General features: G+C 56.4%; 122 protein-coding genes and 2 tRNA genes (2 of these 124 cut by a window edge). 68 read left to right on the forward strand and 56 right to left on the reverse strand.

Going from position 1 to position 111,108, the window contains the following annotated elements:
- The 18 genes from AC2FD9_RS03000 to AC2FD9_RS03085 form a co-directional block, all read left to right on the forward strand.
- On the forward strand, positions 1–325 hold the end of the coding sequence (locus tag AC2FD9_RS03000; protein ID WP_496835321.1) for a DUF2182 domain-containing protein. It extends 467 nt beyond the left edge of the window; only the last 325 of its 792 coding nucleotides appear in the window; the start codon falls outside the window, past its left edge; it ends in the stop codon at positions 323–325.
- A gap of 4 nt (positions 326–329) precedes the next feature.
- Entirely contained in the window at positions 330–1,034 is a 705-nt protein-coding gene (locus AC2FD9_RS03005; RefSeq protein ID WP_282118485.1) for a DUF1326 domain-containing protein, read from the forward strand.
- On the forward strand, positions 1,034–1,540 hold the full coding sequence (locus AC2FD9_RS03010; RefSeq protein WP_496835322.1) for a DinB family protein: 507 nt from the start codon (positions 1,034–1,036) through the stop codon (positions 1,538–1,540). The genes AC2FD9_RS03005 and AC2FD9_RS03010 overlap by 1 nt, the downstream gene beginning before the upstream one ends.
- Complete coding sequence (locus AC2FD9_RS03015) at positions 1,541–2,644, forward strand: dimethylsulfoniopropionate demethylase (protein ID WP_496835324.1); 1,104 nt, start codon at positions 1,541–1,543, stop codon at positions 2,642–2,644.
- 58 nt (positions 2,645–2,702) lie between these two features.
- Entirely contained in the window at positions 2,703–3,698 is a 996-nt protein-coding gene (gene acuI / locus AC2FD9_RS03020; protein WP_472723727.1) for an acryloyl-CoA reductase, read from the forward strand.
- Positions 3,699–3,883: 185 nt separating this feature from the next.
- Positions 3,884–4,447, forward strand: a complete 564-nt coding sequence (gene frr / locus AC2FD9_RS03025; RefSeq protein ID WP_058271567.1) for a ribosome recycling factor — start codon at positions 3,884–3,886, stop codon at positions 4,445–4,447.
- 9 nt (positions 4,448–4,456) lie between these two features.
- Positions 4,457–5,188: an undecaprenyl pyrophosphate synthase gene (gene uppS / locus AC2FD9_RS03030; RefSeq protein ID WP_282118480.1), complete on the forward strand. Its 732-nt coding sequence runs from the start codon at positions 4,457–4,459 to the stop codon at positions 5,186–5,188.
- Entirely contained in the window at positions 5,185–5,967 is a 783-nt protein-coding gene (locus tag AC2FD9_RS03035) for a phosphatidate cytidylyltransferase (RefSeq protein ID WP_496695407.1), read from the forward strand. The genes uppS and AC2FD9_RS03035 overlap by 4 nt, the downstream gene beginning before the upstream one ends.
- A complete protein-coding gene (gene dxr, locus AC2FD9_RS03040; protein WP_496835327.1) occupies positions 5,967–7,139 on the forward strand; it encodes a 1-deoxy-D-xylulose-5-phosphate reductoisomerase in 1,173 nt (390 codons plus the stop codon). Before AC2FD9_RS03035 ends, dxr begins: the two co-directional genes overlap by 1 nt.
- Positions 7,140–7,143: 4 nt before the next feature.
- Positions 7,144–8,496 (forward strand): RIP metalloprotease RseP, encoded by a 1,353-nt coding sequence (gene rseP, locus AC2FD9_RS03045; protein WP_282118477.1) that lies wholly within the window; start codon positions 7,144–7,146, stop codon positions 8,494–8,496.
- 89 nt (positions 8,497–8,585) lie between these two features.
- Entirely contained in the window at positions 8,586–8,714 is a 129-nt protein-coding gene (locus tag AC2FD9_RS03050) for a hypothetical protein (protein ID WP_282118476.1), read from the forward strand.
- A 126-nt stretch (positions 8,715–8,840) separates the two neighbouring features.
- Entirely contained in the window at positions 8,841–11,201 is a 2,361-nt protein-coding gene (gene bamA / locus AC2FD9_RS03055; RefSeq protein WP_472723732.1) for an outer membrane protein assembly factor BamA, read from the forward strand.
- Between the two features lie 31 nt (positions 11,202–11,232).
- Positions 11,233–11,793, forward strand: coding sequence for an OmpH/Skp family outer membrane protein (locus AC2FD9_RS03060; protein WP_496835329.1), 561 nt, complete (start codon positions 11,233–11,235; stop codon positions 11,791–11,793).
- A gap of 72 nt (positions 11,794–11,865) precedes the next feature.
- Positions 11,866–12,339: a 3-hydroxyacyl-ACP dehydratase FabZ gene (gene fabZ / locus AC2FD9_RS03065; RefSeq protein WP_282118473.1), complete on the forward strand. Its 474-nt coding sequence runs from the start codon at positions 11,866–11,868 to the stop codon at positions 12,337–12,339.
- On the forward strand, positions 12,336–13,121 hold the full coding sequence (gene lpxA / locus AC2FD9_RS03070) for an acyl-ACP--UDP-N-acetylglucosamine O-acyltransferase (protein WP_496835331.1): 786 nt from the start codon (positions 12,336–12,338) through the stop codon (positions 13,119–13,121). Before fabZ ends, lpxA begins: the two co-directional genes overlap by 4 nt.
- Before the next feature lie 3 nt (positions 13,122–13,124).
- On the forward strand, positions 13,125–13,919 hold the full coding sequence (locus AC2FD9_RS03075; protein WP_496835333.1) for an LpxI family protein: 795 nt from the start codon (positions 13,125–13,127) through the stop codon (positions 13,917–13,919).
- Positions 13,919–15,085 carry a lipid-A-disaccharide synthase gene (lpxB, locus tag AC2FD9_RS03080; protein ID WP_472723736.1) on the forward strand — a complete coding sequence of 389 codons (1,167 nt, stop codon included), beginning with the start codon at positions 13,919–13,921 and terminating at the stop codon, positions 15,083–15,085. The genes AC2FD9_RS03075 and lpxB overlap by 1 nt, the downstream gene beginning before the upstream one ends.
- Positions 15,078–15,653, forward strand: coding sequence for a hypothetical protein (locus AC2FD9_RS03085; RefSeq protein WP_496835334.1), 576 nt, complete (start codon positions 15,078–15,080; stop codon positions 15,651–15,653). The genes lpxB and AC2FD9_RS03085 overlap by 8 nt, the downstream gene beginning before the upstream one ends.
- A 10-nt stretch (positions 15,654–15,663) precedes the next feature.
- Here the strand turns inward: AC2FD9_RS03085 and mnmA are convergent, their stop codons facing one another.
- The gene (mnmA, locus tag AC2FD9_RS03090; protein ID WP_472723738.1) at positions 15,664–16,809 is read right to left on the reverse strand and encodes a tRNA 2-thiouridine(34) synthase MnmA; all 1,146 of its coding nucleotides are present in this window, start codon (positions 16,807–16,809) and stop codon (positions 15,664–15,666) included.
- A gap of 129 nt (positions 16,810–16,938) precedes the next feature.
- On the opposite strand from mnmA, the gene sciP reads away from it, so the two are divergent.
- The 5 genes from sciP to AC2FD9_RS03115 all read left to right on the forward strand — a co-directional run bounded on the left by sciP (position 16,939) and on the right by AC2FD9_RS03115 (position 22,603).
- Positions 16,939–17,232, forward strand: a complete 294-nt coding sequence (sciP, locus tag AC2FD9_RS03095; RefSeq protein WP_108858661.1) for a CtrA inhibitor SciP — start codon at positions 16,939–16,941, stop codon at positions 17,230–17,232.
- An 82-nt stretch (positions 17,233–17,314) separates the two neighbouring features.
- Entirely contained in the window at positions 17,315–18,031 is a 717-nt protein-coding gene (gene ctrA, locus AC2FD9_RS03100) for a response regulator transcription factor CtrA (RefSeq protein ID WP_113790658.1), read from the forward strand.
- Positions 18,032–18,155: 124 nt separating this feature from the next.
- Positions 18,156–20,282, forward strand: coding sequence for an NAD-dependent DNA ligase LigA (ligA, locus tag AC2FD9_RS03105; RefSeq protein ID WP_496835336.1), 2,127 nt, complete (start codon positions 18,156–18,158; stop codon positions 20,280–20,282).
- Entirely contained in the window at positions 20,279–22,369 is a 2,091-nt protein-coding gene (gene recG / locus AC2FD9_RS03110; RefSeq protein ID WP_496835502.1) for an ATP-dependent DNA helicase RecG, read from the forward strand. Before ligA ends, recG begins: the two co-directional genes overlap by 4 nt.
- 111 nt (positions 22,370–22,480) lie before the next feature.
- Complete coding sequence (locus tag AC2FD9_RS03115) at positions 22,481–22,603, forward strand: hypothetical protein (protein WP_255414864.1); 123 nt, start codon at positions 22,481–22,483, stop codon at positions 22,601–22,603.
- 185 nt (positions 22,604–22,788) lie between these two features.
- Here the strand turns inward: AC2FD9_RS03115 and AC2FD9_RS03120 are convergent, their stop codons facing one another.
- Positions 22,789–23,427 (reverse strand): MarC family protein, encoded by a 639-nt coding sequence (locus AC2FD9_RS03120; RefSeq protein ID WP_058277905.1) that lies wholly within the window; start codon positions 23,425–23,427, stop codon positions 22,789–22,791.
- Between the two features lie 59 nt (positions 23,428–23,486).
- Positions 23,487–23,939: an iron-sulfur cluster assembly scaffold protein gene (locus AC2FD9_RS03125; RefSeq protein ID WP_282168340.1), complete on the reverse strand. Its 453-nt coding sequence runs from the start codon at positions 23,937–23,939 to the stop codon at positions 23,487–23,489.
- Positions 23,940–23,987: 48 nt separating this feature from the next.
- On the opposite strand from AC2FD9_RS03125, the gene hisI reads away from it, so the two are divergent.
- Positions 23,988–24,377, forward strand: a complete 390-nt coding sequence (gene hisI / locus AC2FD9_RS03130; RefSeq protein WP_282168339.1) for a phosphoribosyl-AMP cyclohydrolase — start codon at positions 23,988–23,990, stop codon at positions 24,375–24,377.
- A gap of 5 nt (positions 24,378–24,382) precedes the next feature.
- Here the strand turns inward: hisI and gluQRS are convergent, their stop codons facing one another.
- The 4 genes from gluQRS to AC2FD9_RS03150 form a co-directional block, all read right to left on the reverse strand.
- Positions 24,383–25,276, reverse strand: coding sequence for a tRNA glutamyl-Q(34) synthetase GluQRS (gluQRS, locus tag AC2FD9_RS03135; protein ID WP_282168744.1), 894 nt, complete (start codon positions 25,274–25,276; stop codon positions 24,383–24,385).
- Positions 25,276–25,890: a class I SAM-dependent DNA methyltransferase gene (locus AC2FD9_RS03140; RefSeq protein WP_282168338.1), complete on the reverse strand. Its 615-nt coding sequence runs from the start codon at positions 25,888–25,890 to the stop codon at positions 25,276–25,278. Before AC2FD9_RS03140 ends, gluQRS begins: the two co-directional genes overlap by 1 nt.
- 37 nt (positions 25,891–25,927) lie before the next feature.
- Positions 25,928–27,268, reverse strand: a complete 1,341-nt coding sequence (gene trmFO / locus AC2FD9_RS03145) for a methylenetetrahydrofolate--tRNA-(uracil(54)-C(5))-methyltransferase (FADH(2)-oxidizing) TrmFO (RefSeq protein WP_058271586.1) — start codon at positions 27,266–27,268, stop codon at positions 25,928–25,930.
- 264 nt (positions 27,269–27,532) lie between these two features.
- Positions 27,533–28,318 carry an enoyl-CoA hydratase gene (locus tag AC2FD9_RS03150; RefSeq protein WP_472723744.1) on the reverse strand — a complete coding sequence of 262 codons (786 nt, stop codon included), beginning with the start codon at positions 28,316–28,318 and terminating at the stop codon, positions 27,533–27,535.
- Positions 28,319–28,376: 58 nt separating this feature from the next.
- Between AC2FD9_RS03150 and AC2FD9_RS03155 the strand changes: the two genes are divergently transcribed.
- Positions 28,377–28,820, forward strand: a complete 444-nt coding sequence (locus AC2FD9_RS03155; RefSeq protein ID WP_108858651.1) for a PaaI family thioesterase — start codon at positions 28,377–28,379, stop codon at positions 28,818–28,820.
- A 58-nt stretch (positions 28,821–28,878) separates the two neighbouring features.
- Here the strand turns inward: AC2FD9_RS03155 and AC2FD9_RS03160 are convergent, their stop codons facing one another.
- Positions 28,879–29,106, reverse strand: coding sequence for a DUF1127 domain-containing protein (locus tag AC2FD9_RS03160; RefSeq protein WP_058271589.1), 228 nt, complete (start codon positions 29,104–29,106; stop codon positions 28,879–28,881).
- A 99-nt stretch (positions 29,107–29,205) separates the two neighbouring features.
- On the opposite strand from AC2FD9_RS03160, the gene AC2FD9_RS03165 reads away from it, so the two are divergent.
- On the forward strand, positions 29,206–30,609 hold the full coding sequence (locus AC2FD9_RS03165; protein ID WP_109311536.1) for an aminotransferase-like domain-containing protein: 1,404 nt from the start codon (positions 29,206–29,208) through the stop codon (positions 30,607–30,609).
- A gap of 4 nt (positions 30,610–30,613) precedes the next feature.
- Here the strand turns inward: AC2FD9_RS03165 and AC2FD9_RS03170 are convergent, their stop codons facing one another.
- The gene (locus AC2FD9_RS03170) at positions 30,614–30,976 is read right to left on the reverse strand and encodes a nuclear transport factor 2 family protein (protein ID WP_496835340.1); all 363 of its coding nucleotides are present in this window, start codon (positions 30,974–30,976) and stop codon (positions 30,614–30,616) included.
- A 242-nt stretch (positions 30,977–31,218) separates the two neighbouring features.
- On the opposite strand from AC2FD9_RS03170, the gene rplM reads away from it, so the two are divergent.
- Both rplM and rpsI read left to right on the forward strand, forming a co-directional pair.
- Positions 31,219–31,677 (forward strand): 50S ribosomal protein L13, encoded by a 459-nt coding sequence (gene rplM, locus AC2FD9_RS03175; protein WP_058271592.1) that lies wholly within the window; start codon positions 31,219–31,221, stop codon positions 31,675–31,677.
- Positions 31,678–31,682: 5 nt separating this feature from the next.
- Entirely contained in the window at positions 31,683–32,168 is a 486-nt protein-coding gene (rpsI, locus tag AC2FD9_RS03180) for a 30S ribosomal protein S9 (protein ID WP_058271904.1), read from the forward strand.
- Positions 32,169–32,242: 74 nt separating this feature from the next.
- On the opposite strand, the gene AC2FD9_RS03185 is transcribed toward rpsI, so the two are convergent.
- The 9 genes from AC2FD9_RS03185 to AC2FD9_RS03225 all read right to left on the reverse strand — a co-directional run bounded on the left by AC2FD9_RS03185 (position 32,243) and on the right by AC2FD9_RS03225 (position 41,080).
- Complete coding sequence (locus AC2FD9_RS03185) at positions 32,243–33,403, reverse strand: ABC transporter substrate-binding protein (protein ID WP_472723747.1); 1,161 nt, start codon at positions 33,401–33,403, stop codon at positions 32,243–32,245.
- Positions 33,404–33,433: 30 nt separating this feature from the next.
- Positions 33,434–35,320: an AMP-dependent synthetase/ligase gene (locus tag AC2FD9_RS03190; protein ID WP_496835341.1), complete on the reverse strand. Its 1,887-nt coding sequence runs from the start codon at positions 35,318–35,320 to the stop codon at positions 33,434–33,436.
- 5 nt (positions 35,321–35,325) lie between these two features.
- Complete coding sequence (locus AC2FD9_RS03195) at positions 35,326–36,099, reverse strand: ABC transporter ATP-binding protein (RefSeq protein WP_496835343.1); 774 nt, start codon at positions 36,097–36,099, stop codon at positions 35,326–35,328.
- Positions 36,096–36,860 carry an ABC transporter ATP-binding protein gene (locus AC2FD9_RS03200; protein ID WP_282118455.1) on the reverse strand — a complete coding sequence of 255 codons (765 nt, stop codon included), beginning with the start codon at positions 36,858–36,860 and terminating at the stop codon, positions 36,096–36,098. Before AC2FD9_RS03200 ends, AC2FD9_RS03195 begins: the two co-directional genes overlap by 4 nt.
- Positions 36,857–37,954: a branched-chain amino acid ABC transporter permease gene (locus AC2FD9_RS03205; RefSeq protein WP_472723750.1), complete on the reverse strand. Its 1,098-nt coding sequence runs from the start codon at positions 37,952–37,954 to the stop codon at positions 36,857–36,859. Before AC2FD9_RS03205 ends, AC2FD9_RS03200 begins: the two co-directional genes overlap by 4 nt.
- A gap of 3 nt (positions 37,955–37,957) precedes the next feature.
- Positions 37,958–38,833 carry a branched-chain amino acid ABC transporter permease gene (locus tag AC2FD9_RS03210; RefSeq protein WP_496835346.1) on the reverse strand — a complete coding sequence of 292 codons (876 nt, stop codon included), beginning with the start codon at positions 38,831–38,833 and terminating at the stop codon, positions 37,958–37,960.
- 75 nt (positions 38,834–38,908) lie between these two features.
- A complete protein-coding gene (locus AC2FD9_RS03215) occupies positions 38,909–39,937 on the reverse strand; it encodes an alcohol dehydrogenase catalytic domain-containing protein (RefSeq protein ID WP_496835347.1) in 1,029 nt (342 codons plus the stop codon).
- Positions 39,938–40,120: 183 nt separating this feature from the next.
- The gene (locus tag AC2FD9_RS03220; RefSeq protein WP_496835349.1) at positions 40,121–40,591 is read right to left on the reverse strand and encodes a hypothetical protein; all 471 of its coding nucleotides are present in this window, start codon (positions 40,589–40,591) and stop codon (positions 40,121–40,123) included.
- Positions 40,592–40,990: 399 nt separating this feature from the next.
- Positions 40,991–41,080 (reverse strand) — tRNA-Ser (locus AC2FD9_RS03225).
- Between the two features lie 117 nt (positions 41,081–41,197).
- Here AC2FD9_RS03225 and AC2FD9_RS03230 point away from each other — a divergent pair.
- From AC2FD9_RS03230 to AC2FD9_RS03275, 10 genes are all read left to right on the forward strand, one after another.
- Positions 41,198–42,046, forward strand: coding sequence for a DUF2059 domain-containing protein (locus AC2FD9_RS03230; protein ID WP_496835350.1), 849 nt, complete (start codon positions 41,198–41,200; stop codon positions 42,044–42,046).
- A complete protein-coding gene (locus tag AC2FD9_RS03235) occupies positions 42,046–42,846 on the forward strand; it encodes a DUF2059 domain-containing protein (RefSeq protein WP_496835352.1) in 801 nt (266 codons plus the stop codon). The genes AC2FD9_RS03230 and AC2FD9_RS03235 overlap by 1 nt, the downstream gene beginning before the upstream one ends.
- Before the next feature lie 208 nt (positions 42,847–43,054).
- Positions 43,055–43,672, forward strand: coding sequence for a 50S ribosomal protein L21 (locus AC2FD9_RS03240; RefSeq protein WP_496771932.1), 618 nt, complete (start codon positions 43,055–43,057; stop codon positions 43,670–43,672).
- Positions 43,673–43,683: 11 nt separating this feature from the next.
- On the forward strand, positions 43,684–43,953 hold the full coding sequence (gene rpmA / locus AC2FD9_RS03245) for a 50S ribosomal protein L27 (RefSeq protein WP_058271644.1): 270 nt from the start codon (positions 43,684–43,686) through the stop codon (positions 43,951–43,953).
- 84 nt (positions 43,954–44,037) lie between these two features.
- Complete coding sequence (locus AC2FD9_RS03250; protein ID WP_496835354.1) at positions 44,038–44,562, forward strand: GNAT family N-acetyltransferase; 525 nt, start codon at positions 44,038–44,040, stop codon at positions 44,560–44,562.
- Positions 44,535–45,143 carry a LysE family translocator gene (locus AC2FD9_RS03255; RefSeq protein WP_496835356.1) on the forward strand — a complete coding sequence of 203 codons (609 nt, stop codon included), beginning with the start codon at positions 44,535–44,537 and terminating at the stop codon, positions 45,141–45,143. Before AC2FD9_RS03250 ends, AC2FD9_RS03255 begins: the two co-directional genes overlap by 28 nt.
- Entirely contained in the window at positions 45,140–45,676 is a 537-nt protein-coding gene (locus AC2FD9_RS03260) for a GNAT family N-acetyltransferase (RefSeq protein WP_058277925.1), read from the forward strand. The genes AC2FD9_RS03255 and AC2FD9_RS03260 overlap by 4 nt, the downstream gene beginning before the upstream one ends.
- A gap of 37 nt (positions 45,677–45,713) precedes the next feature.
- A complete protein-coding gene (obgE, locus tag AC2FD9_RS03265; RefSeq protein WP_108858609.1) occupies positions 45,714–46,748 on the forward strand; it encodes a GTPase ObgE in 1,035 nt (344 codons plus the stop codon).
- On the forward strand, positions 46,736–47,842 hold the full coding sequence (proB, locus tag AC2FD9_RS03270; protein WP_496835359.1) for a glutamate 5-kinase: 1,107 nt from the start codon (positions 46,736–46,738) through the stop codon (positions 47,840–47,842). Before obgE ends, proB begins: the two co-directional genes overlap by 13 nt.
- A 44-nt stretch (positions 47,843–47,886) precedes the next feature.
- Complete coding sequence (locus tag AC2FD9_RS03275; RefSeq protein WP_496835504.1) at positions 47,887–49,149, forward strand: glutamate-5-semialdehyde dehydrogenase; 1,263 nt, start codon at positions 47,887–47,889, stop codon at positions 49,147–49,149.
- Here the strand turns inward: AC2FD9_RS03275 and AC2FD9_RS03280 are convergent.
- Positions 49,146–49,742 (reverse strand): histidine phosphotransferase family protein, encoded by a 597-nt coding sequence (locus AC2FD9_RS03280; RefSeq protein ID WP_496835361.1) that lies wholly within the window; start codon positions 49,740–49,742, stop codon positions 49,146–49,148. The two genes, AC2FD9_RS03275 and AC2FD9_RS03280, sit on opposite strands and share 4 nt — an antisense overlap.
- Positions 49,743–49,786: 44 nt before the next feature.
- Here AC2FD9_RS03280 and AC2FD9_RS03285 point away from each other — a divergent pair, with 44 nt between their 5' ends.
- From AC2FD9_RS03285 to tsf, 5 genes are all read left to right on the forward strand, one after another.
- The gene (locus AC2FD9_RS03285; RefSeq protein WP_058271637.1) at positions 49,787–49,969 is read left to right on the forward strand and encodes a DUF3553 domain-containing protein; all 183 of its coding nucleotides are present in this window, start codon (positions 49,787–49,789) and stop codon (positions 49,967–49,969) included.
- 98 nt (positions 49,970–50,067) lie between these two features.
- Positions 50,068–50,823 (forward strand): L-ornithine N(alpha)-acyltransferase, encoded by a 756-nt coding sequence (gene olsB / locus AC2FD9_RS03290; protein ID WP_496764896.1) that lies wholly within the window; start codon positions 50,068–50,070, stop codon positions 50,821–50,823.
- A gap of 4 nt (positions 50,824–50,827) precedes the next feature.
- Entirely contained in the window at positions 50,828–51,664 is an 837-nt protein-coding gene (gene olsA / locus AC2FD9_RS03295; protein ID WP_282118441.1) for a lyso-ornithine lipid O-acyltransferase, read from the forward strand.
- A 166-nt stretch (positions 51,665–51,830) separates the two neighbouring features.
- Entirely contained in the window at positions 51,831–52,634 is an 804-nt protein-coding gene (gene rpsB, locus AC2FD9_RS03300) for a 30S ribosomal protein S2 (protein ID WP_058271914.1), read from the forward strand.
- 76 nt (positions 52,635–52,710) lie between these two features.
- A complete protein-coding gene (tsf, locus tag AC2FD9_RS03305; RefSeq protein WP_108858613.1) occupies positions 52,711–53,586 on the forward strand; it encodes a translation elongation factor Ts in 876 nt (291 codons plus the stop codon).
- 372 nt (positions 53,587–53,958) lie between these two features.
- On the opposite strand, the gene AC2FD9_RS03310 is transcribed toward tsf, so the two are convergent.
- The 3 genes from AC2FD9_RS03310 to AC2FD9_RS03320 all read right to left on the reverse strand — a co-directional run bounded on the left by AC2FD9_RS03310 (position 53,959) and on the right by AC2FD9_RS03320 (position 56,288).
- Positions 53,959–54,714 carry a LuxR family transcriptional regulator gene (locus AC2FD9_RS03310; RefSeq protein WP_108858614.1) on the reverse strand — a complete coding sequence of 252 codons (756 nt, stop codon included), beginning with the start codon at positions 54,712–54,714 and terminating at the stop codon, positions 53,959–53,961.
- Positions 54,711–55,160 carry a type II 3-dehydroquinate dehydratase gene (gene aroQ, locus AC2FD9_RS03315; protein ID WP_496771923.1) on the reverse strand — a complete coding sequence of 150 codons (450 nt, stop codon included), beginning with the start codon at positions 55,158–55,160 and terminating at the stop codon, positions 54,711–54,713. The genes AC2FD9_RS03310 and aroQ overlap by 4 nt, the downstream gene beginning before the upstream one ends.
- A gap of 126 nt (positions 55,161–55,286) precedes the next feature.
- Positions 55,287–56,288 (reverse strand): NADPH:quinone oxidoreductase family protein, encoded by a 1,002-nt coding sequence (locus AC2FD9_RS03320; RefSeq protein ID WP_496835365.1) that lies wholly within the window; start codon positions 56,286–56,288, stop codon positions 55,287–55,289.
- A gap of 134 nt (positions 56,289–56,422) precedes the next feature.
- Between AC2FD9_RS03320 and AC2FD9_RS03325 the strand changes: the two genes are divergently transcribed.
- Together AC2FD9_RS03325 and AC2FD9_RS03330 are read left to right on the forward strand one after the other, a co-directional pair.
- The gene (locus AC2FD9_RS03325) at positions 56,423–57,241 is read left to right on the forward strand and encodes an SDR family oxidoreductase (protein ID WP_496835367.1); all 819 of its coding nucleotides are present in this window, start codon (positions 56,423–56,425) and stop codon (positions 57,239–57,241) included.
- A gap of 23 nt (positions 57,242–57,264) precedes the next feature.
- Positions 57,265–58,290, forward strand: coding sequence for a phosphotransferase (locus AC2FD9_RS03330; RefSeq protein WP_496835369.1), 1,026 nt, complete (start codon positions 57,265–57,267; stop codon positions 58,288–58,290).
- Between the two features lie 8 nt (positions 58,291–58,298).
- Here AC2FD9_RS03330 and AC2FD9_RS03335 read toward each other — a convergent pair whose 3' ends face one another.
- Positions 58,299–58,907, reverse strand: a complete 609-nt coding sequence (locus tag AC2FD9_RS03335; RefSeq protein WP_058271630.1) for a 2-hydroxychromene-2-carboxylate isomerase — start codon at positions 58,905–58,907, stop codon at positions 58,299–58,301.
- Between the two features lie 196 nt (positions 58,908–59,103).
- Between AC2FD9_RS03335 and AC2FD9_RS03340 the strand changes: the two genes are divergently transcribed.
- Together AC2FD9_RS03340 and AC2FD9_RS03345 are read left to right on the forward strand one after the other, a co-directional pair.
- Positions 59,104–60,333, forward strand: a complete 1,230-nt coding sequence (locus AC2FD9_RS03340) for a serine hydrolase domain-containing protein (protein ID WP_496835371.1) — start codon at positions 59,104–59,106, stop codon at positions 60,331–60,333.
- A 49-nt stretch (positions 60,334–60,382) separates the two neighbouring features.
- On the forward strand, positions 60,383–61,252 hold the full coding sequence (locus AC2FD9_RS03345; RefSeq protein WP_058271627.1) for an acyl-CoA thioesterase: 870 nt from the start codon (positions 60,383–60,385) through the stop codon (positions 61,250–61,252).
- Here the strand turns inward: AC2FD9_RS03345 and AC2FD9_RS03350 are convergent.
- From AC2FD9_RS03350 to AC2FD9_RS03405, 12 genes are all read right to left on the reverse strand, one after another.
- On the reverse strand, positions 61,249–62,016 hold the full coding sequence (locus AC2FD9_RS03350) for an SDR family oxidoreductase (protein WP_496835373.1): 768 nt from the start codon (positions 62,014–62,016) through the stop codon (positions 61,249–61,251). The two genes, AC2FD9_RS03345 and AC2FD9_RS03350, sit on opposite strands and share 4 nt — an antisense overlap.
- Positions 62,017–62,136: 120 nt before the next feature.
- Positions 62,137–63,366, reverse strand: coding sequence for an acyl-CoA dehydrogenase (locus AC2FD9_RS03355; RefSeq protein ID WP_058271625.1), 1,230 nt, complete (start codon positions 63,364–63,366; stop codon positions 62,137–62,139).
- A 125-nt stretch (positions 63,367–63,491) separates the two neighbouring features.
- The gene (gene phoB / locus AC2FD9_RS03360; protein ID WP_109311502.1) at positions 63,492–64,181 is read right to left on the reverse strand and encodes a phosphate regulon transcriptional regulator PhoB; all 690 of its coding nucleotides are present in this window, start codon (positions 64,179–64,181) and stop codon (positions 63,492–63,494) included.
- A 12-nt stretch (positions 64,182–64,193) separates the two neighbouring features.
- The gene (phoU, locus tag AC2FD9_RS03365) at positions 64,194–64,895 is read right to left on the reverse strand and encodes a phosphate signaling complex protein PhoU (RefSeq protein WP_058271623.1); all 702 of its coding nucleotides are present in this window, start codon (positions 64,893–64,895) and stop codon (positions 64,194–64,196) included.
- Between the two features lie 16 nt (positions 64,896–64,911).
- Positions 64,912–65,709, reverse strand: a complete 798-nt coding sequence (gene pstB / locus AC2FD9_RS03370) for a phosphate ABC transporter ATP-binding protein PstB (protein ID WP_496835376.1) — start codon at positions 65,707–65,709, stop codon at positions 64,912–64,914.
- A 12-nt stretch (positions 65,710–65,721) separates the two neighbouring features.
- Positions 65,722–67,083, reverse strand: coding sequence for a phosphate ABC transporter permease PstA (pstA, locus tag AC2FD9_RS03375; RefSeq protein ID WP_496835378.1), 1,362 nt, complete (start codon positions 67,081–67,083; stop codon positions 65,722–65,724).
- Positions 67,080–68,552 carry a phosphate ABC transporter permease subunit PstC gene (gene pstC, locus AC2FD9_RS03380; protein WP_496835380.1) on the reverse strand — a complete coding sequence of 491 codons (1,473 nt, stop codon included), beginning with the start codon at positions 68,550–68,552 and terminating at the stop codon, positions 67,080–67,082. Before pstC ends, pstA begins: the two co-directional genes overlap by 4 nt.
- A gap of 82 nt (positions 68,553–68,634) precedes the next feature.
- On the reverse strand, positions 68,635–69,675 hold the full coding sequence (locus AC2FD9_RS03385) for a substrate-binding domain-containing protein (RefSeq protein ID WP_472723771.1): 1,041 nt from the start codon (positions 69,673–69,675) through the stop codon (positions 68,635–68,637).
- Positions 69,676–69,871: 196 nt separating this feature from the next.
- Positions 69,872–70,918 carry an ATP-binding protein gene (locus AC2FD9_RS03390; RefSeq protein WP_496835382.1) on the reverse strand — a complete coding sequence of 349 codons (1,047 nt, stop codon included), beginning with the start codon at positions 70,916–70,918 and terminating at the stop codon, positions 69,872–69,874.
- Positions 70,919–70,949: 31 nt separating this feature from the next.
- Positions 70,950–71,474 (reverse strand): gamma carbonic anhydrase family protein, encoded by a 525-nt coding sequence (locus AC2FD9_RS03395; protein WP_282118429.1) that lies wholly within the window; start codon positions 71,472–71,474, stop codon positions 70,950–70,952.
- A complete protein-coding gene (gmk, locus tag AC2FD9_RS03400; RefSeq protein WP_058277945.1) occupies positions 71,471–72,112 on the reverse strand; it encodes a guanylate kinase in 642 nt (213 codons plus the stop codon). The genes AC2FD9_RS03395 and gmk overlap by 4 nt, the downstream gene beginning before the upstream one ends.
- A 16-nt stretch (positions 72,113–72,128) precedes the next feature.
- A complete protein-coding gene (locus tag AC2FD9_RS03405; RefSeq protein WP_496835385.1) occupies positions 72,129–73,007 on the reverse strand; it encodes a YicC/YloC family endoribonuclease in 879 nt (292 codons plus the stop codon).
- Between the two features lie 311 nt (positions 73,008–73,318).
- Between AC2FD9_RS03405 and AC2FD9_RS03410 the strand changes: the two genes are divergently transcribed.
- On the forward strand, positions 73,319–73,939 hold the full coding sequence (locus AC2FD9_RS03410; protein WP_496835387.1) for a PAS domain-containing protein: 621 nt from the start codon (positions 73,319–73,321) through the stop codon (positions 73,937–73,939).
- 60 nt (positions 73,940–73,999) lie between these two features.
- Here the strand turns inward: AC2FD9_RS03410 and AC2FD9_RS03415 are convergent, their stop codons facing one another.
- Positions 74,000–75,370, reverse strand: coding sequence for a class II 3-deoxy-7-phosphoheptulonate synthase (locus AC2FD9_RS03415; RefSeq protein ID WP_496771910.1), 1,371 nt, complete (start codon positions 75,368–75,370; stop codon positions 74,000–74,002).
- A gap of 169 nt (positions 75,371–75,539) precedes the next feature.
- Here AC2FD9_RS03415 and AC2FD9_RS03420 point away from each other — a divergent pair, with 169 nt between their 5' ends.
- Positions 75,540–76,544: a GlxA family transcriptional regulator gene (locus AC2FD9_RS03420; RefSeq protein ID WP_496835389.1), complete on the forward strand. Its 1,005-nt coding sequence runs from the start codon at positions 75,540–75,542 to the stop codon at positions 76,542–76,544.
- Between the two features lie 7 nt (positions 76,545–76,551).
- Here the strand turns inward: AC2FD9_RS03420 and AC2FD9_RS03425 are convergent, their stop codons facing one another.
- A complete protein-coding gene (locus tag AC2FD9_RS03425; protein ID WP_496695509.1) occupies positions 76,552–77,646 on the reverse strand; it encodes a PQQ-dependent sugar dehydrogenase in 1,095 nt (364 codons plus the stop codon).
- Between the two features lie 153 nt (positions 77,647–77,799).
- Here AC2FD9_RS03425 and AC2FD9_RS03430 point away from each other — a divergent pair, with 153 nt between their 5' ends.
- From AC2FD9_RS03430 to AC2FD9_RS03470, 9 genes are all read left to right on the forward strand, one after another.
- Positions 77,800–78,981 (forward strand): ABC transporter substrate-binding protein, encoded by a 1,182-nt coding sequence (locus AC2FD9_RS03430; protein WP_282168299.1) that lies wholly within the window; start codon positions 77,800–77,802, stop codon positions 78,979–78,981.
- 130 nt (positions 78,982–79,111) lie between these two features.
- Positions 79,112–79,900 carry an ABC transporter ATP-binding protein gene (locus AC2FD9_RS03435; RefSeq protein ID WP_282118423.1) on the forward strand — a complete coding sequence of 263 codons (789 nt, stop codon included), beginning with the start codon at positions 79,112–79,114 and terminating at the stop codon, positions 79,898–79,900.
- Positions 79,897–80,739, forward strand: a complete 843-nt coding sequence (locus AC2FD9_RS03440) for an ABC transporter ATP-binding protein (RefSeq protein WP_282118422.1) — start codon at positions 79,897–79,899, stop codon at positions 80,737–80,739. The genes AC2FD9_RS03435 and AC2FD9_RS03440 overlap by 4 nt, the downstream gene beginning before the upstream one ends.
- A gap of 1 nt (position 80,740) precedes the next feature.
- A complete protein-coding gene (locus AC2FD9_RS03445) occupies positions 80,741–81,175 on the forward strand; it encodes a hypothetical protein (protein ID WP_496835392.1) in 435 nt (144 codons plus the stop codon).
- 248 nt (positions 81,176–81,423) lie between these two features.
- Entirely contained in the window at positions 81,424–81,747 is a 324-nt protein-coding gene (locus AC2FD9_RS03450) for a hypothetical protein (protein WP_170557293.1), read from the forward strand.
- Between the two features lie 222 nt (positions 81,748–81,969).
- On the forward strand, positions 81,970–82,323 hold the full coding sequence (locus tag AC2FD9_RS03455; protein WP_282118421.1) for a hypothetical protein: 354 nt from the start codon (positions 81,970–81,972) through the stop codon (positions 82,321–82,323).
- A 116-nt stretch (positions 82,324–82,439) separates the two neighbouring features.
- Positions 82,440–83,450: a branched-chain amino acid ABC transporter permease gene (locus AC2FD9_RS03460; RefSeq protein WP_058271609.1), complete on the forward strand. Its 1,011-nt coding sequence runs from the start codon at positions 82,440–82,442 to the stop codon at positions 83,448–83,450.
- Entirely contained in the window at positions 83,447–84,760 is a 1,314-nt protein-coding gene (locus AC2FD9_RS03465; RefSeq protein ID WP_282118419.1) for a branched-chain amino acid ABC transporter permease, read from the forward strand. Before AC2FD9_RS03460 ends, AC2FD9_RS03465 begins: the two co-directional genes overlap by 4 nt.
- A 187-nt stretch (positions 84,761–84,947) precedes the next feature.
- The gene (locus AC2FD9_RS03470; RefSeq protein WP_496835394.1) at positions 84,948–85,199 is read left to right on the forward strand and encodes a hypothetical protein; all 252 of its coding nucleotides are present in this window, start codon (positions 84,948–84,950) and stop codon (positions 85,197–85,199) included.
- 42 nt (positions 85,200–85,241) lie between these two features.
- Here AC2FD9_RS03470 and AC2FD9_RS03475 read toward each other — a convergent pair whose 3' ends face one another.
- Positions 85,242–86,783: a helicase HerA-like domain-containing protein gene (locus AC2FD9_RS03475; protein WP_496835396.1), complete on the reverse strand. Its 1,542-nt coding sequence runs from the start codon at positions 86,781–86,783 to the stop codon at positions 85,242–85,244.
- Positions 86,784–87,215: 432 nt separating this feature from the next.
- Here AC2FD9_RS03475 and AC2FD9_RS03480 point away from each other — a divergent pair, with 432 nt between their 5' ends.
- Complete coding sequence (locus AC2FD9_RS03480; RefSeq protein ID WP_109311523.1) at positions 87,216–87,824, forward strand: invasion associated locus B family protein; 609 nt, start codon at positions 87,216–87,218, stop codon at positions 87,822–87,824.
- 63 nt (positions 87,825–87,887) lie between these two features.
- On the opposite strand, the gene AC2FD9_RS03485 is transcribed toward AC2FD9_RS03480, so the two are convergent.
- Genes AC2FD9_RS03485 through AC2FD9_RS03500 form a run of 4 tightly spaced genes read right to left on the reverse strand, consistent with a single transcriptional unit; the run spans position 87,888 to position 92,127 of the window.
- Positions 87,888–89,096 (reverse strand): beta-ketoacyl-[acyl-carrier-protein] synthase family protein, encoded by a 1,209-nt coding sequence (locus tag AC2FD9_RS03485; protein ID WP_282168295.1) that lies wholly within the window; start codon positions 89,094–89,096, stop codon positions 87,888–87,890.
- A gap of 9 nt (positions 89,097–89,105) precedes the next feature.
- Positions 89,106–89,363 (reverse strand): acyl carrier protein, encoded by a 258-nt coding sequence (locus AC2FD9_RS03490; protein ID WP_058271604.1) that lies wholly within the window; start codon positions 89,361–89,363, stop codon positions 89,106–89,108.
- 32 nt (positions 89,364–89,395) lie between these two features.
- Entirely contained in the window at positions 89,396–90,487 is a 1,092-nt protein-coding gene (lpxD, locus tag AC2FD9_RS03495; RefSeq protein WP_496835398.1) for a UDP-3-O-(3-hydroxymyristoyl)glucosamine N-acyltransferase, read from the reverse strand.
- 35 nt (positions 90,488–90,522) lie between these two features.
- Positions 90,523–92,127 (reverse strand): L,D-transpeptidase family protein, encoded by a 1,605-nt coding sequence (locus AC2FD9_RS03500; protein ID WP_496835399.1) that lies wholly within the window; start codon positions 92,125–92,127, stop codon positions 90,523–90,525.
- Between the two features lie 354 nt (positions 92,128–92,481).
- Here AC2FD9_RS03500 and mepK point away from each other — a divergent pair, with 354 nt between their 5' ends.
- Both mepK and AC2FD9_RS03510 read left to right on the forward strand, forming a co-directional pair.
- Positions 92,482–93,051: a peptidoglycan L,D-endopeptidase MepK gene (mepK, locus tag AC2FD9_RS03505; RefSeq protein WP_496835400.1), complete on the forward strand. Its 570-nt coding sequence runs from the start codon at positions 92,482–92,484 to the stop codon at positions 93,049–93,051.
- Between the two features lie 285 nt (positions 93,052–93,336).
- Entirely contained in the window at positions 93,337–93,513 is a 177-nt protein-coding gene (locus tag AC2FD9_RS03510; RefSeq protein WP_282118413.1) for a hypothetical protein, read from the forward strand.
- A gap of 83 nt (positions 93,514–93,596) precedes the next feature.
- Here the strand turns inward: AC2FD9_RS03510 and AC2FD9_RS03515 are convergent, their stop codons facing one another.
- On the reverse strand, positions 93,597–93,932 hold the full coding sequence (locus AC2FD9_RS03515; RefSeq protein WP_282118412.1) for a winged helix-turn-helix transcriptional regulator: 336 nt from the start codon (positions 93,930–93,932) through the stop codon (positions 93,597–93,599).
- Between the two features lie 74 nt (positions 93,933–94,006).
- Between AC2FD9_RS03515 and AC2FD9_RS03520 the strand changes: the two genes are divergently transcribed.
- A complete protein-coding gene (locus tag AC2FD9_RS03520; protein ID WP_496835402.1) occupies positions 94,007–95,101 on the forward strand; it encodes an NAD(P)/FAD-dependent oxidoreductase in 1,095 nt (364 codons plus the stop codon).
- A gap of 111 nt (positions 95,102–95,212) precedes the next feature.
- Here the strand turns inward: AC2FD9_RS03520 and AC2FD9_RS03525 are convergent.
- From AC2FD9_RS03525 to iscR, 9 genes are all read right to left on the reverse strand, one after another.
- Positions 95,213–95,289 (reverse strand) — tRNA-Arg (locus tag AC2FD9_RS03525).
- A gap of 66 nt (positions 95,290–95,355) precedes the next feature.
- Positions 95,356–96,576: a cysteine desulfurase gene (locus AC2FD9_RS03530; RefSeq protein ID WP_282118410.1), complete on the reverse strand. Its 1,221-nt coding sequence runs from the start codon at positions 96,574–96,576 to the stop codon at positions 95,356–95,358.
- A 13-nt stretch (positions 96,577–96,589) separates the two neighbouring features.
- Positions 96,590–97,123 carry a Yip1 family protein gene (locus AC2FD9_RS03535; protein WP_496835405.1) on the reverse strand — a complete coding sequence of 178 codons (534 nt, stop codon included), beginning with the start codon at positions 97,121–97,123 and terminating at the stop codon, positions 96,590–96,592.
- A 29-nt stretch (positions 97,124–97,152) separates the two neighbouring features.
- Positions 97,153–97,638: a YIP1 family protein gene (locus AC2FD9_RS03540; RefSeq protein ID WP_496835406.1), complete on the reverse strand. Its 486-nt coding sequence runs from the start codon at positions 97,636–97,638 to the stop codon at positions 97,153–97,155.
- Positions 97,638–98,918, reverse strand: a complete 1,281-nt coding sequence (locus AC2FD9_RS03545; RefSeq protein ID WP_496835408.1) for a SufB/SufD family protein — start codon at positions 98,916–98,918, stop codon at positions 97,638–97,640. The genes AC2FD9_RS03540 and AC2FD9_RS03545 overlap by 1 nt, the downstream gene beginning before the upstream one ends.
- Positions 98,918–99,673, reverse strand: a complete 756-nt coding sequence (sufC, locus tag AC2FD9_RS03550) for a Fe-S cluster assembly ATPase SufC (protein WP_109311872.1) — start codon at positions 99,671–99,673, stop codon at positions 98,918–98,920. Before sufC ends, AC2FD9_RS03545 begins: the two co-directional genes overlap by 1 nt.
- Positions 99,674–99,743: 70 nt before the next feature.
- Positions 99,744–101,264, reverse strand: a complete 1,521-nt coding sequence (gene sufB, locus AC2FD9_RS03555; RefSeq protein WP_058271676.1) for a Fe-S cluster assembly protein SufB — start codon at positions 101,262–101,264, stop codon at positions 99,744–99,746.
- A gap of 17 nt (positions 101,265–101,281) precedes the next feature.
- Positions 101,282–102,325 (reverse strand): cysteine desulfurase family protein, encoded by a 1,044-nt coding sequence (locus AC2FD9_RS03560; protein WP_496704208.1) that lies wholly within the window; start codon positions 102,323–102,325, stop codon positions 101,282–101,284.
- Positions 102,326–102,385: 60 nt separating this feature from the next.
- On the reverse strand, positions 102,386–102,844 hold the full coding sequence (gene iscR, locus AC2FD9_RS03565) for a Fe-S cluster assembly transcriptional regulator IscR (protein ID WP_058271678.1): 459 nt from the start codon (positions 102,842–102,844) through the stop codon (positions 102,386–102,388).
- Positions 102,845–103,021: 177 nt separating this feature from the next.
- On the opposite strand from iscR, the gene AC2FD9_RS03570 reads away from it, so the two are divergent.
- The 3 genes from AC2FD9_RS03570 to AC2FD9_RS03580 are packed head-to-tail and all read left to right on the forward strand — an operon-like array spanning position 103,022 to position 105,074.
- Entirely contained in the window at positions 103,022–103,675 is a 654-nt protein-coding gene (locus tag AC2FD9_RS03570; protein WP_058271679.1) for an alpha/beta hydrolase, read from the forward strand.
- Positions 103,675–103,920, forward strand: coding sequence for a hypothetical protein (locus AC2FD9_RS03575; protein ID WP_058271680.1), 246 nt, complete (start codon positions 103,675–103,677; stop codon positions 103,918–103,920). The genes AC2FD9_RS03570 and AC2FD9_RS03575 overlap by 1 nt, the downstream gene beginning before the upstream one ends.
- Positions 103,917–105,074, forward strand: a complete 1,158-nt coding sequence (locus AC2FD9_RS03580) for an HD domain-containing protein (protein WP_496835411.1) — start codon at positions 103,917–103,919, stop codon at positions 105,072–105,074. The genes AC2FD9_RS03575 and AC2FD9_RS03580 overlap by 4 nt, the downstream gene beginning before the upstream one ends.
- 53 nt (positions 105,075–105,127) lie before the next feature.
- Here AC2FD9_RS03580 and AC2FD9_RS03585 read toward each other — a convergent pair whose 3' ends face one another.
- Positions 105,128–105,259: a hypothetical protein gene (locus AC2FD9_RS03585; protein ID WP_472723796.1), complete on the reverse strand. Its 132-nt coding sequence runs from the start codon at positions 105,257–105,259 to the stop codon at positions 105,128–105,130.
- 205 nt (positions 105,260–105,464) lie between these two features.
- Between AC2FD9_RS03585 and AC2FD9_RS03590 the strand changes: the two genes are divergently transcribed.
- The 3 genes from AC2FD9_RS03590 (at position 105,465) to AC2FD9_RS03600 (ending at position 108,874) form a co-directional block, all read left to right on the forward strand.
- Complete coding sequence (locus AC2FD9_RS03590; RefSeq protein ID WP_496835413.1) at positions 105,465–105,800, forward strand: DMT family transporter; 336 nt, start codon at positions 105,465–105,467, stop codon at positions 105,798–105,800.
- Positions 105,801–105,876: 76 nt separating this feature from the next.
- A complete protein-coding gene (gene typA / locus AC2FD9_RS03595) occupies positions 105,877–107,694 on the forward strand; it encodes a translational GTPase TypA (RefSeq protein ID WP_496835414.1) in 1,818 nt (605 codons plus the stop codon).
- 331 nt (positions 107,695–108,025) lie between these two features.
- The gene (locus AC2FD9_RS03600; RefSeq protein ID WP_496835415.1) at positions 108,026–108,874 is read left to right on the forward strand and encodes a hypothetical protein; all 849 of its coding nucleotides are present in this window, start codon (positions 108,026–108,028) and stop codon (positions 108,872–108,874) included.
- A gap of 145 nt (positions 108,875–109,019) precedes the next feature.
- Here AC2FD9_RS03600 and AC2FD9_RS03605 read toward each other — a convergent pair whose 3' ends face one another.
- From AC2FD9_RS03605 to alaS, 3 genes are all read right to left on the reverse strand, one after another.
- Positions 109,020–109,643 (reverse strand): transglutaminase-like cysteine peptidase, encoded by a 624-nt coding sequence (locus AC2FD9_RS03605; protein ID WP_282168282.1) that lies wholly within the window; start codon positions 109,641–109,643, stop codon positions 109,020–109,022.
- Positions 109,644–110,009: 366 nt separating this feature from the next.
- The gene (locus AC2FD9_RS03610) at positions 110,010–110,297 is read right to left on the reverse strand and encodes a DUF1330 domain-containing protein (protein WP_113790250.1); all 288 of its coding nucleotides are present in this window, start codon (positions 110,295–110,297) and stop codon (positions 110,010–110,012) included.
- Position 110,298: 1 nt separating this feature from the next.
- Positions 110,299–111,108, reverse strand: the 3' portion of a protein-coding gene (alaS, locus tag AC2FD9_RS03615; RefSeq protein ID WP_282168281.1) for an alanine--tRNA ligase. The gene runs 1,860 nt beyond the window's last position; the window shows 810 of its 2,670 coding nt (coding positions 1,861–2,670); its start codon lies off the right edge, out of view; it ends in the stop codon at positions 110,299–110,301.

Here is a 111,108-nt window from a genome sequence, read left to right on the forward strand (position 1 = left end):
TCAGTTCACCCGCGCGAAAGAGGTCTGCCACGGCGTCTGCCACGCCCCCATGACCTATTTCCTGGGGCACTGGAAAACCGGGTTCACTGGCGGATTGCGCATGGGGCTGGGACTGGGCGCATTCTGTGTGGGCTGCTGCTGGGGCTTCATGGCGCTTGGTTTTGTTGGCGGTGTCATGAGCCTGTTGTGGATGGGTCTCGCGACCCTGTTCATGGTTTTGGAGAAACTACCCCAGATCGGGCACGCAGTGACCCGACCGATGGGAATTGCATTGATTGCGGGCGGTCTTGTTCTGCTCGTCTATCCAATAAGCTACGGAGGATAAGCCTATGGCTAAGAACAGAAAACCCGAGGCCGACAAGCTGCCGATCAGTCAGCGCATTGACAGCCGTATGCCTAATCCCAAGCGGCGCGAGATGAGCCCGACGGATTGGGCAATCAAAGGCGAATTGATCCTGAACTGCTCGTGCGATGTGTTCTGCCCCTGCGTGGTTTCGTTGGGCGCGCATCCTCCGACCGAGGGACACTGCCACGCGTGGATGGGTATTATCGTTGATGAGGGCCACTATGAAGGCGAAGACCTGTCCGGTCTGAACGTCGGGTTGCTGGTCGATATTCCGGGCCGAATGGGTGAAGGACAGTGGAAAGTGGCCGCTTATGTCGATGAGCGTGCCAGCGGCAAGGCCTACAACGGGCTGTTGCAAATCTTCAGCGGTCAAGCGGGCGGGACCACCGGTTTGTTTACCATGCTGGTCAGCGAGATTATCGGGGCCGAGCGCGCTCCCGTTCAGATTGAACGCGATGGCAACAAACGTCGCATCGCGATTGGCCGCAAGATTCAGGGTGAAATTGAGATGCTGGGCGGCAAGGACCCCGAGCATCCGGTCATGGTGTCAAACTCGAAATATTGGATGGGTCCGGACATCATCGTGGCCCGCGGCACCAAGTCCAAGGTGCGCGACTACGGCCGTGTCTGGGATTTTGGCGGAAAATCTGCCGAAATCTGCCCAATTGACTGGCATGGGCCAAAGTGATGATCACCGCCGCTTATGCGCAAGAGATGGCCCGATATAATCACTGGCAAAACAGCCAGTTGAAAGGGTTTCTTACCGCACTTTCGAATGAGGAACTGACCCGCGAGCGCGGAGCTTTTTTTGGTTCGATCCTGGGCACGGCAAATCATTTGCTTTGGGGGGACTGGATATGGATGTCGCGGTTTGACAAAGGGCAGGGTCCCGGCGGCGGCATCCCGGAAAGCCCGTCACTGTGCATCGATCTGGCAGAATGGTTGCCGCTGCGCGATCAGATTGACCAGCGGACTACCCAACGGGCCGCGTCCTTGAATGACGAGGACCTGCGCGGCCCGTTCACATGGTTCTCGGCCGCCAAAGAGGCCGATGTCACGAAGCCGTATGCACAATGCGTCATCCATTTCTTCAACCACCAAACACATCACCGGGGCCAGCTGCATCAAATGCTGACCGAAACAGGTTCTGCTGCACCGGTGAGCGATCTGGTTTTTCTGCCTGAGGAGGCTTAAGTGGCTCAGATCTCACTCTCGCGTCGCCTGCGCCGAACACCTTTTTCTGATGGTGTCGAAGCTGCTGGGGTTAAAGGATATACGGTTTATAACCGTATGTTATTGCCCACTGTTTTTGAATCCGCCGAAGCGGACTACCGGCATCTGAAAACCCATGTGCAGGTTTGGGATGTTTCCTGCGAACGGCAGGTCGAACTGCGTGGGCCGGATGCCGCGCGGCTGATGCAAATGCTGACGCCACGGGATCTGCGGAGGATGCTGCCCGGTCAGTGCTTTTACGTTCCCATTGTCGATGAAACAGGGGGAATGCTGAATGATCCTGTGGCGGTGAAGCTCTCGGAAGATCGGTGGTGGATTTCGATTGCCGACAGTGACTTGCTGCTTTGGGTCAAGGGCATTGCCAACGGATACCGTCTGGATGTGCTGGTCGACGAACCCGATGTGTCTCCGCTGGCGATACAGGGGCCGAAGGCGGATGACCTGCTGGCCCGTGTTTTTGGCGACCGGGTGCGTGACATTCGTTTCTTTAAATTCGACAAGTTCGAGTTCGAGGGACGTGAACTCGCAATCGCACGGTCTGGTTATTCCAAACAAGGTGGTTTCGAAATCTATGTCGAGGGTTCGGACATCGGTATGCCCTTGTGGAGCGCCCTTTTCGCGGCGGGTGAAGACCTGCACGTCCGCGCGGGCTGTCCCAATCTAATCGAACGGATTGAGGGTGGGTTACTGTCATACGGCAACGACATGACCGACGACAACACGCCGCATGAATGCGGTTTGGGTAAGTTCTGTAACACCCATACGGCGATCGGTTGTATTGGCCGAGACGCTCTGCTGCGCGTGGCCAAGGAGGGTCCGGTTCAACAAATCCGTCCGATCGCAATCGACGGCGAAGCTGTACCATCATGCGACCGCCCTTGGCCGGTAGTGGCTGCAGGCAAGCGGATTGGCCAGATTACGTCGGCCGCTTGGTCCCCGGATTTCGACACCAATGTGTCAATCGGTATGGTCAAGCTGAGCCATTGGGAACCCGGCACACGGATCGAAGTTGAAGCCCCCGATGGGATGCGTGGTGCGACCGTGCGGGACAAATTCTGGATTTGAACGACATATCTCGGATCAGCACTGGCTGGTGACTGATTTAAAAGAAAGGAAAGTTTAAATGTTCAATGCGTTGGTAATGGATAAGGACGAAGACAGCGGACTGGCAAGCGCTTCGGTCAAACAGCTTTCCGTTGGGGATCTGCCCCATGGCGAAGTGACAATCGCTGTTGAGTATTCAACCGTGAACTACAAGGACGGCCTTTGTATGTCGCCGAAGGGCGGCGGGCTGGTGCGCAGCTATCCGCACGTGCCCGGCGTTGATTACAGCGGCACGGTCGAGGCGTCCTCGGACGATCGCTACAAACCCGGCGACAAAGTCGTTCTGACCGGTTGGCGCGTGGGTGAAGCGCATTGGGGCGGATATTCCCAAAAAGCCAACGCCTTGGCGGATTGGCTAGTTCCCTTGCCCGAAGGTCTGGACACACGTCAGGCCATGGCAGTGGGCACGGCCGGTTTCACAGCGATGTTGGCGGTTATGGCACTTGAGGATCAAGGCATGCAGCCGGGTCATGGTCCAGTGCTTGTTACCGGGGCCGCTGGTGGTGTTGGTTCGGTTGCTACCGCCATTCTGGCCAATTTGGGCTATGAGGTGGCTGCCGTGACAGGCCGGCCAGAGGCGGGTGAATATCTGAAATCACTCGGCGCCACCACGATTGTCCCACGCGAGGATCTCAATGAAACTGTGAAACGCCCACTGGAAAGCGAGTCCTGGGCCGGGTGTATTGACGCAGTGGGGGGCGAGATGTTGGCCCGAGTGCTGGGTCAGATGAAATATGGTGCCTCAGTCGCAGCCGTTGGTCTGGCCGGAGGGGCAGGGCTGCCCGCAAGCGTCATTCCGTTCCTGTTGCGCGGTGTCAACCTGTTGGGCATCGATAGTGTGATGCAGCCCTATGACAACCGGGTTCGCGCATGGCAACGCGTCGCAACCGACCTGCCGATGGACAAGCTTGAGGCAATGGTTCATCCCGCGACGCTGAGCGATCTGCCTCAATTGGGGGCGGATATTCTGAAAGGGCAGGTCAAAGGCCGTGTTGTTGTCGATGTAAACGCCTGATTCCTATGCACTTGGTCGAACCGGCTGACATCGGTGTTGGCCGGTTCAGTTGCCATTGAAAGAACCCGAAAATGCCAGAAACACCTCTGGTCATTGGCTCAATTCCGGATCATCATTGCTATACATCCCAATTGCGATGGACTATGAGCCATGCAAACATCACCTGAAGACGGGGAGTGAGCAGCATGTCTGACGATTTTGAACTAGACACCGACGATCTGAAGCGCCGTATGGATGGCGCCATGGGTAACCTTAGAACCGAATTCGCTTCACTACGAACAGGCCGTGCGTCGGCGTCGATGCTGGAACCAGTTATGGTTGATGCCTATGGGTCGATGACCCCAATCAATCAGGTCGGTACCGTAAACGTCCCCGAACCGCGTATGGTGACGGTGAATGTTTGGGACAAAGGCCTGGTGGGCAAGGTTGAAAAAGCGATCCGTGAAAGCGGTCTGGGCATCAACCCCCAGCTGAACGGCACCATCATCATGCTGCCGATCCCCGAATTGAACGAAGAACGACGCCGCGAGCTGGGCAAGGTTGCCGGGCAATATGCCGAGCACGCCCGTGTTTCGATCCGTAACGTCCGTCGCGATGGCATGGACCAGATCAAGAAAGCCAAGGCTGACGGCATGTCAGAAGACGATCAGAAGTTCTGGGAAAGTGAAGTCCAGGACCTGACCGACCAGATGATCAAGAACGTAGACGCCGCGCTTGAAACCAAGCAGGCCGAGATCATGCAGGTCTGAGCCCGCATTATGCCTGACACAACTCAACCCTCACCCGCTATCGGGCCACGCCACGTAGCCATCATAATGGATGGGAACGGGCGTTGGGCGCAGGCGCGCAACCGGCCCAGGCTGTTTGGGCATCAGGCCGGTGCCCGGCGGGTACGAGAAGTGGTTGAGGCCTGTCCGGAATTGGGCATCAAGTATCTGACCGTCTTTGCCTTCTCGACCGAGAATTGGAAACGGACCCAGGTGGAAGTCGCCGGCTTGATGAGCCTGTTTCGACGGTACATCATCAAAGAAGCACGCAACTTGACCAAAGCCGGTGTGCGCGTACGCTTTATTGGTGATCGGGTTCGGCTGGATTCCAAGCTGACCGAACTGATGGACACTTTAGAGGCTGCAACTCAACACAACGACCTGGTGCATCTGACCATTGCGTTAAATTATGGCGGGCGGGATGAAGTTGCCCGGGCGACCAAACGGTTGGCGCGTGACGTCGCCGAAGGTCGCTTGCGCCCCGAAGATGTGGACGAGGAAACCCTGCCCAAGTATTTGGATACACATGTTCTTCCCGATCCGGATTTGGTGATCCGGACCAGTGGCGAAGCCCGTATATCCAACTTTCTTTTGTGGCAATCGGCCTATTCGGAATACGAATTCATCGACACGCTCTGGCCCGACTTCACCTCGGCCGAGCTGGAACGGCTGTGCCGAAACTTTGGAAGCCGTGACCGGCGGTTCGGAGCGGTTCCGGCATGAGCGAGGGCCGATGGTCTGACCTAACCGCCCGTGTTCTGTCTGCTGCGGTGCTTGTGTGCATCGGCTCGGTCGAAGTGTGGCTGGGCGGCCTGTGGTTCGAAGGCTTTATCGCAATCGCCTGCGGATTGATGACTTGGGAACTGGTGCGGATGATCGATCCGGACCGCAATGGTGTGGCGATCCAGTTGGGCATCCTCACCGGTGTTGCTGTCGTTCTTAGCTATCATCTTCCGCCGCTTTATACGCTGCCATTCCTGCTTGCGCCGGCCTTGGTCGGAGCAGGGCAGATCAGTCGATCCAAGGGGATCTACGCGCTTTTCGCTTTCTGGATTGCTGCATCGGGTCTGGGCTTCATCTCAATCCGCGAAAACATGGGGTTCGGCTGGATGGTCTGGCTTATCTCGGTGGTCGTGGCAACGGATGTTGCAGGATACTTTGTTGGCAAAACCTTTGGCGGCCCTAAGTTCTGGCCTAAGGTCAGCCCAAAGAAAACATGGTCGGGCACCGCAGGCGGGTGGGCAGCAGCAGCTTTGGTTGGCACGATCTTTGCCGTTCATGCCGGCTTTGGCGTCATGTTTGTGGTAATTTCGGTGCTTGCGTCGATGGCCAGCCAGGCCGGGGACATTGTCGAAAGCGCAACAAAGCGCAAATTTACGGTCAAAGACAGCTCGAACCTGATACCAGGTCATGGCGGGTTTCTGGATCGCTTTGACGGCATGATGGGCGCGGCCCTGTTCGTTTTGATAGCCGGGATTCTCTATTCCCCCGGAGCGATGTGATGCGCAAAATCTCAATCTTCGGCGCGACCGGATCAATTGGGCAAAATACGATTGATCTGATTGATCGCGACCCCGCGTCCTATGACGTCGTCGCTCTGACGGGCGGGGCGAATATCGAAAAGCTGGCGGAAGATGCCCGGCGTTTGAACGCCGATGTGGCAGTTACGGCCTATGAAGACCGGTTGGATGATCTGCGCACGGCCCTTGCGGGCTCGGGCGTCAAAGTGGCCGCTGGTCAAAATGCGCTGACGGAAGCTGCGGCACGGCCTGCCGATTGGGTTATGTCGGCCATTGTGGGCGCCGCCGGTCTGGAACCGGGCCTTGAAGTGCTCAGGCAGGGCGGCACGTTGGCGTTGGCCAATAAGGAAACGCTTGTCTGCGCCGGTGCGTTGGTTCTTGAGACGGCCAAAGCGAACAATGCGCGACTTTTGCCGGTCGACAGCGAACATTCAGCCGTATTTCAGGCGCTTGTCGGCGAGGATATGTCTGCGGTCGAGCGTATCATCATCACAGCAAGTGGCGGCGCGTTCCGCGATTGGCCACTGAGCAAGCTAGCGCATGCAACAGTCGAGCAAGCCTCGAGCCATCCGAACTGGGAAATGGGGCAGCGGATCACAATCGACAGCGCGTCAATGTTCAACAAAGCGCTGGAGCTGATTGAAACCAAAGAATTCTTCGGCGTGTCTCCGGATCAGATCGAAGTGCTGGTGCACCCGGAATCCATCGTTCATGCCTTAGTCGGGTTCCAGGACGGCGCTGTCATGGCCCATATGGGCGCCCCGGATATGCGCCATGCCATCGGGTACGCTCTCCACTGGCCCGACCGGAAGGGTTTGCCGGTCGAACGGTTGGACCTTGGCAAACTTGGGCAGCTGAGGTTCAGTGAACCCGATGAGGCGCGGTATCCCGCGCTGCGCTTGGCGCGCGCCGTGATGGAACGCGGCGGCCTGTCAGGTGCTGTGTTCAACGCCGCCAAAGAACGGGCGTTGGATCGGTTCGTCGCGCGCGAAATAGGTTTCCTTCAGATGGCCGACATAGTCGAGGCCGTTCTGGACAGATTCGAGGCCGCAGGTGGCCTTATTGATGCCCCTTTAACTCTTGATAACGTGCTGCAAACGGACCATTTGGCACGTACATGGGTAGATGACATCGTCATCCAACGAGCAGGATAAAATTTTGGACGTACTTTCTCTGATCCCTCAGTTTGGCAATTTGCTGTACACGATCATTGCCTTTGTCATCGCACTTTCGGTGATCGTCGCGGTGCACGAGTACGGCCATTACATCGTTGGACGCTGGTCCGGTATCCATGCCGAGGTGTTCTCGGTCGGGTTTGGCCCGGTTCTCTGGAGCCGCATCGACAAGCGCGGCACGCGGTGGCAGATCGCCGCGCTGCCTTTTGGTGGGTATGTCAAATTCCTGGGCGACGCGAATGCGGCGTCGGGCAAAGACGAAGCCGCGATGGAGGAAATTACCGAGCAGAGCCCGGAGGATTTGCGCCGCACTATGCATGGGGCACCTCTTTGGGCCCGGTCGGCCACAGTTGCAGCAGGTCCGGTTTTCAATTTCATCATGTCGATCCTGGTGTTTGGTCTGATTTTCCTGACCCAGGGGGTGACCAAGGACCCACTGACCGTCGGGACTTTGCACCCTTTACCCGGCACTGTTCAGCAATTGCAGGACGGTGACGAAATCGTCGCCATTGGCGGCGTCGCGGTGCCCGATTTTGACGAGGCGGGCGCGTGGACTGACTTTGTTGACGCGTTGCCGGTGGAACCGGTTCTGGATTATACGGTCATCCGCGATGATCAGACCATGGATGTGACCGGTCCCTGGCTGTTTCCGCCCTTGATTCAGCAGGTTACGCCTCGTAGTGCAGCCATGGATATCGACCTTAAGCGTGGTGATGTCATCACGTCGGTCAATGGGGATCCGATCTTTGCATTTGATCAGTTGAAAGAGCATGTCGAAGGGTCAGACGGGAAAGTTCTGTTGCTGAATGTCTGGCGCGATGGGGCAGATCTTGAGTTCGCACTTGCCCCGCGCCGTACGGACGAACCGCAGTCAGAAGGCGGCTTTGTTACACATTGGCGCATCGGTATCGTTGGCGGGATGATGCTGGAACCCGCGACCGAGGCGGCCGGAGTTCTTGAATCCATTTCGGGTGGTGCGCGTCAAACCCTGCGCATCATAGACGGGTCGCTGTCGGGTATCTGGCACATGGTTACGGGGGCCATTAGCACCTGCAACATGTCTGGCCCGATCGGTATTGCCGAAACCTCAGGGGCGATGGCCAGCCAAGGTGCACAAAGCTTCATCTTCTTTATCGCTGTGTTGTCTACTGCTGTCGGGCTGTTGAACCTGTTTCCGATCCCGGCACTGGATGGCGGGCATCTGGTGTTCTACGCCTATGAGGCCGTGGCAGGTAAACCACCAAGCGATGGCGTACTGAAGGTTCTGATGGGCGTAGGGATATCGCTGATCCTTGGCCTGATGATCTTTTCCGTGTCCAACGATCTGTTCTGCTGATTGTGGTGATATGCGCCAACAAAAGCCGCAATTTCGCCCCAATCCGCGCTTAGTTTGACTGCGTCTAAATTTTTGTGTCAGAGGCTCAAATGACAAAGACGCTGCGGAAATCTTTTCAGAGTTTTAGTTTCCTGTTCATGCTGAACTGGGACTTTCTGTTGTTTTTCGGCGCGACGGCGCTGGCGATTGGTGGCTGGGCTGTCGTAGTCAGCATGTGATTCTCGCCATAATTTGAATACAACTTGCGGCGGCCCACTGGGCCGCTTTGTGTTTTCGTCTTTTGACAAGGAAACTTAATCTCGCTACTCAACAATAAAGTCCTAAAATTCTGGGTAGAGAAAAAAATGACTGATAGGCGAGGCGCAGGCACATCCTGCGGGGGGCAGAAGCCAACAAACAAGATTTTGTGGCAGACGCTACGTATTTTTTCCTTTGTAATTATAGCTAGCTTTACCTTCTTGCCGGAGGTTGCGCGCGCGCAAAGCTACACCATCAATTCGTTCGATGTTGAGGGCAACAGACGGATCGAAAGTTCGACAATTATTGCCCGGACTGGAATTCAACCAGGCCAGACTGTGACTGCCGGACAGTTGAATGATGCGTTTCAGCGTTTGCTTGACAGTGGTGTTTTTGAGACAGTTGAGCTGACGCCGCGCGGGAACACTCTGGTGATTGAGGTCGAAGAATATCCGACGATCAACCAGATCAGCATCGAAGGCAATCGTCGCGTAAAAGACGATCTTCTGCTTGAGGCCATCAATTCTCAGCCCCGCCGGGTTTTCACACCACAGCTTGCCGAAGCGGACGCGGATCAGATCGCTGAAATCTATTCAGCGCAGGGCCGCGTTTCCGCGACCGTCATCCCACGCATCATTCGCCGCAGCGACAACCGCGTCGATCTTGTCTTTGAAATTGCCGAAGGCACCACGATCGAGGTCGAGCGTGTCAGTTTCGTCGGCAACCGGGCATACTCGGATCGCCGCTTGCGCCGGATTCTTGAGACAAAGCAGGCCAACATTCTGCGCACGTTCCTGCGCGGCGACACGTTTATCGCTGACAGGATCGAGTTTGATAAACAAGTCATCCGAGACTTCTATCTGTCGCGCGGATACGTGGATTTCCGCGTGAACAGCGCAAATGTCGAATTTACCCGCGAACGTGACGCGTTCTTCCTGGTGATGAATATCACCGAGGGGCAGAAGTTCTCGTTCGGCAAGATTTCGACCGTCAGTGAAATTCCGGGCGTTGATCCTGCCGCATATCAAGCGGCGTTGAAAATTCGTCCAGGCGTGACCTATTCCCCGTCTCTGATCGAAAGCTCGATCGCTCGTCAGGAACGGTTGGGTTTGAAACAGGGTGTTGATTTCCTGCGGGTCGAACCGCGGGTCACTCGTAACCCACGTGATCTGACGCTGGACGTTCAGTTTGTTCTGACCAGAGGTCCGCGGATCTTTGTTGAACGTATCGACATCGAAGGCAACACAACGACATTGGACCGCGTGATCCGTCGCCAGTTCGATACGGTCGAAGGTGATCCGTTCAACCCGCGCGAAATCCGCCAGAGTGCTGAACGTATCCGTGCCCTTGGGTTCTTTGCCGTGGCAGATGTTGAGCCGCGCGAAGGGTCCACGCCCAGCCAGGTGATTGTGGATGTGGACGTCGAAGAACAGCCCACCGGCTCGCTGAGCCTCGGTGGTAGTTACTCGATTTCCGACGGTTTCGGGATTGCAATTGGCCTGAATGAATCCAACTTCTTGGGTCGCGGCCAAAACCTTGGCTTGACCCTTTCGACGGCGCAGGATTCCGAGCAATACATCATTAACTTCACCGAACCATATTTGCTGGGTCGCCGGTTGCAGTTCGATCTTGGTCTTGGCCTGGCATCGACGAATTCAAGCTTTGCAAGCTACGATACAAAGCGCGTCTTCTTCGAGCCGCAGCTGAGCTACGCTATCAGCGAATTGTCTTCGCTCCGTCTCCGCTATGGTTGGAACCGCAGCGAGATGACGCAGCAGGATGACGAAGTAAACGGTGCTGTTATCGCTTCGGAAATCGAGCAGGGTAAACGGACATCGAGCACGCTGGGTGTATCTTACCTCTATGATAGCCGACGCGGTGGTCTGAACCCGAATGCGGGCGTTTTGTTTGAGGTGGGCGTTGATGCGGCCGGTCTTGGCGGCGACAACGAGTTCTACAAGACCACAGCGCGCGGCATTGCGCAGACACGTGTCCTGAACGAGGAAGTTGTTCTGCGGGCATCGATGGAAGTAGGTGCACTGCATTGGCAGGGCGACGACTTCAGCCGCGTGCTCGACCGCTTCTTGATTGGTCCGAACACGTTCCGTGGCTTTGAACCTGCGGGCCTGGGTCCGCGAGACCTGTCGAACGGCCAGGACGATGCGATCGGTGGTAACTACTACTGGGTTGCCCGCTTTGAATCAGACTTCCCGCTTGGCCTGCCCGAAGAACTGGGTCTGCGCGGCGGTGTGTTCTACGATGTTGGTAACGTCTACAACATCAACAACGTGAACACTGCTGGTGCCGACATCGTGGGTGCGGACGGGTCTGTCCGCCATGTGATCGGTGTGTCGGTTCTGTGGGAAACGCCTTTTGGGCCTCTGCGGTTCAACTTCTCCAAAGCTTTGAAGAAAGAAGACTTCGACAAGGAACAGAACTTTGACCTGACTGTTCAGGCGCGGTTCTGATCGCCAGATGTTGAACCGAATATGTAATGAAGTGCAGGGCCCAATTCGGGCCCTGTGCGTTTTTCTGGCGCTGGCCTGCATGTCGACCGCTCAGGCGCAGCAATTAGGCGTTCCTCAGGCGAATGTACTGACCCTGTCCAGCGACCGATTGTTTTCCGAGTCGCAATTCGGTCGGCGCGTCCTGCGCGAGATCGAAACCGAAGGTGCATTGCTGGCCGATGAGAATGAACGAATTGTCGCTGAGCTTAGCAAGGAAGAAAAAGACCTGACCGAAAAGCGCGCAGAATTGCCAACCGAAGAGTTTCGCCCTCTGGCCGAGGCGTTCGACAACAAGGTTCAGACACATCGCGAAAGTCAGCGCGCGAAACTGGACGCCCTTGCGCGCCAAAGCGAAGAAGCGCGGCAGACTTTTCTGGTTCTTGTGCAACCGATCCTGATCGAGTTGTTGCGCGAGTCCGGGGCGTCGGTCGTTATCGAACGATCCAATGTTTTTCTCAGCGCGGACCGAACCGATGTGACGGACACGGCGATTGCGCGGATCAATGAACAGATTGGCGATGGCAGCCAACTTGAAGAAGAAAGCAAAGAATAGGTTTGCTTGCCCTTAAGGCGCGGTGTTGCTAACCACGCGACAAAGAGAAATCCAGAACGGGACGACTGCACTATGACTACGGAAACCAAAAGCGCAGACATTCAGCTGATCCAGCGGATATTGCCTCACCGCTATCCGTTTCTGCTGGTCGACAAGGTCGTTGAAATCTCGGGCTATCAATCGGCGGTTGGCATCAAAAATGTCACCATGAACGAGCCGCATTTCCAAGGGCATTTCCCCGGAACCCCGATCATGCCGGGCGTGACCATTGTCGAGGCGATGGCACAGACCGCGGGTGTTATGCTGGGTGTGGGTATGGACGTGATCGACAGCGAGCTGTTGATCTATTTTATGAACATCGACAAATGCAAATTCCGTCGCAAAGTGATCCCGGGTGACGTGCTTGAGATGCATGTCGAAACGGTTCGCGGTAAAAAGGGTGGCAAGATCTTCAAATTCAGTGGCCGTGCCACGGTCGAAGGAGAGGTCGCGGCCGAGGCTGAGTTTTCGGCCTATGTCGATTGGGACATGGAAAAGACCACATGAGCGGCATCCATCCAAGCGCAATCATCGAAGACGGCGCGCAGATTGGTGAAGGCTGCGTCGTAGGTCCGTTTTGCTATGTGGGTCCTCAGGTCAAGCTTGCGGACCGGGTCGAGCTGAAATCGCATGTTGTGGTGACCGGCGATACCTCGGTTGGTGAAGAAACTGTGATCTTCAACTTTTCGGTCATCGGAGAGATCCCACAGGATTTGAAGTTCGGTGGTGAGAATACGCGCCTTGAGATCGGCAAACGCAATCGGATTCGCGAACATGTCACGGTGAATACCGGGACCGACGGCGGCGGCGGCGTTACACGGATTGGGGATGATTGTCTGCTGATGGCGGGCGTGCATGTGGCCCACGATGTCCAGATTGGCAATCGGGTGATCATGGTGAACCATGCCGGCGCAGCGGGTCATTGCATCATTGAGGATGACGTGATTGTCGGTGGTATCTCTGGATTGCATCAGTGGGTCCGCGTCGGACGTGGCGCGATCATCGGCGCGTTGACCATGGTTCCGAATGACGTGATCCCATATGGCCTGGTTCAGGCGCCGCGTGGCGAACTTGATGGTCTAAATCTCGTCGGCCTCAAACGGCGCGGTGTCTCACGTGAGGATATTGCCGCTTTGCGGGCGGCCTTCCGCGAATTGTCCACGGGCGATGGTACGTTCATGGAACGGGCACATCGGGTCGGCGCGGATAACGAAAGCGAATACGTTCAGCGGATCGTCGATTTCGTGACCGGACATTCGGATCGGTCTTTCCTTACACCGGGGAAATAAACAATGCTGGCGCTGATTGCTGGAACAGGCGTTTTGCCGGGTGAAGTTGTCGCGCAACTGTCCGACCGTCCGGTGGTCTGCGCGATGGAGGGGTTCCGTCCTGACACTCTGACCCCGGATGTCGAGTTTCCATTGGAACAGGTCGGAACCTTTATCGCCGACATCAAGGCGCGGGGTGTGACCCAAATTTGCATGGCAGGTGCCGTAGGCCGCCCGCCCATTGATCCTGCAAGAATCGATGCTGCAACAATGCCTTTGGTCCCAATCCTGCAACAAGCCATCATGTCCGGCGATGATGCGGCGCTGCGCGCGGTCATCGGCATTTTTGAGGATGCAGGTCTGGAGGTTAAGGCAGCCCACGAAATCGCGCCGAACCTTCTTCCAAAACTCGGGTGTCTGACGCAGGCGCAACCGTCTGAGGCCGATCTGACGGATGCGGACCGTGCATCGGGTATCGTCCGGGCGATGGGTGCTGCGGATGTTGGGCAGGCCTGTGTGGTTTCAAAACGGCAGGCGCTGGCGATTGAAGGTATCTTCGGCACGGCATGGATGTTGCAGTCTCTGACTCAGCGCCCCGATGCGGGCGGCGGCATTTTGTTCAAAGCCCCGAAACCAGATCAGGACGTTCGTGCAGATCTGCCTGCGATCGGGCCTGATACTGTGTCTGGCGCAGTTGCGGCGGGGCTGTCGGGAATTGTGATCGAAAAGGGCGGCGTCCTTGTGCTTGAGAAAGACCGCGTGATTGCGGAATGTGATAGGCTGGGCCTGTTTTTGTATGTCCGCGAGCGGACGAACTGATGCGGGTTTTCGTCGTCGCCGGTGAACCTTCGGGGGACCGGCTTGGCGGGGCTTTGATGGAAGGCCTGCGCGCGCTGGTACCCGGAGTTGAATTTCAGGGTGTTGGCGGCCCGCTGATGCAGGCACAAGGGTTGGACAGCCTTTTTCCCATGTCCGAATTGTCGGTTATGGGACTGGTCGAGGTTCTCCCCAAGTTTTTTCACCTCAAACGTCGGATTTCTGAGACAGCGCAGGCTGTTCTGGATAGCAATCCAGATGTTCTGATCACCATCGACAGTCCCGATTTCTCATTGCGGGTTGCCAAGCTGGTCAAAGCGCAAAGTACTATTCGCACAGTTCATTATGTCGCCCCCAGCGTCTGGGCCTGGCGTCCCGGGCGTGCGGACAAGATGGCCAAGGTCATCGATCATGTGCTGGCGCTGTTGCCATTCGAGCCGCCCTATATGCAGCGCGCGGGGATGGAATGTGACTTTGTCGGGCACCCGGTGGTCAGCGAACCAGTGGCGACCGAACAAGACATTCAGGCTTTTCGCGCTGCGTACGGCCTAGGCCAAGCGCCCATCGTTCTGGCCTTGCCCGGTTCGCGGCGGGGTGAGGTGGATCGTCTGGCTCCGGTCTTTGGTCAGGCGTTAATCAAGTTTCTGAAACAGCGCCCCGACACGCGCGTGGTCGTGCCAGCTGTGGCCCATATGGTTGATGCGGTCACCGAACATGTTCAGGACTGGCCAGGGTCGCCAGTCGTAGTTGATCCGCGGGACTTGCCCTCGGACCAGGCTCAGGCGCAGAAAAGGGCGGCTTTTGCTGCGGCCGACCTTGCGCTGGCGGCGTCTGGGACAGTTTCATTGGAACTGGCGGCACAGGCCACGCCAATGGTGATAGCCTACAATCTGAACTGGCTGACGACTCTGATCGCAAAGCGCATGGTGAATCTGGACACGGCGACCCTTGTCAATCTGGTGTCTGAAACACGCGCGGTTCCCGAATGCCTGCTGGATGATTGCGAACCGAATAAGGTTGCCACGGCATTGTCGGACGTGGCCACCAGTCCGGATGCGCAGCGCAGCGCTATGGACGTGACCATGGATCGTCTGGGCCGGGGTGGTGAAGCGCCGGGTCTGCGCGCCGCCCGAGCGGTTTTGAACAGGCTGCCCAATCGCCATGATTGAACACATCCTGTTCGCATTTTCCGCTGCGATCGTGACCATATCAACTAACCTGGACAATCTGGTCATCCTGTTTGGACTGATCATGGTGATGGAAACGCGCCGGGCCGTCTTTGGCTTTGCCGCGGCGCAAATGATAATTCTGTGCCTGTCGCTTGTGATTGCCAGCGGGTTGGATCACAGCCGGTTTCTGAATTGGGTCGGTTATCTTGGGATTATCCCGTTGTCTCTGGGCCTTTATGGCATTTGGCAGCAACGGAAAGGCTCGGGCGGGCGTCAACTGCCCGATACTGGGGCTATCACCTCAGTCGTCGCGCTGTTTTTGACGCTATCGATTGACACGCTTGCGGCTATAACTCCGCTATTCGCGGATTCGACGCCAGCATTTCGGTTGACGGCCTTGATCGGGGCCGGATGTGCACTGGCGACACTAATCGGAATTGCAAGTTGGGGCGCACCACGCGCACAGGTTTTAGGGCCGCGTTTTGCCCGCCTTGATAGGATTGCGCCTTACATCATGGTGGCAGTCGGACTGTATATTCTGGTGAACAGCCCGACCGACGTCTTGTGATCCGGACGCCTCAGTAACCGCGCCAGATCCAGCCGCCGCCGTATATGCGGCTGCTTTCATTGGAGTAGAACACACAGGCCTGACCGGGCGAAATGCCTTCCTCGGGTGTCAGCAATTCGACTTCGGCAGTCGTTTCAGACAGAGGTCGGATAATCGCCTCACGCGGCGGACGGGTCGACCGCACCTTAACCGACAGATGCCATTCGTCACGCGAAGTAAAAGGTTCATCCCCCAGCCAGTTGATCTCGCGCACCGGAACTGTCCGGGTCGCCAGCAACTCTTTCGGGCCAACCACAACCTGCTTTTTGTCTACGTCCAGCTTCACCACATACAAAGGCTCACTCAGCCCGCCGATACCCAGACCGCGGCGCTGACCGATGGTGTAGTGGATGACACCATTATGCTGCGCCAGCACCCGACCGTCGGAATGTACGATCTCACCTGGTTCCGCTGCACCGGGGCGCAGCTTTTCGATCACGCTGGCATAGTTGCCATCGGGCACAAAGCAGATGTCCTGACTGTCGGGCTTGTCCGCCACTGACAGGCCATATTGCGCGGCCATTTCTCGGGTCGCGTCCTTCGAGGGCAGGTGGCCCAGAGGAAAACGTAGAAAGTCCAACTGCTCGGGCGTAGTGGAAAACAGGAAATAGGATTGATCCCGGTTCGCGTCCTCGGCGCTGTGCAGTTCCGGCCCGTTCGCGCCCATCTTTCGCTGGATATAGTGACCGGTGGCCATGCAGTCGGCTTCAAGGTCCTTGGCGGTTTCCAGGAGGTCCTTGAACTTCACGCGCTCGTTGCACCGGATACATGGGACCGGAGTCGCTCCGGCCAGATAGCTGTCGGCGAATTCGTCGATCACAGCATCCTTGAAGATGTTCTCGTAATCCAGAACGTAATGCGGAAAGCCGCGCTCCTCGGCCACACGCCGTGCGTCATGGATATCAATCCCCGCGCAACAGGCGCCTTTCTTGGCCAAGGCCGCGCCGTGGTCATACAACTGCAGCGTCACGCCAACCACGTCATAGCCCTGATCGGCCAGATAAGCGGCAACAACTGAACTGTCGACGCCGCCAGACATGGCAACAACCACCCGCGTATCTGACGGGGGTTTGGCAAAGCCAAGCGAGTTCAGCGGTGTCTCGGTATCGAGGGCCATGACGATTCCAGTGCGGGTTAAGAAAGACCGGCAGAATATAGGAAAATTCTACACACTCTCAAGGGGCGGTTTCACGCGACATTAAGTAGGCTGTTGTCAGCTTTGTCGCAGCTGAAAAAGGGTCAAGAGATGTATTTGCACAAAGTCGAAGGGCCAAGGTCCGTAACCCTGCCGGATGGAACGGTTTTATCGCGAAACGATCTGCCACCTGCAGAGACGACCAGATGGGTCGCTTCGCGCAAGGTCATTGTGGTGCGCGGCGTTCTATACGGGCTGATTTCGTTGTCGGACGCCAAAAAACGTTATGGGCTAAGCGATGAAGAGTTCAATTCTTGGGTTTCTGCGGTCGCTGAACACGGCGCGGATGCTCTGAAAGTGACGGCATTAAAAAAATATCGACAACCTAAAGATGAAAGTGAATAAATGATTCAACGGTAACGTCAGGTTAACCATTTTTGAGCAGTCTCAATTTGAATTGTTAAATTGACCCAAATTGGAGCAGTAAATGCGTATACTTCTTGTCGAGGATGATCCAACCACGTCGAAAAGCATTGAGCTGATGCTGACGCACGCCAACCTCAACGTCTATGCGACGGATCTGGGCGAGGAAGGCATCGATCTTGCCAAACTGTACGACTATGACTTGATCCTTCTGGACCTGAACCTGCCGGACATGAACGGTCACGAAGTATTGCGGCAGCTGCGCATTGCGCGGGTTGAAACACCCATCCTAATCCTATCGGGCGCTGATGACACCGAAAGCAAAATCAAGGGCTTTGGTTTTGGCGCAGACGATTACATGACCAAACCCTTCCACCGAGAGGAGCTGGTTGCCCGCATCCACGCAATCATTCGTCGGTCCAAGGGGCATTCCCAATCCATCATTCATACAGGTCGGGTCGCGGTGAATCTGGATGCCAAAACCGTTGAGGTTGAAGGCAAGGCTGTTCATCTGACTGGCAAGGAATACCAGATGCTCGAACTGCTCAGCCTGCGGAAGGGCACAACGCTGACCAAAGAGATGTTCCTGAACCATCTTTATGGCGGTATGGACGAGCCCGAGTTGAAAATTATCGACGTTTTCATCTGCAAACTGCGCAAAAAGCTCAGCAATGCGACCGGCGGCGAAAACTATATCGAAACCGTCTGGGGCAGGGGCTACGTGTTGCGCGATCCCCAAAGCAACAGCTTGGACGAACGTCGGATCGCTGTTGGAGCCTGACTTAAAATGAAATCTGGTCGCTGTAGGTTCAGGGCGACCCCCTCACTCATGGAACAGCACATCTGGACCTAGCCATGGCCTCGCCCTATCACTGGGTTCAAAGACTATGTGACAGGGCGAGGCCATGAGCGATTCAATTGCGGTAACAGAGCTGACGGAAGATCAAGCACGTGCCGAGCTGGCGCGGCTTTCGGAATTGATTGCGCGGGCCAACACGCTGTATCACGCCGAGGACGCCCCAGAGATCTCGGACGCCGACTACGATGCGCTAAAGCGGCGAAACGCGGACATCGAGGCGCGTTTCCCCAAGTTGAAACGGCCCGACAGCCCCACAGATCAAGTGGGCGCAAGACCGGCGGAGGGATTTTCAAAACTCGTACATGCCGTCAGAATGATGTCTCTGGGCAATGCGTTCAACGATGAGGACGTTGCTGATTTTGACAGGTCAATCCGCAAATATCTGGGATTGAGCGACACGGCCGAGCTGGGTTTTACTGCTGAACCCAAGATTGACGGTCTGTCCCTATCGCTAAGATATGAACAGGGTGAGCTCGTGCAGGCGGCAACCCGAGGCGATGGCGAGATTGGTGAAAACGTGACTGCGAACGCGCGGACGATCTCGGACATTCCGCACAGCGTCAAAAACGCTCCGGAGGTTCTGGAGGTGCGCGGTGAAGTTTACATGTCGCATGAAGACTTCGACAAGCTGAACGCGCGACAGACAGAGCTGGGCGAAAAGGTATTTTCAAATCCACGAAACGCTGCTGCAGGGTCGTTGAGGCAGCTTGACGCGAAAATCACACGCTCCCGTCCGCTGCGGTTTTTCGCTTATGCCTGGGGTGAGTTGTCAGCCCCCTTGGCCGATACCCAATTGGGCGCCATTGAACGGTTGGCGGAATTCGGTTTCTCAACCAACCCACTGACAGCGTTGTGCGAAACGACAGATCAGATGATCAAGCACTACCGTAGTATCGAAGCGCAACGCGCAACGCTTGGCTATGACATCGACGGCGTTGTCTACAAGGTGAACGACTTGGCGTTGCAAGCCCGGTTAGGGTTCAGATCCACGACCCCCAGATGGGCTATCGCACATAAATTTCCCGCCGAACTGGCATGGACAAGGCTGGAGGCCATCGACATTCAAGTGGGTCGCACGGGTGCGCTCAGCCCGGTTGCCCGGCTGCACCCGGTAACTGTTGGTGGCGTCGTCGTGTCTAATGCCACGCTGCATAACGAGGATTACGTTGCAGGCCGCGATGCAAAAGGCGGAACGATCCGGGACGGAAAGGATATCCGCGTCGGGGATTGGGTTCAGGTCTATCGCGCCGGTGATGTCATTCCAAAGGTCGCAGATGTCGACATATCGAAACGCCCTGATGGCGCGCAACCTTATGACTTTCCCACAACCTGTCCGGAATGCGGAAGTGATGCGGTGCGGGAAGAAGGGGATGCCGTCAGACGCTGCACCGGTGGGATTATCTGCCCGGCGCAGGCCGTTGAAAAGCTGAAACACTTCGTATCGCGGAAAGCGTTCGACATCGAAGGGCTGGGCGCCAAGCAGATTGAAATGTTCTACGATGACCCGGACTTGCCAATCAAAACCCCGGTGGACATCTTCACACTGCAGACCAGAGATGCGGCCAACCTGAACAAGCTCGCCAACCGTAAGGGTTGGGGCGCGCAAAGTGCCGGGAACCTTTGGGCTTCAATTGACGAAAAGCGTCAGATCCCATTCGGGCGCCTTCTTTTTGCATTGGGCATACGACATGTCGGAGAGGCCGCATCGAACCTGATCGCGAACCACTATGGCGCCTGGGCAGAATTTGAACGCGCCGTCACCGCAACCGTTGGTTTCGAAGGACCTGAGTGGGACGAGCTTTTGGGTATTGATGGCGTAGGTGACGTTATGGCGCGCGCGTTGGTTTCTGCGTTTGCTCAGGACGCAGAACGCGCCAGCATTGACGCTTTGGTCGCGCAATTGGACGTGCAGGACACCAAACGACCCGACACATCGGGCAGTCCGGTGGCTGGCAAGACGGTTGTCTTTACAGGGTCACTTGAAAAGATGACCCGCGCCGAAGCCAAAGCCCGCGCCGAAGCGCTGGGGGCCAAGGTCTCTGGTTCGGTCAGCAAGAAGACCGATTTGCTGGTTGCAGGCCCGGGCGCGGGCTCCAAGGCCAAGAAGGCAGCAGAGCTTGGTATCGAGACGCTGGACGAAGATGAATGGCTGCACCTGATCGGCACCGCATGAGCGGCCGCCCTGAAATCCTGTTTCCCCTTTTCGCGGGGCTCGAGACGCTGGAAGGCGTTGGCCCCAAAACTGCGCAGACAATGGTGCAGGCGGGGATCGAGTCGCCGCGTGATGTGCTGTTCGGCTTGCCCTACGCTGTCGTGGACCGGAGGCGGCGCGATACAATCCAGGGGGCTGATCTGCCAACGACATTGACGGTTGAGGTCACGGTCGGTACCCACCGACCGTCGCGAAGCAAGGGCGGGGCCTACCGCGTTCACGTCGAAGACACGCAGACCGAGTTTCAGTTGGTCTTTTTCCACGCGCGTGGCGACTATTTGAAAAAAGTTTTACCACAAGGCAGCCGTCGTGTGATCTCTGGCAAGCTCGAACTGTTCGACGGCATGGCGCAGATGGTCCATCCAGATCACATGCTGCCCGTGGAAAGCGCGGATGACATTCCTGAGTTCGAGCCGGTTTATCACCTGACGCAGAGCATCACCCAAAAGACGGCGTACAAGGCGGCACGTAGCGCATTGACCCGCGCACCAAAGCTGGCTGAGTGGATTGACCCTGCGCAAGTGTCAAAACAGGGCTGGGCGGATTGGGCCACGGCTGTATCCGCGGCGCACAATCCACAGGGGGCGGATGATGTGGCCGCGCATGCGCCAGCCCGGGAACGCCTTGCCTATGATGAGCTTTTTGCCCATCAGGTGACGCTGGCTCTGGCGCGACAACGCGAGCGAAAGGCCCGGGGCATCGTGAGCGTCGGCACTGGTGCTCTGCAAGCTAAAGTTCTTGCTAATCTGCCTTACAAACCCACCGGGGCCCAGGCGCGGGCGATCAAGGAAATAACCGCCGACATGGGCTCGGACGCACGGATGAACCGATTGCTGCAAGGCGATGTGGGCGCAGGGAAAACTCTGGTCGCCTTCATGGCACTTCTGGTCGCGGTCGAGGCTGGTGGACAGGGTGTCATGATGGCGCCGACCGAGATCCTGGCCAGGCAGCATCTGGAAGGCCTGCGCCCGCTTGCCGAAGAGGCCGGAGTTGTTCTGGAAATCCTGACTGGGCGGGACAAGGGCGCCGAACGGCGTGCAAAGCTGGCCGCCCTGAAACAGGGCGATATTCACATACTTGTCGGCACCCACGCGGTGTTTCAAAGCGATGTGCAGTTCCACGCCCTGCGACTTGCCATTGTGGACGAACAGCACCGGTTTGGGGTCCGCCAAAGGATGGAGCTGTCCGAAAAAGGGCAGGGCGCGGATGTTCTGGTGATGACTGCGACACCGATCCCGCGCAGTTTGGCGCTGGCGCAATATGGGGACATGGACGTCTCAGTTCTGGATGAAAAACCACCGGGGCGGAAACCAATCAAAACGGCGATTATCAGCACCGAGCGTATGGATGACGTCGTGGCGCATTTGCGTCGGGCTATCGATGAAGGACGTCAGTGCTATTGGGTCTGTCCGCTGGTCGATGAATCCGAAGCCTCGGACCTGACGGCAGCGGAAGAGCGCTTCAAACGGCTGCGTGCCATACTGGGCGAAGGTATTGTCGGCCTGGTCCATGGCCAGATGCCCGCGTCCGACAAGGATGCCGCAATGGCCGCATTTCAAGAGGGCCGAACAAAAGTACTTGTTGCCACGACTGTAATCGAGGTTGGCGTGAATGTTCCGAACGCCTCGATCATGGTGATCGAACGGGCTGAGATATTCGGGTTGGCTCAACTACACCAGCTGCGCGGCCGCGTGGGACGGGGTGAGGCGGACTCGACCTGCTTGTTGATGTATCAACCCCCGCTCAGTGAAGGTGGGCGCAAACGGCTGGAAGTTCTGCGTGAGACCGAAGACGGGTTCCGGATATCAGAGACTGACCTGCAGATGCGCGGCGCAGGTGACCTGATCGGTACGGCCCAATCCGGGTTGCCTAAATTCCGGATTGCGGACCTGGAACGCCAGGCCGGATTGATGGCTGTTGCACAGACGGACGCACGCAATTTGCTTAGCAAAGACCCGACCCTGGCCACGGAACGTGGGCAGGCGGTGCGTGTTCTACTTTGGCTTATGAAACAGGATCAGGCAATCCGTTTAATTTCAGTGGGTTAGTAAATTAGTTCTGCAAAGTTCACAAATGTTCTCAAAAAGTTCTTTACCGACTCGGTAAAATATGAGAACAAAAGGTCAACAAAGGATTAAAACCCGACCGGAGGTGAGACCATGCTGACCCAGATCAAGACCGCCATAAGCCGTTCGCATTCCACGCTATTGCAGGATGCGGCAGGTGCGGTGTCATTGGTGGTGATGCTGGTGGTTGCTCTTCACCTTCCCGGAGCGTTCTGACCCTTTCTGCCTGCGATCTCGTGCCGAAAACTCCGCGCCGTCGTCCCCATTTCTGTCAAGGGTGACCTGCCTGTCCCAATTCCCTTGAAAGGGCCATGCCTCGGCCCTGCGCGGAAATACGGATCCCACGCGAGACACGCATTGCCTACCGCCGCCCTTTCCGCCCGGAAGGAGCGGCGGTTTTTTTACAACTGTCCGGTTTTGAAGATTTCGAGCATGGCCGACAGCACGGAATTTACCGCAACCGATGCCAGGATCATCCCCATGATGCGGCTGATAATGGCAGCGCCGGAATGGCCAATCAGTCGAATGATCGGTTCGGCCAGCAGCATCAAAACAAAGGCGATGGCCACGACAGACAACATAACCAGTGCAGTGATGCCTTGATCCGCCACGCTGAACCGGTTGTTGTCAGTCAGGATAACCACTGCCAGCATTGCACCCGGCGACGCCAGTGAGGGTACCGCCAACGGAAAGATCGCGGGGTTGGGCTTGTGGAATTTGTCTTCCTGATCGTCTTCTGCCGCGCGTTGCTCGACCTCTTGTTTGCTTTCGCCAAAGATCATTGTCAGGGCGAACAGGAACAGGATGATCCCTCCGGCCACTTGGAACGAGTTCAACCCGATATCCAGCGCCTCGATCAGCAGTTGTCCAAAGACAAGGAAGAACAGCAAAACCCCGGCACTTATGAACGCCGCCAACAGGGCTGTTTTACGACGCGCCGCCGCCCCAAGCCCGGCTGTAACGGCGATAAATACGGGAATTGTTCCAATCGGATCAATAACGACCCACAGGGTAACAAAATGTTCCAGCAAACTATTCAAACCAAATTCTCCCCAAAACTTTGGCGGAGGTTAGATGGGTTTGAATTGAATTACCATCTTCAGGCGCAGTTGGCCTGTTCGGCTTTTTCCATAGCTTCAGCAATAGCATCCAACGCCAGCAGAATCGAAGCGTGCCGGTTCTTGTAATCACGCGCAGGCATAAGAACTTCCAGCCCGTTAAACGGTGCGTCCGGAGCAGGGCCGTCTTTCTTCAGCATAGCCGACAGTTGATCCCGCGCGGTTTCGATTTGCGCGCGCGTGGTTCCTATTACAGCGGATCCAACGACCGAGGCCGAGGCCTGACCCAGGGCGCAGGCCTTAACGTCCTGACCAAAGTCGGACACGTGACCGTCCTCAACCTTGACGTCCACGGTCACGGTCGATCCGCACAATGGCGAGCGTTTCTTGACGGTCGCATCAGGGTTTTCCAGTCGTTCCAGATGCGGAATATCCGCAGCCAGGGCCAGAATGCGCCCGGAATACAGCTTTATCAGGTCGTTCTCGCCAGACATGGCTTTCCCTCGTTGCGTGTTCCCCATACATAGTGGCCATCCACCGGGATGCAAAAGGTTTTTACAATGTCCGAGACCGTCACTTTCGATCTGTCTAGCCTGAAGTTTAACGACGCCGGTCTGATCCCGGCGATCGCACAGGATGAAGCCTCTGGCGAGGTGTTGATGATGGCGTGGATGAACGCAGAAGCGGTTGAAAAAACCCTTGAAACGCGCCGCGTGACGTATTGGTCGCGTTCACGTCAGTCGTTCTGGATCAAGGGCGAAACCTCGGGGCATGTTCAGGAACTGATCGATTTCCGCGTCGATTGTGATCGCGACTGCCTGCTGGTCCTGGTGCGACAGACCGGCGCTGCCTGCCACACTAACCGACGCACCTGTTTCTACACCGCAGTGCGGGATGGTGAAGAGGTCGAACTGATGGGTCCGATGGACTAGGGCGATCACAGCCCAACCATGACCCGAACCTGTTCCGCGGTAACTCCATCACCACGATACTTGGCGATGGCGCGCGCGTCGTCGCGTTTGGCCAAGCGTTTGCCTGCATCATCTCGGATCAGTTTGTGATGGTGATAGACAGGCGTTGGTAAGCCGAGCAGGGCCTGCAACAGAACATGGATACGCGTCGCCTCGAACAGGTCCTGACCGCGTACGACGTGGGTAACGCCTTGTTCTGCATCGTCCAGAACGACGGATAGATGGTAGGACGTTCCCATATCGCGCCGGGACAATACCACGTCTCCGATTGTGTCCCGTAACTCATCAGCAGTGAAAGTGACGGGGCCCGTTTCCCCTTCCGGCCCCGCGCCTTTTTCTTCGAAAAATGACTTTTTTGCAAATGGTTGAGCGGCAGTCCTAAACAAATCTGGAACTACACGTGCAGCCATTTCAATGTCCAGTCGAAGGGGCAAATCTTGTGGAATCGGGCCCGATCGCACTGAAACATGCCTGCACGTGCCCGGATAAATGATCCCATCCGGCCCATGCAGTGGAACTCCTTCCTGCGGTGCCCCGGCGGCGGCGGCAATGTCCCGACGGTTGCAGGTACAAGGGTACAATAGACCTTGGGACCACAACGTTTTCAGCGCCTTTTCATAAGTCGACACACGAGACGATTGCCGCATCACGGGTTCTGGCCAGGTCAAACCTAGCCAGGTCAGATCGTCATAAATCTGCTCTTCCCAATTTGCCCGGCAGCGGGAGCGGTCGATATCTTCGATCCGCAACAAAAATTGACCGCCTTCAGCGGCGGCCATATCACTGGCAAGAAGTGCAGAATAGGCATGGCCAAGATGAAGCGGCCCCGTAGGAGATGGGGCAAATCTGGTAATAAATATCACGTCTTCTCAACAACATATACGTCAGATTTAAGGTCCATCCCGGGAAGATGCGGCCCGTATTCCCGAAACAACAACCGCGCAGCGCCCATGTCCAGCCAATCGTTCAAACGGGTGGTGAAGGACGGGTCGTCAAGTGTGTGATCGTTGAAGGAAAAGGCCAGTAAGCCACCTTTGGGTAGCGCCTTCATCAACAGGTCGAATGTCTCTGGCGGTGCGGCGCCGGTTCCGATCACGCCAATCGCTGTGATTGCCTTATAGGCATCTTGCTCCAGCGGTTCCGGATCGGTGATCTCAAACGTAGTGAGGTTTCTGTAAACCTCCTTGGCGACGGCCCCTTCAAGCATCTTTGGCGTGGGATCCACACCATCGATTACCTGAAATCCCGTATCGTGCAGGGCTTTGCCGGACAGACCCGTGCCACAACCGTAATCCAGAACAGGCGTCTGCGGTTCGGGCATCTGCGACCAAAGTGCCTCGGCCACGCGGCCAGGCGTGGCGTAGCCATGTGACCCAACTTCGGCGTCGTATGACGACGCCCATTTCTGATAATGCGTACGAGTCGCCTCGGGCGTATCAAGCCCGTAGGCGTCTTTGAGGTATTTGTCGCTCATACCCGTATGTTAGGCCGGTAGGGTGCAATGCGTCCAGTCAGCAATGCGCCAGCCAGTCTGTCCATTCGGTCTTGGCCCGGTCGGTGTAGGCCTTGTACCGGTCCTTACGGCCCCGGCGCCCCCCTTTGAGGCCATCAACCGGGCGAAACAGACCAAAGTTGACGTTCATGGGTTGAAAGGTCTTGGCTTCGGCCCCGCCGGTGATGTGATGTATCAACGCGCCCATTGCACTGTCCTGCGGGATCTCGGGCAGGGAACGCCCCAGGATCTCGGCAGCAGCCAGCCGCCCAGCCAACAAGCCCATTGCAGCGCTTTCCACATAACCCTCGACGCCGGTGATCTGGCCGGCAAACCGAATATTCGGCTTTGATTTCAGCCGCATCTGCGCGTCCAGCAATGTCGGAGAGTTGATGAACGTGTTGCGATGAATCCCGCCTAGGCGCGCGAAACTGGCATTCTCAAGACCGGGGATCATGCGGAATACGTCAGTTTGTGCACCATATTTCATTTTGGTCTGAAAGCCGACGATGTTGAACAACGTACCCAGTGCGTTGTCTCGGCGCAGTTGCACAACAGCATGAGGTTTGACGTCAGGCTGATGCGGATTTGTCAGGCCGACCGGTTTCATCGGGCCGTGGCGCAGCGTCTCGCGGCCCCGTTCCGCCATAACCTCGATGGGCAGGCAGCCGTCAAAATACCCGGCAGTTTCACCTTCGTGAAATTCGGTTTTGTCAGCGGATAGCAGGGCGTCAATGAAGGCCTCGTACTGATCGCGGTCCATGGGACAGTTCAGATAGGCCGTCCGCTCCTCTTCGGTTTCGCCCTTGTCATAACGTGACTGCATCCATGCCTGGCTCATGTCGATGCTGTCGGCATAGACAATGGGCGCGATCGCGTCGAAGAACGCCAGAGCCTCAGCACCTGTCTGAGCCCTGATCGACTCGCCCAGCGACGAGGATGTCAGCGGACCCGTCGCAATGATCCAGTGGCCGTCGTCGGGCAGAGCGGTGACTTCTTCGCCCGTCACCTCAACTCGCGGATGGGCCTGCAGCTTGGCAGTTACTGCTTCGGCAAACGGATCACGATCCACGGCCAATGCGCCACCGGCGGGCAGGCGATGCGTATCGGCGGTGCCCATGATGATGCCGTTGGCTTCGCGCATTTCCCAATGCAGCAGACCGACGGCATTCTGTTCGTCGTCATCCGAGCGGAAGGAGTTCGAACACACCATCTCGGCCAGATTGCCGGTCTGGTGCGCAAAAGTGCCCACTTTGGGCCGCATTTCGTGGATTACAACGTCCACGCCCATTTCCGCTGCTTGCCAGGCCGCCTCGGACCCTGCCATGCCGCCGCCAACTATATGCAATTTCTGTGTCATGAGGTGCCACATAGGGCACAGCATCGCGCAACGCAACACACGCAAGATTTCGCGTTGATTAGCTAGTAATTTAAGGAGGGTACTTGGGGTCGCCGCAGCGGGAATGTCAGCGCCGGTGAGAGAAACCAGCTTGGAGGGACCTTCCGCCTACAGCGACCCAAAAGCGTATTTGGGCCTAAGCCATGTCTCAGCTTTGCCACAGTGTGGCCCTTTTGAAAAGGACTAAATTGCGAACAGTCGCGAAAATTACCTTAAATAATCTCGTTATTGTTCCCAATTTGGCGGTCTTTTTTCGATAAATGCAGATATTCCTTCTTCGGTATCCCGATGCATCATATTCTGCGCCATTACCTCTCCGGTATAGGCGTAGGCCTTTTCGATCGGCATATCCAATTGCTTGTAATAGGCCTGTTTGCCCACTTTGACAGCTGATCCAAGCTTGTCTGCCAGTTGTTCGGCCAGCGCCATCGTTTCATGTTCCAACAACATTTCGGGTACGGCCCGGTTGATCAGGCCCAGTTCGGCCGCGCGTTCTGCGGAGATGAACGCGCCTGTCGTCAACATCTCAAATGCCTGTTTCCGGGGGATATTCCGGCTGAGGGCCACCATAGGGGTCGAGCAAAACAACCCGATATTGACCCCGTTTACACCAAAGCGGGTGCCTTCGGCTGCAATCGCCAGATCACAGGTGGCCACCATTTGGCAGCCGGCTGCCGTGGCGATGCCGTGGACTTGCGCGATCACGGGTTGGGGCAGGGATTGAATCGACAGCATCATTTTGGCGCACTGCGCGAACAAGTCCTGGAAGTAGGCTTTTCCCCCATCCTCGCTCTGACGTCCGGCTGTCATTTGTTTAAGATCGTGACCTGCGCAAAACGCCTTGCCTTCGCCGGACAGGATCACGGCGCGAATGCTCGAGTCGTTACTTAAGGCGTCGAATTCAGCCTGAAGTGCTGCCAGCATCTCTTCGCTCAGGGCATTCAGGCGCTCTGGCGCGTTCATTTTTAAACGGGCAACGCCATTCATGTCGTTACGTTCCAGAATTCCCATCTTGCTCTCCGATCTGATGTCAGGCCAACTCTAGGGCGGCAATTCGAGGAGGGGAAGTATGTCGTTGGTTTTGAACCGCGAACAACTGTCAGATTATCTGGTCGAGGTTTTTCCACAGGTCGAGAAGGACTTTGTCATCGACAGCCTGGATGAAAACTCAATCACCATGCGGCTGAAGGTCGGGGACAGGCATCTGCGGCCAGGGGGGACAGTTTCAGGCCCGTCGATGTTCGGTCTGGCCGATGTCAGCGTCTATGCAATGATCCTTGCATTGAAAGGACGTCAGTCGCTGGCGGTGACGACGGGGTGTTCGATGGATTTCATGCGCAAACCCGATGGGGCCAATGATATGATCGCGCGCTGCAGCTTGCTAAAACTGGGCAAGACGCTTGCGGTAGGCGATGTTCTGATGTTCTCGGAAGGCTCAGACAAACCCGTGGCGCGGGCTACGATGACCTATTCATTGCCACCGGCGGGGTCTGCAGCTGCGGCATTTGGATAAAAAAGGGCCGGGTATGAAACCCGGCCTAGGAAGAGGTCCCGATAGGGACTGGGGATAATTAATACTGCCAGAAATAGCGTTTGATCTCGCGGTCGGCCGCGGGGCGGGTCAGGCCGACATCTTTAAGCATGCGATCATCCAGCTTGGACAGGTTAATTCTGCTGCGGCGCTGTCGTTCCCACTGTGTGACAGTCGCCGCAAACCGCACGGCCAGCGCGGCGATCATCGGCAGCCGAGGGCTATCGTTCAGCAGCATGAGGGCGGGGTTATGCATATGGCGTGTCATCTTGGGTATCCTTTCAAATTGTATTGACACAAAGTACTAATGTTCGGTACATATGTGTGATACATTCGAGATTGTGTCAAAAGCAAAGGAAGAATTGTAATGGATACAATTTGGCCAGAGGCGTTACCAAAATCCAAAGGTCCCAAGTACACACTGGTCGCCGACACAATACGAAAAGCGATTGATAACAAAGCGCTGGAGGTAGGATCCAAACTGCCTCCAGTCCGAGAACTTGCGTACCGGTTACAAATAACGCCCGGCACGGTTGCCCGGGCATATACGATTCTGACGGAAGAAGGCTTGCTACAAGCCGAGGTCGGACGTGGTACATTTGTCGCCCCTCCAAAATCACCTTTGCTGGACGATGTGTGGGCAAGACAACTTCACCTGCGCGACGACAAGTACAACGCCGATGTCAGCTTGTTCAGCCCCAGATTACCGGATGTGGGGCAGGTGGCATTGATCAGAGAATGCCTTAAGAAAGTGTCCCAAGCCGATCCGCGTTTGCTGATGAATTACCCGACGCGCGATGCGTACCAACCCATGCGGCAGGCGGTCGTTGAATGGCTCTCAGATCTGCCGCTTGGCGCAGTGACCCATGATGATGTGGTTCTGACGCATGGTGGGCAAAATGGTCTTTGCCTGGTGTTTCAGACGATCCTGCGCGGCCCCAAACCGGTCGTTCTGGTTGAAGATCTATCATATGCCGGTTTCCGTCGGGCAGGTGAGTTGATGCGAGCCGAGGTTGTCGGCGTGAAGATGGACAAGTGGGGCATTGACCCTCAGGCTATGGATCACATTTTGCGTCAGACCCAGGCGCAAGCAGTTTGCGTCTCGCCCGAGGTGCAAAACCCAACCGGTACACATACGCCGCTGGAACGTCGAAAAGAGGTTGTGGAAGTCGCCCGCCGCCATGATTTGCAGATCATTGAAGACGATTGCTATCGAATGGGGGACGCGCGCGAGCCCAGCTATCGTGCATTAGCACCTGAACGGGGTTGGCATGTTTCGTCGATCTCAAAGATCCTGACGCCAGCCCTGCGGGTCGGGTTCGCCATAGCCCCGCGCGAACGCAGCGTCGATCTTCGGCGCTCAGCCGAATACGGCTATTTCGGTTTGGCACAACCGCTTGCAGAGCTGACCCGGCTGTTGCTGTCTGATCCAAGGACACGGCAGATCGCCAGGGACGTCCGCGCCCGGATGGGCGATTATGTTCGGGTGACGGTCAATGCATTAGGCGGTTTTGATCTGAACTGGGCGCCGGACGTGCCGTTTGTTTGGCTGAACTTACCGTCGGGTTGGCGTGCCGCCGCATTCAGCCGTGCTGCTGAACGCGAAGGCATTCAGTTACGGTCTGCCGACGAGTTCGCGCTGCGGGACGGCCGTGCACCCAATGCCGTACGCATTGCGATGAATGGGCACGTGTCATTGGAGCGGTTCGAGGCCGCAATGCAGCGCCTGCGGGCGCTTTTAGATAATCCGCCGGAACAGATCAGCGTTTAGGCCCCTAGCTCAATGGGGCAGGGTCGCCAAAGAACCCGGCCAGATGTGAAATCTTGCCTTGTTTATCCAATCGAACGAAATCGTGGCCGGTCACCATTACGGTGCCGTCGGGGTCAACCATATGCCAGGTAAAGTGGACGACATCGTGATGATTGTTGGAGTTGCTGGTCAGCTCAACCCGACCGCCAGAGCTTTGGAGGACTTCCCCGATATGATCGCACAGGTTTGACCGTCCGTTCACTTCTGCCGTCGGGTCTACATAGACGCCATCCGTTGCGAAACACTTGGTTAATAGGTCAAGGCGTTGACCTTGGTCCGCCTGTTGCCAGGCCGCCCCGTAATCGGCGATGGTTTGCTGCCAATCCATTCTCTGGCCACTCCTTTTTTGATCGCTGGTCTACGACAGTATATCTGGTCGGGGATATTTGCGGAAATTGATGGCGATTTCATGGGGTAAAATAATACCTATTTCGTAATATGCTGTAATTGCTAGATTATTTTTGATTTCACGTTCTTGACGCGCCACAAGGGTACATCTAAATACGCAACATCGAATTCGGGCCGCTCCGTATGTGGGCGGTCTTTCACATCAAACAGGACTATCCTGCCATGAAAACCTTTTCTGCAACACCTGCAGACATCGACAAGAAATGGATCCTGATCGACGCCGAGGGCGTTGTTCTGGGTCGTCTTGCTTCGATCGTCGCCATGCGTCTGCGTGGCAAGCACAAAGCGTCGTTCACCCCGAACATGGACATGGGCGACAATGTCATCGTGATTAACGCTGACAAAATCCAGATGACCGGCAAGAAGCGCGAAGAAAACTTCTACTGGCACACTGGCCACCCGGGCGGCATCAAGTCGCGCACCAAGCAGCAGATCCTTGAAGGCAAGCACCCCGAGCGTGTTGTGACCCAAGCGGTCAAGCGCATGCTGCCTGGCAACCGCCTGTCGCGTCAGGTTATGACCAACCTGCGTGTTTATGCCGGTGCTGAGCACCCGCATGAAGCCCAGTCGCCCGAAGTTCTGGATGTTGCATCCATGAACAAGAAAAACACCCGGAGCTAATGACCATGGCTGATCAGATCAATACTCTCGAAGAGCTGAGCGCCGTTGCAGGCGTTGAGGTTGTGGCCGAAGAAGTCATCGTGCGCGAACCCGTACGTGACGAACTGGGTCGCTCTTATGCCACCGGCAAGCGTAAAGACGCTGTTGCCCGCGTTTGGATCAAGCCGGGTTCCGGCAAGGTCACCGTAAACGGCAAGGATCAGGACAAGTATTTTGCGCGTCCCGTTCTGCAGCTGATCCTGCGCCAGCCGTTCCAGGTTGCCGGTGTTGAAGGTGAATTCGACGTTGTCGCAACCGTCAAAGGCGGCGGCCTGACCGGTCAGGCCGGTGCGGTCAAGCACGGCATCTCGAAAGCGCTGCAGCTGTACGATCCGTCGCTGCGTGGCGCACTGAAAGCCGCTGGCTTCCTGACCCGCGACAGCCGTGTTGTTGAACGTAAAAAATACGGTAAGCGCAAAGCGCGTCGTTCGTTCCAGTTCTCGAAGCGTTAATTCGCCACCGAGTACACAAAATCAAAAGGGCTCGCATGTGCGAGCCCTTTTTCGTTTGAGATGCGTGTTGGGGGTTATTCTTCGTACACCATCTTCCAGGCACCGTTTTCGACAACATTCACATAGACTGAGTCAGCCCCCTGATGGTCATCAGGTCCGAAAGTCATGTGGTTGCCCACCAGTTCATCCTGATAGTCCAGCGTTTCCATCGCTGCGATAAAGCTTTCATGCGTCAGATCGGGGCCAGCAGCCTCAAGCGCTTTGACCATCGTTTCGGCCGCAGAATATCCCAGCATGGCAAATCCGACGGGGTCTTCACCGGTTGCCGCTTTATATTCTTCGATAAAGGCGGCAGGGGCGGGGTCTTCTGCGCGGGACCACAGATCCTGCCACGACGCGGCGGCGTAGAACCCGTCTGTCACTCCGCCCGGCACCTGCGCAACAACAGTCAGGAAACTGGCCGATGTACCGAGAAACTTCATATCCGTCAGGCCCATCTTTTTGGCGGTGCCGACAACGGTAATGGCCTGACGCACACCCAAAGCGATCGTGACGATATCGCACCCTTCTTCCTTGAGCTTGCTCAGCGAGCCCACGAAATCCGTTTCATCCGGCTTGTGCGTGGTCTCGGCGACGAAAGTGATCCCGGCTTCTTCGGCACCGGCCTTGGTACCTTCGACGATTTCGGCACCAAAATCGGTTGGCAAGTACATCGAACATACAGACTGCCCGCCGAACTCGCCCGCCAGATACTTCACGCCAACACGGCTTTGGTCAAAGTAGGTCGAAAAGGCCGTGAACTTGTTGTCCATCGGTTCCTGCAGCATTTGCCGTGCAGCGGACAGTGGGGCGACATTGGGAATACCTTTTGGATCCAACAACTTGAAGCCTGCGACATTCATCGGAGTTCCCAGCGACTGTAGCATCGCAAACACCTTGTCGCGGTTCAGCAGCTTATTATAGCCCTGCATCGCGCGCGGCATCTGATATCCGTTGTCCTCGACCACATAGCGGATCGTACGTCCGTGCACGCCGCCATTGGCGTTCACGCGATCGAACACCACATTCGCACCTTTGGTGGCCGGAACACCGACGGCTGCGAAGATACCGCTCAGGTCATTGACCGACCCGATGATGATCTCATCATCCGTGACACCCTGTGTCTGTGCATTGGCAAGGGTCGCCGAAGCCGTCAAGGCGGTGGCCGCCGCCAGCCGCATGATCACATTCTTCATCTTTCTCCTCCCTTTAGGTTATCTCTTTTATTAGTTGTACATGTCTTCAATAAGATGGCCGTGTTTCTTTTCGACAAAGCTGCGTTTCAGCTTCATTGTTGCGGTCAGTTCATCGTCATCTGCGGTCAGAAGTACATCAATCAGCCGAAAGTCCTTGATCTGTTCGACCCGCGCGAAATCCTTGTTCACGGCATCGATTTCCGCCTGAATCTGATCTTTGACTTCGGATGCGGCACATAAGGACGCAAAATTCGAGAATGGAATCTTCCGGTCTTGTGCAAATTTCTCAACGTTATCCTGATCAATCATGATTAGCGCTGTCAGGTACTTACGCTTGTCGCCGATGATCACCGCGTCCGCGATATAGTGGCTGAATTTCATTCGGCTTTCGATCTCGGCAGGGGTGATGTTCTTGCCACCGGCAGTGATGATGATGTCTTTCATGCGGCCTGATATGGTCACGTAGCCATCCTCATCGATATGCCCTAGGTCGCCGGTTCGCAGCCAGCCATCGGCGGTGAACGTCTCGGCCGTTTTAGCGTTGTTGCGCCAATATCCTTGAAAGATATTAAGGCCTTTTAGCTGAATCTCACCGTCTTCGGATATCCGGATATCATTTCCGGGCACAGCGCGTCCGATGGTTCCGACCTTATTGCTTTCAATGGTGTTTAGCGTCGCCAGACCCGAGGTCTCGGTCATCCCGAACCCCTCGACCAACGGCACGCCAATGGCCCAGTACCATTTCAGCAGATCGGTCGAAATCGGGGCCGCGCCAGAACCGCCGCGCCGCATTTTGTCCATACCCAGCATGCGGCGCAGGTTGCGCAGAACCAGCCGGTCCCACAGCCAGAATTGCGCGGCGACGCCGACTGGGACGGGTTTGCCGGATAGAATGTACTCGGCCCGCGCAAGCCCTGCCTTCAGGGCCATGCCAAAGGCTGCGCGGCCCGTGGGCGTCGCATCTTGAGTCATGATCTGAACGTAGGAATAAATCTTCTCCCAAACACGCGGAACGGCCGTAAAGGTCGAGGGTGAGATCTCTTGCAAGTTCGCAAACACGGTCTCCGGGCTTTCGGCAAAATTTACGATGCATTTGGCGGCAAGTGGGAAGTAGATGGATACGTCACGCTCTAGAATATGGCACAGCGGTAGAAAGCACAGCTGTTCGTCCGTCTCTAAGGCAGGCAACGCATGTGCCCCACATTCTATTGCCGCAAGGATGTTCTCATGGCTCAGCATCGCGCCTTTCGGCATTCCCGTGGTGCCCGAGGTGTAGATCAACAGCGCGGTATCCTGCGGCGACGCCAGCGCGATTTCGGCCTCGAAACGGTCGGGATCTACAGCCTCGGCTTGTTGGCCCAGCGTATACAGCGCGTCGATCATCATGCAGCGCGCGTGATCCAGATCGTGCAACCCCTCATCATCAAGAATGATGACATTCAGAAGGCCGGGAACCTCATCTTCGACCTGCAGGAACTTGTCCAACTGCTCTTCGTTTTCGACGATCAGAAATCGGCTGTCACTGTCATTGATGAGATATTTCAATTGGCTGGAAGAATCGGTGGTGTAGACGCCCGATGCGATGCCTCCGACGGCCTGAATGCCCATGTCGAACCAGGCCCATTCTTTTCTATCCTCGGACAGGATCGAGACAACCTCACCCCGTTGCAGTCCCAATTTACGCAGGGCCAGCCCAATCCACTTGGCGTGCTGCCAATAGTCCGTCCAGGAATATGACCTCCAGATGCCAAGGTCCTTTTCGCGGTGCGCCGTTCGATCACCAAGCTCAGTGCAGCGGTTCCGAAACAGCTCGCAAATCGTGGTGCTTCCATCGACACAAACCGGGCGTTGGCCGGGGGTTGCGTTCAGGCGAACGCCGTTGACTGTGATCTGAGGGGGCAGGGTGCTGATATTCATCTGTCTCACCTCCACGTCTTTTTCCGCTTCCAACGGCGGTTTTCCCGCGCGCCTTCTTCCTGAACGCCCAGATAGAAATTCTGGATGTCCTCTGACCGCATCAGAACATCTGCGGCGCCGTCCATGACGATGCGTCCGACCTCCATTACATAGCCATGGTGGGCCAGTTCCAGGGCGGCGTTGGCGTTCTGTTCGACCAGCATCATGGTCATGCTCTGTTCGTCATTCAGTCGCTTGAGGATGCCAAAAATTTCCTGAACCAGCAGCGGTGACAAACCAAGCGAGGGTTCGTCTAACAGCATGATCTTTGGGTTGGCCATCAAGCCACGGCCGATTGCCAGCATCTGTTGCTGCCCGCCAGATAATGTTCCCGCCTCTTGGTTGCGACGTTCCTTGAGGATCGGAAAGTATGAGAACACCAGATCCCGATCGTGATCGATCTGACCCTTGTCCTTCAGGGTATAGGCCCCGAGGCTGAGGTTTTCGTCGACCGTCAGCAGTGGAAACACCTCTCGCCCTTCGGGCACATGAACGATGCCTTTCTGCACGACCTTGTGTGGCTCGGACCCCTGAATTTCGTCGCCTTCAAATGTGATCTTGCCCTTTTCCGGATCCATCACGCCAGAAACGGTTTTCATCAGCGTGGTCTTGCCCGCGCCATTGGCGCCAAGGATCGAGACAATTTGGCCCGGATGAACATCCAGAGAAACGCCCCGGATCGCCATGATCGGGCCGTAGAAGCTCTCGACGTTGCGGATTGTCAGTATCGGAGTGTTCATGAGGCTTTCCCCAAATAGGCCTCAACCACGGCCGGGTGCGACTGAACCTCAGCAGGTGTTCCCAGCGCCAGTTTTGCGCCGTCCGCCATTGCCAGAACGCGATCCGAGACGCCGGAAACCAGTCCCATGTCATGCTCGACCATCAAAACTGTGATCCCCATCTGCCGCCGGATATCGTCAATCCACCAGCGCATGTCGGTTGTTTCTTCGACCGACAGACCCGAGGCCGGTTCGTCCAACAAAAGCAGCTTAGGATCGGTGGCCAATGCGCGGGCCACTTCGACCACCTTGCGCACGCCGTAGGGCAGGCCAGAAATCATCTTGTCGCGGAACGCCTGCAGGTCGAGGAAATCGATAATCTCTTCGACCTTTTCGCGGTTTTCCAATTCCTGCCTTCGGGCTGAGGGCAGAAACAGCACCTCGGACAGCATGTTCGTTTTGCGGTGGCGGTGCCGGCCGACAAGGAGGTTCTGCAGGACGGTCGCGTGTTCGAACAGTTCAATGTTCTGAAATGTCCGCGCCACACCATATGCAGCCACGCCGGACGGTTTGACCGCAAGCAAGTCGTGACCGTTATACCGGATCGACCCGGCATAAGGGTCGTAGAAACGCGAGATCAGATTGAAGACCGTGGATTTTCCTGCGCCATTTGGGCCAACGATGGCGAAAACCTCGCCTTCCTCGACTTCGAAAGACAGATCATTGACGGCAGTCAACCCACCGAATTTTAGGGTGACGTTTTCAAACTCAAGAAGGCTCATCTCAGGCGCTCCGTCTTGAGGTAGGACTTTTGCCGCTTGAACATGTCCTTGCGATAGAAGGGAAACAGCTCGAACCACGTGCGAATTTTCAGCCAGCGCCCGTACAGGCCCATCGGTTCAAACAGGATGAAGGCGATCAGGATCATACCGAAGATACCGAACTCCAACCCCGGGATGGCGACGGTATTGCCACCAAACACTGCGCCCACGTACTCCTTTGATATCGACAGGAACTGGGGCAGGAACCCGATCACGATTGCTCCAAGGAACGCGCCGTGGATGGACCCCAGTCCGCCAATCACGATCATCATCAGTAGTTGGATTGAGATCAGGACGCTGAACGTCTCATTGTTGAAAGCGCCAGAGAACATACCCATCAACGCGCCCGCCCATCCGCTGACAGCGCAGGACAGTGCGAACGAGATCATCTTGGTCCGTGCAATGTCCACGCCCATGGCCTGCGCCGACACTTCGGAATCCCGCACAGCGATAAAGCTGCGGCCCAAAGGCGCGCGCAACAGGTTGATATAGCCAAGCGTCACCAGCACCGCCACACCAAGAACCAGCCAGAAGAACTGAACCGGAGTGCCCCAGCGGTCGACCAGAAACCCGAAGATCTCAACGCCGCCTAGGTATTTACCCGCGACCCCGCCAGTGATCGGCTCGGCCAGAACGATGACGTCATCCATCAGGATGGACAGGGCCATTGTGAAGATCGCAAGATATATCCCGTGCAGTCGCAGGGCAGGGATGGCAACCGTCACTCCGGCCAATCCGGTCAGAATACCAGCCAAGGGGAAGGCAATCAGGAACGGCACGCCAGCTTCAAGAAGAATGACGTTGGCGTAGCAACCAAAGGCCAAAAACGCGGCATGACCTAGGCTGACTTGCCCTGTGTGACCCGTCAGGATCATCAACCCCAGGCCCGCGATGGCCCAGATCAGCACGTTTGTCAGCTCACCCAAGTAGAAGTCGTCCAGCCACCACGGAGCGGTGGCGACAACTATCAGCAAGATCAGGTACAGGCAAAGCTGATACGCGTCCTTCCAAGGTCGGATATCCTGCATGTAGTTGGTTTTGAACACAATCCGCATGACTTAGACCTTCTTGACCCGAACCTGACTGTACAGCCCGTTTGGGCGAAAGATCAGCACCGCCAGCAGCAGCGCATAAGGCGCGATCTGGCTGTACCCTGCTGCAATGTAACGGCTGGCAAAGGGTTCAATCACGCCGACGATCAGCCCGCCAGCCAATGCCCCCGGCAGGCTTCCAAAGCCACCGATTACGGCTGCGGCGAAGGCCTTGATGCCGAGCAAACCGGTGGTTGGATCGACAGACCCCTTGGCCGCGAACAAGATGCCTGCAATCCCCGCGACAACCCCCGCCAAAGCCCAGATAAAGCCCTGCACACGCTTCACCGGTATTCCCATGTAATATGCCGCCAACTGGTTCTGCGACGCGCCCTGCATCGCAAGACCCAGCTTGGTTCGACTGAAGAAAACATACAGCCCCCAGGTCAGCAAGATGGTCACGACAATGACCGCGACGTCCTCCATCCCCAGCACCAGCCCGCCAAAGCGGACTTCCTTGCCGGCCAACGGGTTTTGAAGCGTCTGTGGCTCGTGCCCCCAGATCAACCCGGCTGCGAACCGGATTACGAAACCCAAAGCGATGGTCAGGATAACAACTGCCGTTTGGCTTTCTCCAAACAAACGCCGGATGATCAGGCGATCAAGCAAGTAGCCCAACGCGCCCATGATCCCCAATGAAATCGGCAAGGCCATCCAGAAGGGCAGCCCCATATACTCCGTATTCGTAAGCCCGATCGTCACGAAGGCGCCCAACATCATGAAGTCGCCCTGCGCGAAATTCACTGCCTCGGTGGCCTTGTAAATCAGCACAAAGCCAAGCGCGATCAGGCCGTAGACACAGCCATTCGCCAGCCCGCTGATCAGCAGCTGCGCGTTATCCAAGTTTGTCCTCCCATGCCGGTTGGCCCGGCGTTCCTTACGCCCCGGACATCCTCCTTCGTCCGGGGCTTTGTTCTACTATGGCGTGATAATCACCTTCCCGTCACTCTTTTTCAGAGCATTGGCCAGATTTGCCACCACATCACGCAAGCCAAGCCGTTCAGAAACATCCGTTTTCCAGCGTCCGTCAGCAAACCGGGCCTGTACCTCACCAACAACTCTCATCTGGTCCGCCGGAGGCGTTGACGTCATCCACTTGGTCAACCAGAACCCCTCGATCCGCTTGCCCATAAAGATCAACTGACCGGTTTGTGTCAGCTTTGGCAATTCGGGGCTGAGCTTGCCGTAGATGACCCACCGCGCACCGTTGGGCATCGAACAGAAAATCTGCTCGGAAACCTGATCCGTCACGGCATCCAGAAAGACACGTGGTTTTAGTTCCATGCTGAGCGCTGCGAATTTCTGCATCATGTCCGGGTCGGACGTGACCAAGACCTCATGAGCGCCAAGTTCCTTCAAGGATTCCACTGCCTCGGCCCGACGCACGATTGCGATGGGTTTCAGCCCCAAGTCGCGACCCAATGAGCACATGAGTTTGCCCAACTGGCTGGTGGCCGCCGAAACGACAAATGCATCGCCCGCACCCCGCGCGATGTCCACCATGGCCATCGCTGTCATGGGATTGATGACCTGGGCGGAACCATCTTCGTCCGAGATATCGGGTCGCAGTGGGATACACATCAGCGCCTGCGTCACGACATACTCCGCCCACGCCCCGGAACCAGCCGCCACAAAGGCAACCCGTTGACCCTGCAACGCTTCGGCACCGGTGCCGGTGGCTATCACGTCGCCACAGCCTTCGAACCCGGCGGGCGTGCCTTTGACACGCGGTTGCCCGTATTCTCCCTTGATAAAGTGGAGATCGGATGGATTCACCGACGCCGTCCGTAATTTGATCAACACCTGACCGGGACCAGGTTCGGGTACGGGAAGCTCGGCCTCGGCCAGCCAATCGGCGGCATCCTCGATAAATGGACCGGTGGCCGATCCGGAATAGCCGTCATGGGTTTGAATGACGGCGAACATGTTTGGGGGCAGGGTGGTCATTATGTCTCCTATCTCCTGTGCGGACACAGCACAGAACAGGTCTGTTGCAAGTGGTGTTGCGTTGGATTTAGGGGCAGCCAATCAAAGGGGTGCTGAGACGTCAATCAGAGTTGCGCCTGACGTAACGGGAATGCGCGCCCGGTAAAGAATAAGGGCCGCTCAAAATAGAACGGCCCCCAGAAATTATTGTTGTCCAGTCAGAAGCGTGCGCAGCTCTTCGATCTTCTGAGCAATCAACTGAGGGGATGCCTTGATTTCATCCAGGATACCCAAGGCTTTTGTTTTCAGGTCCTGTGACAACTGGCTATCCTGAACCGAAGCTACCATGGCGTCATAGTCAAAATTCTGGACGGAAAGCGTACCTTCTTCGATCCAGGAATTCAGCAAGTCTTGCCCTTGATTGGCCAGGGACGCGACCTGATCTCCGGCCTGATCGGCTTGTTCGGCCGCTTCGGTGGCTTGGTCAGCAATGGAAGATGCGGCTTCGCTCGCCTGTTCGGTGGCGGCATCCACGGCATCATTTACGGCCGCACCTGCGTCCTGGGCCGCCGATTGCAGGCTTTCGGCAGGCGTGGGTTCGGGTTGATTGAGGTAATAGTAAGCTCCGGCGCCAAGTCCGGCGACGATAACAGCTAATATGAGAGTACGCGACATGGGGTTCTCCTTGAAATATGTGTCGCTTAGATGAGGGTAAATTATCAGTGATCAAAGGGGAATTCCTAGAAATTCATTTCAATTCGGGGGTTTGAGCCAGCCTGCGCCGATCTGATGGAACCAGGTGGCAATAACACGCCGTCATGCGGTCAGCATGAAAGGTGAGCTTGATTAATTGCCTAAATCCGAGGCGGATTTGGACCGGAAGTAGGCACATATGGCGTGGTTTCGAGACGGTGGAACATCAAACTCAAAATAACTTAAGAAGTAGCTTTGCTTTGTATCATCTTAAAATTCTCTGTTTTTACAGTTCATATTGCAACAGAGAAACGAACTAAAGCGCCACGTAGGGCACAGAGAAACAGCATTCAGATGGCTGCCAATCCTGAGTCGGGAAAATGGCGGAGAGACAGGGATTCGAACCCTGGGTGGGCTTGCACCCACAACGGTTTTCGAGACCGCCCCGTTCGACCACTCCGGCACCTCTCCGCGGGGGTCTGTGAGGGGGGGATTTAGTGAGGAACGCGCGGGGGTGCAAGCAGAAAATTCCTGAAAATGACAAAGCCGGGATTTTCCGTTGCCTGGCGCGGTATTTCCCCTAGGCTCATGGGTATGACTTATCCTTTACGCCTAACTATCCTGCCGCTAATCGCCGCCGTTCTGTTCGTGATCTACGGGTCCCAGCAAGCACTTGCTGCCGGACGGGATCGGATCGAAGCCTTTTTGACAACAACCGGGTTCGACGTTGCACTTGAAAGCATCGCGCTGGCCTCGGCCTCGGCCCCGCAAATGTTGGGAATCGATCCCGACGGGTTTGGGTCCGACTGGACACGCCTGACCGAAGAAGTCTTTGACACTAAGGACATGCGCGAAACAGCCGTATCTATTCTGGAACAAACGCTGAGCGATGAGGCGCTAACCCATGCGGTCGAGTTCTATGCATCCGACCTTGGTCAACGGCTGGTCGAGTCCGAGAATGCATCGCACATGGTTGAAGATGACGATGCCAAGCAACTGGAAGGGCAGAAAATCGTCTCGGACCTGATCAAGGATGGATCCAAGCGGGTCGAAAACCTGAAACGCATGAACAATGCAATTGATTCCAGCGGGACGGCATTACGTGCGCTGCAGGAAATTCAGGTGCGCTTTTTGCTCGCTGCCAGCGCCTCGGGGGTGATTGACTTGCAACTGGGCGCGGATGAGCTGCGTCAGATGATGAAGCGCAATGAGACCGGCATGCGGCAAGCTTTGCAGCTGTCCGCGCTTGCCGGGGCAGCCTATACCTATCAGGACTTCTCGGATTCTGAGGTTGTCGCCTATGCTGAGGCTTTGGAGCAACCTTTGATGCAAGAAGTCTATGAACTGCTGAATGCCATTCAATACGAAATCATGGCCATGAAGTTTGAAGATCTGGCCGCGCGTATGGCGGAACTACATCCGGCCCAGGATATCTGATGCGCCTGATCGTTGCTTGTTTCGCCGTGTTTCTGTCAGCCATGCCACTGGCAGCGTCCGAGCGGGTTGAACGCCTCATGCTGGCACTTCAATTGGAGCAGGTCGTCGATATCCTGCGCGACGAAGGTTTGGCACAGGCGAAAGACCTGAACGACACATTTCTGGGTGGTGACGGCGGGCCGTTTTTTGATGATCAGGTGGACGAAATTTATGATCCACAGTGGATGCAGGAGCAAATTTCAGGGATTTTTGAGGTCAGCCTGACAGCCAGCCAGATGGATCGCGCCATCCTGTTCTTTGAAAGTGATGTCGGGCAAACCGTTATAGCTCTGGAAAACTCGGCCAGAAGGGCCTTCGCGGATGAAACCATCAAGGACATGGCGCGTGAAAATTATCTGAATGGGGCAGGCGGCACCCAACTTTACCGGCTGGTCGGCGAGTATATCGAAGTCAATGACCTAATCGAAAAGAACGTACAAAGCTCGCTTAGTTCGGATTATAACTTTTTTCGCGGCCTCAGCGCGGATGCCGGAACCAGCTCTGAGGATATTCTGGCGCAGCTTTTGTCGGACAAGGACAGGCTTACCGAGGAAAACCGCATCTGGTTGTATTCCTTCCTTCTGGTGGCCTATCAACCGCTCGATGAGGCTCAGATGCGGGAGAACATTGCTTTTTCCCGAACTGAGACCGGGCGCGCCGTTAACGAGGCCTTTTTCGATGGTTTCGATAAGATGTATGACCAGATCTATTTTCAACTGGGGCAGGCGGTTTCACGGGCGCTTGGCGCATCGGATCTTTGATCCTGTATTTGATGTTGACTTTGCCGATCAATCTATGGATAAGCGCGCATCCCGGCCGGTTTTCCGCGCCGGGTGTCGTTATTATTGACCCTAGGACCTTGTCCCACGGGTCGTCACACAGCCCGAAAAGGGCGCGCTGTTCGAGGTGGCGAAAGCCAAAAACGCCCGGTCGGGGACCATAGAACGCGATTAGACAAAGGAAAGACGCATGTTTGCGGTCCTCAAGACTGGCGGCAAGCAGTACAAAGTTCAAGCGGGCGATATCCTCCGCGTTGAAAAATTGGCTGCCGACGCAGGTGAAACAGTTCAATTCAACGATGTTCTGATGCTGGGCGGCGACGCTCCGGTTGTCGGTGCACCGTTCGTCGCAGGCGCAGGCGTTCAGGCCGAAGTGATCGAACAGATCAAAGGTGACAAGGTCATCAACTTCGTAAAACGCCGTCGTAAGCACAGCTCGAAGCGTACCGTTGGCCACCGTCAGAAGCTGACACTGGTCAAGATCACCGACATTTTGGCGTCAGGCGCTGACAAGTCGGGCATCAAAGCTGCAACCGGTTCGGCTCCGGCTGGCGAAGCTGCCCCCGTGGCAAAAAAGCCTGCCAAGAAAGCTGAAGCCAAAGCAGAGGCACCTGCCGCTGCTGCTGCCGCTGACGATCTGACCCAGTTGACCGGTGTCGGCCCCGCCGCTGCCAAGAAGCTGGCCGAAGCCGGTATCGAGAGCTTTGCCGCTCTGGCCGCCTTGTCGGACGATCAGATTGCTGCTATCGAAACGGTCAAAGTGAAACCCGAATGGGTTGAGCAGGCCAAAGATCTGGCTAAAGGCTAAGGAGAGACAGAATGGCACATAAAAAAGCTGGCGGTTCCTCCCGTAACGGTCGCGACTCAGCTGGTCGCCGCCTTGGCGTGAAACTGTATGGTGGCCAGGCCGCCATTTCAGGCAACATCATCGTGCGTCAGCGCGGCACCAAGTTCTGGCCGGGCGAAGGCGTAGGCATGGGCAAAGATCACACCATCTTTGCAACCGTGGATGGCGCCGTGAAGTTCCACAAGGGACTGAAAAACCGCACCTTTATTTCGGTCCTGCCAGTGGCGGAGGCCGCAGAGTAAGCCGAAACCCAGAAGGTTTAAGAAAATTTCATGGGGGACCGGCAGAAAGTGCCGGTCCCCTTTCTCGTTTTCAGGAGCGGTCCCATGACCGAAGTGATAAAAACAGAGCGTCTTGTCTTGCGTCGGTTTCGGCGTGAGGACTCGTCGCGTCTTGTCACTCTTCTGAACGATCTGGACGTGGTGCGCTGGTTGACGGTGGTACCGCATCCCTATGAGGCCGCGCATTCAACCGAATTTGTCGACGCTATGGCTGCTAAGCATGATGCCTTTGCTATCATTCGGGAAGAGAACCTCATCGGCTGTATCTCGACCGGATCTCAGCTGGGGTATTGGGTTGCCAAAGCGTTCTGGGGGCAGGGCTATGTGACCGAAGCCTCCCGCGCGATGATTTCGAGGTTCTTTCGATCTGATCAGCAGGAACTCACCTCGGGTTATCACGTCGGCAACGAACGGTCTAAGGCGGTCTTGTCAAAACTTGGGTTCAAACCAAATGGCCAGCATCGTGCTACGGCGCGGTCGACCAACGAAGATGTGATAATTCAGGACGTTTTGCTGCGTCGTGTGGACTGGGAGGCGATGCAATGGCCGTTGCAACAACTAGTTTCCTGATCTTCGCAGCCTCTCAGGTCGGAACGCCCGGACCCGCCAATATGGTTCTGCTGGGCACAGGTGCACGCTATGGGTTTCGGGCGGCTCTGCCGTTTGTGGCCGGTGTGATCCTGGGCAAACAGCTGATCATCTGGCCCGTTGGTTTTGGCCTGCTGCAACTCGCGGATCAGGCACCGATTGTCTTTACGGTCCTGAAATACGCCTCGGCGGCGTATATCTGCTGGCTGGCCTGGAAGATCGCGAACCTGCGTCTTTCGCGCAGTGAAACCACTGGAGACGTGCCCGGTTTTTGGGCGGGGCTGATCGTTCATCCCCTTAACCCAAAGGCATGGGCCATGATCATAGCCGGTTTTACTGGGTTCGTTGCGGTTGGCACGCCCAGCTTTAACGCGACGTTCACGATCGCTCTCTGTTTATTGCTTTGCCAGGCGGTTTTACACCCGATCTGGACATTTGCCGGAGATAGAATTGCCCACGTGGTTGAAGGTCGGCCCGTGGAAAAATATCTGATGTGGACGTTAGCGAGTCTCACTGTTGCGTCCGTATTTTTTGTGTTGTTCGGAGGAGGAACGCACTCATGAAACTCGAGACAATAATAAACCAGCCGGTCCTCGAAACCGAGCGGTTCGATCTGCGCCCCTTGCGCCGGTCGGATATGGGTCTCATCGAGCATTATGCAGGCGATGAGCGCGTGGCACGTATGACCACGTCGATCCCGCATCCGCTGCCACCGGGGTCGGTCGAGGCGTTTGTGACGCGTTCGATGGCTGAAGACCGGGATGAGGACGTCTGGGCGATGGACGCCACCAAAGATGGTGGGCCGGAACTGATTGGTCTGATTTCGCTTACACGGCTGGATCGCAATCAGTCCGAAGTTGGCTATTGGGTGGCGCCTGTTTACTGGAATACAGGCGTAGCCTCACTGGCCGTTGAGATGTTGGTGAAAGCTAACCCGCTTGAAAACTCGAATTTGTTTGCCAGCGTGTTTCAGGACAATCCTGCCTCGGCCCGGGTTCTGACCCATTGTGGGTTCCAGTATCTGGGTGATGCCGAAAGTTACTCGGTGGCGCGCGATGCGAATGTGCCCACCTGGACATATAGTAAAAAACTCTGACTTGTGGCCGATGGGGCCCTTGCAGTAGGGGACAGTTATGAAATTTCTCGATCTTGCAAAGGTCTACATCCGGTCCGGGGCCGGCGGTGGCGGGTGCGTCAGCTTTCGGCGTGAAAAATACATTGAATACGGCGGTCCCGATGGCGGTGACGGCGGTAAGGGCGGGTCTGTTTGGGCCGAGGTTGTGGACGGGCTGAACACCCTGATCGACTTCCGCTATCAGCAGCATTTCTTTGCCAAGAACGGTCAACCCGGTCGTGGTCAGCAGCGCACGGGCAAGGATGGTGACGAAATCATCCTGCGGGTGCCTGTCGGAACTGAGATTCTGGACGAGGACGAAGAGACCGTCATCTGCGACCTGACAGAGGTCGGCCAGCGTGTTCTACTGGCCAAGGGTGGCAATGGTGGCTTTGGCAACCTGCACTTCAAATCGGCAACGAATCAGGCTCCGCGCCGGGCTAACCCAGGTCAGGCAGGGATCGACCGCACGATCTGGCTACGGCTGAAGCTGATTGCCGATGTGGGTCTGCTTGGCATGCCCAATGCTGGTAAATCGACTTTTCTGGCGGCCACATCGAACGCGCGACCCAAGATTGCTGACTATCCGTTCACGACCCTGCATCCTAATCTTGGTGTTGTCGGTGTCGACAATGTGGAATTTGTCGTCGCGGATATTCCCGGCCTGATCGAAGGTGCCCATGAGGGGCGCGGGATCGGTGACCGGTTCCTTGGCCACGTGGAACGTTGCGCCGTTCTGTTGCATCTGGTCGATGGCACCTCGGAAACCGTCGCCGAGGATTACCGCACCATCATTCATGAACTCGAAGCTTACGGCGGTGAACTGGCTGAAAAGCCCAGGATCACAGTTCTGAACAAGGTCGATGCGCTGGACGAAGAGGAACAGGCGCTGCAAAGGGCTGAGCTGGAAGAGGCTGTTGGAGGCCCTGTGATGACCATGTCGGGCGTCGCTCATCTGGGCGTGACCGAAGTGTTGCGCGCTTTGCGTGCGCAGATCGACGAAAACCGCCTGCGGCAAAAACCCGTTGAGGAGACCAAGTCTTGGCAACCCTGACCGCAGCACGCCGATTGGTGGTCAAAATCGGCTCTGCCTTGCTGGTGGACCGTGATACCGGGTTGCTGAGGTCGGATTGGTTGCTCTCGCTGGCCCAAGACGTAGCCTGGCTCAAAGGGCAGGGAACTGACGTCATTTTGGTCTCATCCGGCTCGATTGCGTTGGGGCGCGGTGTTTTGGGCCTGCCCGTGGCGGATTTGCCGTTGGAACAATCTCAGGCCGCCGCTGCTGTTGGCCAAATTCGGCTGGCGCGGGCTTATGAAGAGGCTTTGACGCCGCACAAAATCACAACGGCGCAGGTTTTGGTGACGCTGGAAGACAGCGAAGACCGGCGGCGGTATCTGAACTCTCGCGCGACGCTGGAAACTTTGCTGAGTTTGGGCGTGGTTCCGATCGTCAACGAAAACGATACCGTTGCTACGGATGAGATCCGCTACGGCGACAATGACCGGTTGGCGGCGCAGATCGCCGTGACGGTTGGGGCCGATCAATTGATCCTGTTGTCGGATGTCGACGGTTTCTACACCGGGAACCCGAGTGAAGACGGAAACGCCAAGCGTTTCGATGTTGTTGAGACCATCACGCCCGAGATCGAGGAAATGGCAGGCGATGCCGGTTCCGGCCTATCCAAAGGCGGAATGAAGACCAAGCTGCTGGCCGCCAAGATGGCAACTGCTGCCGGTTGTGATATGGCGATCACCGAAGGTTCGACTTTGAACCCACTGAAATCGCTTGAAGATGGCGCGAATTGCACTTGGTTCACTGCGACGCTGGACCCACATGCCGCGCGCAAGCGCTGGATTTCGGCCATGAAACCGCGGGGTGAAATCGTAGTGGACGCAGGCGCGGCCAAAGCGTTGGGTAATGGCAAAAGCCTGCTGCCTGCTGGTATCGTTGAAGTAACCGGCGATTTCGGACGCGGTGATCCGGTTGCGATCATGGACCACCAATCGAGGCGTTTGGCGCAGGGCCTCAGCCGGTATACCGCGCAAGAGGCGGATGCGATCAAGGGTCGGAAGTCCTCAGAGATCGAAGCCACACTGGGCTATCCAGGCCGGGCCGTCCTGATCCATCGAGATGATTTGGCGCTGTAATGGCGCGATGATAGAACCAAATGACCGACCGAAAGGCACCTGAGATGAAGGATTTCGACAACATTCCCGCCCTTATGGCCGATCTTGGTAAACGCGCTAAAGCAGCCTCGGCCGATCTGGCCTATGCAAGCGCCGAGCGGAAACATGCCGCCCTGATTGCCGCGGCTGACGCTGTTTGGGCCAACCGCGCGGATATCATTGAGGCCAACAAGAAAGACCTAGAGTTTGGGCGTGAAAAGGGCCTGAGCCCGGCGATGATGGACCGGCTGATGCTGGACGAAGCGCGGATTCAGGGCATGGTCGACGGGCTGTGCACGGTCGCGGATCAGGCAGACCCCGTGGGCGAGGTTCTGACCGAATGGGACATGGCCTCGGGCCTGAACATCCAGCGTGTTCGCACGCCTCTGGGCGTTATCGGAGTGATTTACGAAAGCCGTCCGAATGTGACGGCGGATGCAGGCGCATTGTGCCTGAAGTCGGGCAATGCAGTGATCCTGCGCGGCGGCTCTGAAAGTTTCCATTCCTCAACCGCTATTCACGCCTGTCTGGTCCAAGGGCTAAAGGCGGCAAACCTGCCAGAAGACGCCATTCAACTTGTGCCCACGCGAGACCGCGCCGCAGTGCAAGAGCTGCTTACCATGACCGATTGTGTGGACGTCATCGTTCCGCGCGGCGGAAAAGGTCTGGTTGGGTTGGTTCAGCGCGAGGCACGCGTGCCCGTCTTCGCGCACTTGGAAGGTATCGTGCACATCTATGTCGACAAGGCTGCAGACCCCCAAAAAACGTTGGACGTCGTGCTGAACGCCAAAACCCGGCGCACTGGGATTTGTGGTGCTGCCGAGTGCTTGCTGATCCATCAGGATGTGGCTGAAACACTCGGCCGGGATATCATCTCCGCCTTGCTTGCGGCGGGCGTCGAAATCCATGCCGAAGGCGCGTTGGCCCTGGACGGCACCATAGCGGCCACGGGCGACGACTGGGGCAAGGAATTCCTCGACAGCATCATCGCGGCCAAGCCGGTGGCGGATATTGATGCAGCGATCGCGCATATCCGTCAGTACGGGTCGAACCACACCGATTGCATCATGACCGAGGATGCTGATGCCGCTGCCCGGTTCTTTGAGCGGCTCGACAGTGCGATCCTGATGCACAATGCCTCAACCCAGTTTGCCGATGGTGGCGAGTTCGGAATGGGAGCCGAGATCGGTATTGCAACTGGCAAAATGCATGCGCGCGGCCCGGTCGGGGCCGCTCAGCTGACGAGCTTCAAATATCTTGTCCGCGGCAACGGGACTGTACGTTCCTAGAAACGGATAGCGATGCGGGTTGAGGTGGTTTCCGCCGCAACCCGCCGCCCCATGGACGCGGCCGTTTGCGGAAGTAGCGCGAATTGCACCTGCGCCGGTGTCACCTTGTTAGCAAACTGGCCTTTGGGCAGGTTCTTCCAAAGATCGGCGTCAATATTCAGCTTGTCCGCGACACCGACCACTGTCCAACTGCCGCCGTTGTTTGCCACAGTGACATCGCCCCCCATCGGCATCGCGCTTTCGCAACACATCAGGGCCAGAAAGGCGAGCTTGACCTGATTGCGTGGCATCGCATCGGTCACGTGCCAGTTGACACGCACACGACCAACGCTTTCAACGTCTTTCAACAACTCAGTGACTTCGGCCCGGCCCAACGGTTGATCGCTGGCCGACCCAAAAGCGACGCGAAAGAACCTGATCTTTGCTCCGGCGCTTCCGACGCTGCCCGAGATCAGCTCCATCTCGGGGCCCTGCATGGTTCCGACCATCTCAAGCAGTTCCAGCCCGTTGTTTATTGCGCCAATAGGGCTGATCAGATCGTGACAAATTCGCGACCCAATCAGTTCGGCCAGATTGACGTTGGTGTCGCCCATGCGTACCTCTCCTGTTGTATCTGCCGCCGGACCGGAGCCCGATCATGACAGACCTCAATGCCATACTTGCACCGGGCATGTATGTCCGCCACCCCGATTTCCCCGACTGGGGCGTCGGACAGGTGCAGTCCAACATAGGGGGCAAGATCACCGTGAATTTCCAAGAACAGGGAAAAGTGGTGATTGACGGAACCCGCATCGCCCTGACGCCCGTCTTTGATCCGTGAAACTGGTTTAAGAATGGTTAACGATGGGCCACCGCTGTGCTGGTTGCCATTTGACCGAAAACTGCGGTATCAGCGCGCAAACAAAAGCGGAATAACTGATGCCGGATGCAGGCCCTTCTTTCACCGTTAAACTTGCCGAATCCGAGGCCGAACTGCGCGCAGCCCAGAGGCTGCGATATGATGTGTTCGTCCGCGAATTAGGCGGCGGCGGCAAGATGGTGGACCACGAGGCAGGGTTAGAGCAGGATCAGTTCGATCCTTTTTTTGATCACATGCTGGCCTATGATGACGCCACTGGCGAAGTTGTGGGCGTTTACAGGCTGTTACCGGGTGAACGAGCCGTCGAATTGGGACAGTTCTATTCCGAGGATGAATACGATCTGACGGTACTGAAACAGAGCGGCCGCAAACTGTTAGAGCTTGGACGTTCCTGCCTTCACCCGGACTATCGGGGCGGAACGGCGATGTACCATCTTTGGAATGGTCTGGCGGGATATGTGGCTGAGCGCGAGATTGAGGTGCTGTTCGGCGTCGCCAGCTTCCACGGCATCAATGTACAGGAATTGGCCCAGCCTTTGTCGATGTTGCACCACAATCATCTGGCCCCACCGGACCTGCGGGTCAGGGCGCAGCCGGAGGTGTTTCAAAGTATGGACCTTGTCGCGCCGGATGCGCTGGATCGCCGTGGGGCGATGGTACAGGTTCCCGCGCTAATCAAGGCGTACCTGCGGTTGGGTGGCTTTGTGGGCGAGGGGGCGTTTATCGACCACGCTTTCAACACAACAGATGTATGCCTGATCCTCGACACGGCGCGCATGAACGAGCGCCAGCGGCGTATTTACAGCGGAGCCTGATCCAGTGAACGATCCGCTTTGGGACAGTGACGACGCGCCAGACCCGATTGAATTGGGCGTATTTGGCTGGGCATTGGTAATCTTGCGCGGCCTTCCCTTGGCACTGCTGGTTTTTGGCGGGCTGCTCGTTTTGTTGACCGTTCGCCTGATCGAGCGCCCGCTGTTCGGTTTACGGCGTCCGATCACACCGTTCATTGCGCAGTTTGTCTGCCGCAATGCGCTCCGGCTTCTTGGCATCGGCTTTCGCAGTTCCGGTGAATTGATGCGCGAACGCGGCGCGGTGGTCGCAAACCACACATCATGGCTCGACATCTTTGCGCTGAACGCCCGTAAGCGGGTGTACTTCGTGTCCAAGGCCGAGGTGGCCAAATGGCCGGGTATCGGCTGGCTAGCCCGCGCCACGGGCACGGTGTTTATCGAACGAGATCGCAAGAAAGCCCGCGAACAGACCCTGATCTTTGAAGAGCGCTTGAAAGTCGGGCATAAGTTGTTGTTTTTTCCCGAGGGCACCTCGACCGATGGTCTTCGTGTTTTACCTTTTAAAACAACACTTTTCGCCGCGTTCTTCTCGGATGAATTGCGGGACTTCATGTATGTTCAGCCTGTTTCCGTGGTCTTTCACGCGCCAAAAGGGCAGCCTGACAGATTCTATGGCTGGTGGGGCGATATGGATTTTGCCCCGCATCTTCTCAAGACCTTGGGCGCGCGTCGGCAGGGGACGGTGGAATTGATTTACCACGTTCCAGCCAAAGTCAGCGATTTTGCCGACCGCAAGGCGTTGGCGGCACATTGCGAAGAGGCAGTGCGTCACGCGCATGCAATTGCGCGGCTTGAAAAATAAGGCCATTTGGCACTTGCACAGGACGAAATCCTACCGTATACGCGCGCCATTAAAACCCGCAGGCGGGGTTTGGGCTATTTGAGGGAGACATCCTTATCTGGCCCGCCGGTTGGAGCATCCGCTTCTTTCACCCCCGCCCAGGCGTAAACCGGAAAAGGAAAATAGCATGGCTCTTCCCGAGTTCACCATGCGTCAGCTGCTGGAAGCTGGCGTTCACTTTGGTCACCAGACACAGCGTTGGAATCCCCGCATGGGCCCGTTCATCTACGGCTCGCGCAATGGCATCCACATCATGGACCTGACCCAGACTGTTCCAATGCTGGACCAGGCTTTGCAGGCTGTTCGTGACACCGTCGCAAAAGGTGGCCGCGTTCTGTTCGTCGGTACCAAGCGTCAGGCAGCTCAGCCGATCGCAGAAGCCGCTGAAAAGTCGGCTCAGTACTACATGAACCACCGCTGGCTGGGCGGCACGCTGACCAACTGGAAAACCGTTTCCCAGTCGATCAATCGTCTGAACCAGATTGACGAAGCCATGGAATCGGGCGCCGAAGGCCTGACCAAGAAAGAGCGTCTGGGCATGGAACGTGACCAGGGCAAACTGCAGGCGTCGCTGGGCGGTATCCGCGAAATGGGCGGCGTTCCCGATCTGCTGTTCGTCATCGACGTCAAAAAAGAAGCACTGGCCATCGCCGAAGCCAACAAGCTGGGTATCCCGGTTGTGGCAATTGTCGACACCAACTGCTCCCCCGATGGCGTGGATTACATCATCCCCGGCAACGACGACGCAGCGCGCGCGATCTCTCTGTATTGCGATCTGGTTGCTCGTGCCGCTCTGGACGGTATGACCGCTCAGATGGGTGCTGCAGGCGTTGACCTGGGCGCATTCGAAGAAGCACCGGTTGAAGAAGTCGTTGCTGAAGAAGCACCCGTTGCAGAAGAAGCCACGCCGGAAGCCAAAGCTGAAGCGTAAGCTGCCCGTCACGTAAATGACATATGGGGCAGGGTAGACCTGCCCCAATTCCGTTTGAATTGAGGAGAGCCAAAAGATGGCAATCACAGCAGCAATGGTTAAAGAACTGCGCGACTCGACCGGCGCAGGCATGATGGACGCAAAAAAAGCGCTGACCGAAACCGGTGGAAACATGGACGAAGCCGTTGATTGGCTGCGCACCAAGGGTCTTGCCAAAGCGGCCAAGAAATCCGGCCGTACTGCAGCAGAAGGTCTGGTTGCAGTTCACGTCAACGGTGGCAACGGTGTTGCTGTCGAAGTGAACTCGGAAACCGACTTCGTCGCAAAGAACGCCGAATTCCAGGAAATGGTTGGCAAGATTGCTTACGCGGCAGAAGGCGTCGACAATGTCGAAGCTCTGTTGGCCGCTGATCTGGGCGGCAAGAACGTTGCTGACACCCTGACCGACAAGATCGCCACCATTGGTGAGAACATGTCAGTTCGCCGCATGGCGAAACTGTCAGGCGACACTGTTGTGTCCTACGTTCACAACGCAGCCACCAACGGCATGGGCAAAATCGGTGTACTGGTTGCTCTGTCCGGTGGTGACGAAGTGATCGGCAAACAGATTGCGATGCACATCGCAGCCGTGAACCCGGCGGCCCTGTCTGAAGCGGACATGGACCCGGCTGTTGTCGAAAAAGAAAAGCAGGTTCAGATGGACATCGCCCGCGAATCCGGCAAGCCGGAGCAGGTGATCGAAAAAATGATCGTTGGCCGCATGAAGAAATTCGTGGCGGAATCAACTTTGTTGAACCAGTCGTTCGTTGTGAACCCTGACCTGACCGTCGAAGCCGCTGCCAAAGAAGCAGGCGCAACCATCACTGGTTTCGTCCGTCTGGAAGTTGGCGAAGGCATCGTGGTGGAAAAAGAAGACTTCGCAGCTGAAGTTGCCAAAGCCGTACAGGGCTAATTCTGGCAGAGGCCCTGAAAGGGGCCTCAAACTGAACAGAATAAAACCGGCTACTTTCCTGTAGTCGGTTTTTTTGCGCCTTCCGGCGTTAGGAACAACAGATCATACACTATTATCGGAAGGATTGAGGGGCCCCGCAGATGGGGATGGTCGAGGCCCCCCAAAATTCCGACTAAGAGACGCGGACAAATAGACGCCTTTATGTCAGAGCGACCGGAGAGCTTTGGTATTGCAAAGATCCGATCAAAACGTTCCCAGGCTAAAGCCACCACTCACGGAACAATATCACTTTGCAACTGGGGCTCAGATTCGGGAAGTCATGTTTTCCTTACCCTACGTAAATTGACGCAATTTAGCGTCAAAAAAAACACATCATGCTTCCATGATGAACATCTGATTTTGCAGGGATGCTTTAAGCACGGCTTGCGCCGTTGTTTCCACTGAAAGGGACTCCCGGGCCAGCCTCAAATGCTTTTCAACGGTCGCCGATGTCAGGCCCATCAAAAGCGCTATGTCCTGCGTCGTCTTCCCATCACCAACCCATTCCAGCGCCTCGCGCTGACGCTTCGTCAGAGCGCGATTGGGGGTGTTGTAGGGCAGGGTAAGTATCTTCAGATGCGCGACATTGTTCATCAACAAGATGTCATCGCCATGTTCAGCCCAGATTGCATCGACCTCATCCTGACCAACGGCCCCGCCAGCCGAAAGAGAGATCGCACCCTTGGACCGCATCGACACCGAGGTGAAACTGATAGTGTATCCCGCCACAACGCCTTTTGACCGATTGAACTCGTATACTTGGCGTTCCTGGGCGGTCATCGTGCCGTCGGAATTCATATCCTGAATCATTCTCCAACTGGCCGCGCCTTCATTGTGAAGCGCCCATTTCAGCATGGGTGCATGAAAGTACAGCCCATCGCGAACGAAACCATCAATGTACTCTTTGCCGTGGTTTGTAAGGATGGTGAAGTCTTCGGGGTCTCCCAAAGACGTTTCGGTCCTGTAGCGCGTATAGCCGTATAGCAGACGGTCGAAACCGAAAATTGCCATCTGGCGGCAATGAGCGTCCCAAAGCTCTTCCAGAGTTTTGACGTAGCTGAGGAAATTCAGATACTCACCCAGCTTCATACGGACCCCTCATTTTGCAAATGCGCCGACAGCGCATCCAACGCCATCACATAGCTCTGAAGCCCAAAGCCACAGATCTGTCCCAGCGCAACCGGTGCCACATAGGACTTGTCTCGGAAGGGTTCGCGCGCGTGTATGTTCGACAGGTGAACCTCAACAACCGGCAGTTCGACCGAAGCGATCGCATCCATCAAAGCGACCGATGTGTGTGTATACGCCCCGGCGTTCAGAACGATCCCGTCCTGATTGCCTTTGGCTGCGTGGATCGCGTCGATCAGCACACCTTCGTGATTGGATTGCAGGTGTGATATGTCCAACCCGATTGACGCGCCGTGGCTCACACAGGTTTCTTCGACCATTTTCAGCGTTGTACGGCCATAAACCTCGGGTTGTCGTGTGCCCAGCAAGTTCAGGTTCGGACCGTTCAAAATCAGAACTTTATGCATTCATTCTCCGTCCCTTTACTGGTTGATAAACGTGATTAGGCATGGATGTCCACCAACCTGCGCACTCATCAGGCGAGTGTCGCGCATCGGACACCATCAAATCTTAAACTGAGCGTCGAATACCTGTCAGGTTTCGGGCATCGTTATCACAACTTTACCAAGAACGGTGCGGTCGTTCAGTAAAGTCAGTGCCTCGCTTGCATCCGCTAAAGGAAACCGTACTCTGATTTGAGGTTTTATCTGAGATTTGGCGTATAAGTCGAACAATTCCCTGACATTTTCGGCGTTTCCTTTGGGGTCACGATAAACCGAAGCCCCCCAGAACACGCCAACGACCTGGCAGCCCTTCAACAAGGGTAGATTGAGTGGGATTTTGGGAATACCGGCCGGAAACCCGACAACTAGGAACCGGCCATTCCACGCCATGCTGCGCAGCGCTGGTTCGGCATAATCTCCGCCAACGGCATCATAGACGACGTCCACGCCATTTGCGCCCGCTATAGCCTTGATTTCGCCAGAGAATGCCTTTTGGGCATCACGGTCCATCTGGCGGGAATATACGATTTTGTCGTCCGCCCCGATTTGACGGCAAAAATCCGCCTTTTCCTGCGAGGATACGGCCGCTATGACACGCGCCCCCATCGCCTTGCCCAGCTCAATGGCCGCGCTACCGACACCACCCGCGGCACCCAGCACCAAAAGCGTTTCACCGGGCTGCAACGCGGCTCGATCCTTCAGCGCGTGGTAGGACGTGCCGTAAGTGAAAATGAAACATGCGGCATCTTCGAACGGCATCGACGTTGGAAATTTGACCGCCGAGGCTGCTTTGACCGTCAATTGCGTCGCAAAACCGCCATATCCGGTCAGCGCCAGAACCTTGTCCCCAACCTCGAATCCGGTTACGCCTTCGCCAACGCCCAATACCTCACCTGCGATTTCCCCACCCGGGGCAAATGGTCTGGGTGGCTTAATCTGATACAGGTCCTGGATCATCAACGTATCGGGGAAATTGACGCCAGCGGCCTTGACCCCGACCAGCAACTCTCCCTTTCCTGGCACCGGGTCGGGCAGGGTCGTAAGTTCCAAAGTATCCGGTCCGCCCGGCGCGACGCTGAGTAACGCTTGCATAATGACTGTCTTGTCCTTGTTATTCGGTTGAGAGGACCTTTGGCGCAGCGGTGAATGTTGTCAAGAATTCCGCAGGGTGCAAATCTCGCCGAAAATCGCCACCTGTGCCACAATTCAAAACCGAGGAGCAGACCATGACCCCTGAAACCCTATTTTCGCTGCAGGGAAAAACCGCACTGGTGACAGGTGGTGCCACCGGGATTGGCCGTATGGCTGCGGAATCGCTTGTAAGGGCAGGGGCACGCGTGCTGATCGCGTCGCGCAAGGGGGAAGCCTGTGAAACCGTCGCGGCCGAGCTGAATGCTCTGGACGCGCCCGGAAGCGCCGAAGGTTTCAGCGGAGATGTTGGAACGGAAGACGGCGTTTTGGCCATGGTCGATGAGGTCAACAATCGCACGGATAGGCTTGATATCCTGATGAATAATGCGGGCATCTCTTGGGGTTCGCCGCTGGGACAGTTTCCCCATCACGCGTGGGAAAAGGTCAATTCCGTCAACGTCGCTGGCCTGTTCGAACTGACGCAGCGCCTGTTGCCGATGCTGATGAAATCCGGAACACCAGACGATCCGGCGCGCGTCGTCAACGTTGGATCAGTAATGGGTGAGGTACCGATGGGCGACGGTGCATACAGCTATTCCGCATCCAAAGCTGCGGTGCTGCACCTGACCAAGATTTTAGCCAAGGAATTGTCGCCCTATCACGTCACTGTTAACGCGCTTGCGCCGGGACCATTTGTATCACGGATGACAGCCTTTGCGACGGCAGACGAGGGGACACGCGAAAAGGTTGGCAAGACAGTACCGCTGGGCCGTGTAGGTCGCGACGAGGATATCGCCGGGTGCATGTTGTTCCTGTGCGGGCGTGGAGGCAGCTATGTGACCGGAGCCGTCATCCCGGTTTCTGGAGGCCTAAACGTGGTGACCGCCGGCAATCTCTTCGCCGAAGCACTATAGCCCCGGGGGAATAGTTATTGGAAATGCGTGATAAATCACAACTCGACCTGACGGCGCTAGACACCTATCTCAGCGCAAATTTGGACGGTTACATGGGTCCGCCGGAGGCGACGAAGTTCGCCATTGGACAATCCAACCCAACTTTCGAACTGCGCACACCGTCCAAGACTTATGTGCTGCGCCGTAAACCGCCAGGCGTTTTGCTGAAATCAGCCCATGCTGTGGAACGCGAGTTTCGCGTTCAATGCGCACTGGCCGATAGCGCGGTTCCGGTCCCTCAGATGATGCTGCTTTGCGAGGATGACGACGTCATCGGTTCGGCGTTTTATGTCATGGAACGCTTGCAGGGACGTGTATTCCTTGAGCCGACGGTGGATGAGGCCGACAACGCAACTCGCAGTGGTGTGTTCGACGAAATGAACCGCGTGCTGGCCGATCTGCATGACGTCGATGTGGACGCGGTAGGCCTGTCCGATTATGGCCCGCCGGGCAACTACTTTGAGCGCCAAATTGCCCGTTGGACCAAGCAGTATCGCGCATCCGAGACAACGACCATCCCCGAAATGGACGCGCTCATTTCCGCGCTTGAGGGATCCATTCCAGAGGATGACGGGCAGCGAACTTTGGTTCACGGTGACTACCGCATTGATAATCTGATGTTCGAGCAAAACGGTTCGCGCTGCATTGGCGTTCTGGATTGGGAGCTGTCGACGATTGGGCACCCATACGCAGATCTGGCGGCAGTCATCATGCAGTGGCAATTGCCCCCCGGAAACGAGGGGCGCGGGTTGGCAGGCATCGACCGTCAAGCCCTGGGAATACCGTCGGATCAAGAGTTTATCGGGCGATATTGCCAGCGTCGCGGCCTACCCGGAATAGAAAATTTCGGGTTCTACCTGGCGTTCAATTTCTTCCGAATGGCCGGAATTCTACAGGGCGTGTACAAGCGCGCATTGGATGGCAACGCGTCTGATCCCAAACGCGCGCAGGTATTTGGGGCTTATGTTCCGGTGTTTGCAAAACACGGGCTGGAAGCACTGAAATCGTAGATATTCCGTCAGGCTGATGGCCGGGAAAGCTCCAACTCAATATTGCCAAGGCTGTTTTTGCCAAAGAACATTTCGGTGCCCACAAACATTGTGGGCACACCGAATACACCTTGCTTTACGGCGGCTTTGGATTGCTCTTTGAGCCGCTGCTTTACCTCAGCACCCGTCATAGCCTCGCGGATCTTGCGCGCAGGAAGTTTGTTTTCCTGCAAGATATCCATCAGCACACCCAGTTCGTCAACTTTCTGCCCATGCACCCAAATCGCATCAAATATTGCGTTTATGTATTTGGATTCCCATGATTTACCCGAGGCAAATACAGCGCCGCGCGTGGCAAATTTTGTGTTCACCGGGAAATGCGGGCTCATATGAAAATTCAATCCGCGTCTGCGGGCAAAGCGATGAAGATCATGGGTCAGATAGGCCGTTTTCTGGCGGTTTTCCGAGAATGCCTCGAACGGGTTCTGATTATGCGTCGCCTTGAATATCGTCGGCAGTAACACGGGCACATAGCTTACCTGCATGCCATTTCGTTCCGCCAATTCGGGCAAGACCTTATGGGCCAAAAATGCGTTTGGGCTGCAAAAATCGAAAATGAAATCAATGGTCTGCGTCATTGTCTAAACTCCGATACGACGATCTGTGAAATGAACTCTGAACCACCAGACGAATCTATAACGCGTCTAGTGTACAGGCGGGAAGGCTGGTGCGCACTGGCCGTTGGTCACGATGTGGGAAATCAGGAATTCCTCTATTAATTCAGTGCGTCACCGGTCAAGATCAACCAAACCGCCGAGGAGGTTCGAGAAACCCATGCGCAGCCAGACCACCCTTGATCCCGCCCGCCTGAACCGCATACGGGACTGGATGCAGCGATATGTCGATGAGCGCAAATACGCGGGCAGTTCATTACTATTGACCCACCACGGGTCCGAGGGGTTTTTTCACGCCTGTGGCCTTAGAAATGTTGAAAAGGACCTACCGTTTCAGCGCGATACGCTTGTGCGGATTTATTCTATGACGAAACCCATCACCTCGGTCGCGGTGATGATGCTGGCCGAGCGTGGGTTGTTCCACCTCGACGCGCAGCTTTCTGAATTTCTGCCTGAATTTGCTTCCGTTCAGGCTCTTGTTCCCGAGGCGGAGAGGCTGGATCAAACCGAAGATGCACCATCCCCGACACTGCATCAGCTACTGACCCACACAAGCGGATTCAGTTATCCGTTCAATCCCGGTGTTCTCCCGGCAGCGATGGATGAACAGAAGCTGATTTTTAGCCCCAATCAAGGGCCTTTGAAGGACAGGATCGGCGCACTGACACAACTGCCATTGGCATTCCAGCCCGGAACCCGTTGGGAATATTCAGTTTCTACTGATGTGTTGGGCCGCGTGGTCGAGGTTGTGTCCGGCAAAACCTTGGATCAGTTCTTCGCGCAAGAGATCTTTGAGCCGCTTGAGATGGCCGAGACCGGATTTTATGTGCCCAAAGGGACAGGGGATCGGTTCGCGTCTCTCTATACGCCGCTGGCCGGGGACGCGATGGCGCTGAATTCGGCCGAGACCGGCGACGACACCCTGCGATTGACAGACGAGGCAGGCGCATCCCCATTTGAAAAGGCGACGACCTTTTCGGGCGGTGGCGGTCTGGTCAGCACGATCGACGACTACGTCAAATTCACCGAGATGATGCGAAACCGGGGGCAGGGCAACGGCCACCGCTTGCTGGGTCCAAAGACAGTCGATTTCATGCTGCAAAACCACTTGCCGGGCGATATCGCCTCGATGGGCCCGCAAAGCTTTGCCGAGCAACCGATGGAAGGCATGGGGTTTGGTCTGGCCGGGTCTGTCATCATCAACCCTGGCAGAACCCGAACACCTGGGTCATTAGGTGATTTTAGTTGGGGCGGTATGGCTTCGACATTCTTCTGGATTGACCGCAGCAACGAACTGTCGGCCGTATTCTTCACCCAATTGTCGCCGTCCAGTTCTTACCCGTCCCGATCCGAGCTAAAGGCGCTGGTAATGGGCGCGTTGGTTGATTGACCCGGATGGCGCTGATACGCCTTTTTCATAGCCAACCGGAGAGTCGCCAATGACCGAAGCAGAACGTGTCCTTCTTGACCTTTTGAACCTCGAGAGGCTCGAAGTTGACCTGTTCCGAGGCACCGGGTCAGGCGGCGAGACTCCGACGCGTATCTTTGGCGGGCAGGTGGTGTCGCAGGCTCTGGCGGCGGCGTACCGTACTGTGGATGATCGGCTGTGCCATTCGCTGCATGCGTATTTTATTCGCCCGGGAGATCCATCTATTCCTGTTATTTATCAAGTTGATAGAGCCCGGGATGGAGGTTCATTTACCACACGGCGCGTGGTCGCGATCCAGCATGGCAAACAGATCTTGAACGTATCGGCCTCGTTCCACATTCAGGATGAAGGCTGGGATCATCACCATGAGATGCCCCAGATGGAGGACCCGGAAAGTTATCCGTCGCGCACTGAACTGCGCAAGAAATACGTGGATTTGGTACCCAAACACATGCGTGGTGAGCTGACACGCGAACGGCCGATCGAGGTCCGTGAGGCCAGCCATCTTGATCCGTTCCATCCTGAAAAATCGGACGATCGAAATCAGGTCTGGTTCCGCATGCCCGGCGCAGCGGGGGCGGATTCTGCTACACAGCAATTGCTGCTGACTTACGCGTCAGACATGTATCTGATGGGATCAGGTATGCGACCGCATGGCCTCAGCTGGTTTACGGGTCAGGTCAATGGGGCCAGCCTGGATCACGCCATGTGGTTCCACGCGCCGATCCATTTTGAAAACTGGCATCTGTATTCAATGGATTCGCCATGGAGTGGGCGAGGGCGCAACTTCAACCGAGGGTCGATTTATGCACAAGACGGCACTTTGGTTGCTTCGGTCACGCAGGAAGGCCTAATGCGCAAAGCGCAGAAGAAACTTTAATCATCGTCCGTAAACTGTTGATTTAACTTGTTCATGCCCCTAAGCCAGCTGTCGTAATCACTGGATTTGTGCCGAATGTAGTCCAACACTTTCGAATGCGGTAGCACCAGAAACTGTTCCGACTCAATGGCTTCGACACAGGCCTGGGCCACGTCTTCAGGCTCTAGCATACCGTCGATTGACGCTACCGAATCCTCAAAGCCGCGTGTCATTTCGGACCGAACCGCTTGCGGACATAGAACGGAAACGCGCAGGCCTTTGTGGCTGTATGTCAGCGACAGCCATTCGGCAAAGCCTACGGCGGCGTGTTTGGAAACGCCGTATGGTGCAGCGCCAGGCTGGTTCAAAAGTCCTGCAGCCGAGGCCGTTGTCATGATGTAGCCACCGCCGCGCGCGATCATATGCGGAACGAGATGACGCGCGGTCCAGACATGCGACATGACGTTGATCTTCCAGATCCGCTTCCAGTCTTCATCCGGAACGTCCAGACCACCAAGAGTCAGGATGCCGGCATTTGCACAAAACAGATCAATCGGGCCAATCTCATCTTCGACGTGATCAATCAACGCTTTGATACTGGCTTCGTCTGAAACATCGCATGTAACCGCGTGTCCGTTGATTTCTGTGGCCAAGGATCGCGCAGCTTCGGTGTCTATGTCTGCGCATACGACCGTTGCACCTTCGCGCGCGAACCGGATTGCCAGACCTTTACCGATACCGTTGGCTGCACCGGTGACCACCACAGTTTTGCCATTCAAATTCATTAGGGCCTCCGAATTGCACGATTTGAAAGGCATCGTAAGACATTGGCAATTTTGGGAAAACCGGAAACTGCCAATGCTATTTATTTACCATAATACCGATTATGCGGTATTTAAAATATCCTAGTAGAAGGCCTGAAGTCCAGTCTGTGCCCGCCCCAAAATCAACGCATGAACGTCGTGTGTGCCTTCATAGGTGTTTACGGTTTCCAAGTTGACCATGTGACGGATAACCTGGAATTCCAGTGAGATGCCATTGCCGCCGTGCATGTCGCGGGCATTCCGCGCGATCTCCAAAGCCTTGCCGCAGTTGTTTCGCTTAACGATCGAGATCATCTCGGGCGCTGCTTCAGCCTGATCCATCAAACGGCCAACGCGCAGGCTGGCTTGCAGGCCCAGGGCGATCTCGGTTTGCATATCCGCCAGTTTGCGTTGGAACAGTTGCGTCTGCGCCAGCGGCTTGTTGAACTGTTTGCGGTCCAGACCATACTGACGCGCACCGTGCCAGCAGCTTTCAGCGGCGCCCATGACGCCCCAGCTGATCCCGTAGCGCGCACGGTTCAGACAGCCAAACGGACCCTTCAGGCCCTGAACATGCGGCAGCAAGGCGCCCTCGTCCACTTCGACGCCGTCCAGAACGATCTCACCCGTAATCGATGCCCGCAGGCTCATCTTGTTCTGAATTTTGGGCGCGCTCAAACCTTTGAGACCCTTGTCCAAAACAAAGCCTCGGATCTTGCCGTCATGAGCATCGGATTTAGCCCACACCACAAAGACGTCTGCGATGGGTGAATTCGAGATCCACATCTTGCTGCCGGTCAGCCGATAACCACTGTCGATCTTTTCCGCGCGGGTTTTCATGCCCGCCGGGTCCGAGCCGGCATCAGGTTCTGTCAGACCAAAGCAACCGATCCATTCGCCGCTGGCCAGTTTTGGAAGGTACTTCCGGCGCTGTTCTTCGCTGCCATAGGCATAGATCGGGTACATCACCAATGAGCTTTGCACCGACATCATCGAGCGATAGCCAGAATCCACACGCTCAACCTCGCGCGCGACCAGGCCGTAGGACACATAACCGCCACCAAGACCGCCGTATTCTTCGGGGATCGTGGTGCCCAAAAGGCCCATTTCACCCATTTCGCGGAAGATTTCCGGGTCCGTTTCCTCGTTCTGGAAAGCTTCCAGAACCCGTGGTTGCAGCTTTTCCTGACAATATGCCTGCGCACTCGCGGCGATCATGCGCTCATCTTCTGTTAGCTGATCCGCCAGACGAAATGGATCGTCCCACGAGAACGCCCCCATGTCAGGTGCATCTTTGGCGCGCAAAGTTGGTTTGGTGTTCGGGGCGTTCATTTTGGTTCTCCGCTAGTCGGCTTTGTCGCAAAATACCCTGCCGTAACCGCAAATAACAGCTACAGTTTCGCAACGAACCATGAGTAAACCGCATAGAACAGGGCAGTGCGCCCTGCCCCGTGTTTTTACCCCAGCGCATACCCTGCGCCGCGAACCGTACGCACGGGATCTTCACCGCCATGCTGAGTCAGCGCCTTGCGCAAGCGGCCGATGTGAACGTCAACTGTTCTAGTGTCGACGTAGATATCGCGCCCCCAGACCCGGTCCAGCAGCTGTTCGCGGCTCCAGACACGACCCGGTTTTTCCATGAACGTGCTCAACAGACGAAACTCGGTCGGGCCCAGTTTCAGCGGCTTGCTGTTGCGGCTGACCTTATGTGTCTCGGAATCCAGAATGATATCCGCAAATTCAAGCTTGATACCGACCGTCGCCGGGCGAACACGGCGCAACTGTGTGCGCACGCGCGCCATAAGCTCGACAACCGAATACGGCTTGACCACATAGTCATCCGCCCCGGTTTCCAGCCCGCGCACCTTGTCGACCTCTTCCGACCGGGCTGAAAGCATGATGATGGGGATCGATCGTGTATCCGGGCGCGTTTTAAGGCGGCGGCACACTTCGATCCCGCTGAGGTTGGGCATCATCCAGTCCAGAACGATGATGTCCGGGCTGTCTTCATCAACTAGCAGCAATGCCTCGTCGCCATTGGCTGCCTTGGATACACGAAACCCTTCTGCTTCGAGGTTGTAAGCCAGCACTTCACGCTGGGCCAGTTCATCCTCAACAACCAGTACCGTAGGCTGATCAGCGGACATAATCGTTGCCTCCTAGGCGGTTTGCGAGGTGGTATCGGCTTTGGGACGTGCTTCTGACGGCCGTTCCCCAGTCACCAGATAAACCACCTGTTCAGCGATGGCTGTAACGTGATCGCCCATCCGTTCGATGTTCTTTGCAATGAAATGCAGGTGCATGCACGACGAGATGTTGCGGGGATCTTCAGCCATGAAGGTCAGAAACTCGCGGAACAGGCCGTTATACATCTGGTCTACTTCTTCATCCCGCTGGATCACGTCAGCGGCCAATTCTGCGTCACGTTGAATATAAGCGTCCAACGCGTCGCGCAGCATCCGCTCGACCTCGCGCGCCATACGGCGCAGGGCTGCGGCACTGCCGTTGATCTCGCCGGCGTCGACAAGAACCGTGGTGCGTTTGGCAATGTTTTTGGAATAGTCGCCGATACGTTCCAGGTTGGCCGAGACCTTCAGAACAGACAGAACCAGACGCAGGTCGCTCGCTGTGGGTGCCCGCAGCGCAATCACCCGCGCGGTTTCTTCGTTGATCAGATCCTCAAGCGCATCAATGGCTTTGTCGCCTTGACGCACCTCTTGGGCCAATTCGACATCCCGGGTTTCAAGCGAGCGCGCAGCGTTCATGATCGCGGCCTCGACCAGACCACCCATCTTCATAATATGGGCCTGAACCGCTTCAAGGTCGCGGTCGAATGCGGATGCAATATGTTGTTCGGTCATGTTCAAATACCTGTCCTCAGCCGATACGGCCGGTAATGTAGCTTTCCGTGCGGGGGTCTTCGGGGTTGGTAAAGATCTGACCGGTCTCGCCGAATTCAACCAGATTACCCAAATGAAAGAACGCCGTTTTCTGGCTGACCCGCGCAGCCTGTTGCATCGAGTGGGTCACGATCACCACCGAATAGCGCGAGCGCAGTTCGTCGATCAGTTCCTCGACTTGCGCAGTGGCAATCGGGTCCAGCGCCGAGCAAGGCTCATCCATCAGCAAAACCTCAGGTTCCGTTGCTACGGCGCGGGCAATACACAGGCGCTGCTGCTGACCACCGGACAGGCCGGTTCCGGGGGCGTCCAAGCGGTCCTTGACTTCATCCCAGATCGCAGCACGACGCAGAGATTTCTCAACAATATCATCGAGTTCTGATTTGTTCCTGGCAAGACCATGGATGCGCGGGCCATAGGCCACGTTGTCATAGATCGATTTGGGGAACGGGTTGGGTTTTTGAAACACCATTCCGACCTTGGCACGCAGCTGCACCGGGTCGACACGCTTGTCGTAAATGTCTTCGCCGTCCAGCAGGATATCGCCTTCGACCCGGCAGATGTCGATGGTGTCGTTCATCCGGTTGAGGCAGCGCAGAAAAGTGGACTTGCCGCAGCCCGATGGGCCGATAAAGGCCGTCACGGTCTTGTCCTCGATCTGGACATCCACGTCTTTGATGGCGTGCGTGTCGCCGTAAAAAACTTGAACATTGTTGGCGGCAATCTTGATGGCTTTGGAGTCCACGGTTCTCTCCACTCGTGTCATATCATTCATAATAGCCCCCATTTACCAGCGGCGTTCAAAGCGGCGGCGCAGAAGTACCGCAATGGTGTTCATTGTAACGAGGAAGATCAACAGGATGATGATGCCCCCCCATGCGCGTTCATAAAAGGCCGGGTCGGCGCGTTTGGACCATTCATAGATCTGCGCCGGCATGGCCGAGTTGGGCGACAGGAAACCCGCAACAATTCCGTCGGGCGGGTTTGAGGCGATAAAGCCCACCATACCGATCAGCAGCAGCGGTGCGGTTTCCCCCAACGCCTGTGCCAGGCCAATGATGGTGCCGGTCAGAATACCGGGCGCGGCCAACGGCAGAACGTGATGGAACACGGCCTGCATTTTCGAGGCCCCTACCCCAAGCGCCGCATCACGGATCGACGGCGGAACCGCCTTCAACGATGCGCGGGTCGAGATGATGATCGTCGGCAAGGTCATCAGTGTCAGCACCAGACCACCCACCAGCGGGGCCGAAGTTGGGAGGTGCATGTAGTTGATGAACACAGCCAGACCCAGAATACCGAACACGATCGACGGCACAGCGGCCAGATTCGAGATGTTGACCTCGATGATGTCAGTCAGCCGGTTCTGTGGCGCGAATTCTTCAAGATAAATCGAAGCCGCCACACCGATAGGCAAGGCCAACGCTAGAACCACCAACATCATGAACAATGAACCCAGCATGGAGACACCGATCCCAGCCGCTTCGGGCCGTTGATCAGAGGCATCCGCACCGAAAATGAAATCCGGGTTGAAGGCTTTGTACAGTACACCCGCATCGCGCAGTTGATCCACGAAATCCAACTGTTCGACCGAGATACTTTTGTCGTTGGCAATCGACTCGCGGGTCACGCGGCCTTTCATGTAGCCATCGCCACGGCTGTTGACCAAAAAGCGGAAGCTGACGGTCTTGCCGATCTCATCAGGGTTGGCAATGACATAGTTTCGCAACTCGGCTTGCGCCGCCTTGGACAGAATCTTGCCCATCTCCTTGGGTTTCAGGTCTGTCTGGATGCCCAGCTTTTCGACTTCGCTTTCCAGCGCAGACGCGATCAGAGGGGCATAGCCAAAGGTCGAAACCTTCTTGATATCCTCGATGTTCCGGTTGCCCTTCTTGTCCAGCTTGTCGGCCTTAAGCTCGACATTCAATTCAAGAAAGCTTTGCTGAAAGGCACCAGTTCCGGCTGTGACAATATTGGTCACCAGCACAATTAGCATCAGCAAGCCGATCCCGATGGCGGCGATGCCGTACATTTTGAACCGGCTTTCAGCCGCATTGCGCCGCTTGGTGCGTGCATCCTTTTCGAACAGCGAACCACCTTTGGGCTTCGCGGTCGGAGCAGCGTCAGGCGTTTGGGAAATATCGGTCATTCGTACTGCTCCCGGTATTTGCGTACGATGTAGAGGGCGAAGATGTTCAGCCCCAGCGTGATGATGAACAGGGTCAGACCCAGCGCAAAGGCCACTAGCGTTTCGGGGCTGGCAAAATCGGTATCGCCGGTCAGCTGGCTGACAATCCGTGTGGTGATGGTTGTCATCGCCTCGAACGGGTTACCCGAGAATTTGGCGATCGCTCCGGCGGCCATCACAACAATCATCGTTTCACCAATGGCGCGGCTTGCGGCCAGAAGGATCGCGCCGACAATACCGGGCAGCGCGGCCGGTAAGATCACGTTGCGCACGGTTTCCGAATGCGTCGCACCCAGACCCAGCGAGCCGTCGCGCATGGTTTGTGGCACCGCGTTGATAATGTCGTCCGACAGTGACGAGACAAACGGGATCAGCATGATCCCCATAACCAAGCCGGCAGTCAGAACCGCGTTCGAGCTGGCCATCCAGCCCACACCCAGCATGCCACCGTCGCCGAACATCGACACCAACGCCGGACCCACGGTCAGCAGAGCAAACAGACCGTAAACGATGGTCGGAATACCGGCGAGGATTTCCAGCAGTGGCTTGGCGATGGACCGCGTCACGCCGGAGGCATACTCGGACAGATAGATCGCGGCAAACAGGCCAATCGGGACCGCCACAAGCAGCGCGATCACTGAAATGTACAGCGTGCCCCACAACAGCGGCAGGATCGACAGCTCGCTGCCACCGCGGAAGTTCGGTGCCCATGTGCTGCCGAAGAAGAAGTCCTTCCACGAATGCAGCTGAAAGAAGTTCATCGTCTCAAACAGCATCGAAAGAACAATGCCGATGGTTGTCAGGATCGCGATTGACGCGGCCAGCAATAGCAGGGCCAGAACCCCCTGCTCTACCACGTTACGGGCCCTAAATTCCTTGTGCGTACGTACATAGGCAAAGGCTGCCCCAAGCAGTGCCAAGGCCAAAACCACGACCTGCATCGCAACTGTCCCTGTGGACGTCATGCTGCGGAACTTTTGTGCCGCGACCAAAATCGGCTGTGTGATGTCCTGAGTCAGAACCTGGCCTGCGTCTTTCAGCGTTTTTGTCAGCGCTTCAATATCCGCATTGCCGTTCTGGGCTTGAGTTTCGGTCATCGCGCCGCTGGCGACAGCGCCGTCCAGGCCGTATGCGACGCGGCGCACTTCACTCATGATCAGGCCACGCTCCGACCCTTCGGGCACTGCCTGATCAGGAATGAGGCTGGATACCGTGCTGTTTACGATCATCGGCTGGGCAAGAAGCCAGACGATCAGCACCCCTACTGCGGGAACCAGAGCCGTCAACGCAACGTTGTAACCGTAGTAAGACGGTAAAGAATGCAAATCGCGGACGTTACCACCCGCACTTGCCAGAGCGCGGGACCGACCCGCAAAAAATCCGATCACTGCCAGCGCAAGCAGGATAAGCAACAGCCAGGATAACGCCATGAGAACTCCGTGGGGATGGCAGAGATGGAGTCAAAAAGAACCGGGGCGCGAAAAACCGCCCCGGTTCCGTTCGTATGTGTGATTAGGAACCGCCGCCCAGAACGGTTTCGTTGGCAACAGCTTCCTGTACCTTGACCAGCTCAGGGTCGGATACCAGGCCGTATTCTGCCAGCGGGCCGTCGGGCCCTGCGATCTCGTCGGCGACGAAGAACTCAGCATATTCTTTCAGGCCGGGGATCACGCCGATATGTGCTTTCTTAACGTAGAAGAACAGCGGGCGCGAAACCGGGTATTCGCCGGTTGCGATCGACTCGGTCGAAGGAACAACGTCAGACATGGTTGCGACTTGCAGCTTGTCGGTGTTGTTCTCGTAGAACGCCAGACCAAAGACGCCGATGCCGTCTTTGTTGCTGTCGATACGGGCCAGAGTTTCGGTGTAGTCACCGTCGATGTCGACCGAAACGCCGTCGGTGCGGATGGCGATGCACTGCTTTTCAGCCGCTTTCTTGTCGTCGCCGGCGGCTGCCTTGAACACTTCGAAATCGCCCAGGTGCTCACAACCTGCCAGGATCACCTTGTCTTCAAACACTTCACGTGTGCCGTGCTTGGTGCCCGGAATGAAGGTTGCGATCGGTTGCGCCGGGAAATCCGGGTTCACGTCGGCCCAGGTTTTGTTCGGGTTGTCGACGACTTCACCGTCTACAACGATTTTCGCGGCCAGCGCTTTGTACCAGTCTTCCGGCGTGAACTCGAACGAGTTGCCGTTGATGTCAGATGCGAAAACGATGCCGTCATAACCGATCTGAACTTCGATGATGTCGGTCACGCCGTTTTCGGCACAGGCTTTGATTTCTTTTTCACGGATCTGGCGCGATGCGTTTGCAACGTCGATGGTGTTTTCGCCAACACCTTCACAGAAACGCTTCAGACCTGCCGAGGAACCACCCGATTCAACAACCGGTGTCGGGAAGTCAAAGTTTTCACCGAAGGCTTCAGCCACGATCGAGGCATAAGGCAGAACGGTCGACGACCCTGCAACCTGAACCTGATCACGAGCGGCGGCCGTGGTGGCCGATACAGCAGCGATGGTGAGAGCCGAAGCCGACAGTTTAACAAAGGACATTACAGTCTCCTTGAGAAAGGTAAATTCTGATCACCCCCATGATGATCTTGGGGCGAACCCCTAAGAGGCGCCGGTAAGCCTTTTGTGACAAGTTCGTAACGGTTTTATGACACGTAACGATTTTCTTACGTTTTCTTAACTTGACCCCACGGAACACCGTTCGCGTTCGAAATGGACCCGCGCTGGAAGTCCGAGATCAGCGTGGCAAAATCACTGTAAATACAGAACCTTTGCCTAGGGTGCTTTCGACACGCAACCGGCCCCTATGGCGGTTGACGATGTGCTTTACAATCGCCAGGCCCAATCCTGTACCGCCCAATTCGCGGGACCTGTGACTGTCGGCGCGATAGAATCGCTCAGTAAGGCGCGGCAGATGTACGGCATCAATGCCTGCGCCTTTGTCTGCGATCTGTACCCGAACCGCAGGACCGCGCATGGCGGTGTCGCGCTCCGAGGCCTGAATGCGCACATCAACACTACCGCCGCTCCCACCATATTTGATGGCGTTCTCAACGAGGTTCGTGAACACTTGGCGCAGTTGGTCGCTGTCTCCGGTCACCGAGATTGGTCCCGAAGACGTATCCAGTGTCAGGTCCACATTTGCAGCCTCGGCCAGGGGACGAAGCGTTGTAAGCGTTGATTGCAACAGGCCTGTCAGATCAAGCTGCTCTTTGGGGCGAACTCGCTCTTCGCTCTCGACCCGGTTCAGGGATAGCAGATCGCCGACCAGCCGGTTCATCCGATTGGCTTCGTCGGTCATGATCTGCAGAAACCGTTCACGGGCGGCTGCATCGTCTCGCGCTGGACCGCGCAATGTTTCTATAAAGCCCATCAGAGCGGTCAGAGGCGTACGCAGTTCGTGGCTGACATTCGCCACGAAGTCGCGTCTCATTTGTCCGGCCTGTTCCAGATGCGTGACATCCTGGAAAACAACCATCACGGCACCGCCCTCCACCGCGCCCACACCGTTCATGTAACGGCATTGCACTTCGAAAGTGGTGTCCTGGGCACCATCATTGGACAAATGGCGCGTTTTGGTCGAGTCCTTGTTACGCAGGCTCTGCTCTATCGCGTCGATAACTTGTGGCTGCCGAAGGATCGTCGCGAAATGACGGCCTTCGATGTTCTGACCCAGCATGGTTTTGGCTTCGGTGTTGGCCGCTATGATGCGCTCGGTCTGATCAACCATAAGCGTGGGCATCGGTATGGCTGACACAATTTCAGCAAGCAGGTCGTTTGGCATTTCCGTCACTCTTGATGCGTTTGGAATCAACCTAGGACACAGGTTTCAAAGTTTTGCGAAACTGGCGCATGTTCTGCTGATAATGCAGCGCACTGAAGGTGATTTTTTGCGCTGCCGCCGCATCCAGTTCCCGCACAACTTTGCCCGGCGACCCCATGACCAGAGAGTTATCGGGTATCTCTTTGCCTTCCGTAATCAGGGCGCCGGCACCGATCAGGCAGTTTTTCCCGATCTTCGCCCCATTCAGGACAATCGCCCCCATCCCGATCAGCGTGTTTTCTCCGATCGTGCAGCCATGCAGCATGACCTTGTGCCCAATTGTGCAGTTCTTACCAATGGTCAGCGGATACCCGGCGTCGATATGCATGACGCAGTTTTCCTGGACGTTACTGCCCTCGCCTACGCGGATCTCTTCGTGGTCGGCGCGGATGGTGCAGCCGAACCAGACCGAGGCACCCTGCTCCAGAACGACTTTCCCAATCAGGTTGGCGCCCGGCGCAACCCAGGTGTCTTCGTGGATTTGCGGCGCGTGGTCACCCAAAGCGTAAATGGTCATGCCAAGCCCTCAAATTCGTTTTGCAACGTGCGGACATGGTTCTGCAGGCTGGGCTGCTGGATGCGGCGCATGCGTTCGGCGCTGACGATGGTTTTCAGCTTCTCTTCGGTGGCATCCAGATCGTCATTGATCAGAACATAGTCATAATAGCCCCAGTGGCTAATCTCATCCCAGCTTTTCAGCATACGTTTTGCGATCACGTCTTCACTGTCCTGACCGCGGCTTTCCAGCCTGCGGCGCAGCTCGGGGATCGACGGCGGCAGGATAAAGATCGACAAAGCGTGCTTGCCCAGATCCGAATTGCGGATTTGCACCTCGCCTTGCCAATCCACGTCAAAAAGAACGTCTTTGCCGCTGTTTATGGACTCTCGTACCGGACCCGCAGGTGAGCCGTAGAAATTCCCGAACACGTGCGCGTGTTCCAGCATTTGCCCCTCAGACACCTGCTGCCGAAACGCATCCTCACTCAGGAAGTAATACTCGCGCCCTTCATGTTCCCCCGAACGTGGCGCGCGGGTGGTGGCCGAGACCGAAAACTCCAGCTCAGAATCCCACTGCATCAACCGTTTCGCCAGGGTCGATTTACCAGCCCCCGAAGGCGAGGACAGAATGATTAATAGGCCGCGTCGATCCGCCATTTGGGCGCTCCTGTGGTTATTCTACGTTCTGCACTTGCTCGCGCATCTGATCTATTACGGCCTTCAACTCAAGCCCTACTGCTGTCAGATCGGCGCTTTGCGCCTTTGAGCACAGAGTATTGGCCTCGCGGTTGAACTCCTGCATCAGGAAATCCAGCTTGCGCCCGACCGCCGCGTCCTGCGCCAGCAGATCGCGGGCTGCCACGACATGCGCTTTCAGGCGATCAATCTCTTCGGTGATGTCCGCCTTGACGGTGATTAGCGCCAGTTCCTGTGCAACGCGGTCCGGATCAGCCCCCTGCGCGTTGTCCATCACCCGCGCCAGATTATCCCGCAGCGCCTCGGCCATCTTGTCCTTGCGCCGCTCTGCCAGCTCTGCCGCCTGGACCGTTAATGAAGCAACCAGGCTTAGTTGATCATCCAGAACAGTTGCCAGCGCCCGCCCCTCAGACTGGCGCATTTCTATGAATTCGCCCAATAGGCCAGTGAACTCTGTCGTCAGTTGGCCAACCAACGGGCCCGGGTCATCCCCATCACTGCCCGCATCCAACATACCCTTGATCGAGATCAGATCAGCGGCCGTCGAGGGCCTAAGGGTTACGTCCCGCGCAATGGCCATTTCCTGCGTTCGCGCCACAGCCTCAAGAACGGCACCCATGGCAGTCTCGTTCAGGACCAGGTCCGCCTGCGTCTCATCTCGGCTGAGGCGCAAAGACAATGTCACATTGCCCCGACTGAGTTGTTTCGACATGGCGGCGCGCAATGCGGCCTCAAGCCCGATCAACCAGTCCGGCACGCGCAGACGCATGTCCAGCCCCTTGCCGTTCACGCTGCGCAACTCCCACGTCCAGCTATGCGGCCCAAACGCCCCTTTGCCCGAGGCGAAACCCGTCATGGATTTAATCATGCCTGCCCTTTCCATAGCTACCAGTTTTCAGTTTGCTGGGCGCACCTAATGCGAACTGCGCGCACAGGGCAAGAGTTTGCTGACTCTGCCTTTGTCGGCCAGTCGTTAACCATTCGTTAAAGATTTACTCCAAAATTGATTCAACCTGCGTCAGTCTTACACCTGCGAACACCGGTCTCGGATAGAGGTCCCCAGTATTTCGCATTTTTGGAAAATGACGGTCGATAGGCGCCAGGGTGATAATGATGAAAACCTTTTTCGGGAACGGTTTCGAGTCAAGTTTTGGAAAGATCGTCGCTATGGATCGTTTTGACAGCGGGCGCAGCCTTTCGCCCATCCGGCAGGCCGAGGCGTATTGGACGGCACTTTTGACAGGTGACGGGGTTCCCATGCGGTCGCAAATCGACCCCCGCGGGCTAGAGAACATTTTGGAATACACTTTCGTTCTGGAACGCATCGCCCCCGGACTTACCCGGTTCCGTCTGGCCGGGAGGCATTTGAACCAGCTGGCCGGGATGGAAGTGCGTGGAATGCCGCTGACCTCTTTCTTTGAGCCCGACGCGCGGGACCAGATCAAAACCGTATCGGAACAAGTATTCGCACAGCCAGCTATCGCGAATCTGACCCTGGACTCATCGGGCCGGTTGGGGCGTGTGCAATTGCAGGCCCGCATGCTTCTGTTACCGCTGAAAAGTGATCTGGGTGATGTCAGCCGCATTCTGGGTGTAATGGTCAGCGACGGCGCAATCGGTCCAACACCCCGTCGGTTCAAAATCTCAGAAACCAACTTGCGCCCGGTGTCGGATGTGCAGGTTCCTCAACAACCGTCGGAAACGGTTGAGGCGGGCTTCGCTGAAGATCAGCAAAGGTTTGATCGTCCCGGCGCCCATCTGAGGCTGGTTGTGTCGCGCGACGACTAAGTCGCAAACAAAAAAAGGCGGGCCCTTGCAGCCCGCCTTTTCCGTTGATTTTCAATAACCTTAACCGGCTGCGCGGTTCTTGCGGTCGCGGCGCAGGTTGGTCAGTTCTTCTGCGACCAGGAATGCCAGTTCCAAGGACTGCGACGCGTTCAAGCGTGGGTCGCACGCTGTGTGGTAACGATCTGACAGGTCCTCTTCGGTCACCGCGCGCACGCCACCAGTGCATTCGGTGACGTCCAGACCGGTCATCTCGAAATGCACACCGCCGGGAACCGTGCCTTCGGCCTGATGAACGCCAAAGAAGTCACGTACCTCACGCAGGACCGAGTCGAACGGACGGGTTTTGTACCCGGTTGCCGACTTGATGGTATTGCCATGCATCGGGTCGCAAACCCAGGTGACGTTGGCACCCTCTTCCTTCACGGCCTTGACCAGACGCGGCAGGTGCTCACCTACGTTGCCAGCTCCAAATCGGGCGATCAGGGTCAGACGGCCCTCTTCGTTTTGCGGGTTCAGCTTGGCCATCAGAACCTTGAGGTCCTCGGCTGTCGTGGTCGGGCCACATTTCAGACCAATCGGGTTCAATACACCGCTGCAGAATTCGACATGCGCACCGTCTGGCTGACGCGTGCGATCGCCGATCCAGATCATGTGGCCGGACCCTGCCAACCAGTTGCCAGACGTCGAATCGAGACGGGTCAGCGATTCTTCATATTCAAGCAACAGGCCTTCATGACTTGTGTAGAATTCCACGGTCGAAAACTCATGCGAAGTCTCCGCTGTGAATCCAGCCGCATTCATAAAATCTATCGTGTCCTGAATACGGTCGGCGAGTTCCGAGTATTTCTGAACGTCCTGTTCATCCGTGAAACCCAGTGTCCACGAATGCACCATGCTCATATCGGCGAATCCGCCGGTCGAAAATGCGCGCAACAGGTTCAGAGTAGCGGCAGCCTGCGTGTAGGCCTGCAGCATTTTTCCAGGATTCGGGATGCGGGCTTCGGGGGTGAATGCCAGTTCGTTGATGATGTCACCGCGATAGCTGGGCAGCTCAACACCTCCCAAAACCTCAGTCGGCGCGCTGCGCGGCTTGGCAAACTGGCCCGCCATGCGGCCCACTTTGACCACGGGCACTTTGGCACCATAGGTCAGTACCATCGCCATCTGCAGCATCACCTTAAAGGTGTCACGAATTGCATCCGCGCTGAATTGTTCAAAGCTTTCAGCACAATCCCCGCCCTGCAACAGGAAAGCCTCGCCGCGACCGGCCGCACCCAGATGTTGCTTGAGACGCCGTGCTTCGCCGGCAAAGACCAATGGGGGATACTGCGAAAGCTGAGCCTCGACTTTGGCCAACGCGGCCGCATCGATATAGTCTGGCATCTGAACCCGGGGCTTGTTGCGCCAGTTCGTTTTTTGCCATTCGGTCATAGCTTTGATCTCCGCTGAAGTAGTCAGGTCGTCTCTATACAAAATGCATTGAAGACTGACCATATCCCTTTTGCGCCTCTTGACGGGGGAAACAAGCTTTGATCATGGTGGCTGGCAACAATGACGCCGGACGCGACGTAACAACGCGCCGAATCAAGGACACCAAGCCATGCAAGAGCAACGCCAAGTTGTCACAGTGGAAGGCGCTGAGGCCAATCCTCGGCATTTCGTATTTGTCCTTTTGGACAAGTTTTCCCTGCTGTCTTTTGCCTCGGCACTGGACAGCCTGCGGATTGCCAACCGCATGGCAGACAAAGAACTCTACACGTGGACCCTTGCTGGTGAAGGTGGTGATACGGTCAGCTGTTCTGCCGGGACTACCTTTAACGTTGAAACCGATTTGGTCGAACTGCAACGCGACGACGTGATTCTGATCTGCGGTGGCGTAGACGTTCAATTGGCGACAACAAAGAAAGTGCTGAATTGGGTCCGGCGCGAGGCCCGGCGCGGTTTGCGCATCGGCGGATTGTGTACGGCAGCTTATACGTTGGCCAAAGCCGGGTTGCTGGACGGCAAACGCGCCACGATCCACTGGGAGAATTCTGACAGCTTTATCGAAGAATTCGACGAGGTCGAGCTTACCAAATCGGTTTTTCAGATCGACGGTAACCGGATGACGACCGCGGGCGGCACGTCCTCAATCGACCTGATGCTCAAGATCATTGCCGATGATTATGGTGAGGATCTGGCGAATGCCGTAGCGGATCAGATGATCTATTCCTCGATCCGTACCGATCAGGACACACAGCGCCTGTCGACCCCGACCCGGATTGGTGTACGCCACCCCAAGCTAAGCCAGGTCATCCTGATGATGGAAAAGAACATCGAAGAGCCGATCTCACCCTCGATACTGGCCAAGGATGTCGGCATGTCCACGCGCCAGCTGGAACGCCTGTTCCGGCGCTACCTCAGCCGCTCGCCCAAGCGATACTATATGGAACTGCGCCTGCACAAAGCGCGCAACCTGCTGATGCAGACAGATATGAGCGTGATCAATGTGGCTCTTGCTTGCGGCTTTGCCTCACCCAGCCATTTCTCAAAATGCTACCGGGCCCATTACAACACCACGCCTTACCGTGAGCGTGGTGCTCAAAGCGGGCGGCTTTCGGTTTGATCCGCGCCTATTTGGGGTTCATGCGATAGATGGCTCCCTGTCCCACCGAAATGAACCAGATCGCCCCATCCGGGGCTTCGACGATGTCCCGAACACGCTCGGTTTCCGGTCCCTTGATCTGTTCGACCTCGCGCAGCAGTGTTCCTTCAAGGCGCGAGATGTAGTCAAACTTGAGCGACCCGACAAAGATATCGCCCCGCCACTCTGGCCAAAGCTTGCCGGAATAGACCAGCAAACCGGACGGTGCGATGGACGGGTCCCAATAATGTTCAGGCTGTTCCATACCCGGTTTCGAGGTCCCCTCTCCGATTTTTTGGCCCGAGTAGTGAACGCCATAGGATATCACCGGCCAGCCGAAATTCCGCCCCGGTTGGATCAGGTTCACTTCATCCCCGCCCTGCGCACCATGCTCTGAAATCCACAAGCGACCCTGCCGGTCCAACCCAGCGCCCTGCGGGTTGCGATGGCCAATTGACCAAATCTCAGGTCGAATACCGGCTTGCCCGACAAAAGGATTGTCAGCAGGCACCGTGCCGTCGCGATTTATGCGAATGACGGTGCCCATGTGGTTTGACCTGTCCTGCGCTGACGGACGGTCTCCGCGATCTCCAATCGTTACAAACAGCGTTCCGTCCTGTGCCTCGACCACACGCGAACCAAAGTGTCGGCCGGTCGAACCTCCAGGAACCGCTTCGAAAATGATCTGCACGTTGTCCAAACGGCCCCCGTTTTCCGACAGGCGCGCCACGGCCACCGCCGTTCCCGCCCCGCCGCTTTGAGGTTTGGAGAAGGTGAGAAACACCTCGCGAGACTGTGAAAAATCCCGTGCCACGGTGATATCGAGCAACCCGCCCTGCCCGTTCGCAGCCACCTTGGGCACCCCGGCAATGCGTTTGACCCCGCCTTGCGAGACAAACAAAAGCTCGCCGTCCCGTTCGGTCACCAATGTGCCGCCCCCGGGCAATAACCCGATGGCCCAAGGTGCATCCAGCCCGGTAACCATCGCCGTGACCTGAACCGTCCCGGCAGAGGTTTGAAGGGTATCGGCGCTGATGGGGCCAGCAAAAACCGACAGGACCAGAATCGCGGCAGCCCTAAACATGAGAATCTCCAACTCTGGTAAAATGTGACAAGCTCATCAAAACAAATAGGTTTATTATTGGCAAAAACACATTTGCGTTAGGACTTTTCTTTTCCAGACAGCTTGCCTAGGGTCTTGCCCAGAACGAATACGTTCCAATAAGGGAGTAACCATATGAAAAAGCTGCTTACTGCAACTGCAGCATCCGCTCTGCTGGCTGGTCCGGCACTGGCCGAAGACGTCACTTTGGGCGTTCTGTTTGGGTTCACCGGCCCGATTGAATCGCTGGCACCAGCGATGGGTTCGGGTGCCGAAATGGCGATGGCCGAAGTCACCGAATCCGGCAAACTGCTGGACGGCTCAAAGGTCACCGCGTCGCGCGCTGACACCGGCTGTATCGACAACGGTCTGGCGACATCGAACGGCGAACGCATGATCGCGGACGGCGTTGCCGGTATTGTCGGCGGCGACTGCTCGGGGGTGACCGGTGCGATCCTGCAAAACGTTGCGATCCCGAACGGCATGGTCATGATCTCGCCGTCGGCGACATCACCGGGTCTGTCGACCATGGAAGACAATGGTCTGTTCTTCCGCACCGCCCCGTCGGATGCACGTGAAGGCGAAGTGATGGCTGACATCCTGAAGGATCGCGGCATCAACTCGATCGCCCTGACCTACACCAACAACGACTACGGCAAGGGTCTGGCAGACGCGATCCAATCCTCGTTCGAAGCAGCCGGTGGTGAAGTGACCATCGTTGCCGCGCACGAAGACGGCAAGGCTGACTACTCGGCTGAAGTTGGTGCTCTGGCATCGGCTGGTGGCGATATTCTGGTTGTCGCAGGCTATCTGGACCAGGGCGGTCTGGGCATCATCCAGTCCTCGCTGGACAGCGGTGCGTTCGAAACATTCGGTCTGCCGGGCGGCATGATCGGTGACTCGCTGCCTTCCAACGTCGGTCCCGACCTGAACGGCTCGTTTGGTCAGATCGCCGGTTCGGGCGGTGAAGGTGCTGAAAAGTACTTTGCGATGGCCGAGGCCGCAGGCTTTGACGGTTCGTCGCCCTATTCGCCTGAATCCTATGACGCTGCCGCACTGTTCATGCTGGCCATGCAGGCGGCAGGTTCCACTAACCCGGCTGAATACGGTGCCAAGATCTTGGATGTCGCCAACGCCCCGGGTGAGAAGATCTATCCGGGTGAACTGGCCAAAGGTCTGGAGCTTCTCGCCGCTGGTCAGGACATCGACTATGTCGGCGCGTCGGGTGTTGAGCTGATCGGCCCCGGTGAAAGCGCGGGGTCTTATCGCGAGATCGAAGTAACCGACGGCGAAAACAAGACCGTCAACTTCCGTTGAACCGGTCTTAAACGTCATAAAATCAAGCAGCCCGGGCCTTGTGTCCGGGCTGTTTCAATGAAAAAAGGCCGCACCTCACCTTTTGGGGTCGAGGAAGCAGAAACACCGACAAGGGTGGCTAGGGGAAAAGATGATCGTCGTCGAGGACGTGCACAAGCATTTCGGCGGGTTTCACGCGGTGGATGGGGCGTCGCTGGAAATCCAAAAAGGTTCGATCACAGGCCTGATCGGGCCGAACGGGGCGGGAAAGACCACCCTTTTCAACGTGATCGCGGGCGTTCTGCCTCCGACAAGCGGCAGAGTGTTCATGGACGGCGAAGAGATCACCGGCCTGCCTCCGCATGACTTGTTTCACAAGGGTCTGCTGCGCACCTTCCAGATCGCGCACGAATTCTCTTCGATGTCCTGCCGCGAGAATCTTATGATGGTGCCCGGCACGCAATCAGGTGAATCCCTGTGGAACACCTGGTTTGGTCGCAAGCGCATCGCCGACGAAGAACGAGCCCTGAAGGCCAAGGCCGATGAGGTGCTTGAGTTTCTGACTATCGAACATCTGGCCGACCACAAGGCGGGTCAGGTCTCGGGCGGGCAAAAGAAGCTTCTGGAACTCGGTCGCACCATGATGGTCGACGCCAAGATCGTGTTTCTGGACGAGGTCGGCGCAGGCGTGAACCGCACCCTGTTGATGACCATCGCCGACACAATCCTGCGTCTAAACAAGGAACGCGGCTATACTTTCGTCGTCATCGAGCACGACATGGATTTTATCGGCAAGATCTGTGACCCGGTCATCTGTATGGCCGAGGGCAAGGTTCTGGCTGAGGGTACACTGGACGAGATCAAGGCCAATGAGCACGTGATCGAAGCCTATCTGGGGACCGGCCTCAAGAACAAAGACAAGCTGGAGGCCCAAACATGACCGCGGGTGCAGGCGATAATCCCTATCAGGACGATCACGGCAACAAAGACGCCTCGATCACCAATACCCGCGGCGTTGGCACCATGACGCCCGCGCATGCGAAAAGCGGTCCCGTTTCCAAGGTTGAAGGCGGTCCCTTTCTGATCGGCGACACCATGACCGGCGGTTACGGCAAAGGGCCGGACATCCTGCACGATTGCACCATCGCCGTCGACAAGGGTGAGATTGCAGTCATCGTTGGCCCCAATGGCGCCGGCAAATCGACGGCTATGAAGGCTGTCTTTGGTATGCTGGATGTCCGTTCCGGTGCGGTGCGGCTGGATGGAGAGGATATCACCAACCTCACCCCGCAGGACCGCGTAATCCGCGGTATGGGGTTTGTTCCACAGACCTCGAACATTTTCACGTCAATGACGGTTGAAGAAAACCTTGAGATGGGTGCCTTCATTCGCCGCGACGATATCAGCCAGACGATGGAGCAGGTTTATGACCTCTTCCCCATCCTGCGTGACAAACGCAACCAGCCGGCTGGAGAGCTTTCGGGCGGCCAACGCCAGCAAGTTGCCGTCGGCCGCGCGCTGATGACCCAGCCTAAGGTGCTGATGCTGGACGAACCAACCGCAGGTGTATCGCCCATCGTGATGGACGAGCTGTTCGACCGGATCATCGAGGTTTCCCGCACTGGTTTGCCAATCCTGATGGTGGAGCAGAATGCTCGTCAGGCCCTGGAGATTGCCGACAAGGGTTACGTTCTGGTTCAAGGTCGAAATGCTTATACCGGTACAGGCAAGGAACTGTTGGCCGATCCTGAGGTGCGAAAGAGTTTCTTGGGAGGGTGAGTTGAAGGCCGTGGCGACGCTCGTGTTTACCGCAATTGGCAGTACAGCGCTTTCAACTCCCTGCGCCTTGCAAGAAACCTGCGCGTATGTGGAGGACTGCGAGGGCGCTGAACTCACGCTCGAACTTTTGGGTACTCCACCAGAGCTTGTTCAAAGCAATTTTGGTGACTTTTCTGTGGATCAGATAGCAAGGGCAGGTGAAATCACTTCGAAAATCCGTTTATCAAATGGACAAGAGTGGACCGCCACCGCGAAAAACGACTTGCTGACCGCATCTCGGACACAGGACGACAAACACATAAACATGTATGTGACGAAGACCTCAGACACCGAAGTGGCAGTGACACTTCTTACCCTGCCAATGCGCTATGTCGATTATGCGCAAGCAGGCCAAGCAAGACGCGCATTCTCCGGAAAATGCGGACTGGAGTTTTAATGGAGTTCCTCAATGCCATTATGGCGCTCTCCAACGTCATCCTTGTTCCCGAAATTGTCTGAAATCAATACCCGAAGTTTCCCGAAATTCCCCTACCATCCCAAGATTTTCACGCGTCGGCTGCAATCCGGTCACATTGTGCGTTTAGCGCCGGGCTTTGTGAAGGAAACGTTTTCCCGGTCAAGCAAAGTTAGTTCCGTGAAATCAAGCGAACCTTCTGAATGAAAAACTCTATTCAGGACCCATAAATGAAAAAATGGATGTGTGTGGCCGTCGCCACCTTGTGCGCAACCGCCGCAACGGCGGAAGAGCGACACTTTGTCTGCGTCTCAGACCGCGACGGCAGCGAAGTGCGCCTCAACAGGGCACCGGAAGGAGACAAGGGCAACATCGAAACTGCGAACATTTCCGGCGATGCCATGGTGCTTAAAGGCGTTGGCAACATGACGTTTGTCTATATCGAAGGCGCGGACGTCATGACCTTTGTCGTCCACTATGACGACATGTCTTATGATCTTTCAGTCAAAGGCCCGCATGCCGGTACCGATCACGGGACATGTAAAGAAGTCTAAGTGCTCTCTCAGAGAGCCCCGAAACAAATCGGGGCTATCGAGGTTAATATCTCAAGAAATATCAAGAGGATGTGAGCACATGCTCACTCCTCTTTTTTTCCGAATGATCTTGTCTAGGTCAGATGAGGGCGTCGCGGATCTCCGTTCGCTCTTCATTCTCAACCACCCGCATTCCAGCAGAAACCCCAACCTGGAAGGCGGAGCAAACCACCAAGGGACACCATGAAAAATCTGACTGCACTCACACTCGCCCTTCTCGCCCCCTCATTTGGTTTGGCTGCTGGTTCCGGACCGCTAGACGGCGCTGATTTTGTCGTGACCTGCGTCTCGGACACCGATGGTAGTAGCGTTACTCTGGCCCGTTCGGGTGCGACCGATACCGGCTTCATCGTAACGGACACAATTCGGGGTGAAGCCAAGATTCTACCGGGTGTTAACTCGCTGACGTTTCTCCACATCATGGACAAAGACGTGGTCACTTTTGTCGTCGATTTCGACGACCTAAACTATGACATGTCCATCAAGGGAGAGCACAGTGCAAACGACCGTGGCATTTGCGATGACCCCGTAAGCTGACAAAGCGATAACTCTCTCACATTCCGGCCCTTTCAGCCCAAAAAAGGGAGCGCAAATTGTTGTGTCTGACATAAGCGTCGTGCCATAAAGCCGCACCCGGACAGTGAGAAGAATTGATGGACTTACTAAACGCGCTTGTTGCGCTTTCTAACTTTGTGATCGTGCCTGCGGTTGCTTACGGCAGCCAGTTGGCTCTGGGGGCGCTGGGTGTAACGCTCATCTACGGAATCCTGCGGTTTTCGAATTTTGCCCATGGCGACACGATGGCCTTCGGCGCGATGATTGCCGTGCTGGTCACCTGGGGCCTGCAAGCCGCCGGAGTGAGTTTCGGACCGCTACCCACCGCACTGTTGGCCCTGCCATTTGCGATCCTGGGCTGCATCGTTCTGGTTCTGATAACCGACCGGCTGGTCTATCGATTTTATCGAGAACAAAAAGCCAAACCGGTGATCCTTGTGATCGTTTCTATGGGTGTCATGTTCATCATGAACGGGCTTGTTCGCTTTATCATCGGACCGGATGACCAAAGGTTTTCAGACGGCGCGCGATTTATCATATCCGCCCGTGATTTCAAGGCGATGACCGGATTGCGTGAAGGGCTTGCGATCAAGACCTCTCAGGGCATCACTCTGGTAGTTGCCGTTATCGCGGTGGCGCTGCTGTTTTGGTTTCTCAACAAAACCCGCACGGGCAAATCGATGCGAGCCTATTCCGACAACGAGGATCTGGCGCTGCTCTCGGGTATCAACCCCGAGCGCGTTGTGATGATCACCTGGATTATCGTGGCAGCATTAGCGACCACCGCTGGTGTTCTCTATGGGTTGGATAAAAGCTTTAAACCGTTTGTCTATTTCCAACTTCTGCTGCCAATCTTCGCCTCAGCCATTGTCGGCGGTCTTGGCAACCCGCTGGGCGCCATCGCTGGCGGGTTCATTATCGCTTTTTCCGAGGTCACCGTAACTTATGCGTGGAAAAAGGTGCTGACTTACGTCGCGCCAGAAAGTCTGGCGCCTTCGGGACTAGTGCAATTCCTATCCACCGATTACAAATTCGCCGTCAGCTTTGCCATCTTGCTGATCGTGCTTCTGTTCAAGCCTACCGGCCTGTTTAAAGGAAAAGCGGTATGACCGAGTCTGTCAAAAACACGCTGCTTTTTGTTGTCGTTGGCGGCTTGATCCTGCTGACCGGTTTCACACAAAGCTGGAACTCCGCGATCCTGATCCTGAACATGGGGTTGATCTCAGCCATCATGGCGATTGGGGTGAACCTACAGTGGGGATTTGCTGGCCTCTTTAATGTCGGCGTCATGGGCTTTGTGGCGCTGGGTGGTCTGGCTGTTGTGTTGGTATCGACCGCTCCAACACCCGGTGCGTGGTCTTCGGGCGGGTACGGCATCGTTCTTTCCTTACTTTTGGGGGCTGCGACCGTTGTGGCGGCGGTGCTGGTGGCGACCCGGATGCCGAAGGGCCGTACCCAAACCTTGACGATTGTCGCCATTCTTATTGTAGGCTTCTTTGTTTACCGCGCGGTATTCGATCCCAGCGTGGCTGGTGTTGAAGCAATCGATCCGGCAGTTGCCGGCAACCTCGGCGGTTTGAACCTGCCGGTCCTTGTGGCCTGGCCTGCGGGTGGTCTGTTGGCTGCTGGTGCGGCGTGGCTGATCGGAAAAACGGCGCTGGGTCTCCGCTCGGACTACCTGGCAATTGCAACGCTTGGCATTGCCGAGATCATCATTGCGATCATGAAGAACGAAGACTGGCTGGCCCGGGGCGTCAAGAATGTCTACGGCATCCCGCGCCCTGCCCCCGTGGTAGGCTACGAGGTCGAACTGCAGAACGATCCCGGCTTTGTCGCGCGCGCCGATTGGTTCGGGTTGGACCCCGTCATCGCGTCGACGCTTTCGGTCAAACTGGGCTATTCGCTGCTGTTCATGATCGTTCTGCTTGCTTTGCTGTGGATGGCGCAAATGGCGTTGAAAAGCCCGTGGGGCCGCATGATGCGCGCCATCCGCGACAATGAGGTCGCGGCAGAGGCTATGGGCAAAGATGTCACCCGCCGCCACCTGCAGATATTCGTGCTCGGCTCGGCAATCTGTGGCATCGCCGGTGCGATGATGACAACTCTGGACGGGCAACTTACGCCGGGCACATACAATCCGCTGCGGTTTACGTTCCTTGTCTGGGTGATGGTCATTGTGGGCGGTTCAGGCAACAATTTCGGCGCTGTTCTAGGCGCATTCCTGATCTGGTTCCTGTGGGTTCAGGTCGAACCAATGGGGTTGTGGTTCATGAGCCTGATCACATCGAGTATGCCAGATGGCAGCGCGCTCAAATCTCATTTGATCGACAGCGCCGCGCATATGCGGCTGTTCACCATGGGCCTAGTCCTGCTGATTGTTCTCAGGTTCAGTCCAAGGGGTCTGATTCCGGAAAAGTAAGATCACAATCCATCAATTCATGAAACCGCGCCAACTGACTGGTGCGGTTTCTTGATTTTGTGGAGTATACGGATTAGACGAATCCCAGTACCGCCTTGATGCAGCCGTCTTTTTGGCCACTATTTACGCTAAATTGCCCCTTGGCCCGCGATCATTCGGGAAACATACGAGTATAAGAAGAGTGCACATGAATACTTCCTTCACTAAAATAGCCCTTATCGTCCCGCTGTTCGTAACGCTGGCCGGTTGTATTCCCTCACCCGAAGATCTGGAATCCACCCCGGTCAAGGTGCAGACGTCCAAGGGCGAAGTCACCTGCCAGCTGTATCGTCAGGACCGTGTGACCTGGGATCGGGCGATCAACTTCCCGGCAACCAAGATGTCGGTTCCCGAGGCGGATGCCTACTGCCGCCAAGAAGGACAGCGCCGTCTGAAGTAACAGAATGCGCGCCGGGTAGAAGATTTCTGCCCGGCACAAACCTTATCTGGCTTTGAACAAACCGCCCAGAATGCCGCGAACAATGCGGCGTCCGGTTGTTCCTTTCAGTTCCTTGATCACGGCCTCGCTCATCGCGGTTGCGAACGTGTCTTTCTTACGCATCACGCGAGAGGATGACCGCCCGACCCGGCTGCCGGAATAGCGTCTTGCTGTCGCAAATTCACGCTCGGCCGTGGATTGTGTTTCCAACTGTTCTTCGGCTTCGGCCGCGGCTTGCGCTGCTGCATCTGCGCGGGACTGAAGGATTTCAAAGGCAGATTTCCGGTCCTTCAACTGCCCGTATTTCGCTTTCATCGCTGACGCATCTATCAGCGCTTTCCGCTCGGCCTTGGTGATTGGACCCAGTTGCGTTCCAGGCGGGCGGATCAAAGTGCGTTCTACGATCCCTGGCACGCCTTTTTTCTGCAACATCGAGGTCACGGCCTCACCGACACCAACTTCACGGATCGCCTCTTCGGTGTCGAAGGTTGGGTTTTCACGATAGGTTTCTGCTGCAAGCCGCAGGTTCTTGCGATCCCGCGCCGTGAATGCGCGCAAGGCATGCTGCACCCGGTTGCCCAGTTGTCCCAGAATGTCTTCCGGAACGTCCGCCGGGTTCTGAGAGATGAAATAGACGCCCACACCTTTGGAGCGAATGAGGCGGGCGACCTGTTCGACCTTGTCCACCAGAACCTTGGGCGCATCATCGAAAAGCAAATGCGCCTCGTCGAAGAAGAACACCAGTTTGGGTTTGTCCGGGTCGCCAACTTCGGGCAGTTCTTCGAACAGCTCGCTTAGCAGCCACAGCAGGAATGTTGCGTACAGACGCGGTGACCCCATCAGCTTGTCGGCAGCAAGGATGTTCACGACGCCCTGCCCGTTTTCATCAACGCGCATAAGATCGGCCAATTCCAGCGCGGGTTCACCAAACAGTTTGGTGCCACCCTGGTTTTCCAGCACCAGCAGGCGGCGTTGAATGGCCCCGATCGAAGCGGTTGAGACATTGCCATAGCGCAAAGACAACTGAGCCCTATTTTCCCCAATCCAGACCAGCAAGGACTGAAGGTCTTTGAGGTCTAATAGCGGTAAGCCCTCTTCGTCTGCCACCCGGAACGCGATGTTCAGAATGCCCTCTTGTGCTTCGCTCAGATCCATCAGGCGCGACAGCAGCAGAGGTCCCATCTCGGTTACTGTCGTACGAACGGGATGTCCCTGTTGCCCGAACAGATCCCAAAACGTAACCGGGCACGCGCCATACGCATAGTCGGCAAAGCCGATCCGCTGGGCGCGATCCTGAAACGCCTGGTGAAGCTTGTGGCCTTCGCTCCCCGCCTTGGCCAGACCGGACAGGTCCCCTTTGACGTCAGACAGGAATACCGGAACACCGGCTTGGGAAAACCCCTCGGCCAGAATTTGCAGTGTCACCGTTTTACCTGTTCCCGTCGCACCCGCGATCATGCCGTGACGGTTGGCATATTTCAGCGTCAGCGACTGCGGCTGGCTGTAGTCGTTGCCACCGCCGCCCAAGAATATGTTTTGGTCCATGAATGTAAGGCCTTATTTCCACCGATCTGCGGCCAGCATACAAAGTTAACCTTTAACTGCGAAAGTCTAATTGCTGCCCACGTCGCTAAGGTGACGGGGCGGCAATTTTCCTCCCTGTCGACTGACCGCGCCTTCGGGCGCGGTTTTTTTCACAAATCATGGCCGTTACATTAAAATTTCAGGTTTTCAGTTGACCGATGCCCCTGCCTTTCGTAACGTCTGCGCATAAATAAGTCGGCCAGTCCGACGGGGAGAAAATTTTTAGAAGGGAGCCGCTCCACCGGCTCCCTTTGTTCATTTTGCCGTAGCGCTAGATTTCCGATAACCCGGCGAAAAACCGTTCACATGTTGAAATGACCCACCTTAGCCCCTGACAGTGTGGGACAAGGGTGATAGACGAGTGAAAAAGTCCAACATAAGACCGAGGCAATCATGATCAAGAACACCCTTTCAGTCAGCCTGGTGACCGCTTCGTTGTGGTGCGGAGTCGCATACGCTCAGGAAACGACGCAGGAAACCGAACAGCAACCCCAGACCTCGCAAACTCAGATCGGCAACGATCTGGACCTGGGTGAAACCGGTCCGCGTAACGGCGAACAATACGTCAAGGAAGAAAAAGGCGACTGGGCGATCCTGTGCATCAAGACCGATGCCGACGAAGACCCCTGCGCGATGCGTCAGATCCTGACCGGCGAGCAAGGCCAGCCGATCGCGGAAATTACTCTGGAAAAATTGCCCGAAGGCGTGGCCGCGGTTGCCGGAGCAACTGTGGTTGTCCCGCTGGAAACGATGCTACAGGCGCAGCTGGCGCTTTCGATCGATGGTGCACCGGGCAAGCGCTATGACTACCACCACTGTAACCCCGTTGGCTGTGTTGCGCAGATGGGCTTTACCGAGGGCGACGTGGAAGCAATGAAGGTCGGAACCAAAGCGACCTTGTCGCTTGTGTCAGTTCTCGCACCAAACCAACTGCTGCAACTTGAAGTATCGCTGTCAGGCTTTACAGCAGGTTTTGAAGGCTTGAAAGTTCTGCAGAACTGAGGTTTCGCTAAGCTAAGACCGCCGCCGGGTTTTACCGGCGGCGTCTTTGTTTGAAATCAGTATTTATATGCGTTTTAAGGCAATTACCGCATTCAGCCCGCCAAATGCAAAGGCGTTACTCAGTGCTACGTCCACTTTCGCCTCGCGGGCTTCGTTTGGCACGACATCCAGCGCGCATTCGGGGTCCGGCTCTTCATAGCCGATGGTCGGAGCGATCACGCCATCCCGCAGTGCCATGATACAGGCCAGCAGTTCGACCGCGCCGGTGCCACCGATAAGGTGGCCGTGCATCGACTTGGTCGAAGAAATCATCAGCTCGTCGGCATGAGGGCCAAAAACACCGGCCACGGCCGCGCATTCCGTCTTATCATTGGCCGCGGTGCCGGTTCCATGCGCGTTGATATATCCAACACTGTCAGCGCTTAACCCTGCATCCGCAAGCGCGCCCGACATGGCACGCGCAGCGCCCTGTTTGCTGGGCATGACAATGTCCGACGCATCTGACGACATCGCAAAACCCACGACCTCACACAGGATATCAGCCCCACGGGCGCGGGCGTGCTCGAATTCTTCGAATACGAAGACACCTGCGCCTTCGCCCTGCACCATGCCATTGCGATTCGCGCTGAACGGGCGGCAGGCGTCCTTGGACATGACACGCAGCCCTTCCCAGGCTTTGACGCCACCAAAACACAACATTGACTCCGACCCACCCGTCAGCATCGCCGGAGCAGCACCGCTGCGTACCATCTGGAACGCCAACGCCATTGCGTGGTTGGACGAGGCACAGGCCGTCGACACCGTAAAGCTGGGGCCCTTAAGGTTATGCTCCATCGAAACGTGACTGGCCGCCGCATTGTTCATCAGCTTGGGAACGACAAACGGATGCACCCGGTTTTTGCCATCCTCATAAACGGAACGGTAGTTGTCATCCCAGGTCGAAACGCCGCCGCCAGCGGTTCCCAACACAACGCCGGAGCGGGCCGCGAGATCGCCGTGGAATTCGATCCCGGATTGATCAATCGCTTCTTTGGCCGCTGTCAGAGTGAATTGTGTGAACCGGTCATACAGGGTCATTTGCTGGCGGTTAAACCGCCCCTCGGCCTCGAACCCGCGGACCTGACCACCAATCTGAATGGCCAGTCTTTCAACATCGCGAAATTCAAGAGCAGAGATACCGCAGCGCCCTTCGCGCATAGCCTCTAACGTATCAGGCACCGAATGGCCCAGTGAATTGATTGTACCGGCCCCGGTGATAACGACGCGTTTCATAGGATTATGTCAGACCTTTTCCGACACCAGCTTTTGGATGCCGGTGATAATGGCCGCGACGTTCGAGATGTCAAAGTCGCTGGCGCTCGGCTCGTTTGCGTTGAACGGAATCGAGATATCGAACTCTTCCTCGATGGCAAAAATGCTCTCGACCAGTCCAAGGCTGTCGATACCCAGATCTTCGAGCGTGCTTTCGGGTGTCACATCCGACGGCTCCAGCACGGCCTGCTCTGCAATGATTGCGATGACGCGGTCGCTGATGCTCATGTCGATCCTCTAATTACCATGTTGTGGTTGATTTAATCGCTCGGAGGCTGTTTGGAAACAGCCTTTTTCAGCGCCTCAACGTCACGTGCCAATCTCGGCAGTCGGCGCTGTGCTTTGTAAATGTCTGTATGCGTTTCCATTTTGATGGCCGGATAACCCATAACCACACGCCCTTTTGGAACGTTGGACAGGATTTTTGTGCCCCCGCCCGCAATCACACCATCGCCGATAAAGATGTTGTCAGACACGCCGGTCTGTCCGCCCAAAACAACGTTATTTCCAATGTCGACTGACCCGGAAACACCAGATTGCCCGCATAACAGGCAATCCTGCCCAACACGGGTGTTGTGCCCGATATGAACCTGGTTATCGAGCTTTGAACCATCGCCGATGCGGGTGTTCCTGATGGTTCCATTGTCAATGGTACAATTCGCACCGACTTCGACATCATCGCCAATCTCGACGGCACCCAAAGAATGAATGCGGAGCCAGCTCTGCGCCCGGGCTTCACCCTGATCGCCCATGGATTTGCGGGCGTTTTCCACGCCTGATACCTCGGGCGTCACAAAGCTGAAACCGTCACTGCCGATCCTAGCGCCGGGTTGCGCAATGAAACGATCACCGATCTGAGCCCTTGCTCCGATACTCACCATCTCGCGCAGAAACGCGTCGTCGCCCAGAACGGCATCCAGACCGATCACGCAATGTGGACCGATGACCGCATTCTTACCGATACACGCACCGGCACCAACAACCGCCAATGGGCCGATCGAGGCACCCTCGCCTATCTCCGCCGTTGGGTCGATTACGGCAGAGGGGTGAATGCCCGGCTGCACTCCTTGCCCGCGATCCAGCATTGCCGTGATACCCGCCATCGCCATGCGTGGACGCGGCACAAAAATCGCGGCCTCCAGCCCCAGAGCCCGCCAATCCGCACCTTCCCACAAAACGGCGGCGCGGGCGGCACCCGTGCTAAGCGCGTCCGCGTATTTCGGCGACATCGCCATTGCCAGGTCAGACGGCCGGGCATCGACCGGTTCTGCGGCGCGCTCTATAATAAGGCCAAGTTCACCCTGACAGTCCGCGCCCAAGGCTTCGGCGATTTGCTGAATAGTGTACTGCATGACGGGCTTCCCGAATTAAGGACCTGCCCCGGTGATTACCCCTGAACGTCCGGCAGGGCTACCCCTGCTTTCTGCAGAGCGTCCCAGATTTTCCGGTCCCGGTCATAGACATCGCGGCGGTACTGAACCTCACCTTTCGGACCGACATAGGCGGTGCGATAGATCAGATGTACCGGAACATGCTGTTCCAGCGGGACAGTCGTTTCCTTGCCGGACGCCAATATACGGTGGAAAAACGCCTTTGGGTCCTCTTCCTGTTTGGCCAAAAGTGCATAGGCAAACTCGAAGGGTTGCGCCAACCGGATACACCCGTGCGAGAACGCTCGCGTCTCACGTGCAAACAGAGATTTCTGAGGCGTATCATGCAGATAGATGTTGTGCTTATTGGGGAACATGAACTTTACCAACCCCAGCGCGTTGCTTTTGCTGGGGGGTTGACGCATGGCAAACGGGAAGTTTCTGGTGTTGAACTGGGTGAAATCAACCGCGCCCCGATTAACCAGACGACCACTGCGATCCGTGATCTGGATGTGGCCTACGGCGTTTGGATTTGACTGCAATTTTGGCAGATATTCCTTGGTGATGATCGAGCGCGGCACATACCAACTGGGGTTGATGACCATATGCTCCATCTCGTCCGAAAATTCTGGGCTGCGACGGTCATGAACGTTCTTGCCAATCACGGCGCGGGTTTCAAAGGTAACCCTGCCATCGTCCACGATCTTGGCCGAAAAGTCGGCCTGGTTGACCAGAATGTGCCGCTCACCCCGTTCACGCGGCAACCAGCGTTCTCGTTCCAGTGCAACATAAACGGCCTTCAAACGCTCGGACGCCGTGCGGTTAAGCTCGGTGATCGTGCCCTCACCGGCGACACCATCGGTGGCCAGACCGTGCGCCTGTTGGAAGTCTTTGACAGCAGCCAGCATTGCCTCATCGAATTCCGGGGTTGCGGTCGGGCTTAGATACCCCATTTCAATCAGACGGTTACGAAGCTTAATTACATTAGATCCGGTATCGCCATATTCCAACTTACCTACAGGCACACCAGCACCCCAACCGCCTTGGTTGACCAATGCCTCAAGCGCGATCTTCTGTTTCATCAACGCGCGGTACTGGGTGGATTGCGGTGCAAGCAGATCGAAATACGCGTCACCCTCCGCAGTAAGCAGGCCCTGCAAATGGTCATTGGCCGACCGACGCGACACTGTGCGGACCAGCCCATCGTCAATCTGCGCAGGACGCAATGCGCCTGAATACAGATCATTTGCATAGCTGACAAACGCCTTGCTTAATTCGATTTCAACCGCACCCAAATCCCGCAGCGATCTGGCGTCCTGCATTTTTGATACGATCGACTGAACGTCATAGCCCCCTTCGGGCAAGCCATGCAGGTTTGTGGAAGATAACGCCTTTATCAACCGCGCTCTGCGCGCTTCATGCTCAGGCGTGTCGCCCACCCATATTGGGGCAAACGCGTTGGTACGATAGAACTCTGCCAGACCTGAACCTGCAGGCGCAAACTCGGCCACAGCCATTTGAAATGCCGTTCCGGGTGCAGACTGGGCACTTGCCACAGAGGCAGACGCCGTAATGCAAGCGGCGAAGATAAGACTTTTAGGCAACCGGTAAAGTGCTCGCATGGGATGACCTTGATTATTCAATACTTTGCGCGTTCTGAGGCGCGTTCCGAATGAATATGGTTTTCAGCTGGACGTTTTGTCCATTCACAAATACATCAATCCAAAGCATCCATCCGAGCCTGATGCGCGTTTGCATCGGCTGCGTTGCGCCAACGCCTAATTGCCTCAATACTATACCGATTTGCATCACCTGCGCAAAAAATCGCCGAAAATTCCCCCTTGAAAAGATGAATGTGAAAGATTTCTTGGCTGGCATTTCGTACTGTGTCATAAATCCCGCATCTGGGATGGGAAAAAATTAAGATCGCGCGCGTAACATCGTGTGCAGGCAGGAACAGTACGGGACGAAACGAAATGACCACGAGCAGTACATCGGGCTTGACCCGGCGTGCCCTATTGGGCGCATTCGCTGCAACAGCAGTTGTAGCAGCACCGACTTATTCCAGTGCAGCAGGTTTTTTGCGCGGTGGCGGCGATATTCGCCGTATCCGTATGTATTCGGGCCGCACGGGCGAACGGCTTGATATGATATATTGGGTTGACGGAAAATACATCAAGGACGCTGTCAAAGAAGTGAACCACTTCATGCGCGACTGGCGTACTGATCAGGCCAAATCCATGGATCTGCGCACCATCGACATCATGGCAGCCTCTCATAATCTTCTGGACGTGAATGAGCCCTACACTCTTTTGTCCGGCTACCGCTCCCCCCAAACCAATGCAATGCTGCGGTCTCGTTCGCGCCGTGTGGCCAAGAACTCGCTGCACATGAAAGGTCAGGCTGCTGACTTGCGCCTGTCGTCCCGTTCTGTGTCCCAGATGGCCAAAGCAGCCATGTCCTGCCGCGCTGGCGGTGTTGGCAAGTACCACCGCTCGAACTTCGTCCATATGGATTGCGGCGAGGTTCGCAGCTGGGGCGGCTAAAAGACACCCAAACTGTTTCTCAACGACGAGCGCCCTTGGGCGCTCTTTGTTTTTTGGACTACCAGCGTACATGTTTTGCCCAGATACGGGATCGCTGATTGCCGCGCTAACAGGACCGGAATTGGCTGCCGAATATGTGTTCTCACGGACTTGAAAACGTCATTCTTAGGTGAGCCAGCGCGCACTCCTCGCGAATTTTCATATAACATGATGAAAAATATCGCGATTTTATGAAGAGATTTTTTACGAGAAAGGAGTCATATTGCGGCGTTAGAGGAAAGATTAATGATTTCGATTGTCGCCAAAGTAATAGCTTTGTTCCTGCTGGTTGCCGCGCTTTATCTGGCATATTATGCCGGTTCGTTTCAGCAAGAACTCAAGGATACTGATAGACCGCCGCCGGTGGTTCTGTTTTCCATTGTAGTGGCCCTTGCCGCCTATCTGCTCTTAGTGCTGGTGTAATTGCTCCTGTCTGGCATCCTGGCTTCATTCCGAGCAATGGCGCCAGCACGCCTGCTATCGCGGTTTAGCTTACTGCAGTGCCATCATCTCGGATCGTGCAGCAGATCTGCGTTGCTCGCCGCCCAGTCATGCATGGCCTGCAGCAGAGGTATTAAGCTTTGCCCTAAAGGCGTCAGGCTGTATTCCACATGGGGCGGGATGGTTTTGAAGTCTTTGCGTGAAACAAAGCCCGCTTCTTGCAACTCACTTAGCTGGCGGGTCAGTGTCCGGTGCGTTATGCTGCCAAGGTTTCGCTGAAGCTGATTAAACCGCGAGGTTTCCTGGGCCAGCCAATAGACAATCAAAAGTTTCCACTTACCCGAAATCGCTTCGATCAACGGCTCGATAAGGCAATTCTCTTTCGATTCGAGAGTTGTCATGACAGTATCCTAAATGACCGTACTTGTCGTTTTGATCATGTAATTCTAACTACTGCCCGGAACACCCAAATGCAATGAGGATTGGGATGAGCAAGAAGAAGGTAGTGATTGTTGGTGGCGGATATGTCGGCTTTGAAGTTGCCAAAGAATTGGATGCACATGCCGATGTCACACTGATCGAGCAACGCGAAGCTTTTGTGCAGCCGCCGGCGACAATCCGGGCGCTCCTGGACCCTGCTTTGCTGGATCAGATCGTCCTGCCGTATGATCGCCTGCTAAAGACCGGGCGGGTCGTGCGTGGCCGCGCTGTATCGGTGTCTCAAACCGAAGTGACCCTGGAAGATGGCAATGTCTATCCGGCTGATTTTATCGTCGTGGCCACAGGTTCGTCCTATGCAGCACCGTTCAAACCATCGGGCGACAGCATTGATGATTTTCGCCAGGCCAGCGCAGACGTCAGCGCGCAATTGGCAGCCGCGAAATCGGTGGCAATCGTCGGGGCTGGTGCTGTTGGCACAGAACTGGCGGGTGAAATTGCTGCGGCACGACCGGACAAGGACATCACTTTGATTTCGTCGGACGATACCCTTTTCCCGATGTACCCTGCTAGGTTTGGCAGCCAGATCAAACGCAAACTTGAACGCGCCGGTGTATCTGTCGTGCTTGATCAAAGAGTCGAAGATTTACAGCGCATGGACATGCCCTACGCGGGATCAGTGAAACTGACCGATGGTCGGGTTGTCTCCGTTGATCTGGTGTTTCCAGTCGTCGGATCAAAACCAAATACGACCTTGATCCAGACTTTGCCTGGGGTGAACGCTGTACCATCCGGCCGGGTCAAAACCGACAAGTGGATGCGCCCGTCAAATTTTCCGAATGTCTTCATCGCAGGCGACATCGCCGACATAGGAGACGGTATGACGATTGTCGCGATCACTAGGCAAAACCCATGGTTGATCAAGACATTGAAGCAGGTGTTGAAGGGACAAGCGGTCGAAGATCAAAAACCCTATGCGCCTTGGAAGAAGGCACCGATCCTCGTTCCGCTGAGTCCTCATGTCGGCAATAGTTGGCTCTTTGCGACTGTTGGCGATTGGATCACCCGCAAGATGAAAGGAAAAGAGCTCTTTATCCCAAAGTATCGCAAGGCATTTGGTCTTTCACGATAGCAGAAGGTCTGAGCCGGTGCATTTCCCGGCCTAATCTATTGAAAGCCGAAGCGAAAGCGGGCTTAAGAGGGCAAAAACATAACCCAACTAGCCGTAAGACATTAAAAGTAATGGCGCACCTGAGAGGATTCGAACCTCTGGCCTCTGCCTTCGGAGGGCAGCGCTCTATCCAGCTGAGCTACAGGTGCCTTGGCCGTTAGCTAACCTTGATCCGATCCGGGTGCAACTGCAAATCTTTCCGGATCGGCCAGGTTTCACGCAAACAAATCGTGTGCCAATTCCAGCGCGTCGATCAGTATGTCGACCTCGTCCGTGGTGTTGTACAGACCAAAGCTTGCGCGGCAAGTCGCGGTGACACCGTAGAAATCCATAAGAGGACCAGCGCAGTGATGACCGGCACGGACAGCCACGCCTTTCTTGTCCAGAATGGTCGAGACATCATGCGCGTGCCCTGCCCCGTCCATCGTAAAGCTGAAGATTGCGGCCTTGTCCGGGCGTGTGCCCTGAACCTGCAACCAGTTCAGACCAGTCAGTCTCTGCATAGCATAATCGCGCAACCCGGCCTCATGAGCGGCGATATTTTCCATCCCCAGATCCATCATGTAATCCAGCGCAACACCCAGACCGATGGTTTGGACAATACCGGGCGTTCCGGCCTCGAACTTCATTGGCGGGTCGTTGTAGATCACCTGGTCCTTGCTGACCTCTTTGATCATGTCGCCGCCACCGATAAAGGGGCGCATCTCGGCCATGCGTTCGGATTTGATGTAAATCGCACCCGACCCCGAAGGGCCATAAAGCTTGTGGCCAGTGATTGCATAGAAATCGCAGCCGATATCGGCGACATTGACGGGCATGTGCACAGCGCCCTGGCTGCCATCGACCAGCACCGGAACGCCTTTCGCGTGTGCGCCTTCTGTGATCGCTTTGACGTCAACCACTGTGCCCAACACGTTCGAACACTGCGTTACTGCAACCAGCTTGGTCTTGGGACCGATCGCGTCGATCACGGCCTGCGGGTCAAGCCCTCCATCGGCGTCCACATCGACCCATTTCAGGACGACGCCCTGACGTTCGCGCAGAAAATGCCAGGGGACAATATTGGCGTGGTGTTCCATCACGCTCAGCACGATCTCATCTCCGGCCTCCATGCGCGGCATGGCCCAGCCATAGGCGACCAGGTTAATCCCCTCGGTCGTGCCCGAGTTCAAGACAATCTCATCCTCGTCCGCCGCGCCCAGAAAACGGGCGATGGTTCCGCGAACGGATTCGTATTTCTCGGTCGCCAGATTGGACAAGTAATGCAGGCCGCGGTGAACATTCGCGTATTCTTCGGAATATGCCCGTGTCACCGCATCAATCACGACCTGCGGTTTCTGCGCCGATGCGCCATTGTCCAGATAGGTCAACGGCTTGCCGTTCACTTCCCGAGACAGGATTGGAAAGTCTGAGCGGATTTTCTGCACGTCATACATGGTCTTTTGTTCCCTATACGGGGCCGCCGGGCGTTAATGCGAGGACAAAGGGCACTGCAATCAAAGCAGATAACACGATGACCCCGAAGGATTTAGCAAGCGAACCGAACTGGTGCGCTTCATTCAGAAAATGGAGCGTGACGTAAAGGCTGATAATCGCCGTGGCCAGCAAAAACATCAGCATCAAAAACGGCAGCACGATCGTAATGACCAGCGTGATCACCATCGCAGCGATCTGAAGGTACTGCAGCCAGATGGTCAGCGTCAGGATGTCATCGAATGTTGCACGGCCACCCAGAAACCTCCCCACGAACAGAAATGCCCCGACGCTTAGCAGCATGGCGCCGGCAGATCGGACCAGCCCTAGGAACACCGGCGTAGGTGGGGGTACGGATTCATCACCGGGGACTGGAAGCAAATGATCAATACCCAGTTGTACAAGGCCGTTGAGCACCACGGCCAGAAAGAAAGAAAGCCATAAGATTTCTCGCCCCGGGCGCATGTCCAAAAGGCGCCGGGCCGCTTGGGCGGGGTGTGTCAGGGTCAAGATCGCAAGATCAACAAAGCCAGTGGGATTCATTCTTGCCGCCTTTGCGCTTGACTGAGACCTGCCAGCCAGAACCAAAGGAACACTGCGAACCAGACGATCCCGACGAGTGTCAGGGCCGGGCCAGATCCTATGAAACCGCCGACCAAACCATTCAACAAAACCAGAGGTGTTGAGGATAATAGCGCCCAGAACAGAGCCAATCTAGCGCCATAGGACGTCCCCTGACCGCCAACCAACCGGGCCGCGCCGTATGAGACAAAGGACAGCAGGTAGAAAAACAGAGGCAGAATAATGACAGTGCCCATCAAGGCACCGCCCATCAGCATATCCAGCTCTAGTCCTTCGATATGCGCGCGTCGCGCAAGGCTGGGCAATTGCGCGATGAATGCCACAATGCAAAACGCCATGACAAACATCAGCGCCCGGTCCTCGCGCGGGCCTAGATCAAGAAGCCGCCGCACGACACGACCCGGCCCCCGATAGGTGGCCACGATATCCGAGGTCAAAGGCATCAGATGTGTCGCGACAGCCAGCCTTCAAGGCGGTTTACGATGGCCTCAGCCAATACCTCATCCTCGATCTCATCGACGGCTTCGGCCAAAAATGCCAGCGTCAGCATATTGGTGGCGTCCTTAACCGAAACCCCACGCGAACGCAGGTAAAACAGCGCCGTCTCATCAATCGCACCCGAGGTCGAGCCGTGCGAACACGCAACATCGTCGGCATAGATCTCAAGCTCGGGCTTGGCGAGGAACTGGCTGTCATCATCCAGCAGCAAGGACTGGCTGATCTGATATCCATCAGTCTTCTGTGCGCCTTCCTTGACCAGGATCTTACCTTGGAACACGCCGGTTGCGCCGTTGCGCAGAACTTTCTTAAAGACCTGACGGCTTTCGCAGTTCACCGCGTCATGGGTAACGAAAACTGTGTCGTCATGATGAAAATCGCCATCGCCAACACAAGCACCCGCCACATGAGCTATAGCGTCGTCACCGGTCAGTTCGATTACCTGTTCGTTGCGGGTCAGAATGCCATTCACCGTCAGCGTGAAGGATTTATAGACAGATTCCTGACCCAGACGCGTGAACATGTGTGTCGCAGCGCGACGTTCGTGGTCCCTGCCCTGCGCGCGCACGTGATGCAGCGTACCGCCATCGGCGATGTCGATCTCGATGCATTTGTTGAACCGTGATGCCGCAGGACCATTTTCCAGAACCGTCACTTCAGCGCCGCTTTCGACACGGATGATGTGATGCAGCATGGCGTCCGAGGTCTCGGATGCATGGCGATAGATCAGGCTGATCGGCTTGGTCGGTTTGCCGGTGACGTGGATCGCAACGCCATCTGCAGCAAAGGCGGTATTCAAAGCAGCCAACGGCCGCTGAACCGGGGATTGCCCGCGCGATTCCAGAACGCCGTACAACTCTTTGGCCCAGTGAATATCCTTACAGCAGATATCCTCGATCCGGTCGATGTTGACACCTTCCAGCTCTAAATCATCCGAGTCTTCAGCGCTGAACACACCGTCGATGAAAACGATCTTCAACCGGTCAAGATTGCCAAACAGCAGCGGCTCGTCTGAGTGGAACAATGCTGCATGCGGCTGCTCGGCCGAGATCAGGGTGTCAGGGCGCGTGTACTTCCAATACTCGTCGCGCCGCCCCGGCAGACCCATTTCCAGCACTCGCGCCAGCGCGTCTTCGCGCGCGGCCCGGGTACAGCCGGCTTCGGGCATGGTCAGCGTGGCCAGCCGTGCCTCGGTCGAGGTTTGTTTTACTTCGGGCAAAGCCATCAGTTCACCTCGGCCAGGATGTCGGCATAACCGTTGTTTTCAACTTCCAACGCCAGTTCGGGACCACCGGTTTTAACGATGCGACCGTCCGCCATGATATGAACAACGTCAGGTTTGATGTGGTCCAACAGGCGTTGATAGTGGGTGATGACCAGGAAACCACGGCCTTCATCACGCAGCGCGTTCACGCCCTCGGCCACCAGTTTCATCGCATCTACGTCCAGACCTGAATCCGTTTCGTCCAAGATGCACATCTTGGGTTCCAGCATCGCCATCTGCAGGATTTCGTTCCGCTTCTTCTCACCGCCTGAGAAGCCAACGTTTACCGGACGCTTAAGCATGTCCGCGTCGATTTTCAGCGATTTCGCCTTGGCCCGGACTTCCTTCAGGAAATCCGCTGCCGACAGCTCTTCTTCGCCGCGCGCCTTGCGCTGAGCGTTCACGGCCGTGCGCAGGAAGGTCATGTTGCCAACACCCGGGATCTCAACAGGGTATTGGAACGCTAGGAAGACACCCGCAGCCGCGCGCTCTTCCGGCTCCATCTCCAAAAGGTCCTCACCTTCCAGCGTGGCAGAGCCTTCGGTCACTTCGTACCCATCGCGGCCCGACAGCACATAGCTGAGCGTCGACTTGCCCGAGCCGTTCGGCCCCATGATCGCATGCACCTTTCCGGCCTCAACCGTCAGGTCGACACCTTTGAGGATTTGCTTTTCTTCTTCCTCAAGTTTCACGTGCAGGTTTTTGATTTCCAGCATTTTTTGTCCTTTTGCGTACCGCAAGGGGCCATCCGGCCCCGATATGTTCTGAATTCAGAGAAATGCGGGGTTAACCCACTGATCCTTCAAGGCTGATGGCCACCAGCTGTTGCGCTTCCATGGCAAACTCCATCGGCAACGCCTGCAGGACGTCCTTGCAGAACCCGTTGACGACCAGCGCCACGGCTTCTTCCTCGTCCATGCCGCGCTGACGGCAGTAGAACAGCTGATCGTCATCCACCTTGGATGTTGTCGCCTCATGTTCCACGCGCGATGAATTGTTGCGAACCTCGATATACGGTACCGTATGAGCCCCGCATTTATCGCCGATCAGCAAGCTGTCGCACTGTGTATAGTTGCGGCTGTCCTTCGCCTTGGGGTGCATCGAAACCAGACCGCGATAGGTGTTCTGTGCTTTACCCGCGCTGATCCCCTTGGACACGATGCGCGACTTGGTGTTCTTGCCCAGATGCACCATTTTGGTGCCGGTATCAGCTTGCTGCATGTTGTTGGTAATGGCGATCGAGTAAAACTCACCCTGGCTTTCATCACCGCGCAGGATGCAGGACGGGTACTTCCAGGTCACGGCGGATCCGGTTTCCACTTGGGTCCACATCACCTTGGACCGATCACCCCGGCAATCGGCGCGCTTGGTCACAAAGTTGTAGATACCGCCCTTGCCGTTTTCATCCCCGGGGAACCAGTTCTGAACGGTCGAGTATTTCACCTCGGCATCTTCTTCGATGATGATCTCAACAACGGCCGCGTGCAGCTGGGCCGTGTCGCGCTGCGGCGCGGTGCAGCCTTCCAGATACGAAACGTAAGAACCCTTGTCCGCGATAATCAGTGTGCGTTCGAACTGACCCGTGTTTTCCGCATTGATGCGGAAATAGGTGCTCAGCTCCATCGGGCAGCGCACGCCCGGCGGGATGTAGACAAACGAGCCATCCGAGAACACGGCCGAGTTCAGCGTGGCGTAAAAGTTGTCCGAGACGGGAACCACTGTGCCGAGGTACTTCTTGACCAGTTCAGGGTGTTCCCTGATCGCCTCTGAGATCGAACAGAAGATCACACCGTGTTTGGCCAGTTCGTCCTGAAAGGTCGTGCCAACCGAAACCGAGTCGAACACCGCATCCACTGCCACCTTGCGACCTTCGGCAGGCATATCCTCGGCGCCTTCAACGCCGGCCAGAATCATCTGTTCTTTCAGCGGGATACCCAGCTTTTCGTAAGTAGCCAGCAGCTTTGGATCGACCTCATCCAGCGATTTGGGCTTCTCCTCCATCGACTTGGGACGGGCATAGTAATACTGGTCCTGAAAGTCGATCTTGGGATAGTGGACCATAGCCCAGTTTGGCTCATCCATCTTGGTCCATCGTTCGAAGGCCGCCAGACGCCATTCGGTCATCCATTCGGGCTCTTCGTTCTTTTCCGAGATCAGCCGGACGATATCCGGGTTTACGCCCTTGGGAGCATATTCCATCTCGATATCGGTATCCCAACCGTATTTGTAGGTACTGACCTCGCGTACCGCGTCCACGGTTTCCTGATCGACACCTTCTTTTACCTGGGTCTGGTCCAAAGCGGCCATATGACACCTCCGTCAGATCACGCGGCGCGCGCGCGATGCTTCTTTTCTTTTTCAAGCCACGTTTCGGCGAAACGCAGCACATCTTCTTCAGTGGTCAAAGGTCCCAGAGACACGCGGATCGCGCTTGCTGCTGTGACCTCATCAAAACCCATCGCGGTTAACACCGCGCTTGCCCGGACCTTGCCGCTGGAACAGGCAGAACCTGCACTGATAGCGAAACCTGCCAGATCCATCTGCATGACCTGCGTTTCGCCCTTCCAGCCGGGGGTTGCGAAACACGAGGTATTCGGAAGGCGGTCCTGACCTTTCCCGACAAAAATAGTAGATTTAGAACCAGCCTCAAGGGCATTTTCTAGAATATTTCTAAATTCACGAACCTGTTCCCAGATACCATTTGAAAGATCCCGCGCCGCAGCTTCAGCTGCCGCCCCGAACCCCGCGATTCCAATGACATTTTCGGTGCCTGACCGTCGGCCCATCTCTTGCCCACCGCCTTTGATCATTGCAGGCAGTTCAGTGCCACGTTTCATCACCACCGCGCCAATACCTTTCGGGCCGCCCAGCTTATGGGCCGAAATCAACGCCATCTGGACGCCCAGCCAATTAAAAGCCACCGGCAATTTGCCAAAGGCCTGTGTCGCGTCTGTCACCGCCAATCCGTTTGGCAACGATTGGACAATCCCCGTCTCGGAATTCGCCAATTGCAGGGTCGACTGCTGGGGGTTTGACACGTCCACCTGACCAGATTGCGACGCGGGCAAGTCTTCGGTGATCCATGATCTGATCGCGTCATGCTCAATCGCGGACCCGTGCAAATCACGATTGATCAATGTCAGCGCTGCCCCTTCGGTCGAACCTGATGTGAACACAACGTCTGCCCCATCCGCACCAAATGCGGCTGCAACCTGCGCCCTTGCCCGCTCGATCAGAGCCTTGGCCGCACGGCCCTCGGCGTGAACGGACGAAGGGTTCCCGCACAATTCCATCGCCGCCACCATGGCCTGGCGGGCCTCGGGGCGCAGCGGTGTTGTTGCGTTATGATCCAGATAAACACGATTCATGGATACATCTTTTCCTGGTCGCAAAGCGGGGAAGAAGCCCAAGAGGCAAACAGCATTAGATTACTCATCAACGATGGAAAACAGACTGGGAACTGCCGGGCACGGGGCCAAGTCGTTCTTGATCACGTCAGACAGGCGCGTCTGGTGCAAAAAAACGTAGACATGCGCACTGAGACCTTCCCAAAGACGGTTGGTCAAAGACTGCGCCCGGCTGCCCGAGGATGCCCCGGATGCCCCGGCACCTTTTTGCAGCGCGTCCACGGTTTCATCCACCGCCGCCAGAACTTCGACCACCCGAATCTCGGAAGCAGGCCGCGCCAGACGATACCCGCCGCCCGGTCCACGTACGGACGAAACCAGTTCGGCCCGGCGCAATTTGACAAAAAGCTGTTCAAGATAAGGAAGCGAGACATCCTGACGTTCGGAGATTTCGCTAAGCGTCACCAAGCGGTCCGAGGGCTGTAGAGCAATATCAGCCAGTGCAACCATCGCGTAACGACCCTTTGTCGAAAGCTTCATTGTCTTTCCCTCATGGCAGGTTATAAGCGAAAACATTGACGCCGCCGCCGCCAGTGCGTATCTCCGACAGGCAGCGCCTTGCGCAAAGCATCATAATTAGAACCGTTCTAAAGTGCCTTACGATTACCGTCAAGTATATCATGGCATCAGGAAGAAAAAGACAGGACCAAAGCACACATGCCCGAGGTGATTTTTCCCGGACCCGAAGGCCGCCTGGAAGGCCGCTACCACCCGCAAAAGGAAAAAGACGCACCGATTGCCATCGTGCTGCACCCGCATCCACAATTCGGCGGGACCATGAACAACAAGGTGGTCTACAATCTGCACTATGCGTTTTACAACATGGGCTTCACCGTGTTGCGCTTTAACTTCCGCGGCGTGGGCCGCAGCCAGGGCGAATACGATCAGGGCATCGGTGAGCTGAGCGATGCAGCGTCAGCGCTGGATTATCTGCAGTCGATGAACAACAACTCCAAGCACTGCTGGGTTGCCGGCTTCTCGTTCGGTGCCTGGATCGGAATGCAGCTGCTGATGCGCCGCCCAGAAATTACGGGCTTTATTAGCGTGTCGCCACCAGCCAACATGTATGACTTCTCGTTCTTGGCCCCCTGCCCTTCGTCCGGCCTGATCATCAACGGCTCGTCCGACCGTGTGGCCCCGCCCGCCGACACCACGTCGCTGGTCAACAAACTGCACGAACAAAAAGGCATCACCATCACCCATAACGAGGTTGAGGGTGCTGATCACTTCTTCCAGGACCGTCACATGGACACGCTGATCACCGATGTCAGTGACTATGTGAAGCGTCGCCTGACCGAGAACACGCGCTAATGTCGAATACCATCACAACGCTTGCGGCCAAACTGGCCGAGGACACAATGAAGGTGATGGACGAAACCGGCAATGATCGATTCTTTGTCGAGGTGGGAGAGCTTTTGGGCGCCTCCTCCCAGACCTTGGAAGAGGCCTTTTTGACCGAAATGCGTGTACGCATTGCTGAACGCAAAGCGCGCAAGTTTGTCATCGACGCACTGACCAAACATCGATCCCAGGTGAAAGCGATTGAAAAGAAATGACTGAAAGACTGTCCGCGCAACTTGAATTCCTGAAACGCGCGGACAGGCTGAAGTCGGTCGATCGCGCCAATGCGCTCCTGGATCGGTCCCGCCCTGAAAACTCTGCAGAACACAGCTGGCACCTGGCCTTATGGGCATTGACGATGGAGCCGTTGGCGGGTGACGACGTTAACATTAACCGCGTCATACGCATGCTGCTGTTGCACGATCTGGTCGAGATCATCGTCGGCGATCACCCCATTCACCTGGAAACCGATTGGAACGCCGTGGAACGCGCCGAGCGCGCGGCGGCGGACGAGTTGTTTAGTCTCTTGCCGGACGATCAGACGTCTGCGTTTCAAGCCCTGTGGGAAGAGTTCGAGGCCGACACGACGCCGGACGCGAAATTCGCCAAGTATCTGGACCGATGCCAACCGCTGTTTCAAGTCTTGTGTTCGCCAACCCCCAACCCGGATCATGTTGAAGTAGCGCGGGAAAACCTCTGCAGTGGTCGCGCCGCGTATTTGGCACGGGAATTCCCCCAAGCACACGCTCTGGCCAGCGCCATGCTGCACGCGCAGTCAACGCCCGAAACTGCGTTTTCTGAACGGCTGGCTTTTCTGACTGAGGCAGACCGCCTGAAGTCCGTTTACCGCGCCTCGCGCCTGTTGTCTGACGATCGGTTTGAGAACTCGGCCGAACATTCCTGGCACATCATGCTGTTTGCTTGGGTTTTGGCGGAATACGCGCAGCCCGGTGTATCGCTGGACCAAGTCCTGAAAATGCTTCTACTGCATGACATCGTCGAAATTGATGCCGGAGATCATCCCATCCACGGACAAGTCGACCACGCCGCACAAGAAGCCGAGGAAAAGGCAGCAGCCGACAGGTTGTTCGGGTTGTTGCCCGAGGCACCGCAGCACGCCTTCCGGACGCTATGGGAGGAGTTCGAAGCCGCCGAGTCGCCAGACGCGCGATTTGCCAAGGCGATCGATCGGTTTCAAACCCCGATCGGGAACCTTGAAACAGGTGGCGGGTCCTGGGTCGATTACAACGTGACGTTTGCCCAGATCGAACGCCGTGTGGGAATCCCGATCAATCGCGGTGCACCAGCGCTGTGGTCATGGTTGCGACCGAAACTGAGCACGTATTTTTCAGAAAAAACTGTCGGTTGAGCCAATAGAAAAAGGGGCGCAAAGGCCCCTTTTCCAATCGTTCCGGCAGGCACTTAAACCTGAAAACTTTCAAACCGCTCAACACCACTGGCTGCGTTTATGTCGACGGACCCCCCGCCCGCAAGCCACCCAAGCGCCACTATGAATGCCGAAGCAACGATCACGGATATCGCAAATTTCGTCATTGAAAACTCATAAAAGAAAACTAAAAACCACCCATTTCATATCAGAATTTTTCTCTTTGAAATAGTATGGTTATCCTGACCTCTTCGGTGGGCAGTCCCGGTTCTTCCGACACAGGACTTTTCCCGATATCCATTCACATTCCCCTTGTCGTGAATTGGGATTTTGTGGTCAACCTCCCCAACTGCAACTGAATCGAGACCTGCCGTGCCCAAAGCCTATCTCATCCTTTTGCTGGCGGTTTTCGCCGAAACAATTGGCACAACGGCGCTGCAGGCCAGCCAGCAGTTCAGCCGGTTTTGGCCCTCTGTTTTGGTTGTCGTGGGTTACGGAGTTGCCTTTTACCTGCTGGGCCTCACCCTAAAATATATGCCGGTCGGCATCGTCTATGCCATTTGGTCCGGCTTAGGGATCGTTCTGATCGCCATCATAGGCTTCATTGTTTTTGGTCAGCGCCTGGACTGGCCCGCCGTGGTCGGTTTGACGATGATATTGGCCGGAATCCTGGTCATTCACCTGTTTTCCAGCACAGCGGGCCACTGACGACCGGTTAGGGCTGGCCTATTCAGTCAATCCGCGTTATGCGCGCGGCAACTTCCCGTTCAAAGGCTGACCTCTCATGGACCTGCGCAATATCGCAATCATCGCTCACGTGGACCACGGTAAAACGACCCTGGTGGATGAGCTGCTCAAACAATCCGGTGCATTCCGGGAAAACCAGGCGGTGGCCGAACGCGCCATGGATAGCAATGATCTGGAGCGCGAACGCGGCATCACCATCCTTGCCAAAGCGACCTCGGTAGAATGGAAAGGCACCCGGGTCAACATCGTTGACACCCCCGGCCATGCCGATTTCGGTGGCGAGGTTGAGCGGATCCTCAGCATGGTCGACGGTGTTGTCCTGTTGGTGGACGCCGCCGAAGGCCCGATGCCGCAGACCAAATTCGTGACGTCCAAGGCGTTGGCGCTGGGCCTGCGTCCCATCGTAGTGCTGAACAAGGTCGACAAACCCGACGCTGAACCCGACCGTGCACTTGATGAATGCTTTGACTTGTTCGCCAACCTCGGTGCTGACGACGATCAGCTGGATTTTCCTGCCATGTATGCCTCAGGCCGTTCCGGCTGGGCAGATATGGAGCTGGACGGGCCGCGCAAGGACCTGACCGCCTTGTTCGATCTGATCGTCGATCACGTCCCTGCCCCAAAACAGGTCGAAAACAAAGAAGAACCCTTCCGCATGCTGGCCACGACGCTGGGCAGCGATCCGTTCATCGGTCGCATCCTGACCGGTCGTGTGGAAAGCGGCACTTTGAAAGCGGGCGACAACCTCAAGGCGCTGAGCCGCGATGGCACGCTGATCGAAAACTTCCGCGCTTCGAAAATCCTCGCGTTCCGCGGACTGGCCCAACAGCCCATCGACGTGGCCGAAGCCGGTGACATCGTCACCATTGCAGGCATGAGCAAGGCAACTGTGGCCGACTCGTTGGTTTCGCCGCAGGTTGACGAAGCCCTGCCCGCACAACCCATCGACCCGCCAACCATCACTGTGACCTTCGGCATCAACGATTCGCCCCTGGCCGGTCGCGACGGCAAGAAAGTTCAGTCGCGTGTTATCCGCGACCGCCTGATGAAAGAGGCCGAGTCAAACGTTGCCATCCGCATCAGCGACACACCTGGCGGCGATGCCTTCGAGGTTGCTGGCCGTGGCGAATTGCAAATGGGCGTTCTGATCGAGAACATGCGCCGTGAAGGGTTCGAGCTCAGCATCTCACGTCCGCAGGTTCTGTTCCGCGAGGAAGACGGCCAGCGCATGGAGCCCATCGAAGAAGTCACTATTGACGTCGACGATGAATATTCAGGCTCGGTGATCGAAAAGATCACCGGCGCGCGTAAAGGTGAACTGGCCGAAATGCGTCCGGCCGGCGCGGGCAAGACCCGTATTATCGCGCATGTACCGTCGCGCGGGTTGATTGGATACCATGGTGAATTCCTGACCGACACGCGCGGCACCGGTGTTCTGAACCGTGTGTTCCACGGCTGGGCGGCCCACAAAGGCCCGATCCCGGGTCGTCGTGCGGGGGTTTTGATCTCGATGGAAAACGGACAGGCCGTGGCTTATGCACTGTGGAACCTGGAAGAGCGCGGCCGGATGTTTGTTGCCCCGCAAACCGACGTGTATCAGGGCATGGTCATCGGCGAACACTCACGCGATAACGACCTTGAGGTGAACCCGCTCAAAGGCAAGAAACTGACCAACGTACGTGCCAGCGGTTCCGATGACGCCGTTCGCCTGACACCTCATATCCAGTATTCTCTGGAAGAAGCGATTGCCTATATCGATGATGACGAACTGGTTGAGGTCACTCCAAACGCCATTCGGTTGCGCAAGCGTTTCCTTGACCCGCACGAGCGAAAACGGATGGCAAGATCGGCCTGATCCGACCCAGAGCATTGTTTCTTCTCAGGCTACAATGCCTCAATTGTGACATTTTTGCTTCCTAGATTGCTAAATCAAACCAAAAAAAGTCCGTCCCTGCGATGGGCTTTTTTGTTGTTTTTCATATAGTTTCACCAATAGGTTGCATACTTCCCCGCTTTTTTTGCAGACACCCGACAAAAAAATGAGGCAAGATACAGCTGTATTTTTGTCAAATCTGTGGCACAATTACTTAATTCAAAGGTGTTGGTAATGAGTTTAAAGGAGTAGCGCTATGCGCGTAAGGTCCCGTTTATATTCGTTTGTATTTTTATCCGCGGCATTCCCATTGATGGCAGTAAGCACAGCTCATGCGGCTGAAGTTTGTAATGTCAAAACTGCCCGGCAATCTGTATCCACCGAAACGCTTTGTAGTTGCAAGGTCGTCGACAAGCGGATGCTGCGTTACATTCAGCGTCGTGCCGATTTTGAGGATATCCTGGCCCGTACGTCTCAGACGTGCCCCTTGTTCGCGGCCATTTTGACCGACATCCCAACGGCGACAGTTCGAACCGATCGAAATGATGACAATGACAACAACTCGGTGAGCCGCAGCGGCGCATCCGCAGGTAACGCCGGTGGCAGTGGCGGCTCGGGCGGTTCAGGTTCGTCGACAAATGGTGGCGAAGGCGACAATGGCGGCGACGGCCGCAGTGGCGGCGGCGGTGGTTCCGACGATGGCGGCGGCGGCGGTGGTTCCGACGATGGCGGCGGCGGCAGCAACGGCGGCGGCAGCAATGGCAGCGGCGGCAGCAATGGCGGCGCGGACTCCGGTAGCGGTAGCGGCGGCGGCGGCAGCAACGGTGGCGGTAACTCCGGCAGCGGTGACGGCAACGGCGGCAGCAACGGCGGCGGAAACTCCAGCAGCGGTGACGGCAACGGCGGCAGCAATGGTGGTGGAAACTCCGACAGCGGCGACGGCAACGGCGGCAGCAATGGCGGTGGAAACTCCAATGATGGCGACGGCAATGGTGGCAGCAATGGCGACGGCAATGACGGCGGTGGCAGTGATGGCAGCGGCGGCGGTGACGGCGGCGGCGGCAACGATGGCAGCGGCGGTGGTGACGGCGGCGGTGGCAGCGATGGCAGCGGCGGCGGTGCCGGTGGCGGCGGCGCCGATGGCAGCGGCGGTACCCTCTGACGCGACCAAATGCAAAGCAGCCTGAATACTTAGGCTATGCCATGAAAAATGCCGAATACGTCTCGACGTTCGGTCTGAAAAACAAAGGGGCGACTATCGTGTCGCCCCTTTTGCGATGCATAATCTGATAGATGAGTTGAAAGCCTTAGCTTCTTCCGTAAACACCGACCCAATTGCTTGGCTTAGTCGGATCCTGCATCCGAAGGAACAAATACCGCGTGGCCGACCATGGTTTTATCCGATTGGTCAAATTGTCCAGCACCAGATCCCCCCGAGCGGAGCGATAGACAAGAACTGCATGTGCGTTCCGGCGCGTATCCAACACCGTCGCGATCAGCAATTTGTTAGGATCAACACCTGCCCTGATCAGATCTCTTTTCTTCAAAAGAGCAAAATCTTCGCAATCCCCGCCGCGCGTTGTCGGCAAAGCCCACCGCTCGGTAGTACGGTATTGCGTCTGATCCGTAACCGCGCGCGTCGTTGCGTTGACCTGACGGTTGATCCGCTCAATGATCTGCATTTCCTGCTGTGACGTCATGCGCACCGACGCCTTACTGGCACATGCCCAAGCATACTGACGGCACAATTGCTGCGCGCCCGAAGGCGGAGGGGACGCCGCGAGGGTTCGGATGAAGCTGCCCTCGCTCGCATCCACTTGGGACCCGGCAAGCGTCGCCCCGCATACCAATACGGCAATCCCCACTGCCCGACCTGAATATGTTTTTAACCGCCCGAGAGCAGCTTGGAGTCCGATATCTTCCGATTTCATGCCTGTACCTCGATCCCTGTTCACTCGACGATTGTCGACAAACGGGACCGCGTGCGATTAGAACCAACTAACGGTATACGGTAGCGCTTGTACAATCTGGGGCGAACGTGAAGGGGAAAAAAGGCGGAAATTCGTCACTCATTAAGACCATTTCGCGCTGGAATTGAGGGCAACGCGCCACAATCTAGGCGGGAAGATACCCGGCAACTCGTGTCAAAATAAAGTAAGATGCTGGAATCACATAGATTTCGTGTGCGTCCAAAATTGCCACAATACCGTTCACTTCACTTGTGAACAGTTCGGCTGAATTCCGCCCATGAATGTATCTGATCGGCGGAAAATCCACCGACCAGACCGGGCTCATTTTCAGTCGGTAACTTCTACAACCACCAGTTCACGCTCACTTGCGCCGCGCGCGTGGTCCAGGGCCTGCTGGTATTCCGGTGAATTATAGCACTCGACCGCGGCCTCGACGGACGGAAACTTGGCGACCACATTGCGCGGACGCTCCTTCCCTTCCAGTTGGACGTAACGTGCAGCGCGGGCAATAAACGCCCCGCCGTGCTTGGCAATCGCAGGCCCTGCGAGCTCCGCGTATTTCGCATATGCATCCGCATCCGTCACGGTGACGTGGGCAATCCAGAGTGCAGCCATCTTATCCTCCCAAAACCTGTTCTGCGGCTTTGATCGCCGCATCTGCGTTCGACGCGTCCTTGCCACCGCCCTGTGCCATGTCGGGGCGTCCACCGCCGCCTTTACCGCCCAGTTCTGCGACAGCCGCACGAACTAGATCAACGGCCGAGACTTTGTCGATCAGATCGGCCGTCACACCGGCGGCCACAGCAGCCTTACCGCCCGCATCCGCGATCAGCAGAACGGCACCAGACCCCAGACGGCTTTTGTGTTCATCAATCAACGCCGGCAAGTCCTTACCCGATACGCCGTTCAGCGCCTGCGCAAGGAAGGCGACCCCGTTCACATTACGCGCTTCGCTGCCACCCTGCCCGGCCCCTCCGGCCATGGCCAGATCGCGGCGCAGCTGCGCCACTTCGTTTTGCAGCGATTTGCGTTCGTCCAACAGCAAAGACAATCGTGTTGGAACCTCGGTAGGTTGCGCCTTAAGAAGTGATGCAGATTCGGCGAGTTTAGAATAGTAGTCTCGCAGCAATAACGTTGCAGATTCACCCGTAATCGCCTCAATTCGTCTTACCCCCGCAGAGGATGCCGCGTCCCCCAAGATGACAAACGACCCAATATCACCAGTCTGGCGAACATGCGTACCGCCACACAGCTCAATCGACCATGTCTCGCCATCCTGACCCTTGCCGGTCGGAGCTTTGCCCATGGACACAACCCGGACTTCGTCGCCGTATTTCTCGCCAAACAGCGCCTGTGCGCCCAATTCGCGCGCATCATCGGGGGTCATGATCCGCGTTTCGACAGTCGAGTTCTGACGGATGAAGTC

This window comes from Ruegeria sp. YTSC230 (assembly GCF_059609665.1).

Bases quoted from the DNA above. Each gene is read 5' to 3' on its own strand.
- AC2FD9_RS03005 (WP_282118485.1), top strand. From the start codon at position 330: ATGGCTAAGAACAGAAAACCCGAGGCCGACAAGCTGCCGATCAGTCAG.
- AC2FD9_RS03010 (WP_496835322.1), top strand. From the start codon at position 1,034: ATGATCACCGCCGCTTATGCGCAAGAGATGGCCCGATATAATCACTGG.
- acuI (WP_472723727.1), top strand. From the start codon at position 2,703: ATGTTCAATGCGTTGGTAATGGATAAGGACGAAGACAGCGGACTGGCA.
- frr (WP_058271567.1), top strand. From the start codon at position 3,884: ATGTCTGACGATTTTGAACTAGACACCGACGATCTGAAGCGCCGTATG.
- uppS (WP_282118480.1), top strand. From the start codon at position 4,457: ATGCCTGACACAACTCAACCCTCACCCGCTATCGGGCCACGCCACGTA.
- AC2FD9_RS03035 (WP_496695407.1), top strand. From the start codon at position 5,185: ATGAGCGAGGGCCGATGGTCTGACCTAACCGCCCGTGTTCTGTCTGCT.
- dxr (WP_496835327.1), top strand. From the start codon at position 5,967: ATGCGCAAAATCTCAATCTTCGGCGCGACCGGATCAATTGGGCAAAAT.
- AC2FD9_RS03050 (WP_282118476.1), top strand. From the start codon at position 8,586: ATGACAAAGACGCTGCGGAAATCTTTTCAGAGTTTTAGTTTCCTGTTC.
- bamA (WP_472723732.1), top strand. From the start codon at position 8,841: ATGACTGATAGGCGAGGCGCAGGCACATCCTGCGGGGGGCAGAAGCCA.
- fabZ (WP_282118473.1), top strand. From the start codon at position 11,866: ATGACTACGGAAACCAAAAGCGCAGACATTCAGCTGATCCAGCGGATA.
- lpxA (WP_496835331.1), top strand. From the start codon at position 12,336: ATGAGCGGCATCCATCCAAGCGCAATCATCGAAGACGGCGCGCAGATT.
- AC2FD9_RS03075 (WP_496835333.1), top strand. From the start codon at position 13,125: ATGCTGGCGCTGATTGCTGGAACAGGCGTTTTGCCGGGTGAAGTTGTC.
- lpxB (WP_472723736.1), top strand. From the start codon at position 13,919: ATGCGGGTTTTCGTCGTCGCCGGTGAACCTTCGGGGGACCGGCTTGGC.
- AC2FD9_RS03085 (WP_496835334.1), top strand. From the start codon at position 15,078: ATGATTGAACACATCCTGTTCGCATTTTCCGCTGCGATCGTGACCATA.
- mnmA (WP_472723738.1), bottom strand. From the start codon at position 16,809: ATGGCCCTCGATACCGAGACACCGCTGAACTCGCTTGGCTTTGCCAAA.
- sciP (WP_108858661.1), top strand. From the start codon at position 16,939: ATGTATTTGCACAAAGTCGAAGGGCCAAGGTCCGTAACCCTGCCGGAT.
- ctrA (WP_113790658.1), top strand. From the start codon at position 17,315: ATGCGTATACTTCTTGTCGAGGATGATCCAACCACGTCGAAAAGCATT.
- ligA (WP_496835336.1), top strand. From the start codon at position 18,156: ATGAGCGATTCAATTGCGGTAACAGAGCTGACGGAAGATCAAGCACGT.
- recG (WP_496835502.1), top strand. From the start codon at position 20,279: ATGAGCGGCCGCCCTGAAATCCTGTTTCCCCTTTTCGCGGGGCTCGAG.
- AC2FD9_RS03115 (WP_255414864.1), top strand. From the start codon at position 22,481: ATGCTGACCCAGATCAAGACCGCCATAAGCCGTTCGCATTCCACGCTA.
- AC2FD9_RS03125 (WP_282168340.1), bottom strand. From the start codon at position 23,939: ATGTCTGGCGAGAACGACCTGATAAAGCTGTATTCCGGGCGCATTCTG.
- hisI (WP_282168339.1), top strand. From the start codon at position 23,988: ATGCAAAAGGTTTTTACAATGTCCGAGACCGTCACTTTCGATCTGTCT.
- AC2FD9_RS03140 (WP_282168338.1), bottom strand. From the start codon at position 25,890: ATGAGCGACAAATACCTCAAAGACGCCTACGGGCTTGATACGCCCGAG.
- trmFO (WP_058271586.1), bottom strand. From the start codon at position 27,268: ATGACACAGAAATTGCATATAGTTGGCGGCGGCATGGCAGGGTCCGAG.
- AC2FD9_RS03150 (WP_472723744.1), bottom strand. From the start codon at position 28,318: ATGGGAATTCTGGAACGTAACGACATGAATGGCGTTGCCCGTTTAAAA.
- AC2FD9_RS03155 (WP_108858651.1), top strand. From the start codon at position 28,377: ATGTCGTTGGTTTTGAACCGCGAACAACTGTCAGATTATCTGGTCGAG.
- AC2FD9_RS03160 (WP_058271589.1), bottom strand. From the start codon at position 29,106: ATGACACGCCATATGCATAACCCCGCCCTCATGCTGCTGAACGATAGC.
- AC2FD9_RS03165 (WP_109311536.1), top strand. From the start codon at position 29,206: ATGGATACAATTTGGCCAGAGGCGTTACCAAAATCCAAAGGTCCCAAG.
- AC2FD9_RS03170 (WP_496835340.1), bottom strand. From the start codon at position 30,976: ATGGATTGGCAGCAAACCATCGCCGATTACGGGGCGGCCTGGCAACAG.
- rplM (WP_058271592.1), top strand. From the start codon at position 31,219: ATGAAAACCTTTTCTGCAACACCTGCAGACATCGACAAGAAATGGATC.
- rpsI (WP_058271904.1), top strand. From the start codon at position 31,683: ATGGCTGATCAGATCAATACTCTCGAAGAGCTGAGCGCCGTTGCAGGC.
- AC2FD9_RS03185 (WP_472723747.1), bottom strand. From the start codon at position 33,403: ATGAAGAATGTGATCATGCGGCTGGCGGCGGCCACCGCCTTGACGGCT.
- AC2FD9_RS03190 (WP_496835341.1), bottom strand. From the start codon at position 35,320: ATGAATATCAGCACCCTGCCCCCTCAGATCACAGTCAACGGCGTTCGC.
- AC2FD9_RS03195 (WP_496835343.1), bottom strand. From the start codon at position 36,099: ATGAACACTCCGATACTGACAATCCGCAACGTCGAGAGCTTCTACGGC.
- AC2FD9_RS03200 (WP_282118455.1), bottom strand. From the start codon at position 36,860: ATGAGCCTTCTTGAGTTTGAAAACGTCACCCTAAAATTCGGTGGGTTG.
- AC2FD9_RS03205 (WP_472723750.1), bottom strand. From the start codon at position 37,954: ATGCGGATTGTGTTCAAAACCAACTACATGCAGGATATCCGACCTTGG.
- AC2FD9_RS03215 (WP_496835347.1), bottom strand. From the start codon at position 39,937: ATGACCACCCTGCCCCCAAACATGTTCGCCGTCATTCAAACCCATGAC.
- AC2FD9_RS03220 (WP_496835349.1), bottom strand. From the start codon at position 40,591: ATGTCGCGTACTCTCATATTAGCTGTTATCGTCGCCGGACTTGGCGCC.
- AC2FD9_RS03230 (WP_496835350.1), top strand. From the start codon at position 41,198: ATGGGTATGACTTATCCTTTACGCCTAACTATCCTGCCGCTAATCGCC.
- AC2FD9_RS03235 (WP_496835352.1), top strand. From the start codon at position 42,046: ATGCGCCTGATCGTTGCTTGTTTCGCCGTGTTTCTGTCAGCCATGCCA.
- AC2FD9_RS03240 (WP_496771932.1), top strand. From the start codon at position 43,055: ATGTTTGCGGTCCTCAAGACTGGCGGCAAGCAGTACAAAGTTCAAGCG.
- rpmA (WP_058271644.1), top strand. From the start codon at position 43,684: ATGGCACATAAAAAAGCTGGCGGTTCCTCCCGTAACGGTCGCGACTCA.
- AC2FD9_RS03250 (WP_496835354.1), top strand. From the start codon at position 44,038: ATGACCGAAGTGATAAAAACAGAGCGTCTTGTCTTGCGTCGGTTTCGG.
- AC2FD9_RS03255 (WP_496835356.1), top strand. From the start codon at position 44,535: ATGGCCGTTGCAACAACTAGTTTCCTGATCTTCGCAGCCTCTCAGGTC.
- AC2FD9_RS03260 (WP_058277925.1), top strand. From the start codon at position 45,140: ATGAAACTCGAGACAATAATAAACCAGCCGGTCCTCGAAACCGAGCGG.
- obgE (WP_108858609.1), top strand. From the start codon at position 45,714: ATGAAATTTCTCGATCTTGCAAAGGTCTACATCCGGTCCGGGGCCGGC.
- AC2FD9_RS03275 (WP_496835504.1), top strand. From the start codon at position 47,887: ATGAAGGATTTCGACAACATTCCCGCCCTTATGGCCGATCTTGGTAAA.
- AC2FD9_RS03280 (WP_496835361.1), bottom strand. From the start codon at position 49,742: ATGGGCGACACCAACGTCAATCTGGCCGAACTGATTGGGTCGCGAATT.
- AC2FD9_RS03285 (WP_058271637.1), top strand. From the start codon at position 49,787: ATGACAGACCTCAATGCCATACTTGCACCGGGCATGTATGTCCGCCAC.
- olsB (WP_496764896.1), top strand. From the start codon at position 50,068: ATGCCGGATGCAGGCCCTTCTTTCACCGTTAAACTTGCCGAATCCGAG.
- rpsB (WP_058271914.1), top strand. From the start codon at position 51,831: ATGGCTCTTCCCGAGTTCACCATGCGTCAGCTGCTGGAAGCTGGCGTT.
- tsf (WP_108858613.1), top strand. From the start codon at position 52,711: ATGGCAATCACAGCAGCAATGGTTAAAGAACTGCGCGACTCGACCGGC.
- AC2FD9_RS03310 (WP_108858614.1), bottom strand. From the start codon at position 54,714: ATGAAGCTGGGTGAGTATCTGAATTTCCTCAGCTACGTCAAAACTCTG.
- aroQ (WP_496771923.1), bottom strand. From the start codon at position 55,160: ATGCATAAAGTTCTGATTTTGAACGGTCCGAACCTGAACTTGCTGGGC.
- AC2FD9_RS03320 (WP_496835365.1), bottom strand. From the start codon at position 56,288: ATGCAAGCGTTACTCAGCGTCGCGCCGGGCGGACCGGATACTTTGGAA.
- AC2FD9_RS03325 (WP_496835367.1), top strand. From the start codon at position 56,423: ATGACCCCTGAAACCCTATTTTCGCTGCAGGGAAAAACCGCACTGGTG.
- AC2FD9_RS03330 (WP_496835369.1), top strand. From the start codon at position 57,265: ATGCGTGATAAATCACAACTCGACCTGACGGCGCTAGACACCTATCTC.
- AC2FD9_RS03335 (WP_058271630.1), bottom strand. From the start codon at position 58,907: ATGACGCAGACCATTGATTTCATTTTCGATTTTTGCAGCCCAAACGCA.
- AC2FD9_RS03340 (WP_496835371.1), top strand. From the start codon at position 59,104: ATGCGCAGCCAGACCACCCTTGATCCCGCCCGCCTGAACCGCATACGG.
- AC2FD9_RS03345 (WP_058271627.1), top strand. From the start codon at position 60,383: ATGACCGAAGCAGAACGTGTCCTTCTTGACCTTTTGAACCTCGAGAGG.
- AC2FD9_RS03350 (WP_496835373.1), bottom strand. From the start codon at position 62,016: ATGAATTTGAATGGCAAAACTGTGGTGGTCACCGGTGCAGCCAACGGT.
- AC2FD9_RS03355 (WP_058271625.1), bottom strand. From the start codon at position 63,366: ATGAACGCCCCGAACACCAAACCAACTTTGCGCGCCAAAGATGCACCT.
- phoB (WP_109311502.1), bottom strand. From the start codon at position 64,181: ATGTCCGCTGATCAGCCTACGGTACTGGTTGTTGAGGATGAACTGGCC.
- phoU (WP_058271623.1), bottom strand. From the start codon at position 64,895: ATGACCGAACAACATATTGCATCCGCATTCGACCGCGACCTTGAAGCG.
- pstB (WP_496835376.1), bottom strand. From the start codon at position 65,709: ATGAATGATATGACACGAGTGGAGAGAACCGTGGACTCCAAAGCCATC.
- pstA (WP_496835378.1), bottom strand. From the start codon at position 67,083: ATGACCGATATTTCCCAAACGCCTGACGCTGCTCCGACCGCGAAGCCC.
- pstC (WP_496835380.1), bottom strand. From the start codon at position 68,552: ATGGCGTTATCCTGGCTGTTGCTTATCCTGCTTGCGCTGGCAGTGATC.
- AC2FD9_RS03385 (WP_472723771.1), bottom strand. From the start codon at position 69,675: ATGTCCTTTGTTAAACTGTCGGCTTCGGCTCTCACCATCGCTGCTGTA.
- AC2FD9_RS03390 (WP_496835382.1), bottom strand. From the start codon at position 70,918: ATGCCAAACGACCTGCTTGCTGAAATTGTGTCAGCCATACCGATGCCC.
- AC2FD9_RS03395 (WP_282118429.1), bottom strand. From the start codon at position 71,474: ATGACCATTTACGCTTTGGGTGACCACGCGCCGCAAATCCACGAAGAC.
- gmk (WP_058277945.1), bottom strand. From the start codon at position 72,112: ATGGCGGATCGACGCGGCCTATTAATCATTCTGTCCTCGCCTTCGGGG.
- AC2FD9_RS03405 (WP_496835385.1), bottom strand. From the start codon at position 73,007: ATGACGGGTTTCGCCTCGGGCAAAGGGGCGTTTGGGCCGCATAGCTGG.
- AC2FD9_RS03410 (WP_496835387.1), top strand. From the start codon at position 73,319: ATGGATCGTTTTGACAGCGGGCGCAGCCTTTCGCCCATCCGGCAGGCC.
- AC2FD9_RS03415 (WP_496771910.1), bottom strand. From the start codon at position 75,370: ATGACCGAATGGCAAAAAACGAACTGGCGCAACAAGCCCCGGGTTCAG.
- AC2FD9_RS03420 (WP_496835389.1), top strand. From the start codon at position 75,540: ATGCAAGAGCAACGCCAAGTTGTCACAGTGGAAGGCGCTGAGGCCAAT.
- AC2FD9_RS03425 (WP_496695509.1), bottom strand. From the start codon at position 77,646: ATGTTTAGGGCTGCCGCGATTCTGGTCCTGTCGGTTTTTGCTGGCCCC.
- AC2FD9_RS03430 (WP_282168299.1), top strand. From the start codon at position 77,800: ATGAAAAAGCTGCTTACTGCAACTGCAGCATCCGCTCTGCTGGCTGGT.
- AC2FD9_RS03435 (WP_282118423.1), top strand. From the start codon at position 79,112: ATGATCGTCGTCGAGGACGTGCACAAGCATTTCGGCGGGTTTCACGCG.
- AC2FD9_RS03440 (WP_282118422.1), top strand. From the start codon at position 79,897: ATGACCGCGGGTGCAGGCGATAATCCCTATCAGGACGATCACGGCAAC.
- AC2FD9_RS03450 (WP_170557293.1), top strand. From the start codon at position 81,424: ATGAAAAAATGGATGTGTGTGGCCGTCGCCACCTTGTGCGCAACCGCC.
- AC2FD9_RS03455 (WP_282118421.1), top strand. From the start codon at position 81,970: ATGAAAAATCTGACTGCACTCACACTCGCCCTTCTCGCCCCCTCATTT.
- AC2FD9_RS03460 (WP_058271609.1), top strand. From the start codon at position 82,440: ATGGACTTACTAAACGCGCTTGTTGCGCTTTCTAACTTTGTGATCGTG.
- AC2FD9_RS03465 (WP_282118419.1), top strand. From the start codon at position 83,447: ATGACCGAGTCTGTCAAAAACACGCTGCTTTTTGTTGTCGTTGGCGGC.
- AC2FD9_RS03470 (WP_496835394.1), top strand. From the start codon at position 84,948: ATGAATACTTCCTTCACTAAAATAGCCCTTATCGTCCCGCTGTTCGTA.
- AC2FD9_RS03475 (WP_496835396.1), bottom strand. From the start codon at position 86,783: ATGGACCAAAACATATTCTTGGGCGGCGGTGGCAACGACTACAGCCAG.
- AC2FD9_RS03480 (WP_109311523.1), top strand. From the start codon at position 87,216: ATGATCAAGAACACCCTTTCAGTCAGCCTGGTGACCGCTTCGTTGTGG.
- AC2FD9_RS03485 (WP_282168295.1), bottom strand. From the start codon at position 89,096: ATGAAACGCGTCGTTATCACCGGGGCCGGTACAATCAATTCACTGGGC.
- AC2FD9_RS03490 (WP_058271604.1), bottom strand. From the start codon at position 89,363: ATGAGCATCAGCGACCGCGTCATCGCAATCATTGCAGAGCAGGCCGTG.
- lpxD (WP_496835398.1), bottom strand. From the start codon at position 90,487: ATGCAGTACACTATTCAGCAAATCGCCGAAGCCTTGGGCGCGGACTGT.
- AC2FD9_RS03500 (WP_496835399.1), bottom strand. From the start codon at position 92,127: ATGCGAGCACTTTACCGGTTGCCTAAAAGTCTTATCTTCGCCGCTTGC.
- mepK (WP_496835400.1), top strand. From the start codon at position 92,482: ATGACCACGAGCAGTACATCGGGCTTGACCCGGCGTGCCCTATTGGGC.
- AC2FD9_RS03510 (WP_282118413.1), top strand. From the start codon at position 93,337: ATGATTTCGATTGTCGCCAAAGTAATAGCTTTGTTCCTGCTGGTTGCC.
- AC2FD9_RS03515 (WP_282118412.1), bottom strand. From the start codon at position 93,932: ATGACAACTCTCGAATCGAAAGAGAATTGCCTTATCGAGCCGTTGATC.
- AC2FD9_RS03520 (WP_496835402.1), top strand. From the start codon at position 94,007: ATGAGGATTGGGATGAGCAAGAAGAAGGTAGTGATTGTTGGTGGCGGA.
- AC2FD9_RS03530 (WP_282118410.1), bottom strand. From the start codon at position 96,576: ATGTATGACGTGCAGAAAATCCGCTCAGACTTTCCAATCCTGTCTCGG.
- AC2FD9_RS03540 (WP_496835406.1), bottom strand. From the start codon at position 97,638: ATGCCTTTGACCTCGGATATCGTGGCCACCTATCGGGGGCCGGGTCGT.
- AC2FD9_RS03545 (WP_496835408.1), bottom strand. From the start codon at position 98,918: ATGGCTTTGCCCGAAGTAAAACAAACCTCGACCGAGGCACGGCTGGCC.
- sufC (WP_109311872.1), bottom strand. From the start codon at position 99,673: ATGCTGGAAATCAAAAACCTGCACGTGAAACTTGAGGAAGAAGAAAAG.
- sufB (WP_058271676.1), bottom strand. From the start codon at position 101,264: ATGGCCGCTTTGGACCAGACCCAGGTAAAAGAAGGTGTCGATCAGGAA.
- AC2FD9_RS03560 (WP_496704208.1), bottom strand. From the start codon at position 102,325: ATGAATCGTGTTTATCTGGATCATAACGCAACAACACCGCTGCGCCCC.
- iscR (WP_058271678.1), bottom strand. From the start codon at position 102,844: ATGAAGCTTTCGACAAAGGGTCGTTACGCGATGGTTGCACTGGCTGAT.
- AC2FD9_RS03570 (WP_058271679.1), top strand. From the start codon at position 103,022: ATGCCCGAGGTGATTTTTCCCGGACCCGAAGGCCGCCTGGAAGGCCGC.
- AC2FD9_RS03575 (WP_058271680.1), top strand. From the start codon at position 103,675: ATGTCGAATACCATCACAACGCTTGCGGCCAAACTGGCCGAGGACACA.
- AC2FD9_RS03580 (WP_496835411.1), top strand. From the start codon at position 103,917: ATGACTGAAAGACTGTCCGCGCAACTTGAATTCCTGAAACGCGCGGAC.
- AC2FD9_RS03585 (WP_472723796.1), bottom strand. From the start codon at position 105,259: ATGACGAAATTTGCGATATCCGTGATCGTTGCTTCGGCATTCATAGTG.
- typA (WP_496835414.1), top strand. From the start codon at position 105,877: ATGGACCTGCGCAATATCGCAATCATCGCTCACGTGGACCACGGTAAA.
- AC2FD9_RS03600 (WP_496835415.1), top strand. From the start codon at position 108,026: ATGGCAGTAAGCACAGCTCATGCGGCTGAAGTTTGTAATGTCAAAACT.
- AC2FD9_RS03605 (WP_282168282.1), bottom strand. From the start codon at position 109,643: ATGAAATCGGAAGATATCGGACTCCAAGCTGCTCTCGGGCGGTTAAAA.
- AC2FD9_RS03610 (WP_113790250.1), bottom strand. From the start codon at position 110,297: ATGGCTGCACTCTGGATTGCCCACGTCACCGTGACGGATGCGGATGCA.